Here is a 113,147-nt window from a genome sequence, read left to right as displayed (position 1 = left end):
GGTGTTCGACTTCGGGTGGTGCGCGGTCTGTTTGTACGGTCCCGAGCCGACCGCGAGCCCCTTGATGGCGTCGTCCCAGGCGCCGGGCTTGGAGAAGACGTGCTTCGGCATGATCTTCGCGAGGGTGAGCCGCGAAACCCCTTCCGGGAAGGGAAACTTGAGCACCAGCTCGACGTTCTGCGCGTCGATCTTGCGGACTTCCTTCAGCCAGCTCTCGAAGAAGCCCTTGGCGAGCGTCTGCGTCTTGGGGTCGAGGATCCGGTCGAAGACGAACACGACGTCGTCGGCGGTCACGGGCTTCCCGTCGTGGAACTTGGCGCCGGCCCGCAGCGTGAACTTCCAGGACGTGGCGTTCAGGTCCTTCGGCACCTCGGTCGCCAGCGCCGCGTACGGCTTGCGGGTGATCGGGTCGGTGTCGAGCAGCCCCTCGTAGATGTGGTTGTTGGCCGCCATGCAGAAGGCGGACGCGGTCTGCGTCGGGTCCCAGCTGCCGTCGTTGCCGTAGCCGATGACCGCGGTCAGCGTCCGGTCCTTGCCACCCCCGCTGCCGGTGTCGTTCGTGGACTGCGGCCCCGACGAACAGGCCGACAGCGACGCGGAGACGGCGGCGGCCGCGCCCAGCGCGCCGGTGTGCTTCAGGAAGGTCCGGCGGTGCACGGTTCCTCCAGCGAAGAGTCGAAGAGTGAGGAGATACGACGTCCTACGTCCTGCCTCAGCCGCGACCATAGGAGCGGCTCCAGGGGCGGTCAAGGGATCGCACACGAATGGCGTAGCCGTCAGAGGTCGAGCCAATGGCGGTAGGAAATGGCGGGAGTTGATGCACGTCAGTGCCGGACATGGGACGTGGGACGTCCATCGCGCGTACGATGCGGCGCATGTCCGCTCAGCCGAGGCAGACGGAGACCGGGAACAGCCGGATTCAGCGGGCGGTCGTGCAGCTGATCCTCGACCGCAGGCTCCGGCCCGGTGCGCCGCTGCCCACCGAGGCCGAGCTGATGGACGACCTCGGCGTCAGCCGGAACTCCGTGCGCGAGGCCCTCAAGGCGCTCCAGGCCCTGGACATCGTGGAGATCAGACACGGCTACGGCACCTACGTCGGCCAGGCCTCCCTCACCCCCCTGATCGACGGACTGACCTTCCGCACCCTCGCCCGGCACGACGAGGACACCGGCGCGCTCGCCGAGATCCTCCAGGTGCGCGAGGTGCTGGAGGAGGGGCTGATCCGGCGGATCGCGGGTTCGGTCGCCGAGACCGAGCTGGACGCGCTGGAAGCGGTCGTGACCCGGATGGAGGCGGCGGTCCGGTCGGGCCGCCCCTTCCCGGAACTCGACCGGGAATTCCACGAGTTGCTCTACGCCTCCTTGGGCAACGCGCTCGTGCCGCAACTGCTGGCCGCCTTCTGGACCGTGTTCCGCAGGGTCGCCGACGCCCGCGGCTGGACGGACGACCCGGAGCCGGAGGTGACGGTCCGCCGGCACCGGGACATCGTGACGGCCCTGCGCGCGCGGGACGCCGAGAGCGCCCAGCGCGCGATGGTCCACCACTTCCGGGGCATCGAGGCCCGTACGCTGACCCGATGACGGACACCTGGCACCCCACGGATCCCGGTGTGCTGCGACTGCCCTCGGGACGGCTGCTCCGGGGCCGAGGCCTGCGGCACCCCCTGGACCCGGGGGCGCCCACACCCTCGTACGCCCTCTATCTCCTCGGCAAGCAACCCCCTCCCGTCGCCTGGGAGTTCACCTGGATCCGCTGGCCCGACTTCCGGCTGCCCGCCGACCGGCCGGCCGCCCGCGCCGCGCTGACCGAGGCCTGGGAGCGGGCCGCCGCCGAGCGCGTCGAGATCGCCTGCGGCGGCGGCCGCGGCCGCACCGGGACGGCACTGGCCTGCCTGGCGGTCCTGGACGGCGTACCGGCCGAGGAGGCCGTGGATTTCGTACGGCGGCACTACGACCGGCATGCGGTGGAGACGCCCTGGCAGAAGCGGTACGTGCGGGGGTTCTAGGCGAGGGCTTCGGACAGGAGTGCGGCCGTCTCGGCGATGAGTGGGTGGTCCAGCTCGGCGTCCTGGTCCGGCTTGGTCACCTGTACCGCCAGCACGATCGGGGTGCCGTCCGGGGTCCAGGCGATGCCCACGTCGTTGTTGGCGCCGTACGAGCCCCCGCCGGTCTTGTCGGCGACCGTCCATGTGCCGGGCAGTCCCGCACGGAAGCGGTTGGCGCTCGTCGTGTTGTTCAGCAGCCAGTGGGTGAGGAGTTCGCGGTCCGGGCGGTTCAGGGCGTCGCCGAGGACCAGGCGGGCGTAGGTGCGGCCGATGGCGCGCGGGGTGGTGGTGTCCGTGCGGCGCCACGGCTCGGCCGAGTTGAGCTCCGGCTCCCAGCGGTCCAGGCGGGTCACCGGGTCGCCCAGCGATCGGGCGAAACGGGTGATCGCGGTGGGGCCGCCCAGTTCGCGAAGCAGCAGGTTGCCCGCGGTGTTGTCGCTGTAGCGGATGGCCACGTCGGCGAGTTCGGCGACGGTCATGCCCTCGGCGAGGTGTTTTTTCGTCTGGTCGGAGCCCTCATCCACGATGTCGGCCTCCGTGTAGTGGGTCCGACGGGCGAGGACCTCCCCGTGCCGGTCCAGGTCGCGCAGGACGGCCGCCGCCGCGAGGGTCTTGAAGAGGGAGCAGATGGGAAAGCGTTCGTCGGCGCGGTGGGTGACCGTGCGTTTCGTACGGAGGTTGTGCGCGAACACGCCCAGGCGGGTGCCGTGTTGCTGCTCCAGTGTGTGGAGGCGGTCGCTGGTTGCTGCCTGTGCCGGTGCGCTGGTGAGGAGCGCGGCTGCGGTGGCGGTGCCTGCGGTGAGCAGGGTGCGTCGGCCTAAGATCTTGTTCTCCTTCGTTCGACGATCTCTTCAGTGATCGACGCCGTACGTCATCCCTTGGTTGCCGAGCCGTAGACCATCGGCGGACGGCGCGGCGGGCCCGCGCTCGCCACAGTGAGGGGCATGGAGAAGACGAAGGGGATCAATCGGGCGCAGTTCCTGGCCGGGGCGGCGGCCCTCGGGGTCACGGCGGCGGTGCTGCCGTCCGGGTCGGCCGCCGCGGCCACCGGACGGCACGGACTGCGGCACCGCGGCGTCGTCTACACCGTCGGCGAGGGCGACACCCCGGGGACCGCGTGGAGCGCCGCCCGGATGCGCCGGGACATCCGCGTCATCCGCGACGAGCTGCACGCCGACACCGTCGACGTCACCGGTGACGGCGTCGAACGCCTCACCGCCACCGCCGCCGAGGCCGCCGAACGCGGACTGCACGTGTGGCTGCAGCCGACCTTCGGGGACATTCCGCAGCGGGACGTCCTCGAGCACATGGCCGAGTGCGGCCGGTTCGCGGAGCGGCTGCGGCGGCAGGGCGCGAGCGTCGACTTCAGTGTGGGGTGCGAGTTCTGGCTGTTCGTGCCGGGGATCGTGCCGGGGGAGACGGTTCTGGAGCGCGTCGACAACCTGCTCAAGGGCAACTTCGACCCTGTGCGGATGCAGCGCCGGCTGGACGCCTTCACGGCGAGGGCGGCGGCGGTCGGCCGCTCCGTCTTCCACGGCCGGCTGAGCTACGCCGCCGCCCAGGACGACCAGGTCGACTGGCGGCTCTTCGACGTCATCGGCATCGACTACTACTCGTACTTCGGCCACCACGCCGACTACGTACGGGAGTTGAGGCGCTTCCTGCGCTGGGGCAAGCCCCTCGCGATCACCGAGTTCGGCACCTGCACGTACAAGGGCGCGCCCCGGGCGGGCGGCATGGGCTGGAACGTCGTCGACTTCGACAAGGGCGAGATCAAGGGCCACCTGGTCCGCAGCGAACACACCCAGGCGGCCTACCTGGTCGACGTGCTGTCGGTCTTCGAGTCGATGGGCCTGTACGCGGCGATGGCGTTCGAGTTCGTCACCCCGGACGCCCCGCACCGCGCCGACAACCCGCGCAAGGACCTCGACATGGCGAGCTACAGCATCACCAAGACCATCAAGGACCGCCCCGACGACCCCCGTTCGGGCTGGCACTGGGAGCCGAAGGAGGCGTTCCACGCGCTGGCCCGGCAGTACGGCCGCACCTGTGGGGCTCAGTCGCAGTAGACGTCCTTGCCGGGCCGCTCCCCGGTGGCGAGGAACCGGGAGACGGTCGCGTCCCCGCACGCGTTGCCGTTGTCCAAGTAGGCGTCGTGGCCGGTGGAGTCGACCGTCACCATGACGGCACGCCGACCGAGCGCCTCGCGCAGCTTCAGGGCTCCGCTCAGCGGGGTCGCCACGTCACGCTCGTTCTGCACGAGCAGGACGTTGGACGGCCCCCGGCCGGTGATCCGCACCGGCGCCTGCTTCGGCTGCCACGGCCAGGCGGCGCACACCATGGCGTTACGGGGCATGCCGGCCGTCAGCGGATACTTGTCGCGACTCTCCTCGACCCCCTTCTCGTAAGCGGCTGTTGAGCGGGGCCAGGCGGCGTCGTTGCAGATGGTGGCGGCGCCGACGGCGGTGTAGTTCTGCAGCACCTCATCCGGCGGGGACTGGGGCGCGGGCGGGACGGTGCCCTTCTGCGCGGCCAGGATCAGCTGGGCCAGGGCAGGGTAGTCGTCGGGGTCGTAGAGGGTGTTGAGCATGGTCTGGCGCAGGACGTTGCCGTTGAGCTCCGCCGGGTTGGCGCCGGGCCAGGGGATCGGCTCGCGGTCCAGGCGGGCGGCGAGGCGCAGGAACAGCGGCCGCACCTCGGCGGCCGTGCCGGCCAGGCGGTACGGATTGCCGGGCGCGGACGCCCACTTGGCGAACTCGGGGAAGTTGTCCTCGACGCCCACCTCGGCCGCCCGCAGCCAGGCGCGCTCCGGATTCACCGGGTCGGGGTTGTCGTTGCTGTCGAGGACGATGCGGTCGGTGCGCTGCGGGAAGAGCTGGGCGTAGACGGCGTCGACGTAGGTCCCGTAGGAGACGCCCCAGGCCGAGATCTTCCGCTCGCCGAGGGCGGCCCGAATGCTGTCGAGGTCACGTGCGTTGTCGACCGTGCTGATGTGCCGCATCAGCTCACCGCCGTTGCGGGCGCAGGCGTCCGACATGCGCCGGGCCGCGGTCATGTTCCCGGTGACGGAGCCGTCGGGGCCGGGCCAGGGCCGCAGCGTCGTCAGGGCGAGGTCGGCGTGCTCCAGCCCACAACTGACGGCGGTGGAGGGCGCGTTGCCGCGCGGCGCGAACCCGATCAGGTCGTACTCGTCCCGCACGTCCTGCGGCAGCCTCTGCCCCTTGCCGGAGGGGTCGCCCAGGCTGGTGCCGCCGGGCCCACCGGCGATGAGCAGCAGGGCACCCCGGCGGGCGGAGGGTTTCTCGGCGGGGATGCGGGACAGGACGATGTCGATGGTCCGGCCGCCGGGGTGGGAGTAGTCCATCGGGACGTCGAGGGTGGCGCACTGCTGTCGGGGGTCGAGGCCGCTGCCCTCGCACTCGGCCCACTTCAGTGGTGCCCCGGCGGCGGACGCGGCAACGGGTGTGACGACTCCGAAGACGATGCCGGAGGCGGCGGCGATCAGGGCTGCGCTCTTCGTGATCTCCTTCATGGCTACGAGCCTCCAGGAACGGGCCCGCGCCTCACATCCGGTCAACTGCCTTGTTGGGACGGGGGTTTACCCCAGCCCGGCCGGCGGGTTTCTCAGACGTCCCGCCGGTCGACGACCACCACCGCCACCACGGCCGCGACCACCGCCCACACTGCGAACACGACCCATCCGCCGGCGACCGTGGTCGGGTACCGGGGCGCCAGGGTGAAGGGGTGATCGCCGTAGCCGATGTCGACGAGACGCGACCAAGCGTTCAACGGGAGGGCGTTCCTGACGCACGCCGTCCAGTGGTAGCGCTCGGTGACGAAGGACGGCAGGAGGAGCAGGACCACCGTGGTCAGGACCATCGTCGTCGCGCTGTGCCGTATCAGGGCCCCTGCCCCCATCCCCACCAGCGCGCACACCGGGGCGAGCAGCGCCGAGGCCACGACCACCCGCCAGGCACCGGGATGGCTGATCGGCACCCCCAGGCCCCGGCCGTCGAGGACGGCCTGCGTCGTCGCGTAGGAGGCGCCCGCGACGACCGCGCCGTACACGGTCATCACCGTCGCCACCACGACCACCTTGGCAGCCATCAGCGCCCGCCGGTCCGGCACGGCGGTGAAGGTCGTACGGATCAGGCCCGTCCCGTACTCGCCGACGACCGTGATCGCACCGATGCCCGCGCACGCGAGCACCAGCATCATGGCGGCGCCCGCGGTGAAGGCGTCGCGCAGCGCCCAATAGGCGAACTCGCGCTGAATGGGGCCACCGTAGTGCGGATAGTTGACGTAGTCCGCGCGGGCCGCATTCGCGTTGAACGCGATCAGGGCCAGTGCGCCGGCGCCGAGCGCCCAGTAAGTGGAGCGCAGGGAACGGAGTTTGATCCACTCGGCGGCGAGCAGATCGGTGAAGCGGGCGGCAGGTATGACGAGGGTGGTCATCGAGGTTTCCCTGCCTTGTACTCGACGCTGTCGGCGGTCAGTTCCATGAAGGCGGCCTCCAGGGACGCGGCCCGTGTCGACAACTCCCAGACCGGAAGACGGTGTTCGTGCGCGAGCTCGCCGACCCGGACGGCACTGAGCCCGTCCACGCTCAGGGCATTCCTTTCGTACGGGGTCACGGCCGCACCCTCCGCCGTCAGTACGACGGCGAGCGCGCCGGCGTCCGGAGAGCGCACCGTCACGGTCGGCGCCGTGCCGCGTGCGGCGAACTCGGCGAGGCTCTCGGCGGCGATGAGCTCCCCGCGCCCGATGACGATCAACTCGTCTGCGGTGTTCTCCATCTCGGACATCAGATGGCTGGAGACGAAGACGGTCCGCCCTTCGTACGCGAGCCGCCGGAACAGCCCGCGCACCCACAACACCCCTTCCGGATCAAGGCCGTTGAGAGGCTCGTCGAACAGCAGCACCGGCGGGTCGCCGAGCAGCGCGCCCGCGATGCCGAGCCGCTGCTTCATGCCCAGCGAGAACGTGCCGACCCGCCGCCGGGCCGCACCGCCCGTGAGCCCCGCCTCGGCCAGCACCTCGTCCACCCGCCGCCGCGGGATGCGGTTGCTGAGGGCCAGCGCCTGCAGATGCGCCCGCGCACTGCGCCCGCCGTGCACGTCACCGGCGTCCAGCAGCGCGCCGACGTGACGCAGGCCGCGCGAATGACGCCGGAAGGAGCGACCGCTGACCGTGGCTGTACCGGCACTCGGCTCGACGAGCCCGAGCAGCATCCGCAGGGTGGTGGTCTTGCCGGCGCCGTTCGGCCCGAGGAAGCCGGTGACATGGCCGGGGCGGACGGTGAAGGACAGATCGCGGACGGCGGTCGTGGGCCCGTATCGTTTGGTGAGGTGCTCGACTTCGATCATGCGGACCACGGTCGCGCGGGCGGTGGGCCCGGGACATCGGCCGAACGCCGACACTCGAACGAGCCGGTTGTCGACCGTGGTTGTACGTCCACGGGCCGATGACCGCGGGGAACGACGCGCCTACGATCACGGCATGTCCGCCACGTCGCCTCCGCAGCCCCTGGTCAAACGTGTGCCGCCGGGCGCCTGGGCGGTGCTCGTGTGGTGCGCGAGCACGCTGTTCACGCTCCTGACGACGTTCAGGCTGCCCGGCGAGACGGAGCCGGCCCAGTGGCCGGCCGCCCAGCTCTACCGCTGGGACGGGCTCACGTTCCTCGTAGTGTCCACGGCGTTGGCGGTCCGGGCGGGCCGGCTGCTGCAACGAAGGCCGCTCGGCGCGCTCGTCCTGACCATCCTGGCCGCGATCGTCGAGACGACGACACTCGGGGTGGGCGAGCTGCCGATGGCGCAGTACCTCATGACGATCGTCGCCCTCTACTTCGTCGCGGCGACGCACCCGCGGCGTGTCTCGCAGGCGGGACTGGGGCTGGCGATCGGCACCCTGGCCGTGTACCTGACCGTACGGGTGATGTGCGGCTGGACCATCGGTCTGTCCGCGGAACTGGCCGTCGGCCTCGTCACGGTGATCGCCTGGCTCCTCGGCAACTCCACCCGCCAGTCCCGTGTCCACGCCGAGCGCCTCAGCGCCGAGCACGCGGCACAGGCGGTCACCGCCGAACGCCTCCGCATAGCACGGGAGATGCACGACATCGTCGCCCACAGCATCGGCATCATCGCCCTGCAGGCGGGGGCGGCTTCCCGTGTGGCGACGACCCGCCCCGATGCTGCTCTCGCGGCCATGCGGGCGGTCGAGAACGAGGGCCGCGAGACCCTGGCCGGCCTGCGCCGCATGCTGGTCGCGCTGCGGGCGGCGGACGTGACGGAGTTGCCGGACGCTGTCGTTCCCGCGGGGTTGGCGGACATCGACCGCCTGGCGGCCACCACGACGGCGGCGGGCGTGGCGGTGGAGGTGAGGCGTCTGGGTGTCGTGCGCCAACTTCCCCCGGACATAGACCTGTCGGCGTTCCGCATCGTCCAGGAGTCGGTGACGAACGTCGTACGCCATGCGGGCACGCGTGCCTGCCGGGTGACCCTCGACTACCGCGACGACGACGAACTCGCCCTGGAGATCACGGACGAAGGGCGCGGGCGGGGGACCTCCACCGACACCGGCTTCGGGCTCGCCGGCATGCGCGAGCGAGTGGCGCTGCTGCACGGCGAGTTCACGGCAGCTCAGCGCCCCGAGGGCGGCTTCCGTGTCACGGCACGACTGCCGCTCCCGGTGGCCGTCCGATGACCGCGCAGGCGTCGACGGTACGGGTCCTCCTCGTCGACGACCAGGAGCTCATCCGTACCGCCCTGAGCATGGTCATGGCCGACATCGCGGACGTGGAGGTCGCCGGCGAGGCGGCGAGCGGCGAGGAGGCGGTGCGGCTGACCGCGGAACTCGCCCCGGACGTGGTCGTGATGGACATCCGCATGCCGGGGATGGACGGCATAGAGGCCACGCGTCACATCACGCGGGCCGAGCCCGAAGCGAAGGTGGTCGTCCTCACCACCTTCGACGACGACGCGTACGTGTACGGGGCGCTGCGGGCGGGCGCGTCCGGCTTCCTGGTCAAGGACATGGCGCTGGACGACATCATCGCGGCGGTCCGGGTGGTGGCGGCGGGCGACGCGCTGATCGCGCCGAGCGTGACGCGCCGCCTCATCCACGACTTCGCGGCGCGTCCCGAACCGGTGGGCGCGCGCCACGAGTTGAAGGGCATCACCGACCGGGAACGCGAGGTGCTGACGCTGGTGGGCAGCGGCTTGTCCAACGCCGAGATCGCCACCGAGCTGTGCATCAGCGTGGCCACGGCGAAGACGTATCTCACCCGCCTGCTGACCAAGCTGGACGCGAGGGACCGCGTCCAGCTGGTGATCATGGCCTACCAGGCGGGTTTGGTGTCCCCCTGACCCGCAACTCCAGCGCCATGATCAACCGGTCCTCGCCGGGCCCGAAGTAGTCCTTGCGCACGCCCTCTTCGGGCAGGAATCCCAGAGACCGGTACAGCGTGATCGCAGTGGTGTTCGCCGGTTCCACGGCCAGGCGGGCCTCGTGGACGCCGTCCCGGCGCAGCCGCCGCAGTACTTCGAGCATCAGCTTTCTTCCCAGCCCACGGCCCCGTCGGTCCTGGGCAACGGCCAGGCTCAGGCACCAGCTCACGGAGTGGTCCGAGCTGGTGGCGAACAGGACGTAGCCCTGCAGGCTCTCGCCCTCGTACCGGACGAGCAGATGGTCGCCGTGCGCATCGAAGTGCTGACGCAGGACGAAGTAAGGGAACGGGCTGAACTCGAAGACCTCGTTGTCAAGGCGGTGGAGTTCCAGTAGTTCCTTCTCTTGGGCCGGGCGGATGTCCGGGTCGGAGGGCGGATCAGGCACTCGACCAGAATTGCCCGCTGGGGTAACGGAGTTCAAGTCAGGAGATTCCGATCTTGGTACCGTGAGGCATGCATCTGGGATCACCCGGGAACCTGTCGCAGCTTAACGCCGAAGCTCCTTGGGGTGATTTCGACCCAAAGGCTTACGTCAAGCTCAACTACGAGGAAATGCAGTCGGAGGACCGGAAGATCATTGCGATCGTCCGTACCCACTTCGGTGATCATTTCCGCGCCGATCCCGATCGCCCCGTCAGGGGAATCGACGTCGGAGCCGGAGCCAATCTCTACCCGGCCTTCTCCATGTTGCCGTGGTGCGACGAGATCACGCTGCTCGACCGGGCGGGGCAGAACATCGACTACTTGAAGCGACAGCGGGGCCGGGACGGATACGACCCGGTGTGGGACGCGTTCTGGGACCTGTTCTGCGAGGACGAGGCGTACGCCGCGCTCCCGGGCGATCCGAGGACCAGGTTCACCGAGCGCACCCGCGTCGAGGAGGGGGATCTCTTCGCGCTGAGCAGTCAACGGGGACACTGGTCGCTCGGGACCATGTTCTTCGTCGCTGAATCCCTGTCCACCAGCCACGACGAGTTCTGGCAGGCCGTCGAGTGCTTTCTGCTGGCACTCACGCCGGGCGCGCCGTTCGCGGCAGCGTTCATGGAGCACTCCGAGGGATATTTCGTCAAGGACACGCACTTTCCCGCTTGCGACGTCGGCGAGTTGGAGATCCGGTCCGCCGTCGAGGCCTATGCCGAACCCGAAACGCTCATCATGTCCACCGTCGGGAAGCCCAACGCCGTGCGCGACGGTTATACGTCCATGATCGTGGCTTGCGGCTTCCGCGGCAGGGGTAATTAGAGGTTCTCCGGCCGGGCTATGCGACGCGATCTGTGGGGGGCAGGGGATGCAGATCAAGCCACGCCAGCATCTGCTGGACATATGGCAGGCGATGGCCCGCCACTCCTTCACCGACGGGGAGTGGGACTGGGGCGAGTGGGGCGGGCAGAGCAGCGTCGCCGATGCGGAGCGGCTGCTCTGTCTGTTGTATCCGGCCACGGAGATCGCCGCGTTCCGCGTGGACGATCCGGACACCACACAGGAGGACGTCCAGCAGGCCCTGAGGAAGGCCGGCTCGCGGCTGGACATCCCGGCCGACCTCGTCACGGCAACGGCCGATTTCATGCGGATGCACACCGGCGAGGACAAGCGGCCGACCTTCGCCGGGGGTTACTACTTCGGCACCCAGGACAAGACCAGGGAAGTCACCGAGGAACAACGCCAGATCGGCGTGGTCGACTCGTTCTCCATGTCGATCACCCTGTGCCTGGCCACCCTCGGCTTCCTCAAGGTCTACGAGACCAGGACCTGGCGCAGCGACATCAAGGAGGCGATCGCCGAGCTGCGCCAGGCCACCAGCAACCGGCTCACCGCCGCCATGGTGAGCCTGCTGCGCTCCTTCGCCGTCAACGTCTTCGACCCCGACTCCTCCCAGGGCCGTACCCTGTGCGAGCTCCTCGGCCAGGGGCGGCTGTCGCAGCGGCAGGTGCTGAACAAGTTCCAGAACCGCTTCCGGGCGCTGCGCGCGGCGATCAACGAGAGCGTCTTCCTCGGCATCGACGTCCAGGACGGCCTCAAGGACGAGAACCAGCTCTTCGAGTGCGGCTGGGCATGGACCCTGGTCAAGGACGCCCCCGAGGTCGAGACCGGCGAACCCATCGGGCCGCAGCCCGAGGGCGTCGCCAACGCGGTGCCGTATCTGTACTTCACCGTGGTCGCCCTCGACGGCATCCAGGACATGTTCTCCGACCGCACTCTCACCCTCGGCCTGCTCAACGCCGAACAGCAGCGGCTCGCCGAGGCCCTCCGGCTGCGCTGGGAGCTCACCCAGCAGTACTGGTCCGGCATCGCCCGCTTCGGCGACGACCGCTGGCCCCTGGAGGACATTCCCTGGCGTACGACGGGACAGAAGCTGGAGTCCGAGTACTTCTCCCTCTCCGTCGCCGCCATACTCGTACACGACCTGATGCGGCGCCGGGCCACCGACGACGACCTGACCCGCACCGTCAGCGTCATGGAGCGGCTCGCCGAGCGCGGCCGCATCACCAGCCGGATGGTGCGCGACGACGCCGTGGTCCACAACCTGCACAACGTGGGCGTCGCCCTGCCGTTGCAGGGCAGCGAGCGGACCGGGCCGCTTCTCCAGTGGTCCATGAACGACTTCTCGGCGCAGTTGCTGAAGCGCACCATCCAGTTATGCACACTCTCGCGCAACCTCGCCTCGCACGACCGGCTGCTCAGCCTCGCAGAGGGCATCTTCGAGCACATGTGGCGCCGCCGCATCCGTGACGGTGAGGGCATCGGCCTGTGGGACAGCGTCCACCACGTCTATCCGGAGGCGGAGAGCCACAGGCGGCGCGTACCGGTGTCGTGGAGCATCACCGAGCGGGTCACCGAGGTGATGGTCCAGGCCCATGCGATGTACCGCCAGCCTCCCATCCGCAGTGCCGAACTCACCGACCTGGCAAGGGCGTTGATCAGCGAGGCTGCCCATCTCCTGGGCAACGAGCAGATGGAACCCACACCGTCGGACGACGGCCGGCACGGGTTGCAGCTGAGAAACATCGAGGTCAAGCTGCGCCGTGCCCGCAGTCTCGTCGACGAACAGCCGGGCACGGCCTACGCGTTGACGCTCGACGTACTGGGACAGCTCGACTCACTTGCCAGGGCCCGCGAGGCCGCGGAGCGGGGAGTGTGACACGGTGCTGATCTTCGCGGCCTCCGACAAGGGTGGCGCGGGCCGAACCGTCACCAGCGCGAACCTCGCCTACCACCGCGCGCTGGCCGGGGACGATGTCTGCTACCTGGACTTCGACTTCGGCTCGCCCACCGCGGCGGCCGTCTTCGACGTGGTCGGCGCCCGGGAGGCCACCCAGGCCCGCGGTCTGCACGCCTATCTGACAGGTGAGATCAGCGAGCCGGCCCGGATCGACGTCTGGTCCGAGACCGAGCACCAGGTACTGAGCTCCCCGCCCCCCGGCTGCGGTCGGCTGGTGCTGATGCCCGGCGACGTCAGTGGCGGCGAGTTCGCCACCGGTGACGACAATCTGCGCCGCTGCGTCGACCTGCTGATGGCGCTCTACTACGAGTTCGACCTGGTCATCGTCGACCTCAGCGCAGGCCGCTCCTACGCCGTGGACATGACCCTGGAGGCCACCGCACAGCCCGAGATGAACCAGGTCATGGCCCGCTGGCTGGTTTTCCACCGCTGGACCCGCAAGCACGTGGCCGCCGCGGCGAGCCTCGTGTACGGCGAGCGCGGCATCATCGCCGGCGGCGTCCATCGAGGCCACGACGAGGATGCGCTGCGCGCCGCCGTACGCTTCGTACGGGCAGCCGTACCGGATCCCGAGTCGCCGCTGTGGTCGCAGGTCTCACCCACCCAGTCGGCATGGATGCGCAAGACCGACGAGGAACTCAAGCAGCTCGCCTCCAGCCTCGGCGTCGGCTACAGCCAGTCCCTCGGATCCATACCCCTCGAGCCGGTCCTGCTGTGGCGTGAGCAACTCATCACCGACGAGGACGTGCTGGACAGCCAGATCGCCAACCAGGAGACGTGGCAGGCTCTCATCCAGCTGGCCGCGCGGCTCACCGACGACAAGTGCTGGGAGCAGGCGTGACCGAGGCCGTATTCCGGGAGTCCACCGCGGAGCCCCGCATCCAGTCCCTGCCCCTCGCTCACCTCTCCCTGGAGCTGGGCCACCTCTACATGGAGGACTTCGAGGCGGGCCCCGAGCGGCTCGGCGAGCACTTCGCCGAGGTGCGGATCTGGGCGGACGCCGCACGCGCCTCCGTCGCCCGCCGCAGCAAGCGCCCGCGCGTCAGCACCTGCTTCCTGATCGACGACTACTTCACCCGCTTTTCCACCCCGGCCGAGCTGATCCCGCTGGTGCTGAAGGAGGCGGAGAAGGCGGGCCTGGTCATCGACTACCTGGCCCGCGAGTCGGCCTGCGCGGTCGCCGACCGCATCGAACTCGCCGAGTCCGTCATGCACCGCCTCGTCGAGTCGCCGCCCCCGGGCAGCTACGGCTCCCGCCCGCCCGTCAGCCTGACCGGCTGGCTCGCCAACGGCCAGCGATCGCCGTCGATGTCCCGCAGCGCGCTGGGCGAGGTGAAGGGCTGGCAGCCACCCTCGGAGACTGCGGCTCGCAACCACTCCGTCTTCATGGACGTGGAGCTGTGGTCCGAGAAGGACGGACGGCGGCTGTGGTCCTGCCCGTTCCTGGCCGCCGTATGGCAACTGGCCCGGCTCGGCCTGTTGCGGCACCTCGGTGAGCCCGTGCTGGTTCCGAGGCCGTGGCAGGGCCAGGACTTCCCGAACGACTGGGACCGGCTCGCGCCCCTGCTCAAGCTCACCGACACCAAGGCGCCCTTCAGCGCGTACCGCACCTGCACCCTCATGCCCAACCGCTTCCTCGCCGTCGAGGACGCCGTACGGCTCATCCTCGACCAGACCGACGTCGACGCGGGGGCGCTGCAGCAGGTCGCCGCGCGGTCCGCGGCCGAGGGGATGCCGGTGCCCGCGGCAGTCGCGCAGCGCGCCACCTACGTCTTCTACGAGGAGCCCTGAGATGACGGCGGCCCCCGAAGAACCGACGCGTTCTGTCCTCACCTGCGGTGAGGTGCGCACCTGTCTGCTCCCGTCCCTCCAGGCGCTGGACGGCCGAGCCGCCGCCCAGCTGCTGAGGCTGCGCGGCGACGTGCCCGTCCGGCTCTCCGAACGGCCCGCCATGTACGTCCTTTCCTCCGAAGTGCTGACCGGGGTGGACTGCCGGCTGCCCACCTCCAACGGCAGCAAGGTCCGGGTCGTCGGTACGGTGGCCGCCCGAGCGGCGCTGACCGAGGGACGCCTGCTCCAGTCGACCGCGTACTTCGGCCTCCCGGCCGCCGGCCCCGTCGTGCGGCGCCCCTGGGGGCAGTACCTGGTCCGGCCGGGCCTGGTCGAGCCCTTCGGCAAGCTGCCCCAACCGGCCGCGGCAGAGGGCGTGTTGCGCGGTGCCGAACGGGGCGAACTCGACCTCGGGATGATCGCCGAGGGCCTGCTGGCGCAACTGCGGCGCCACGCACTCCTGGACCGCAGGGTGCCCTTCAAGTCCAGCCCCACCCGACTGCGCTGGGTCGCGCGACGCGTACCCGAGGGCGAGCGGGCGTCCCTGGTGAACTTCACGGTCGCCGAGGGTGGGCTGCGGACCATGGAGCTGCGGCTGCCGGAGGATGTCCCGGCCGCCGCGGCGGCGGGCCTCTGCGAGGATCTCGCCCTGCACGACTGGCTCTTGACGACCGTTCAGCACATGCTGGACAACAGTCGGCTCGGTGCGGCAGACGGGCCTGCCGTGATCGAGGCGCTGCATCCGGTCGTGGTGCATCTGCTGCATCTGTGGATGCCGCGGGCGCACGTGGACCCCGTGCTGGGACACCTGTGGAACGTGCTGGAAGCGAAACCGGGGTTCTCCCGCCAGTGGGAGAACCTGAGCCGGCGCATCAGGGACCGACTGGCCCTCCAGGCCGTAGCGATGCCGCACCAGACGCTCAGCACGCGCTGACTCAAGAGCACCGACGATTCCGCTGGAAGAGGCAGGCATGGACGGAGAGCCGGGAAACCCCGGTCCGGCGACGGGCGGGCTGCGCATATCGCCGGTCGTTCTGAAGATTCTGATCACGGTAGCCGTGGGGACGATCACGTATGTGATCACCAATGTGATCGATCAGTCGCAGGAGGAGCTGTGGCAGATCGCTCTGGCCGTCGTCATCGGGGGAGCAGCGCTGATCGTTCAGTACATGGTCGACTTCGAACAGCGGCTGGGTGCGGTGGAGACCGGCCAGCTACAGAGCCGGGGTGAGTTGCGGCAGGACCTGGCCGCGCAGCACCGTGAGATGACGGAGCTGGTGGACCGGGGTTTTCGGCGGGTCGGCGAGGTGACGGACCTGTTCGGCAAGCTCAAGGACTCCGGGATGCCCGACGGTGAGGTCAAGCGGCTCGCCAGGAGCGCCGCTCGGGCGGGATCACAAGGCCAGGACTTCCTACGTCTGTTCGCACAGGCCGAGATCAGGCGGCTGGCCAAGACGATGACGGAGCTGACTTTGGGGAATGCCGACTTGAAGGGGGAGAACAACGACACACTCATCGCTCTCACCGAGTGCGCCGCCGAGAGCATCCACACCACCAGCAGCTTCGTCGACCTTGCCTTTTGGGAGACCGCAACCGCGCAGTACTACCTGGAGGTGCAGCGCGCCGCGATTCAGCGTGGCGTAAAGATCAAGCGCCTGTTCATCGTTCAGCACTTCCGGGAGGAGGAACTCAACAACAAGCTGCAGGAGTTCCTCAGGGACCAACGAAGCACGGGCATCGAGGCCGGTGTGGTGGCCATGTCCGAGCTGCCGCGCGAGGCCAGGGGGGATCGGATGCCCGAATTCGTCATCTTCGACGGGGAACTGCTCTTCGAGATGACCACGGATACGGACCAGACCTACCCCAACGCCAAACTGGACGTCCGTGAGGAGAACGTGCGTCGCCGCAAGGAACGCTTCGCGATTCTCTGGAACGCCCGCCTGGAGGAACCCCCGCATGTCGACCCCGTTCCCTAAGGCGCTGGTCACGGTCGCGGTCGGCGGCGGCACATTCCTCCTGACCGGTGTCCTGAGCGACAGCGACAGCGACGCAAGGTGGCAGTGGACGGCGTCCCTCCTCGCCGCCGTCATGGCCTTGCTCGTGCAGTACCTCGGGGACCGCCTCAAGGCGGTCGAGGAGAGCCAGCGCCGACACATGGACGACATGAAGCGGAGTCTGACCAGTCACCACGGGGAGGTACGCACGGCGGTCGACCAGAGCTTCGCCAAGATCAACGAGGCGACGAAGCTGTTCAGCAAGGTGGACGGTTCCGTTCTCCGCTCCGAGGAAGTGATCCGGCTGGTCGAGGCGTACACCCGGGTCGGTGACGAGGCGCCGGGGATCGTCAAGAGCTTCGCCGAGGAGGAACTGAAGCGTCTCGCCGAGCTGATGGAGGACCTCATCAGCGGCAGAGCAGACTCCTCGTTCGAGAATCACGAGTGGTTGATCGACCTCGCCCTGTGCGTCAAGAAGACCCTTTACGCCACGAGTACAACCATCGACCGGGACTTCTGGGCCAGTGATCCCGCGAAGCGGTATCTGAGCGCGCAGGAGAAGGCCATCAAGACCCGGGGTGTGGAGGTCCGGCGACTGTTTCTCGTGGACGAGCCGGAGGAGGTCACCGAAGCCCTCGAGCAACTCTGCGTGTGGCAGCGCAGGTTCGGCATCGACGCGCGTATAGGCGTGCAGTCGCAGCTGGATCCGGGTGGCACGGTGATGGACTTCATCATCTTCGACGGGGAACTGTGCTATGAGACCTGGCCGGACAGTCACGTCAGGCCGGACATGACGATGCTCAGGATGAAACACGAGCACGTCGAGGACCGCGTCAACCAGTTCAACGAGCTGTGGGCGGCGACAGAGCAGGAGAACGAGCCCGAGCCGGGCACGGGGTCTATGCGCCGCCGACTGCGCTGGGGCGCCGAATAGCGCCGAGGAAGTCGACCCAGGCGCGGGCGGGGAAGACGAGCACGGGACTGTCCGAGGCGAACTTGCTGTCCCGGACAGGAACAACCCCGGTGACCCCGTCGGCGACCTCGACGCAGTCACCGCCGTTGCCGTCGCTGTAGGTGCTTTTGCGCCAGCTCGCGTTGATCAGGTCGTACTCGCGCATCGTCTGCAGTCCTCCGCCGCCGACTCGATCAGGGCCAGGGATGCCTCCGGCGACAGTGAGGCGGCCCTGAGCAGATCGTATGCCGAGTGCGCACGGTTCACCACGGCCGGATCGTCCAGCAGATTCCCCGAGTACACCGCTTCTGTATAGGCCGTTGGCGGTGCGTCCTCGAACTCCATGAGCTTCAGCGAGCCGGTCATGAGCGCATACGCCCCGGCCGCGTACGGCAGCACCTGCACCAGCACCGTGCGCTCACGCGCGAGCTTCGCCACGTACTCCAACTGCCTGGCCATGACGGCAGGTTCGCCGACCGGCACCCGCAGCACGTTCTCGTGCATGACCACCCAATACACGGGCCGTGTTGCATCCTTGAGGATGTGCTGGCGCTCCATGCGCCCCGACACCTTCTCCTCGATGTACTCGTCCGAAGCGAACGGGTTCATCGCCAGGGTGACCGCCCGCGCGTACTCCGCCGTCTGCAACAGCCCCGGCACCAGAGCGGGAGCGAACTCACAGATCTTCGCCGCCAACCGCTCAAGCTCCGCCGCCTTCGCGAAGTAATCCGCGTAGCGAGGGTCGTCGATCAGTTTGCGGCACAAGCGCTCGAAAATGCCGTCGGTCTGCAGGATCTCGTCGATCCGCGTCGCGATATCCAGCTGAGGTTTTCGAATGGCCGCCTCGAACTGCCCGATATAAGTGCCGGACACGAAGACCCGGGCGCCCAGTTCCACCTGGCTCAGGCCCGTGTCCTCCCGGTGCCTCCTCAGTTCCGTACCGAAGAACTCCCAGATCGCCTGGTAGGACCCGGACGAACCCTTGGCCATGGCCAACCCCCTTGCGCTGCGCACCACTTGTAGAGCGCAGACTCCTGCCGAGTGTAGGCGGAACGGGGCACGCTGGAGCTGAAAAGCGTGAAACTCGAAAGGAGCGGGGAGCGAGAAAAGGTGTTGCAGGAATTCCGGGTTGTATTCGTTACGGTCGTCAAGGAGAGGAAATGAAACCCCCCGTCGGCAGTCACGTCGTGGACACCCGCACCGGAAAGGTGGGAATCGTCATGGGCCATGAAGGACCGTACGTCCAACTGAGACCCTACGGCGGAGGCAGGGAGTGGGACGCCGACCCCGGCAGCGTGCGCGGGGCCACTCAGGCCGAGCGGCTCAGCGCGGCGACCGCGTACGCCAACGCCCGCAGCCGGGGCGAAGTCCCTTGACGTAGGGTGCGGGCGCATGGGCCTGTGGAGCATACGGAGATGGACGAAGCCGCGAACCAAGAGCCGCTACCCCACGCCCCTCACCGCGCACCAGCTCTGGATGGTGTCGCTGGGCGCGCCGGTGAGCCGGGACCGCACCGCCTCGCGGACCACGCTGTACCCGTTCACGCGCATCGACGACGGCAGTGCCCGCAGCTGGCTGGCCGAGCAGTGGGAGATCACCTCTCGTGACCGGCTGGCCGGGCGGCTCGACGAGCTGTCCCGCAGCGGCTACCGGGCCCGCGCCCATCAGCTCCACGGTTTCTCGCCGCTCGCCTGGGACGCCGCGCTGTACGTGGACATCGCGCGGTGCGGCTTCGGCTGTGGGATGATCACCGAGTCCGAGGCCTGGACCGCGCTGAAGAACATCGTGCCGTCGGTCGTGCGGACGTACGCCTCCTGGCAGGAGTACGCCGATCACTACCTGCTGGGGCGGAAGGTCTGGCAGGACGGGCTGCGCGGCACCTCCGATGCGTCGGCCCCCGCCCCGCAGGCGGCCGCCGACGCCCACCTCCGAGCCCTCCTGGACCCGGCGAACCGGTCCAGCCCCTGGAACCTGGCCCCCTGGGACACCATCAGTCACCCCGACCGCGCCCGCTGACTCCGGCCGTACGCGAGAATGGACCCATGAGTCTGTTCCGCGACGACGGCATCGTGCTGCGCACCCAGAAGCTGGGCGAGGCGGACCGGACCATGCTGTGCTCGCCCGGGGCCCGCAGTGCCCGATTGCCGCTGCGCGGCGGGCCGGACTCCCGGCAGAAGACCCGCGGCGGTGCGCGATGAGTCTCTTCCGGGACGACGGCATCGTCTTGCGGACCCAGAAGCTCGGAGAAGCGGACCGCATCATCACCTTGCTCACCCGCGGTCACGGCCGCGTACGGGCCGTGGCCCGTGGTGTGCGCCGTACGAAGTCCAAGTTCGGTGCCCGGCTCGAGCCCTTCTCCCATGTCGACGTGCAGTTCTTCGCGCGGGGGAGTGAGCTGGTGGGCCGCGGGCTTCCCCTCTGTACGCAGAGCGAGACCATCGCGCCGTACGGCGGCGGGATCGTCACCGACTACGCGCGCTACACCGCCGGTACGGCCATGCTGGAGACCGCCGAGCGGTTCACGGATCATGAGGGCGAGCCGGCCGTGCAGCAGTATCTGCTGCTCGTCGGCGCGCTGCGCGTGCTCGCCCGTGGCGAGCACGCGCCGCACCTTGTTCTCGATGCCTTCCTGCTGCGGTCGCTCGCCGTCAACGGGTACGCCCCGAGCTTCACCGACTGTGCGAAGTGCGGTCTGCCCGGGCCCAACCGGTTCTTCTCGGTCGGCGCGGGCGGCTCCGTGTGCGTCGACTGCCGGGTGCCGGGAAGCGTCGTACCGTCGCCGCAGACCCTGGGACATCTCGCCGCGCTGCTTACGGGAGACTGGGAGACGGCCGACGCGAGCGAACCGCGGTACGTCCGGGAGGGGAGCGGGCTGGTGTCCGCGTACCTGCACTGGCATCTGGAACGTGGGCTCCGCTCGCTGCGTTACGTAGAGAAGACGTAGAGAAGCAAGCCTGAAGGAGACGAGAAACACATGGTCGTAAACGGGATCCTGGGGCGCCGGCGCCGCGAGTACAAGGCGCCGGAGCCGCACCCGTCGGGTGCCCGCGCGCCGAAGCTGCCGGGCGAGCTGGTCCCGAACCATGTGGCGATCGTCATGGACGGGAACGGCCGGTGGGCGAAGGAGCGGGGCCTGCCGCGGACTGAGGGGCACAAGGTCGGCGCCGAGCGGGTGCTGGACGTGCTGCAGGGCGCCGTCGAGATGGGCGTCGGGAACATCTCCCTGTACGCCTTCTCCACCGAGAACTGGAAGCGGTCGCCCGAAGAGGTCCGCTTCCTCATGAACTTCAACCGTGACTTCATCCGCAAGACGAGGGACCAGCTCGACGCGCTCGGGATCCGGGTGCGCTGGGTGGGCCGTATGCCCAAGCTGTGGAAGTCGGTCGCCAAGGAGCTCCAGATCGCCCAGGAGCAGACGAAGGACAACGACAAACTGACGCTGTACTTCTGCATGAACTACGGCGGCCGGGCGGAGATCGCGGATGCCGCGCAGGCGCTCGCGGAGGACGTGAAGGCGGGGCGGCTGGATCCCTCCAAGGTCAATGAGAAGACCCTCGCCAAGTACCTCTACTACCCGGACATGCCGGACGTGGACCTGTTCCTGCGGCCCAGCGGCGAGCAGCGCACCTCCAACTACCTGCTCTGGCAGAGCGCTTACGCCGAGATGGTCTTCCAGGACGTCCTGTGGCCGGACTTCGACCGGCGTGACCTGTGGCGGGCCTGCGTCGAATTCGCCTCGCGCGACCGGCGGTTCGGCGGTGCGGTGCCGAACGAGGAGCTGCTGGCCATGGAGGCCGCCATGAAGGGCAGGCCGGAAGGCTCGTAGCGGCCACCTCGTGGCCACGGGGGGTTCATCCTCGTACCCGGTGGCGGTTCACGGAGATCGTTGACGATCCGGCCATGAGACGCGTCACCCCCGCCCTCGCGCTGTGCGCCCTGCTGGCCGCGGCCGTGCCCTCCCAGGCCGCGGACCGGCTCGCACACCGCGACAGTTACGGCACGAAGGCCACGTACGAGGCCGGGCAGAGCGCCCGCACCTACCAGCGCCCGCCCGCCGGCTTCACCCCTGTCTTCACGGAGAACGTCTCCCGGCACGGCTCGCGTTCCGCGACGGACGGCGAGGACGCGGATCTCGTCCTCGGGCTGTGGGACAAGGCGCAGGCGGCGGGCCAACTCACCAGCAAGGGCGCGGAGTTCGGCCCGACGGTGCGGGCCCTGCAGGCCGCCATGGCGAAGATCGGCTACGGCAACCTCAGCGCCCGCGGCAAGCAGGAGATCCAGGACACGGCGGTCCGCATGGCCGACCGGCTGCCGTCCCTGTTCGAGTCGATCGCCGCGAAGGGCGAGAGGATCGACGTCGTCAGTTCCGGGCAGGGTCGTGCGATCGACAGCGCCAACCTGTACGCGGGCGCCCTCGCGGACACCGACCCGGACCTCGAGTCCCTGATCGGCGCGACCCGCACCGACAAGGACCTGCTGTACTTCCACAAGGCGGCCGGCGGTGCGGCGTACCGCGACTACATCGCGAACGACAAGCGCCTGGCCGAAACCCTGGAGTCGATCACCGACCAGTCGCGGACGCACAAGGCCGCGTACAGCGTCCTGCGCCGGCTGTTCAAGGCCGACTTCGTGGACCGGATCGCCGCAGCGGACCAGGTGGCCGCCGCCGAGGCCGTCTACAACCTGTACGCGATCGCCCCGGCGATGAGCGGGGAGAGCCCGGACGGCGAGGGCTGGGGCATGCAGCGCTACATCTCCCGCTCCGACGCCGCCTGGTTCGGCTACCTCTCCGACGCCGAGGACTTCTACGAGAAGGGCCCCGGCTTCTCGGACAGCGACATCACGTACGAGATGGCCGGTGTGCTCCTCGACGACTTCTTCAAGCAGGTCGAGGCGAAGAGGGCCGGCACCGGCGAACTCGGCGCCGAACTCCGCTTCACCCACGCCGAGGAGATCATCCCGCTGGCCGCCCTGATGGGCCTGCCGGGCAGCACGCAGCCGGCGACGCCGGGGCAGCCGTACACCTACGCGAACAACCCGTGGCGCGGCGCGAACGTGGCACCGCTGGGCTCCAACATCCAGTGGGACGTCTTCCAGAAGGGCGACCGCTACCTGGTCCGCATGCTCTACAACGAGAAGGAGACGGCCTTCAAGGCGGGCTGCACTCCGATCTCCGAGGGCAGCAAGTTCTACGACCTGGACGAACTGGAGCGCTGCTTCGGCCGAAGCTGATCATCTCGCGGCCGAAAGCGCCCGCCAGGTTCTCAAGATCGCTGCCCGCAACGGGACGTACCACGCGGCGGTGACGGACGCCGGGTATCCCAGCCCGTCCGGCGTTTGAGGACGAGGCCGTTCAGGCCGAAGCGGGGGTCTGGGGGCGCGGCCCCCGGGGGACCCGCACCGCACAACGGCTCAACCGGCGGCGCAGTCCGCGCACGTGCCGAAGATCTCCACCGTGTGTGCCACGTTGACGTACCCGTGCTCGGCGGCGATCGCCTCCGCCCACTTCTCCACCGCGGGGCCCTCGACCTCGACCGCCTTGCCGCAGACGCGGCAGACCAGGTGGTGGTGGTGTTCGCCGGTGGAGCAGCGGCGGTAGACCGACTCGCCGTCGGAGGTGCGCAGGACGTCGACCTCGCCCGCGTCGGCGAGGGACTGGAGGGTGCGGTAGACCGTGGTCAGGCCGACCGAGTCGCCCTTGTGCTTGAGCATGTCGTGGAGTTCCTGCGCGCTGCGGAACTCGTCCACCTCGTCCAGCGCCGCCGCCACGGCAGCCCGCTGCCGGGTCGCGCGGCCCTTCACGGGCGGTCCAGCGGTCGTCACCGGTGCCTCCTCTTTTCGGCTCGTTCGCCTACGGGGCGCTTTATGCCGGTGTCGAGACCACGAGCGTGCTCAGCCCTTCGGGCCTCCGCGCGCTAGTGGTCTCGACACCGGCGCGCCCCTGCGGCTCTCTCGCGCCTCTACGTCTGCGCCTTGCCGGGCCATTGTGCCAGTCCGCCCTGTGCGCAGTCAGACGCCGACCTTCCCCTCCGGGGCCCGGGCGGCCGGAATCGCACACTCCGCCGGGTCGCCGGCGGGTTGTGCGGCGGCTGCGGCGCGGGCGCGGCGGCGGGCCAGCGGGGCCGCGAGCGCGGTCAGCACGATGAACGCGGCGATGGTCAGCAGCACGATCGTCGCGCCGGGCGGGACGTCCTGGTAGTACGAGGTGACCGTGCCGCCGATGGTGACGGAGACCCCGATCGCCACCGCGATCGCGAAGGTCGCCGCGAAGCTGCGGCTCAGTTGCTGCGCCGCCGCCACGGGTACGACCATCAGGGCCGACACCAGCAGCAGGCCTACCACCCGCATCGCGACCGTCACCGTGACCGCCGCCGTGACCGCCGTGAGCAGGTTCAGGGCGCGCACCGGCAGGCCCGTGACCCGGGCGAACTCCTCGTCCTGGCTCACCGCGAACAGCTGGCGGCGCAGGCCGAGGGTGACCAGGACCACGAAGCCCGCGAGCAGGCAGATCGCCGTGACGTCCGACTCCGACACCGTCGACAGCGAGCCGAAGAGGTACGACGTCAGGTTGGCGTTGGAGCCGCCGGGCGCGAGGTTGATGAACATCACGCCGCCGGCCATACCGCCGTAGAAGAGCATCGCGAGGGCGATGTCGCCGCGGGTGCGGCCGTACCAGCGGATGAGTTCCATGAGCACCGCGCCGAGCACGGACACGAGGGTCGCCATCCAGACGGGGGACGCGGAGAGCAGGAAGCCGAGGCCGACGCCGGTCATCGCCACGTGGCCGATGCCGTCGCCCATCAGGGCCTGGCGGCGCTGGACGAGGTAGATGCCGATCGCCGGGGCCGTGATGCCGACGAGGACGGCGGCGAGCAGGGCCCGCTGCATGAAGGCGTAGTCGAGGAAGTCCATCAGCTCAGCAGTCCTGTGCGCAGGGGCTCGTTCTCGTGGGGGTGGACGTGGTCGTGGCCCGGCAGCGCGTGCTGGCCGACCGCCTGCGGGGGCGGCCCGTCGTGCAGCACACAGCCGTCGCGGAGGACCACCGCGCGGTCGATCAGGGGCTCCAGGGGCCCGAGTTCATGCAGGACGAGCAGCACGGTCGTGCCCTGCGCCACCTGCTCCCGCAGCGTCTGCGCCAGCACTTCCTGGCTGGCCAGGTCCACGCCCGCCATCGGCTCGTCCATGATCAGCAGTTCGGGTTCGGCGGCGAGCGCGCGGGCGATCAGTACGCGCTGGTGCTGGCCGCCGGAGAGGGCGTCGACGGAGTCCTTGGCCCGGTCCGCCATGCCGACCAGCTCCAGGGCCCGTCGTACGGCCGCGTGGTCCGCCTTGCGCAGCACGCCGAAGCGGGCCCGGGACAGGCGGCCGGACGAGACGATCTCGGTGACGGTGGCCGGGACGCCGCCGGCGGCCGTCGTGCGCTGCGGGACGTAGCCGACCCGCGCCCAGTCCCTGAACCGCCTCCGCTCCGTGCCGAACAGTTCGATCTCGCCCGCGGCGAGCGGCACTTGGCCGATGATGCTGCGGATCGCGGTCGACTTGCCGGAGCCGTTGGCGCCGAGCAGCGCGACGACCTCACCGCGGTTCACGGTGAGGTCGATTCCGCGCAGGACGGGGCGCGAGCCCAGGTCGGCACGTACGCCGCGCAGCGATATGACGGGCTCGGTTGCGGGCTCGCCCAAGGCGCCCATGTCGTCCTCCGTAAAGGTCATTTGGATCCCAGGGCCGTCCGCAGCGCCTTGAGGTTGGCCTCCTGGACCGCGAAGTAGTCCTGGCCGCGGGACTTGGCGGTGATGCCCTCGATCGGGTCGAGGACGTCCGTCTTCAGGCCGGCGTCGGAGGCGATGGTCTTCGCGGTCTTGTCGCTGACGAGCGTCTCGTAGAACACCGTGGTGACGCCGTCGGCCTTCGCCATCTTCTCAAGGCTCTTCACCCGGGCCGCGCTCGGCTCGGACTCGGGGTCGAGGCCGTTGATGGCCTCCTCGGTGAGGCCGTAGCGCTCGGCGAGGTAGCCGAAGGCGGCGTGCGTGGTGATGAAGACCTTGGACTTCGTGTTCGCCAGGCCGTCCTTGAACTGGGTGTTCAGGTCGTCGAGCTTCTTCACCAGGGCCGCGGTGTTCTTCTTGTAGTCGGCCGCGTGGTCGGGGTCGGCCTTCTCGAAGGCGGCGCCGACGCCCTTGGCGACCTGGGCGTACTTCACCGGGTCCAGCCAGATGTGGGGGTCCTTGCCGCCGGACTCCTCCTCGCCGTGCGAGTCGTCGTGCTCGGCCGCGTGCCCGCCGACCTCGTTGCCGTGCTCCTCGAGGGAGGTCAGGGAGGAGGCGTCGATCTTCGTCTTCACCTCGGACTGGGCCACGGCGTCGTCGACGGAGGGCTGGAGGTTCTTCAGGTAGAGCACCGCGTCCGACTCCTGGAGCTGCGCCGTCTGCCGGGCGCTGATCTCCAGGTCGTGCGGCTCCTGACCGGGCTCGGTCAGGCTTGTGACGTGCACGTGCTTGCCGCCGATCTGCTCGGCGAGGAAGGCCATCGGGTAGAACGAGGCGACGACGTCGAACTTGGCCGTGTTGCCGGCCGCGGCTGCTCCCGAGCAGGCGGAGAGGGTGGCCAGGCCGAGGGTGGTGACCGCGGCCGTGGCCACCGTGGGTATGAGGCGTCGTCGTACGTTCATGACAGTCATTTTCAACAAATATGGAAACCGTTGTCAACAAAGGTTTGACCAGGCACCGATTTGATTGAGGGGGAGCCCCCGCCGGTACCCTGAAGCATTCGCTCTGAAGCACTGCTCGAAGAGATGCTTCGTCGCCCGTCGTCGTAATGAAGAGAGCACCGTGGCCGCCGACAAGATCGACACCATCGTCAGCCTGAGCAAGCGCCGTGGCTTCGTATTCCCCTGCAGTGAGATCTACGGCGGTCAGCGCGCCGCCTGGGACTACGGGCCGCTGGGTGTCGAGCTCAAGGAGAACCTGAAGCGCCAGTGGTGGCGTTACATGGTGACGTCGCGCGAGGACGTGGTCGGTATCGACTCGTCCGTGATCCTGGCCCCCGAGGTCTGGGTCGCCTCCGGCCACGTCGCCACCTTCACGGACCCGCTCACCGAGTGCACCTCCTGTCACAAGCGGTTCCGCGCGGACCACCTGGAGGAGGCCTACGAGGCGAAGAAGGGCCACCTCCCGGAGAACGGCCTGGCGGACGTCAACTGCCCCAACTGTGGCAACAAGGGCCAGTTCACCGAGCCCAAGCAGTTCTCGGGTCTGCTCTCCACCCACCTGGGTCCGACGCAGGACAGCGGCTCCATCGCGTACCTGCGCCCCGAGACCGCCCAGGGCATCTTCACCAACTTCGCCCAGGTGCAGACCACTTCGCGCCGCAAGCCGCCGTTCGGCATCGCGCAGATGGGCAAGTCCTTCCGCAACGAGATCACGCCCGGCAACTTCATCTTCCGCACCCGCGAGTTCGAGCAGATGGAGATGGAGTTCTTCGTCAAGCCGGGCGAGGACGAGAAGTGGCAGGAGTACTGGATGGAGCAGCGCTGGAACTGGTACACCGGCCTGGGTCTGCGCGAGGAGAACATGCGGTGGTACGAGCACCCGAAGGAGAAGCTCTCCCACTACTCCAAGCGCACCGCTGACATCGAGTACCGCTTCCAGTTCGGCGGCAACGAGTGGGGCGAGCTGGAGGGTGTCGCCAACCGCACCGACTACGACCTCGGCGCGCACTCCAAGGCCTCCGGCCAGGACCTCTCCTACTTCGACCAGGAGGCCGGCGAGCGCTGGACTCCGTACGTCATCGAGCCGGCGGCCGGTGTCGGCCGGGCCATGCTCGCCTTCCTGCTCGACGCCTACGTCGAGGACGAGGCGCCGAACGCCAAGGGCAAGATGGAGAAGCGCACGGTGCTGCGCCTGGACCACCGCCTGGCCCCCGTGAAGGTCGCGGTCCTGCCCCTCTCCCGCAACCCCGAGCTGTCCCCGAAGGCCAAGGGCCTCGCCCAGGCGCTGCGCCAGAACTGGAACATCGAGTTCGACGACGCGGGCGCGATCGGCCGCCGCTACCGCCGCCAGGACGAGATCGGCACGCCGTACTGCGTGACGGTCGACTTCGACACGCTGGACGACAACGCGGTGACAGTGCGCGAGCGTGACTCGATGAAGCAGGAGCGCGTGTCGCTGGACCAGATCGAGGGTTACCTGGCCGGGCGCCTCGTCGGCGCCTAGGTCTCCTCAAACGCCGGACGGGCTGAGTCGGTCAGCCTGTCCGGCGTTCGCCATGTGCAGCTGGTCGTAGGTCTTGAAGGTGTACGTCGCCGACAACCTGATCGCGTTCCCGGTCGCCCTCGGGAGGCCGAGCCTGTGGTTGACGAGCCTGTTCAGCGGGCCGCAGCCGGTCGCCGCCGGGGCGGAGAAGGTGTCGTCGTAGGCGTCGAACCTGACGACCGGCGGGTTTTTCGAGACCCACTCCGAGTCGCCGGCGCGTTGCAGGCGCAGCTCGACGGGGGTGTCCCTGCCGACCGTGCAGTCATGCGGCAGCAGGGGGCTCTGGACGCGGAAGCGCATGGTGAACAGGCCCAGGCTGTTGCCGACGGAGTAGAAGTCGGACCGGCCGCCGTACTCGGGTTGCAGGGACAGGGACGGCAGGCTGCCGGGCACGCGCGTCGGTGCGCTGCGCAGGGCGCCGAAGATCTGTCCCTCGCTGCCGTCGGGCATGGGTCCCTCGGCGTGCGTGACGATCATCGGCGCCAGCTCGGGAAGGGTGCGGCTGCCGAGGGTCAACGAGCCCGTGGCGGTGAGGACTTCGCATTTCCACTGGGCCGCGTCGACACCGGCCGGGATCTCGGGGCAGTCACTGAAGTCGTACGTGGGCGTGGCCGGCTCGGCTGCGGCGGCGGGCAGGGCGGTCGCACCGGTGGCCGTGACGGCGGTGAGGGCGGCGAGGGCGAGGACGGCGGTGATCTTCATGTCACTCAGCGTGCCGTCACGGACACCCCTGCGGTAACGGGGAAGTCCCTTGCCTACCCCTGAGGCGACCCTGTTCCTTCCCCTGAGGCGTCCCTGACTGCATGTCGGGGGCATGCGGTGCGGCATTGGCCCCCGATAAGGGCGCGGCTTTGGACCTGTATCCCGAACCGCCGCGACCGCAGGGTGGCCCCATGAGCCTCGCCTTCCTCCTCACCACCCTCGTCGTCGTCGCCACGCCCGGCACCGGCGTCGTCTACACCCTCGCCGCCGGGCTCTCCCGGGGGCGGCGCGCGAGCGTCGTGGCGGCGTTCGCCTGCACGCTCGGGATCGTGCCGCATGTGGTGGCCGGCGTTACCGGGCTGGCCGCGCTGCTCAATGCCAGCGCGGCCGCCTTCCAGGTGCTGAAGTACGCCGGTGTCGCCTATCTGCTGTACATGGCGTGGGCCACGGTGCGGGACAAGGAGGCGATCGCCGTCGACGAGGAGGCCGCCCCGAGTTCCGCCGGCCGTGTCATCGTCCGCGGTGTGCTCGTCAACATCCTCAACCCGAAGCTGACGATCTTCTTCTTCGCGTTCCTGCCGCAGTTCGTGGACCCGTCCCAACCGCACGCGCTGCCACGGATGTTGGGGCTCAGCGGTGTGTTCATGCTGGCGACCTTCGTGGTGTTCGCCGGATACGGCATCCTCGCCGCCTCGGTCCGCAGCCACGTCACCTCACGGCCGCGGGTGATGGCGTGGCTGCGGCGGAGCTTCGCGGGGTCGTTCGTGGCGCTGGGCGCGAAGCTGGCGCTGACGGCCAGGTGAAACCCGGGCCTCAACGGCCCTGCAGGGACTTCACGTTGTCGCCGAACGTCCAGTTCTTCGAGCCGTCCCAGTTGATCGACCAGGTCATCAGGCCCTTGAGCGCGGTGCCGTAGTGCTTCCACGCCTGCGAGACCAGGCTCGGTGACATGTAGCCGCCGCCCGCGCCCGACTGCGCGGGCAGGCCCGGTACCTGCTTGTCGTACGGCACCTTGATCGTCGTACCCTGCACGACCAGGCCCTTGTTGAGGCAGTCGGTCTGGGCAGTGAAGCCCGCGACGGTGCCGGCCGAGTAGGAGTCGCCGGAGCAGCCGTACATGCTGCCGTTGTAGTACTGCATGTTCAGCCACCACAGACGGCCGTTGTCGGCGTACTTCTTGATGATCGGGAGGTACGCGCCCCAGATCGAGCCGTACGTGACGCTGCCGCCGGTGACGTAGGCCGTCTCCGGGGCCATGGTGAGGCCGAAGTTCGACGGCATGCGTGCCAGTACGCCGTCGATGATGCGGATCAAGTTGGCCTGGGACGTGGAGAGTTGGGTGATGTTCCCGCTGCCGACCAGGCCGGTCTCGATGTCTATGTCGATGCCGTCGAAGTTGTACTTCTTCAGGATCGGCACGATCGTCGCGACGAACCTGTCCGCCACTGCGGTGGAGTTGAGGTCGATGCCGGCCGTCGCGCCGCCGATCGACAGCAGGATGGTCCGGCCGGACGCCTTCGCCGCGCACATCTCCGCGGGCGTCGCCACCTTCACGCCCGAGTCCATGCCGTCCTCCCACAGGGCCGTGCCGTCCGAACGGATCACCGGGAAGGCCGCGTTGACGACGTTGTAGCCGTGGGCGGCGATACGGGAGTCGGTGATCGGGGTCCAGCCGAAGGGCGGGTGGACGCCGTTGGCGGAGCCGTCCCAGTTCTCCCAGTAGCCCTGGAGGACCTTGCCGGACGGCTTCGACTTCACGGCACAGGTGTCGGCCGCGGACGCGGAGGTGGCGACGGGCAGTTGGGCAAGGCAGGCGGTGGTCAGCGCGGCGGCGAGCAGGCGCAGGGCGCGGCGGAGCATACGGGCCTCCCGGTGGGGGTGCGGTGAGGTGTCGTAGCCATGACAGTGCTCTGGTCCAGACCTCTCGTCAATAGGTCTGGACCAGCAGGAAGGGATGCGTGGCGAAGTTGGAATGACAGATATTGAAATCTGTCAGCTGTCATGTCAGGGTGGAGGCATGACGATGCGAACCCGAAACCTCGGAACCACCGGCCCCCAGGTCTCCGCCCTCGGCCTCGGCTGCATGGGCATGTCGGGCATGTACGGCGACTCGGACCGCGCCGAGTCCATCGCCACCATCCATGCCGCCCTGGAGGCCGGCGTGACCCTGCTCGACACCGGCGACTTCTACGGCATGGGGCACAACGAACTGCTGATCGCCGAGGCCCTGCGCACCGCCCCGGCCCCCCTCCGGGAGAACGCGCTGACCAGCGTGAAGTTCGGCGCCCAGCGCGGTCCGGACGGCGAGTGGCTCGGCTACGACGCGCGGCCGGCCGCCGTGAAGACCTGGGCCACGTACTCCCTCCAGCGCCTCGGCGTCGACCACATCGACGTCTACCGCCCCGCCCGGCTCGACCCGAACGTGCCGATCGAGGAGACCGTCGGCGCGATCGCGGAGCTCGTCGAGAAGGGGTACGTCCGACACATCGGCCTGAGCGAGGTCGGCGCGGAGACCATCCGCCGGGCCGCCGCCACCGCCCCGATCGCCGACCTCCAGATCGAGTACGCGCTCATCTCCCGCGGCCCCGAGCGGGAGATCCTGCCCACCCTGCGCGAGCTGGGCATCTCCGTCACCGCGTACGGCGTGCTCTCCCGCGGGCTGATCTCCGGCCATGTCACGCCCGGTCAGCAGTACGCGGCGAACGACTTCCGCGCCCACTCGCCCCGCTTCCAGGGCGACAACCTCCAGCACAACCTCAGCCTGGTCGAGTCCCTGCGCAAGATCGCCGAGCAGAAGGGCGTCTCCGTCGCCCAGATCGCCATCGCCTGGGTGCTCTCCCGGGGCGAGGACATCGTGCCGCTGGTCGGCGCCAAGACCCGCGAGCGGCTCGGCGAGGCGCTCGGCGCCCTGGACGTGACCCTGGACCCGGCCGACCTCGCCGCCATCGAGGCCGCCGTACCGGCGGACGCGGCGGCCGGCGAGCGGTACGCGCCCGCGCAGATGGCCATGCTCGACAGCGAGCGCTGATCGCGGTGCCGGGTACCGTCTAGACATGCCACCGACCACCGAGACCCTGACCGCCGAGCGCATCCTCGCCGCCACCGAGGAAGTGCTGCGCCGCTACGGCCCGGCCAAGGCCACCGTGGTCGACGTGGCCCGCGCGCTCGGCGTCAGCCACGGCAGCGTCTACCGGCACTTCCGGACCAAGGCGGCGCTGCGGGAGGCGGTGACGAAGCAGTGGCTGGACCGTACGACGGAGCTGCTCGCCGGCATCACCGCCGACACCGGCCGGGACCCGGAGGCACGGGTGCGCGAGTGGCTCGCGGCACTCTTCGCGGCCAAGCGGCAGAAGGCGGGGATCGACCCGGAGCTGTTCGCCACGTACTCGGTCCTGGCCGTCGACGCGGGCGAGGTGGTCGCCGCCCACATCACCGAACTCACCGACCAGCTCACCGAGATCGTGCGCGCCGGCGTCGAGGCGGGCACCTTCACGGTCGGCGACCCGGCCTCCGCCGCCCTCGCCCTCTTCCAGGCCACGGGCCGCTTCCACGACCCGGGCTACGCCAAGGAGTGGGAACTGCCGGGCGTGGAGGCGGAGTTCGAGGCGGTGGTGGAGCTGCTGGTGCGGGGGCTGCGGGGCTAGTTCTCAGCGGTCCTCAGCGTTGCGGCATGAGCTGCACCCGGATGTCGTCCTCGTACGGCAGGACGATCGTCTGGTCCCGGCCGAGTCGCCACTGCGGGGTGACCAGGAACAGCCGTCCGCCGGACGCCAGCAGCAGCCGGAAGCACCGGTAGCGGTAGCGGTACTCTCGCGTGCTCTCCCCGGCCGTCCCGAGCCGGGTCGCCGTCACTCCCGTCGGCAGCCCCTCCAGCGGTTCCCTGGTGTCGACGACGACCTCTACTCCGCGGTGCTTCGGTCGGAAAGTCCCGCATCACCCGCTAGCAGTGGCACAGCAGGTCGACTACCACCGCTTCCGCGGGGAGGTCGTCGAGGTAGCTGTTGGTCCGGTCCCAGTAGCCGTCGGTCTGCGCGTCCGTCCAGGTGCCGTCGAGGGCGAGCAGGGCGAAGCCGGGTACGGCGCAGCGGACCGCCTCCTGCCGGGCACCGTCGTGTTCCTGCGCGAAGTACGCGATCGGGTCGGTGCGCAGGAACGACATGTCGAAGTGGGGGTCGCCCGCGACGGCCCGCTGCGCCACGTCCTGCACCAGCGGCTGGAGCAGATGCTCCCTCTTGGCGTCCGCCAAGGGGTAGCCGTCGGGATCGGACTCGTGGCGGGCGACGAAGTCGGTCAGCGGGCGGGCCGGGGGGTGCAGCGCGGTCAGCTCGTCCCAGGCGGCCCACAGGGCGTCGTACCGGTGTGCCGTCCGCCGGCGCATGGCGTCGAAGTCGAGCAGGCCCCGGGGGCCGCCGTAGCACTCCAGCGGCCCGAGGGGCGCGAGGTCGGCCTTTCTTCGCGGCACGGTGGCGGGTGTGACGAGTCTTCGGTCCCCGTCGTGTGCGGGCAGCACGAGGTAGGCGCTGCCCGGGCCGGCGCCGAGGGCCCACCAGTCCCACTCGCCGACCGGGTTCCAGTCGTCGGTGAGGTTGTGGTCGTACGGCGCCATGGCGGCGGCCACCGCTTCGGGAAGCTTCCGCGGCTTGGTCGGAGGCAGGCACACGGTGGTGATGAATTTGGTCATGCGCCGGATCGTAGAGTCGACTCGAACCGGTCCGCCGGGCAATTTCAGCCGCCCGCCACGCACCCCCAGAAGTCCCGCATCACCGGTGTCGGTGTCGGGTTCGTCATGCCCGCCTGGGTCAGCAGGATCGCCACCGTTCCCGTGGGCGGGATGATGTGGGCCGTGGTGCCGGTGCCGCCGACCCAGCCGTAGCGGCCTGGGACGTTCCAGGGGTCGGACGGGGTGACGTCGACCTGGCCGCCGTAGCCCCAGCCCTGGCCCTCCAGGAAGAGGGTGACGCTCTCGCGCTGCTCTGCCGTGAGGTGGTTGGTGGTCATGCGGCTGACCGAGGTGGCGGTCAGGAGCCGGTCGCCGGCCGGGGTGGCGCCCGCGTCGAGGAGCAGGCGGGCGAAGGACAGCCAGTCGTCGGCCGTGGAGGCCAGGCCACCGCCGCCCGAGTGGAATCGCGGAATGCTGCTCCACTCGCCGTCCGGGGCGTCCGCCAACTCCAGGGTGCCGTCCGGGGCCGGTGCGTAGAACGACGTGAAGCGGTGCCGTTTCGACTGCGGCACCTCGAACGCCGTGTCCTTCATGCCCAGCGGTTCGAAGAGCCGTTCCGCCAGGAAGTCGGGGAGCGTACGGCCCGACGCCCGCTCGATCAGGATGCCCTGCAGGTCGGACGAGGTGCCGTACAGCCAGGCCTCGCCCGGCTGGTACAGCATCGGCACCTGGGCGAGCAGGCCCAGCCAGGTGTCACGGTCCGGCCAGTCCTGCAGCGCCCGGCCGTCCTTCTGCACCGTGAACAGCGACTGCACCGCCGGGAGCGAGAAGTCGGAGGGAAAGCCCCAGCCGGTGCGGGAGCTGAGCAGGTCCTCGACCGTGATCGGGCGGATTGCGGGCACCACGTCGTCCACGGGGCCCGCCGGCGTCCGCACCACCATCGGCTTCGACAGCTCCGGGAGCCACTCCTCCACCGGGGACTCCAGCTCGAGTACGCCCTCCTCCACCAGCATCAGCACGGCGGCCGCCGCGATCGGCTTGGTGATGGACGCGATACGGAAGATCGAGTCCCTCGCCATCGGGGCGGTGTCGTCGGTGTCCACCGAGCCGACGGTCACCACCTCCACGTCGTCGCCGCGGGCCACGAGGGCCACGGCACCCGGCACGGTTCCTTCGTCGACGTGCCGTTGCAGGGTGTCGTACAGAGCGCTCATGGGGCGTCGCCTTCCGGTGCGATGGCTTTGCGTCGTACGGCATACGACTCCCGGTGCGACGGAAAGTCATCGCACCGACCGGAGAGGCCGGCGGAAGTCCTATGCGTCCGCCGGGTCCACCGTCGCCTGATGCGCCTCCGCCAAGTGCTCCTCCGCCTTCAGCCAGGGCAGGAACTGCGCGCTCTTGCGCCAGCCGCACGTGTCACATCTGATCGTGCGCTGCACTCCCGCACGCTGCACCCGGACGACGTGCTCCCGCCCGTGCTGGTCCCAGCGGCTCACCTTGCTCGTGTTGATCTCCAGCATGATGTCTCGCCTCCGGCACAGGAGTGTGCAGCAAGACCAACATCAACAGGGAGTTCTGCGCGGCGAGTTGACCAAGCCGTGGCCGATCCCACACCCCGGACCCACACGCTTCAGCCGATGGTGCGCGGCAGACGCAGGCTCAGCAGGCCGGTCAGGGCGATGCAGCCCAGCTGGGTCAGCAGGGTGATGACCAGGGCGTTCTGCATGCCCGTCCCGGGCACGAGGGAGAGGAAGAGGGTGCCCAGGGCGGCGACGCCGAGGGCGAGGGCCGACTGCTGGGTCGTCATCATCACGCCGCTGCCGACGCCTGCCCGGACGGGCTCGACCTCGGAGAGCACCACCCGGTAGATGATGGGGAGTTGGAGCGCCTGGCCGCCGCCGGCGAACACCGCGCCCGGGAGCAGTTCGACCAGGCCGATGTCCGGCCAGGACCGCCAGGCCGCCAGTGCCATCAGGCCGATGCCGATTCCCTGGAACAGGGCACCCGCGGTCACCACCCGGGTGCCGTACCGGGCGACCAGGCGGGGTCCGGCGAGCGATACGAGGAAGAAGACCCCGGCCATGGGGGCGAGTGCCAGGCCCGCCTGGACCGGACCGAGCCCGGCACCGCGCTGCAGCGCCACCGCGATCACGAACATGAAGCCGCTGAAGCCGACGGAGAAGGGCAGGATCATCACCAGTCCGCGGCGCAGTGACGTGAGCGCGAACAGGCTCGGCGGGACGAGCGGCGTACGGCCCTGGCGGTCGGCCCGGCGCTCGACGGCGTAGAACGCTGCCACCAGGAACGGGAACGCCGCCAGCGACAGCCACGTCCACAGCGGCCAGCCCGCCGAACGGCCCTCGGCGAGCGGGGCCAGCAGCGCGAGAAGGGCCGCGGTGAGCAGGACGGTGCCGGGTCCGTCGACCGGTTCGGGGTGCTGGGAGCGGGTCTCCGGTACGGCGCGGGTCGCGAGGATCAGACCTACGACGACCACGGGGACGTTCACCAGGAAGACCGAGCGCCAGCCGGTGCCGGCGCCGAAAAGAAAAGACAAAGGTGTCGCGGCGACCAGGATCCCGCCGAGGATCTGCCCGGCGACCATGGACAGGCCGGCCGTCGCGCCGTACAGGCCCATGGCCTTCGCCCGGCGCGGGCCCGCCGTGGCCGCCTGGATGGTGGCGAGGACCTGCGGCAGCATCGCGGCGGACGCGGCGCCCTGGGCGACCCGGGCCACCACCAGCGTCCAGGCGGTGGGCGCCAGGCCGCACGCCAGCGAGGTCAGGCCGAAGGCCGCCATGCCGCCGAGGAAGAACCGCCGGCGCCCGAACAGGTCGCCCAGCCGCCCGCCGAGGACGAGCAGGACGGCGTACGCCAAGCCGTAACCGGCGACGACGAGTTCGAGCACGGACTCGCTCGCGTGCAGGTCGTTGCCGATGGTCGGCAGGGCGACGTTGACGATGAAGAAGTCGATGAGAGGGAGTGCCGCCGCCAGCAGCACGGTGAAGAGCCCGATGCCGCCGAGCGAGGGTGTCCCGGCCGGTGGTCGGTGGGTGTGTGGAGCGATGGTTTCGGTCACGTCATCGAGGCTGCGCCTGTTCCCAGCGTGGTACCAGAGTCTTCTTATCCTGGTAGAAGGAGTACCTGGAAACAGGTTCAGGCGGGCGGCAGGCTGGAGGCATGACGACCATGGCCCAGGAGACGACGGCCCCGCGCACGCGCGACGCGGGCGCCGAGGTGCGGCGCCACGAACTGGCGGCCTTCCTGCGCAGCCGCCGCGAGCGCATCACCCCGGAGGAGGTCGGCCTCCCGCGCGGCCGCCGGCGCCGCACGCCCGGGCTGCGCCGCGAGGAGGTCGCCCAGCTCGCCGCGGTCGGCGTCACCTGGTACACGTGGCTGGAACAGGCCCGCGACATCCAGGTCTCCGTCCAGGTCCTGGACGCCCTGGCCCGCACGCTGTTCCTCGACGCCACCGAGCGCGCCCACCTCTTCCAGCTGGCCGGCGCGGTCGATCCGACACCGGCCCTGACCTGCCCCTCGGTGACGCCCGCGCTGCGGGCCATGCTGGAGCGGCTGGAGCCGTACGCCGCGAGCATCCAGAACAGCCGCTACGACATCCTCGCCCACAACCGCACGCTCGGACTGCTGCTGTGCGACCTGGAGACGGTGCCGCCCGAGGACCGCAACTGCATCCTGCTGTCCTACGTCAACGAGGAGTGGCGCAACTCGATCGTGCACCTGGAGGAGACGCGGCGGCTGATGGCCGCGCGGTTCCGCGCCGCGATGGCCGGGCATCTGGGGGAGCCGGCTTGGAAGTTGCTGCTGAAGAGGCTGCGCCAGTATCCGGAGTTCTGCGAGGCCTGGGAGCGACACGAGGTGGTCGTCCAGCACAGCAAGCGCAAGGAGTTCCTCAACCGGCTGGTGGGGCGGGTGGTCGTGGACCAGTCGGAGCTTTGGCTGGGGCCGGAGGTCGGGTCGCGGATGGTGACGTATGTTCCGGCGGACGAGGAGTCGAGGGTGAAGCTGGAGAAGCTGCACGAAATAGCGTTGGCGAGGTAGGAAATAGCGTTGGCGAGGTAGAGCGGCTGTGTCTCTTGAGGGGCGCGGGGAACTGCGCGACCAGTCCCCACCGACCGGCAGTCGCCAACCTACGCGCTGACCCCGGTGGGCTGGCGCACCTCGTCCGACTCGAGCTTGTCGGCCGTCCGCTCAGCCGTCCTGCGAGCCCAACGCCCACTGGTCAACGCGCCCAGCACGAGCACCGCGACTCCGCACCCGACGAGGATCCACCACCCGGGCACGGAAGCCGACACGAACACTTCCTTGTACGAGGATGCCCCGATCCCGGATGCGAGCACCGACCCCACCACCGCGACACCGAGTGTCTGCCCGAGCTGTCGGCTCGTAGAGGCGACGGCAGCCGCAACTCCCGCCTGAGCCCGCGGCATCCCCGACACGGCCGTATTCGTGATCGGCGCGTTCACGAACCCGAACCCGACGCCGAACAGGACGTACCCGAGCATCAGCGTCCCGTCGGAGGTCTCCGCGTCGAACGCCGCGAACAGCACCGCGCTCGTGGTCATCGCCACCCCCGCGATCACCAGCGACAGCCGGGGCCCCCGGGTTCCGACCAGCCGTCCCGACAGCGGCGCGCACAGAAACGTCGGCACAGCCATCGGGAGCATCCACAGACCGGCGTGCAGCGCGCTCAGCCCCCGTACGTTCTGCAGATACAGCGTCGACAGGAACAGGAACCCGCCCAGCGCCGCGAACGCGCTGATCGCGATCACCGTCGCCCCGCTGAACGGCGCCGAACGGAAGAACCGCAGGTCGATGAGGGGTTCGTCGCGACGGGGCTCGTACCACAGCAGTCCCACCAGCGCGGCCAGCGCCACGGCGGCGTAGGGGAGGATCGAGGCGGCACCGGAGTTCGGAAGCTCGATTATCGCGTACGTCAGTGAGCCGAACAGGGCGATGACCAGCACCTGGCCGACCGGATCCGGGCGGCGGGCGCGCTCGGCGCGGGACTCGGGGACGTAGCGGAGGGTGAGCAGGAGCGCGGCCAGGCCCACCGGCAGGTTGATCCAGAAGATCGAGCGCCAGCCGACCGACTCCACCAGCAGGCCGCCGACCAGTGGGCCCGCGGCCATCGAGATGCCGACCACCGCGCCCCACACGCCGATCGCCCGGGCCCGCTCGCGCGCGTCCGTGAAGGTGTTCGTGATGATCGACATGGCGACCGGGTTGAGCATCGAGCCGCCGACCGCCTGGACCATGCGGAACGCGATCAGCGAGTCGAGGTTCGGGGCGAGGGAGCACAGCAGTGAGCCGATGCCGAACACGACCAGGCCGGCCATGAAGACGCGCTTGCGGCCGATGCGGTCGGCCGTGGAGCCGGCGAGCATCAGCAGCGACGCCAGCACCAGGGTGTAGGCGTCGATCGTCCATTGCAGTCCCGCCGTGCTGGCGTGCAGCTCCCGCTGCATGGACGGCAGGGCGACGTTCAGGACGGTGTTGTCGAGGCTCACGATCAGCAGGCTCATGCAGCAGATCGCGAGGACGAGGAGTCGTCGGCGTTGGCTGAGCTCGGGCATGTGTGAATAGTACGCCTAACTAATGAATTTGGCTGCACCCCGGTCCGGTACGTGAGAATGGGGGAATGCCCACGACCGCCTCGGCCCTGCAGATCGGCCCGCACACCGTCCAGCCGCCCGTCGTCCTGGCTCCCATGGCCGGGATCACCAATGCGCCCTTTCGCACGTTGTGCAGGGAGTTCAGTGGCGGCAAGGGGCTGTTCGTGAGCGAGATGATCACGACTCGGGCGCTGGTCGAGCGCAACGAGAAGACCATGCAGCTGATCCACTTCGACGCGAGTGAGAAGCCTCGGTCGATTCAGCTCTACGGCGTCGATCCGGCGACCGTCGGCAAGGCCGTCCGCATGATCGCGGAGGAGGGGCTGGCCGATCACATCGATCTGAACTTCGGCTGCCCGGTGCCGAAGGTCACGCGGAAGGGCGGGGGGTCTGCGCTGCCGTACAAGCGGAATCTGTTGCGGGCGATTCTGCGGGAGGCGGTGTCCGGGGCCGGGGACCTTCCCGTGACGATGAAGATGCGCAAGGGCATCGACGACGATCACATCACCTATCTCGACGCCGGGCGTATCGCGGTGGAGGAGGGTGTCACGGCGATTGCGCTTCATGGGCGTACGGCTGCGCAGCACTACGGCGGTACGGCGGACTGGGATGCCATTGCCCGGCTGAAGGAGCATGTGCCGGAGATTCCGGTGCTGGGCAATGGGGACATCTGGGCGGCGGAGGATGCGCTGCGGATGGTGCGGGAGACCGGGTGCGACGGGGTGGTGGTCGGGCGCGGGTGTCTGGGGCGGCCGTGGCTGTTCTCGGATCTGGTGGCGGCGTTCGAGGGTCGTACGGAGGACATCGCGCGTCCGTCGCTGCGGGAGGTCGCCGATGTCATGGTTCGGCACGCCACTCTGCTCGGTGAGTGGATCGGTGACGAGTCCAAGGGTGTTGTGGACTTCCGCAAGCACGTGGCCTGGTATCTGAAGGGCTTTGCGGTGGGCTCGGAGATGCGCAAGCGTCTTGCGATCACCTCGTCTCTGGCGGAACTGCGGGCTGGGCTGGATGAGTTGGACCTCGATCAGCCTTGGCCTGTTGGTGCGGACGGTCCTCGGGGGCGTACGTCCGGCAACAACAGGGTTGTGCTGCCGGACGGGTGGCTGAAGGATCCGTACGACTGTGCGGGCATCGGTGAGGATGCGGAGCTGGACACGTCCGGGGGCTGAGGTGGGATGCCTGCGGCGGCCTGCGCGGGATCGGTGGGGGTGCGCGTAGCGCCTTGCCGTGTGTTGTGGGGCGGGGCCGGGGCGGGGGGTGTCCGTCCTCGGTCCGGCGGTGCTGGTGGTGGGGCTGTGCTGTGTCGTGACGCCGGCCGCTGCGGGCGGACACCCCCCGCCCCGTCCCCTTTCCGCCGTACGCGGCTTGCGGGCTTCGTGCGGCTGAGGCGCCCTCGACAGCTTCCGGTCCTGGTCCGACACTGATCGGCATGGGGGACAGTGCGGTGTGGGTTGCGGCCCTCACCGGTGGTACGGCGGTGCTCGCCAGCTGGGTGACCAATCTCGGGAACGTGCGGGCTGCCCGGGCGCAGGCGGAGGCTTCCGCGCTGGCCCAACAGCGCGGTCGGGTGCGGGAGTTGCGGCGGGCCGCCTATCTGGACGTGATGGAACAGGCGCACGTCACCGGGGAGCTGTACTGGCGGGTGGGTGACGTGTACGCCCAACTTGACGATCCCGAACAGGTACTTGCGCGCGTCCAGGGACTTCGGGTCGAACTGCGCAATGCCTACGACCCCTTGATGCGCAGCGTCCGGGTCGTCGTACTGGAGGGGCCGGAGGGTACCGCCGACGCGGCCGAGGTCGTGTTGCGGGCGGCGGCCGAGGCGAACCGGGCCTTGTGGCGGGTCGCGCTCGGTGAACCCGGCGCGCGCGACCGCTTCGACGAGGCGCAGGCGGCTTACCTTCGGTGCCTGAAGCTGTTCGTCGAAGTGGCGCGCGCGGCGATGAGCGCCTCGTAGCTTGTGTCAGCCCTTCTTCGGGTGCGGTGTCGAGCCGTATGCCGTCAGGAACTTGTCGCGGAAGGCGCTCATCTTCCAGACCGGGGCGTTGTGGGCGGGGCGCAGGCCGTCCGTCCAGTTCCAGCTGTTGATCTTGTCCAGGACCTTCGGGTCCTTGGCGACTATGGAGATCGGGACGTCCCGGCTGGCGTGGTTGCCGCTCACTCGGGCTATGGGCTGGTGGTCGCCGAGGAAGACGAGGACGGTGTTGTCGTTGCCGTAGCGCTCGAGCCATTCGGTGAGGGCCGTTACCGAGTACTGGACCGACTTGCCGTACTCCGCCTGGGACTTGGAGGAGCTGGCGATGATGTCCGAGGGCTGGTTGCCTGCCTTCTGGATGGCGTTGAAGATCGAGCCGTTGCCCAGTTCGTTCCAGGGGACCATCTTGGGGATCGGGGCCCAGGGCTGGTGGCTGGAGGTCAGGATGACCAGGGACATCAGTGGCTTGCTGCGCTTCTTGCTGTGCTCCAGGTTCTGGAACTGCTCCAGGGCGTACTGGTCCGGCATGGTGGACCAGCTGAACTTCGGGCCCTTGTAGCCCATCTGGAAGGCGTTGCGGTACTTGTCGAGGCCGTAGAACTGCGACTCCGGCCAGGACTTCTGCACACCGGGCATGATGCCCACCGTGTCCCAGGCGTTCGTTTTGGCGAAGGCCTTGGTGAGGCTGAGGTGGTTGCTGGCCATGACCGTGCGGTAGCGCTGTTGGTTGTCGATCCACAGGCCGGACATGGTGGTGGAGTGGCCCAGCCAGCTGCTGCCGCCGTAGGTGGCCGAAGTGAGCCAGCCGCTCTTTGCGTGGAAGCCCGCCTTGGCCAGGGCCTTGGTGCGGGCGTCGAGCGTTGCGTCGACGCCGGGGGCCTCCACCGGGTCCTCGATCGCGCTGCGGCCGTAGCTCTCGATGAAGGTGAAGATCATGTCCTTGCCGCGCAGGTCCGGCACCAGTTGGTCGGGTGGGGTGTTGCCGAACTTGTCGACCTTGGCCACCTGTTGGAACGCCGCCTCGTCCCGGAGGGTGTCCCGCACCCGGCGCGCCTGGATCGCCAGTGCCCCGGCGGTGCGGTCGGAGGCGATCGGTACGCCCATGATCTGCAGGCCCAGCGCGGAGCAGAGGACCCAGACGACGGTGGCGGCCAGTGTGCCTCGTGTTGCGGCCTGTTTGTTGCGGGCCAGTACGTTGCTCAGTCGGACCATTGCCAGGGCCATGACGGTGAGCAGGAGGAGGACGAGGACGATCAGGCCCACCGTCGCGCCCATCGCCACCGCCTTGCCCATCGAGTCCTCCACGTACGACTGCGCGTCGGGTAGCAGTTCCCAGTCGAGGACGAGGTTGAAGGCCCGGCCGAGGTACTCCCAGAAGCCCATGTCCAGGAAGTTCAGGATGGTCATGGCGCCCAGGGCCACCCCGGACAGCACCGCCACCGCCATGCGCGGTCTGCGCGGCAGGGCGAGGGCCACGGCCGCCCCGATGATCGCCTCCACCGGTATGCGGGTGAAGCGGTCGGTCTGCAGCGCGCCTATCCGGTTCGGCAGGAGGAGGGCGCCGATGACCAGGGCCGCGGCGAGGACCGTGATCGTCCATCGGGTGTTGCGTACGGCCGTGGGGTGCCCGGTCCGCCAGTCCGCGAGGCGTTTGCGCAGGATGACGCGGGTGGGTGCCGTCTCGTCCGGCGATTCGGGCCCGGCCTCGGGTGACGTGCCCTCTGTGCTGGTGTCGGTGTCCGGTTGTTGGCGAAGGCGCGTGAAGACAGGCACCCGAAGGTCCTTCCGTAGCGAACGAGGCCCGTGGCAGGGTGGCGGGCCGTGCGCTGGGGAGGCATGGGGCCCGCCGACATGACGTACGGCGGGCCCTGGGCGCTCGTTCACATCTCAGGGCAAACACCGGGCAAACGCCTGGTCAACCCCGTGGGGTCAGGCGCCTCCCACTGCCGTGAGCAATGCGAGTGGTGCCGCGGCCGAGCGGGATTCCCGTACACATGCGTGGGGGTACGGGACCGGCTCTGCGTGCGTGTCCCGGCCGTAGCCCGCCAGTACCTCGGGCAGGCGGTGGCCGGTTGCCGTTGCCGCGTCCACCAGGGCGTGGGCCACCGTTCGGGCCTCGTCGTGCAGGCCGTAGCGGGCCAGGCCCAGGGTGATCAGGGCGTTGTCGTGCGGCCAGACCGAGCCCCGGTGGTAGGAGAGCGGGTGGTAGGCCGGCTGGCCCGCGGCCAGCGTCCGTACGCCCCAGCCGGAGAAGAAGTCCGGCTCCAGCAGGCGGCGGCCGACGACCTCGCCGTACTCCTTGTCCAGCAGGCCGGACCAGAGCAGGTGGCCGGCGTCGGAGGCCAGCGCGTCGACCTGGTTGCCGTCGCCGTCCAGGGCCAGTGCGGGGAAGGAGCGGTCCCGCATCCAGAAGTCCCGTTGGAAACGGTCGCGCAGGTCGGCTGCCGCTTGTTCCAGCAGTGCCGCGTAGGTCTCGTCCTCCCAGACGGTGCGGGCCACCCATGCCGTGCGGCGCAGCGCGTCGTACGCGTAGCCCTGGGCCCCCGCCGCCATGACCGCTCCGGTTGCGCGGGTGCCGTCCGCGGAGCAGATGGCGCCGGGGGAGTCCTTCCAGTTCTGGTTGGCGAGGCCGCCCTGGTCGGCGCGGTAGACCAGATAGCCGCGCGAGGTCAGTCCGCCGTGGTCCAGCATCCAGCCGATCGCCGCGCGCGCGTGGGGTTCGAGGCGGCGGGCGAGCGTCGCGTCGCCGGTCTGCTCCACGTACGCGCCGAGGAGCACGAGGAACAGCGGGGTCGCGTCCACCGAGCCGTAGTAGCGGCCGTAGGGAACCTGGCCGAAGTGCGCCAGCTCGCCGTGCCGCACCTCGTGCACGATCTTGCCGGGCTGGGCCACCGAGTCCGTCCCGGTCTCCGTCGCCTGGGCGGCGGCGAGGGCGGGGAGTGTGGCGGCGGCCAGTTGGGGGCGGTAGGGGAGGGTGAACAGGGAGGTGAGCAGGGCGTCTCGGCCCAGCAGAGTGAGGAACCAGGGGGCTCCGGCCGCCGGGACGCGCAGCTCCTCGCCGTCCGGGCCCGTCGCCGGCACCTGGAGCGACGCGAGGTCCGCGAGGCCCCGGGCGCAGGCCGCCGCCAGCTCCGGCCAGCCGGTCGGGAAGGGCACGCCCTCCACGAACTCCCCTTCCAGAGCGAGGAGTTGAGCGCCCGCGGCTGAGGGTGAGGCGGGGACCTGGGGCTCCGTGGTCGCCCCGTGCGGGTGAGCCGCCACCCGCAGGGCCAGCTCCGCCGTGCCGTGCGGTTCCAGTTCCAGGGTCCATACGAGGCGACGGGCGCCCGTGCCCGTCTCCTCGACGCCGTCCGGGGCGGGCTCCGCCGTGACCGTCGTACAGGACCGCCACTCGCCGCGCTGGTAGGTGAACTCCACGCCGTCGTCGAGGACTTGGCGGGAGCGGGTGGCGCCGATCTTGGCGTAGGTGCGGTAGTCGGAGCGCAACTCGAACTGGTCGGTGAAGTCGGCGTCCGCGGTGACCGCGAGACGGACGGTGGTGGGTACCGGGCGGTTGCTGCTGACCTTGAGGGACTCGACGAACGCGCCGTCTCCCACGGCCTGTTCGCGGAAGATCGTGTACGCGGGGGGCTCCTGTCGGCCGCCGCGCGGGACGAGGACACAGCGCGCCGTGTCCCCGTCCGCGACCGGCGTGAGCGACTCCGGCACGGCGCCGTCGACCGTCAGTTGCCAACGGCTCAGATGCCGGGCGTCGCGCACGAATAACCCGTCCGGGGAGCCGGCCCCCCGGACACCGCTGATGTCCCCGCCGTCGCCCACGGCCGCGAACGTCCCGCCGTGCACGAGCAGATGATGCCGGTCGCTCATCCCCGGTTCCCTCCCCTGATCTTCTTGTCGCTCATCTCGTCCGTCTCGTCGAACGTGCCGATGCCCGTGAGGGACACGCCGTCCTCGGGATGGGGGTCCCCCCGCTCGAGCGAATTCGAGAGTGGGGGAGAGTGGAGCAGATCCAGCGCGAGCGCGGCGGTCCAGCCGAAGCCCGTCGCGCCGCACGCCTCGCCGGTGTACGGGTCGACGTACTCCGCGAAACCGGAGTCGTCGGCGGTGCGCAGGATCGCCTCCCGCAGTGCGTCGGCCGCCGGCTGCTCGCCGTGCATCCGCAGCCCGCGCTCCAGCAGCCAGTTCGTGTTGAACCAGGCGGGCCCGCGCCAGTACCGGTGCGGGTCGAAGGCCTCGCCGAGGAGGTCGTAGGACGGGACGAGGCGGGTCGTGTCGCCGAGCCCGAAGCGCGGGCCGCGCAGGGTGCGCAGGAGCGTCGCGGTGATGTCGCGGGGGAGGCCGGGCAGGAGCAGGGGGACGAGGCCGGAGACGCTGCGCTCGGGGATCAGGGCGCCGCGCCCGTCCCGCAGGTCCCGGCACAGGAACATGCCGCTCGCCGGGTCCCACAGCCGGTCCACCAGCGCCGTCGTCAGTCGCTCCGCGCGCGCGTGCCGGGCGGTGCCGGCCGCTCCCAGTTCGCCGGCGATCCGGGCCAGGGCGTGCTCGGAGGCGATGAGCAGGGCGTTGAAGGAGGGGTCCTCGACGGCGAACTCGCCGCCCCCGTCGGCGTAACCGCGATCCCGGTAGTCAGTCGCCAGCCGCACGTACCGGCCGTAGTCCAGATCCGTCGGCCGGTCCTCGGCGGCCCCGTGGTCGAGGTCCGCCCGACGGAAGGAGCGGGCCGGGGCGGGCGTGATCCTGCTCAGGGGCGCGTCCCAGCACGGGCTGTTGTCCATACCCTGTTCCCAGGGGTGCACCACGGACGCCAGGCCGCCCCCGCCGAGGTCCCGCCGGTGCAGCAGATAGCGGTGCCAGGCGGCCAGCCGGGGATACACCCGGGTGAGGAAGCCCCGTGCGCGTGACAGCCCCGGGTCGGCGCAGTGCACCAGCCAGGCCGCGAGCGCGTGCACCGGTGGCTGCACGATGCCCGAGGTCTGTACGGTGCGCGGGGCGCCCGCAGCGCGCCCCGCGGTCGAGGAGCGCCAGAAGTCGGGGCTCGGGAAGTACGCGTCGAGCGGTACGGAGGGGTTGAAGACGATGTGCGGGATGCGCCCGTCCTCCCACTGGGCGGCCAGCAGCGTCTCCAGCTCCGTCTGCGCCCTGAGCGGCGACAGGTGCCTCAGGCCGATCGCGATGAACGCCGAGTCCCAGGACCACTGGTGCGGATACAGGCTGCGCGAGGGCACCGTGGACGTGCCCGTCCAGTTGTCCGCCAGTGTCCGCGCGGCCCTGACGTGCAGCGAACCCCCGGCCCGGGGTGGATCGTATACAAAAGCACGCTCTGTGGGCCGTGTGGTGAGTTGGGCAGTGCGATCCACTCGGGGCTCCCCGCAAGACGTCCGGCTGACCGGTTCGGTCGTGGCTACCGTAGGGTTACGTCTATTTAACACGCAAAACTCAATATGTAATGCAGGGTTGAGAAACACAAGGGGGTGCGCATGACCGGACGGGGCCAGGCCAGCGCCGGAGATCTGCTCGAACTGGTACGAAGCGGGCGCGCGACCACGCGCGGTGCGCTCCAGCAGGCCACCGGACTGTCCCGCGCCACCGTCGGCCAGCGCCTGGAGCGGCTCTTCCGTGCGGGCTGGCTGCGCGAGGGCGCCGGCGGTCCGGTCGACTCGCCGCTGGGCGGCCGCCCCTCCATCACCCTGGAGTTCGACGACGAGCACGCCGTGGTCCTCGCCGCCGACCTCGACACCCGGCACGCCCGCGCCGCCGTCCTCACCCTGACCGGCGAGATCCTCGCCGAGCACGGCGGCACGCCGGTCATCGAGGACGGCCCGGATGCCGTGCTCGGTGAACTCGGCCGCTGGTTCGCCGAGTTGCTGGAGAAGGCAGGGCGGCCGGCGGAGGCCGTGTGCGGGATAGGCCTCGCGGTGCCGGGGCCCGTCGACAGCGAGACCGGCCGGGTCGTGCAGCCGCCGATCATGCCGGGCTGGGACGGCTACGACATAAGAGGCCGGCTGGGCCGGGCCTTCACCGAGCACACGGGCGGGCCGGCGGTCCCGGTGCTCGTCGACAACGACGCGAACCTCATGGCATACGGCGAACAGCGCACCGGATACCCCGACTGCTCGGCGTTCGTGCTGGTCAAGGTGTCGACCGGTATCGGTGCGGGGGTCGTGGTGGGCGGCTCGATCTTCCGGGGCATCGACGGGGGCGCGGGCGACATCGGGCATATCCGCGTGGGTGCCGACGCGCTGTGCCGGTGCGGGTCCTACGGGTGCCTCGCGGCCGTCGCGAGCGGTGGCGCCGTGGCGCGGAGGCTGGCGGAGGCCGGGGTGCCGGCGGCCTCCGGCTCGGATGTGCGGGACCTGCTGGCGGCCGGGCATCCGGAGGCGCTCGGGCTCGCGCGGGAGGCCGGGCGGCAGGTCGGGGACGTACTGGCGACCGTCGTCACCCTGCTCAACCCCGGGGTGCTGATGATCGCCGGCGATTTGGCCGGAACCGCCTTCCTCACCGGCGTACGGGAGTTGCTGTACCAGCGGGCGCTGCCGCGCTCCACGGCCCATCTGGACGTCGTCACCTCGCGGCTCGGGGAGCGGGCCGGGCTGGTGGGGGCCGGGGCGCTGGTCGTGGAGTACCTGTACGCGCCGGAGCGGGTGGAGGAACGGCTGCTGGCGCTGGGCGTGTGACGCCCGCGTTTCGGTCCGGATACCCGTCCGCATGGTGAAATTCCGCCGCTCGTGACAGCGTGATTCTTGCCACCCTTGATAAGGGTTGCGCTCAGATGAGCGGATCTTGAGCGACTGCACTTCTCCAAGGGGTGGCACCGAGTGCCACCCCTTGATCGTTCATCGATCGAAATCAGACGTGCGGGATGGCTGCTCATCTGAGCGCAAAACTGCACCTGTGGGCGGTCATGCGTTCAAGAAGTGAAAACATCTGCCTGTCACCGCTTGCCAAGCTTTGACTTTCGATCCACTGGCGGACGAGTGGTTACAGGCGCATGACGCGTGAGTAGACGTACCCAGACGCCTTTGATCTGGGTATGTTCCTCGCCGTCAGGGCAGCCACCGCGTCCTCGAGGGAGTCGAGACCGTGTCGGAAAACAAAGAACCCCACGTAGCGAAGTTCGTTTACGACTTCACCGAGGGAAACAAGGACCTCAAGGACCTCCTGGGTGGCAAGGGCGCGAACCTCGCCGAGATGACCAACCTGGGACTCCCCGTTCCCCCCGGCTTCACGATCACGACGGAAGCCTGCAAGGTCTACCTCGACAGCGGCGAGGAGCCGGCGGCACTGCGTGACGAGGTGAGTGCGCACCTCGACTCCCTCGAGTCCCGCATGGGCAAGAAGCTCGGCCAGGCCGACAACCCGCTGCTCGTCTCCGTCCGTTCCGGCGCGAAGTTCTCCATGCCCGGAATGATGGACACGGTCCTGAACATCGGGCTCTCCGACAAGTCCGTGAAAGGTCTCGCCGACCAGGCCGGCGACGAGCGGTTCGCCTGGGACTCGTACCGCCGGCTGATCCAGATGTTCGGCAAGACGGTCCTCGGCGTCGACGGCGAGCTCTTCGAGGACGCGCTCGAGGCGGCCAAGGAGGCCAAGAAGGTCACGGTCGACACCGAGCTGGAGGCGGCCGACCTCAAGAAGCTGGTCACCAAGTTCAAGAAGATCGTCAAGACCGAGGCCGGCCGGGACTTCCCGCAGGACCCGCGCGAGCAGATGGACCTCGCCATCAAGGCGGTCTTCGACTCCTGGAACGGCGACCGCGCCAAGCTCTACCGCCGCCAGGAGCGCATCCCGCACGACCTCGGCACGGCCGTCAACGTCTGCTCGATGGTCTTCGGCAACCTCGGCCCGGACTCCGGCACGGGCGTCGCGTTCACGCGTGACCCCGCCTCCGGCCACCAGGGCGTCTACGGCGACTACCTGCAGAACGCGCAGGGCGAGGACGTGGTCGCGGGCATCCGCAACACCGTGCCGCTCGCGGAGCTGGAGCAGATCGACAAGAAGTCGTACGACCAGCTGATGCAGATCATGGAGACCCTGGAGAACCACTACAAGGATCTCTGCGACATCGAGTTCACCATCGAGCGCGGCCAGCTGTGGATGCTGCAGACGCGGGTGGGCAAGCGGACGGCGGGTGCCGCCTTCCGTATCGCCACGCAGCTCGTGGACCAGGGGCTCATCGACGAGACCGAGGCGCTGCAGCGCGTCACCGGCGCCCAGCTCGCCCAGCTGATGTTCCCGCGCTTCGACGAGCACGCGAAGGCCGAGCAGGTCGGCCGGGGCATCGCGGCCTCGCCGGGTGCGGCGGTCGGCAAGGCGGTCTTCGACTCGTACACGGCCGTCAAGTGGTCGCGCTCCGGCGAGAAGGTCATCCTCGTGCGCCGGGAGACCAACCCCGACGACCTCGACGGCATGATCGCGGCCGAGGGCATCCTGACCTCGCGCGGCGGCAAGACCTCGCACGCGGCCGTGGTCGCGCGCGGCATGGGCAAGACCTGTGTGTGCGGTGCCGAGGAGCTCGAGGTCGACACCAAGCGGCGGCGGATGACCGTGCCCGGCGGCCATGTGGTCGAGGAGGGCGACGTCATCTCCATCGACGGCTCCAGCGGCAAGGTGTACCTCGGCGAGGTGCCCGTCGTGCCCTCCCCGGTCGTGGAGTACTTCGAGGGCCGGATGCACGCGGGCGCCAACGACGCCGACGAGCTGGTCGAGGCCGTGCACCGGATCATGGCGTTCGCCGACCGCAAGCGCCGGCTGCGCGTGCGCGCCAACGCGGACAACGCCGAGGACGCGAACCGCGCCCGTCGCTTCGGCGCCCAGGGCATCGGCCTGTGCCGTACCGAGCACATGTTCCTCGGTGACCGGCGCGAGCTGGTCGAGCGGCTGATCCTGGCCGACACGGACACCGAGCGCGAGGAGGCCCTCAAGGAGCTTCTCCCGCTGCAGAAGCAGGACTTCGTCGAGCTGTTCTCGGCGATGGACGGACTGCCCGTCACCGTCCGTCTCCTGGACCCGCCGCTGCACGAGTTCCTCCCGGACATCACCGAGCTGTCGGTGCGTGTCGCCCTCGCCGAGTCCCGCAAGGACCCGCACGAGAACGAGCTGCGCCTGCTGCAGGCCGTGCACCGGCTGCACGAGCAGAACCCGATGCTGGGTCTGCGCGGTGTGCGCCTCGGCCTGGTCATCCCCGGCCTGTTCACCATGCAGGTACGGGCGATCGCCGAGGCCGCGGCCGAGCGCAAGAACGCCAAGGGCGACCCGCGCGCGGAGATCATGATCCCGCTCGTCGGCACCGTCCAGGAGCTGGAGATCGTCCGCGAGGAGGCCGACCAGGTCATCGCGGAGGTCGAGGCGGCGACCGGCACCGAGCTGAAGCTCGCCATCGGCACGATGATCGAGCTGCCGCGGGCCGCGCTCACCGCGGACCAGATCGCGGAGGCGGCGGAGTTCTTCTCCTTCGGCACCAACGACCTGACCCAGACGGTGTGGGGCTTCAGCCGGGACGACGTGGAGGCCTCGTTCTTCACGGCGTACCTGGAGAAGGGCATCTTCGGGGTGTCGCCGTTCGAGACGATCGACAAGGACGGCGTCGGCTCGCTGGTCAAGGCCGCGGCGAAGGCGGGCCGCGAGACCCGTCCCGACCTGAAGCTCGGCGTGTGCGGCGAGCACGGCGGCGACCCGGAGTCGGTCCACTTCTTCCACGAGGTGGGTCTGGACTACGTCTCCTGCTCCCCGTTCCGCATCCCGGTCGCCCGCCTGGAGGCCGGCCGCGCGGCCACGCAGTCGACGGGCAGCGACCACCGATAGGCCCTACGGCCACCGGACCCCGGAACCGCCGCCCGTCCCCGACCCTCAAGACCGATGGGCGGCGGTTCCGGATCACGAAAGAGGGCGGCACCCGTGCGGGGGTGCCGCCCTCTCTGTGTGGCCGACGGCGTCGGCACGCCTGCCGTCAGCTGTGCCGGCGAGTCCGGGCTCGGGTGCGACGCATGCCTGCGGCTCCGGCGAGGATCAGGCAGAAGGCGATGGCGGTCAGCAAGGTCAGGGCTGAGGTGGGAGGGCCGGTTTTGGGGAGCTCGTCGTCGGGGTGGGTGGGGGACGGCGACCACTCGGAAGACCCGGGGGGCGTGCGGGGCGCGGATGACGAGGGAGGTCCCGAGGACATTGGTGGGGCAGAGGACGTGGCAGGTCCGGAGGACACTGGCGGTGCCTCGGAGGTGTGGGGCGCAGAGGGCGTGGATGACGGCGGCTGGTAAGTGACGGGTGGAGGGTTCATCGTGCCGGTGCCGGGGTCTCCGCCGGTTGTTCCACCATCCGATGCGCTTCCGCCGCCCCCGTCAGTGCCATCGCTGTTGTCGGTTTCGCCGCTTCCGCCGACCGAGAACGTCGGTGTCACGACCGGGGGGCCGCCGCTGACATGGTTGGTTCCCGTGTGTAGTACCGCGACCGTCGTGCCGCCCAGGATGACGGCTGCCAAGGAGGCCGCGAGTGTCAGGGGGAGTCGGGACATCCCGCGCCGTGCGGTGGTCGTGGGAGGGATCGGGCGAGGGGTGCGGGGCACGTCGAGGAGGGAGGCGAGGTAGCGGCGCCAGAGAGAGGAGTGGGCGGTGGGGTGGTACACCGGGTGCGGTTGGCTGGTGCTTGCGGCTGGGCCTCGGCCCCGGTTACGGCCCTGGAAGGAGTCCCGGTACCGCCGTAGGAACGGGGCGCCGCTCACTCCGCCGGCACCTCGCCCGGTCCGAGCGGAGGACCCTCGGCCGCGGCGGGAGCCAGCGGTTGTGGTCGGGACTCGAGGGACTGCGGTTCCTGGAATGCCGCCTGTACTTGTCGTACGGCGCCTAGTTGCCGCAACAGCGCGGGCGCCGACGCGCCGACCGCGACGGCGGCGGTCATGCCGATGATCTGGCTATGAAACAGGGCTCCCGCGAGCCCGCCCAGGGCCAGCCGTGTAAGGGCGACCAACGAGTCCGCGGGGACATCGACATGCTCGCTCAGGGAGGGCAGCCGCTTCTTCTTCCTCCGCCTCGCCAAGGCCTCGCGCCGGGCCGCCTGCCACGCGGAGACCTGCCCGTAGAAGGCGATCGCCTCGATGACAAAGCCACCCAGGACGCCGCACATGATCGCTGTCCGCCAGTCCACGTCGTCCCCCGTCGGTCCGGAATGCCCGTCCCGGTACCCCACCAAGTGCCCAGCGTCCCAGAGGGGCGACGGCCAGGAGAAGGCGGTGAACCCGCCGCAGTTCCGGTTTCCTCCTACCTCGGTACAGCGGCATACGGCATCCTGCGGAGGCGGGAGTTCTCCTACGCCTTCAACTGGTCGTACGTCACCCCCGTCAGCTGCTCGGAGGCGCTCCAAAGGCGTTGCCCCGCGCGGTCGTTGAGGGTCCAGGACGCGCGCCGGGCCGGCGCCGGCGAACCGCGCCAGTCCGCGAAGGACGGCCCGGTGAAGGAGTCGGGCCGGACGCCGGGCGCGGTGGCGGCGTACAGGATGGGCAGCGCGCCTGCCTCGGCGGACTGGGCGAAGAAGCGGTTGCCGATCCGCATGAACCACTCGCTGGCCCTGCGGCCGGTCATGCGCGGCCCCTGGGTCTGCAGATTGGTGGCCGCGTATCCGGGGTGGGCCGCGGCCGCCACCTGGCCGGCGCCGTGCTCCGCCAGCCGGCGCGCCAGCTCGTGCGTGAACAGCAGGTTGGCGGTCTTGGAGCGGGCGTAGGCGACCCAACGCCGGTAGCGGCGCTCGCTGTTGAGGTCGTCGATGTCGATGTTGGCCATCGCATGGGCCGGGCTGGAGACGGTCACCACCCGTGCGCCAGGCGTGTCGAGCAGCACGGGCAGCAGCAGCCCGGTGAGGGCGAAGTGCCCGAGGTGGTTGACCCCGAACTGCGTCTCGAAGCCGTCCGCGGTCGTGCCGTACGGCAGCGCCATCACCCCGGCGTTGTTGACGAGTAGATCGAGCCGGTCGTACGGGAAGGTCCGTGCGAACTCCCGCACGGATCCCAGGTCCCCGAGGTCCAGCCGTCCGAACTCCACCTCGGCGCCCGGCACTTCGGAGACGATCCGGTCGCCGGCCTCGTGCCCCCGCCGCTCGCTCCGGCACGCGAGCACCACCCGCGCGCCCTTGCGCGCCAGCTCCCGTGCCGTGGCGTACCCGAGCCCGCTGTTGGCCCCGGTGACGACGGCGACGCGCCCGCTCTGGTCGGGGATGTCGTGCACGCTCCAGCCGGACATGACCGAACTCCTTTCCCGTACGGGACCCTCTGTTCGGTCTACCAGAATCCGGCCGGAGCGGGGCTCACTGGATCGGTGCGTCGGGCGGCGGGAGTTCGATGGTGAGCTCCCGGTCGACGGAGTCCACGCCGTCGACCGCCTCCAGGGCGGGGACCCGGTCCGCCGCGACGGTGCCGGAGAGCGTGCCGAGGATCGGCTGCTCGCCGGTGACCGTGAGGCCGGCCCGCCGCAGGGCCTCGACCACCTCCGCGAACCGGTCGGGGTCGACTGCGAGGACGACCCCGACCGGAGCGGAGTGGGACGACTGGCTCACGGGGCCTGGAGCAGGCCCGCGCCGACGTCCTTGGCCGACTGCATCAGCGGGTAGGCGCCGGCCAGCAGAGCGTTCCACAGCTCGGCCGCGGAGGCGTTGGGATTCGCCTGGGCGAGCAGCGCGAGGACACCCGCCACATGCGGGGTGGCCATGCTGGTACCGCTCATGGGCTGCAGTCCGCCGCCGGGGGCCGCCGACAGCACCTGCCAGCCGGGTGCGGCGATGTTGACCTCACCGCCCTGCCCGTTGATGGCGCCGTTGGAGAAGAACGTCGTCCTGATCGCCTTGTCCAGCGCGCCCACCGCAAGGATGGAGGGGCAGTTGGCCGGGCGGCCCACGGGCCGGACATCCGTGGGCCGGTGGCTCTCGTTGCCCGCGGCGGCGACGATCACCGTTCCGCGTTCCATCGCGCGCTGGGCCAGCTTCTCGTACGTCTGCGGGAAGAGCTCACCCGGCTGGACCGCTGCGCCCAGCGACATGGAGATCACCCGCGCGCCGTGGGCCACGGCCCAGGCCATGCCCGCCAGGATCTGGCCGTCGGTGCCGGAGCCCTGGTTGTTGAGCACCTTCGCCGCGAGGATCCGGGCCTCGGGGGCCACACCGTAGCGGGGTCCCTGCTGGGGCTTCTTCGGGCCGGCGGCGGTGCCGATGCAGTGTGTGCCGTGACCGTGGCCGTCCTTGACGGGTTCGCCGGGGACGAAGGAGGCCGTCGCCTCGATGCGGCCGGCGAAGTCCGGATGGTCGGTGTCCACGCCCGTGTCCAGGACGGCGATCTTCACGTCGTGTCCGGTGAGGTGGGACAGCTGGGCCCGGATCGCCTGCAGGCCCCAGGTGCAGCTCTGCTCGTCCCAGGCCGGGCCCTGGGCGGCGGCGAGCTCGGCCCTGGAGTGGCGGCCGACCACGTCCTCGTCACTGCGGTAGGCCGGGTAGAACTCGGTCGGCGCCTGCGTCGGGGCGGTGATGGGGAAGGCGTAGACCTTGCGCTCCGGCTCCGCCGCGATGATCGACGATTCCGCCTCGGCCGTGGTCACCAGCGTGTGGCGCATGTCGGGCCGTACCTCGACGACCGCCGCGCCGAGTTCCTCGAAGTGCACCGATACGTCCGGGCGCTCCAGCAGTTCGGAGACGTTGCCGACGTCGGTTCCGCGGACACGTTCGACAGACGCGATGTCGGCGGAGGAACGCAGTGCGTTCAGTCCGCTCTCCTGGTTGCTCGGGTCGAGCAGGACCACGTACCGCCCGGTGTACTCCGCACCCCGGCCACCGGAGGGGTCGTTGGGTCGGTTGGGCTGCCCGTCGAAGGTGCGCCTGTCCATGGGTCCGTTCGCCATTGAATTTCCCGCTTTCTGTGCGCTTCCCCCCGGTTCGTGGACACGCGTCGAGGCACGGGGAATCAGCGCCGGGAAGAGGGGGCGCGGATAGGTCGTGGATCGACACGTACTGCCGTGACCTGCAGGGATGACCGCTGTCAGGCCGTCGGCATCGCCCCCTGGTCCACGTTCGCATCGAGCACGGTGACGCGCAACACAGAGCCCTGGCACTCAGCCCGGCATCGGCGGTTCGTGCCGGCGGCCGCATGGGTTCCATCGGGGACGACCATGGCTCACCGGCCGATTCACAGGGGCTACTCCCTTCTGCGGCTCCCTCTGCGCCGCTTCACTCCCTGTCGCACCTCTGCCCCGTCCTCTCGGAGTCGACCACCGCATCAACAGTCCTGCGGCGCCAGGGAGTTGCCCATGCCGTCCATGCGCTCACGCGTCCGCGCCCGCTCGCGGTCGGTTCGGCGGCCGCCGCACCCACCCTCCTCGCCCCGGCCGCCGCCCACGCCGCGACCGGCGCGCGGAGGACCGTGGCCGCCGGCGAGACCTGGGAGGTCGCCGAGGTCACCCGGCCGGCCCTCCTGCTCGTGGAGAAAGGCGCCCTCCTCACCGCCCCGGACGGCCACACCCTCCCCCTCACCGTCAATGGCGTCGAGACCGGCAGAAAGCCTCTCGGGACTCCGGCTTACGCGGCTCGCACCTCGTACGCCGCGATCCGTACGTCCTCGTCGTCCAGGCACTGCCCGGTCTCCAGGTCGAAGCGCTGCTTCAGCAGGGGCGAGGCGACGAACGGGCGGCCCTGGTGGGTGCCGGTCAGGCCGCGGGAGAGGACCGCCGCGCCGCCGAACGGGTCGCGGTTGTCGATGGCGTACAGCGCGCCGTTGCGGTCGCGGAACAGGGCGACCTGGCGGCCGTCGGGCAGCAGCGCGGCCACGCCCCGGCCGGGCAGCAGCCGGTTGAGCTCACAGATCGTGAACCAGTCGCCGTCCAGCTGCAGTTGGACCTTCAGGTCGGTCGTCTCGGGTGCCAGGGTCATCGCTGGGCGCTTCCTTCCAGGACGTCTTCAGCAGGGCGCATGCCGATGGACAGCAGCGGCAGGTCGGGCTTGATCTGGTCGCGCTCCGGGACGAAGCCGACGACCGGGTCGGGGGTGTCGGGCGCGTTCACGAAGGACACGAACCGCTCGAGCTTCTCGGGGTCGTTGATGGTCGAGGCCCATTCGTCGGCGTAGTTCGCGACGTGCGCCGCCATCAGGGACTCCAGCTCCTCGCAGATACCGAGGGAGTCCTCCACGACCACGTCCCGTACGTGGTCCAGGCCGCCCGGGATGCGCTCCAGCCAGGTCGAGGTGCGCTCCAGGCGGTCCGCCGTGCGGATGTAGAACATCAGGAAGCGGTCGATGAGGCGGATCAGCTCGGCGTCCGAGAGATCCTGGGCCAGCAGGTCCGCGTGGCGCGGGGTGGCGCCGCCGTTGCCGGCGACGTACAGGTTCCAGCCGTTGGCGGTGGCGATCACACCGAAGTCCTTCGACTGGGCCTCCGCGCACTCGCGCTGGCAGCCGGAGACCGCCGACTTGAGCTTGTGCGGCGACCTCAGGCCCCGGTAGCGCAGCTCCAGGTCGATCGCCATGCGGACCGAGTCCTGGACGCCGTAACGGCACCAGGTCTGGCCGACGCAGGACTTCACCGTGCGCAGCGCCTTGCCGTATGCGTGGCCCGACTCGAAGCCGGCGTCGACCAACCGGGCCCAGATCAGCGGGAGTTGTTCGACGCGGGCGCCGAACATGTCGATCCGCTGGCCACCCGTGATCTTCGTGTAGAGGCCGAAGTCGCGGGCGATCTCGCCGATCACGATCAGACCCTCTGGGGTGATCTCACCGCCGGGGATGCGCGGGACGACCGAGTACGAGCCGTTCTTCTGCAGGTTGGCGAGGAAGTGGTCGTTGCTGTCCTGCAGGGAGGCCTGCTCGCCGTCCAGGACGTAGCCGCTCACGCCGATCGTCGGGGCGAGGGAGGCGATGATCGAGCCGACCGCCGGCTTGCAGATCTCGCAGCCGTCGCCGCCCTTGGCGCCGTCGCGGCCGTAGCGGTCGAGCAGGTCCTGGTAGGTGTTGATGCGCAGGGCGAGGACGATCTCGTAGAGCTCCTCGCGGGTCTGCGAGAAGCAGCCGCACAGGCCCTTGTCGACCTCGACGCCGCCGGCCTCCAGCTCCGCGTTGACCAGCTGGCCGAGGACCTTGACGCAACTGCCGCAGGTCGTACCGGCCTTGGTGCACTTCTTCACCTCGGGCACGGTGGTGCAGTTGTGCTCGGTGACCGCGCCGCGGATGGTGCCCTTGCGGACGTTGTTGCAGGAGCAGATGATCGCGTCGTCCGGCAGCGCGGTTGGACCGAGCTGGGTGGACTCGCCGGCACCGGCGGGCAGGACCAGCGACTCGGGCGAGACGGGCGGGACCGAGCCGGTGAACGCCTTCAGCGTGCCGTAGGCCTCCGCGTCACCGACCAGGATGCCGCCGAGCAGTGTGCCGTCACGGCCGATGACCAGCTTCTTGTACAGACCCGCGCGGGAGTCGGAGTAGACGACGTCCAGGCAGTCCTCGGTGGCGCCGTGCGCGTCGCCGAAGGAGGCGACGTCGACGCCGAGGAGCTTGAGCTTCGTCGACAGGTCGGCGCCGGTGAAGGACGCCTCGTCGGCGGCGATGGTCGCGGCGGCCGTCTCGGCCTGCTCGTAACCGGGGGCGACCAGGCCGTACACCCGGCCGTCGGAGGCCAGCGCGCACTCGCCGATCGCGAAGACGTGCGGATCGGAGACCGTACGGCACTGCTCGTCGACGGTGATGCCGCCGCGCTCGCCGACCGTCAGACCGCAGTCGCGGGCGAGCTGGTCGCGGGGGCGGACACCGGCGCTGAACACGACCAGGTCGGTGGCGAGTTCGGAGCCGTCGGACAGCTTCATGCCGGTCACGGCACCGGCCTCGTCGACGACGATCTCCTGCGTGCCGACGCCGGTGTGGACCGTCAGGCCCATCTCCTCGATGGTGCGCAGGAGCGCGGCGCCGCCGCCCTCGTCGACCTGCACCGGCATCAGGCGCGGCGCGAACTCGACGATGTGGGAGGTGAGTCCGAGGCCCTTCAGCGCACCGGCCGCCTCGAGTCCGAGCAGACCGCCGCCGACCACCGCACCGGTTGTGCGGGTCTTCGCGTACTCCTCGATCGCGAGGAGGTCGTCGATCGTGCGGTAGACGAAGCAGCCCTCGGCGTCCTTGTTCGGGACGGGCGGTACGAAGGGGAAGGAGCCGGTGGCGAGGACGAGGGTGTCGTACTCGAAGACCTTGCCGGACCTGGCCGTGACCTTCTTCGTCTCGCGGTCGACCGTCTCGGCCGGGTCGCCGACGTACAGCTCGATGCCGTGGTCGTTGATGAACTCCATGTCGGTCATGGAGAGTTCCTCGGGCGTCTTGCCCGAGAAGTACGAGGTGAGGGCGACGCGGTCGTACGCGGGACGCGGCTCCTCGCACAGCACGACCACGCGGTGCGTGGCGGTCAGGCCGCGCTCGGCGAGCGCTTCGAGGAAGCGCTGGCCGACCATGCCGTGGCCGATCAGCACGATCGTGGGGCGGGGGCCGGTCCCCAAAAGTGCAGTCGTGGACATCAGGAGCCTCCGTCGTTGGTGAGCAGGTGGAGCAGGGGGCCGTCGTCGGGGAGCGGCTCTGCTCCCTCCCAGGCGCGGGCGAGCGCGCCGACGGTGCCGAGTTCGCCGACGAGGACCCCGCCGACCAGGCGGTCGTCGCGGACGACGACCTTGCGGTAGGTGCCGCGGGTGGCGTCCGCGAGTTGCACGACGTCGTCCCCGGGCAGCGGCTCGGTCTCGCCGAAGGCGGCGAGGTCGAAGGGGGAGTCGTGGCCGACGAGCGTGAGCCGGGTCAGCGCGCGGGTGCCGGTGTAACGGGCGCCCGCGTCACCGGCCTCGCCGGCCAGCAACTCGGCGAGGACCTCGGCCTGTTCGAGTGCCGGGGTGGCGAGCCCGTAGACGTTGCCGTCGTGCTGGACGCAGTCGCCGATGGCCCGGATGTGGGGGTCGGAGGTGCGGAGCTCGTCGTCGACGACGATCCCCTTGCGCACCTCGATACCGGCGATCTGGGCGAGACCCACGCGCGGGTGGACCCCGCAGGCCAGGACCACGAGGTCGGCGTCGAGGGCGTATCCGTCGTGCATCTCGACCGAGCGGACCGCCCCGCCGACGCAGCGCACGTCACGGACACGGCACTCGGTGTGGATCTCGACGCCGAGGCCCTTGAGGTGCCGCTGCACGAGCTTCGACGCGCTCGGGTCGAGCTGGCGCTCCATGAGCCGCTCGCCCTGCTGGGCCAGCACCACCTGCGCGCCGCGCTGGGCGAGCGCGCGGGCCGCGGAGACCCCGAGGAGCCCGCCGCCGATGACGACCGCCCGCGCCCCCGGCCGTACGGCCTTGGAAAGCCCCAGGCAGTCGTCCATCGTCCGGAACGCGTGCACGCCCTCGGGCAGCACGTGGTCGGGGGTGAACAGGCCGCGCAGGGGCGGGAGTACGGGGTTCGAACCGGTCGCCATGACCAGCGTGTCGTATGCGATCTTCGAGCCGTCCGCGAGGTGTACGGCTCGCACCTCGCGGTCGATGCCCGTGACCCGGCCGCGGGTGAGCTCCGCGGGCGCGGGCAGCGCGATCACATCGGGGTTGTAGCGCCCGGCCAGCACCTCGGCGAGGAGCACCCGGTTGTACGGGCGGTGCTCCTCCTCGCCGATCAGCGTCACGGGCGTACCGAGCTCGCCGAGCCGCCGGGCGAGACGGACGCCCGCGAGCCCGGCGCCGATCACCACCACACGCGTATTCGAGGTCATGCCTAGGAGCGTGCGTTGCCGGTGTTACCCGACCGCATCACGTCTGTTTCCCACGAGGAACGCTGCCCTCAGCGGGGTCGGCGAGCGGGTGTGAGGGTTCGGCGCGGGCGCCGGGGGCGCACTGTGAGGAGAGCTCGCTCACCCTGCCCGGGGGCAGGCTCCGACTCGGAAACCCCTCAGGTGAGTGGGCGGTGCACGTATCCCATCCTCCGGGGTCTCGCAGGTCCCCGACATATCGCTGACCACTCCTGTTCTGCTCTGCGTCGCCACGTCGTCCGCGGCTGACGTACACCCGGCGGGCACCCGTGGGCATGCGGCACGGTTGTGCTGAAGCCCGTGATCATGGTGGTGCTGCTCGCCGTGGCCGCCTTCGTGATTCCCCGCCCCGCCTTCGGCACGGCTCGCGCGACCGGCCCGGCCACCCGCCGCCAGATCCTCGCCGCGATCGCAGCGCTGTGGCTGACGGTGGTGTTCGGGCTGGTGGCGAATATTGCGTACGAGCAATGGATCGCCTGACGCTACGGTGACCGGATGGCGACCCAGGTGATCGTGCTCAACGGTGGCTCCAGCTCCGGCAAGTCCGGGATCGTGCGGTGTCTGCAGGCGGTGTTGCCGGATCCCTGGCTGGCGTTCGCGGTCGACGGGCTGGTCGAGTCGATGCCCGCGTCGATGCAGGCCGCGCTCGTCGCACCGGACGGCGCGGTGACTGTGGGGCCGGAGTTCCGGAGGCTGCAGGACGCCTGGCGGGAGGGGGTCGCGGCGACCGCACGGGCCGGTGCCCGGATCCTCGTCGACGACGTCTTCCTCGGCGGAGCGCACTCCCAGGACGGCTGGCGCAAGGCACTGACCGGCCTGGACGTGCTGTGGGTCGGTGTGCGCTGCGAGGCCGCGGTGGCCGCGGGCCGGGAGATCGGCCGGGGCGACCGGGCGCGGGGGATGGCCGAGCAGCAGGCGGAACTGGTCCACAAGGGCGTGGCCTACGACCTCGAGGTGGACACCACGCACACCGAGTCCCTGGAGTGCGCGCGGACCATCGCGAAGGCGGTCGTCAGCGACTCCCCGTGAGATGCGCGAACACCACCACGTTCCCCCGGTAGCCCGTCGACCGCGAGTACCCCCCGCCGCAGGTGATCACCCGAAGCTCGGGCCGGTCCGCGGCGCCGTACACCTTCTCGTCGGGGAAGTGCTCGGCGTCGTACACCGAGACCGCGTCCACCGTGAACAGGGCCACGCTGCCGTCCCGCCGGTCGATCTCGATGCCGCTGCCCTGGCGCAGGGCGCCGAGGTCGTAGAAGACGGCGGGGCCCACGGAGTTGTCGACGTGCCCGGCGACGATCGCGGTGCCCTTCTCGCCGGGGGTGGTGCCGGCCTCGTACCAGCCGGCGAGGTTCTTCTGCGCGGCGGGCGGTACGTCGAGGCTCCCGGCCCGGGTGAGGGCGAGGCCCATGAGGGGGGCGTTCACGCGGATCGAGGGGATGCGGATGCGGTCGGGCGGGGAGGGCGGCAGCGCGGGCGCACCCGACAGCGTGCCGTCCTGTCCGGTGCGGCCCTGTGCGGCGGACGGCTGCGGCGGGGCGTGCGTCTCGGCGCCGCCGCTGCCCAGCAGCCACGCACCCGTGCACAGGGCGACGGCGGTGACGGCACCTATCGCGACATTGCTGACTCTGCGCACGCGAGCCTCCTGCACCGTACGGACGAGGTGGACCCGTTCCCCCTCCGGGCCGCGAGGGGCGTCGGACCCGGAGGGGGAGGGACATGCGGTACCGGCGGACGGACAGCGGAGGGTGTCCGTCAGATCCCGTCGCCTCTCGCCCGGCGATGCAGGAGCCAGGTACCGCCCGCGGCGGCGACGGCGAGAGCCGCCACACCTGCCGCGGTCTGCACGGGATCGGGGCCCAAGGCGCCGCCGACCCCCGTCTTCACACTTCCCCGGGGCTGCACCTGCCCGTGCACCCCGGTCAGCGCCACCTCCAGGTCGCCCGAGACCTGCCGCTCGCCGTCGGCGCACTTCGCGACGATCTCGTACGTCCCCGGCTGCGCACTCGGCGGCACCCGGAACTGCCCGATCGCCTCGCCCTCGTGCGCACTCGGCGCCAGCGTGAAGGCACCGGCCCCCACCGCGCCGGCATCGCCCGTCGCCGTACCCTCGTCGCCGCACGCCGCGGTGTTCACGGTGACCTGATCGCCCGGTACGACGGAGGACGGGTACACGTCCAGGCTGCCGTCGTCGGCGTACGCGGGCGCGGTGACGAAGCCGGCGGCTGCGACCGCGAGCGCGGTACCGGTCAGCAGTCGGGCGGTACGTCGCATCGCTGCTCCCTCGAGCTCTTGCTGGTGTCCCCTGCCCTTCCGAGGTAAGTGGCAGCGGCGCGAGCGCGCTTCCTGAGGGAGTGTCAGAAATGGGGTGAATGGGTGTCAGATCGGTGGGCGGCGGGGGTGTGTGGGTGAAGTTTCGGCAGGTCAGCGACGTAGTGCGGGGGTCTCGAGGAAGAGCACCCGAAGGGCGCAGGGCGAGGGTGTGAACGGGTGAATCGTCCCGGTCGACGCCCGGCGGCGGCACGGCGACACGACAGGGCCGCCCCGGTCCGGTCACCGGGGCGGCCCTCACGCAACAGCCGGAACGGTCAGCTCACATTCACCGCACTCCAAGCCGCCCCCACCGCGTTGTACTCCGTGCTCCCCGCCCCGTACAGATCCTTCGCCGCGTTCAGCGTCGCCGTGCGCGCGCCCGCGTAGTTCGTCGACGAGGTCATGTAGACCGTCAGGGCGCGGTACCAGATCCTGGCCAGCTTGTCGCGGCCGATGCCGGTGACCGTGGAGCCGTTGTACGTGGGGGAGTTGTAGCTGACGCCGTTGATGGTCTTCGCGCCGCTGCCCTCCGCCAGGAGGTACGCGAAGTGGTTCGCCACCCCGGACGAGTAGTGGACGTCCAGGTTGCCGACCGAACTGCTCCAGTAGTCGGCCGAGTTGCCGTCCTTCGACGGCTTGTCCATGTAGCGCAGCGCCTCCTGCCCGAAGCCCGAGCGCACGACCTTCTCGCCGATCAGGTAGTCGCCGGGGTCGGAGGGGTTGTTCGCGTAGAACTCCACCATCGTGCCGAGGATGTCGGACGTGGCCTCGTTGAGGCCGCCGGACTCGCCCGAGTACGTCAGCGCCGCCGTCTTCGAGGTGACGCCGTGCGTCATCTCGTGGCCGGCCACGTCCAGCGCCACCAGTGGGCCGAGGTTCGTCCCGTCACCGTCGCCGTACGTCATGCAGAAGCAACTGTCGTCCCAGAAGGCGTTGTTGTACTTGTTGCCGTAGTGGACGCGGTTGAACGAGCCCCTGCCGTCGTCCCCGATGCCGTTGCGGCCGAGGACGTTCTTGTAGAAGTCCCAGGTCATGTTCGTGCCGTACTGGGCGTCCACGGCCGCGGACGCGCGGTCCGCCGTCGTGCCCGTACCCCAGTGGTTGTCCGCGTCGGTGAACACCGTCGACGGGGCGCGGCTGACGCAGATGCTCGTCAGGAAGCACAGGTCCGTCTGGTTCGCCGCGTCACCGGTGTAGGTGTTTCCGCGCGTCGGGTCCTTCAGCTGGTACGTCGACCCCGACAGCGTCGTCTCCAGCGGAACCGTCCCGCTGTACAGGGACTTGCCGTCGCCCGTCGCCGTCTCGATGTCGTCCCAGGCATCGATCTGCCTGCCGGTGCGGGCGTCCGTGACGACGGTACGGGAGACCGGGTTGCCGAGCGAGTCCTTCGCCGCGACGCTCGTCCGCCACGCCAGCTTCGGGGCGCCGTGCAGGGCGTCGACGATGAGCTGCGGCCTGGCTGTCAGCTTCTTCAGGGTTTCGCCGAGGTTCACCGCCCGCAGCGCGTTCGCCGCGAGGTCGGCGGCCTTCGGCGCCGATATCAGGGGGGTGACCGAGGCGAGGGATATCTTCGTCCGGGTCGCCCGGTCCGCGCTGCGGTACGCCCCGTCCGGCGCCAGATGGACCACGAAGTCGCCGCCCAGGACGGGCAGTTGGTGGTAGGTGCGGTCGTAGCGGACGTGTTGCGTGCCGTCCCTGTCGACGATCACGTTCCGCACGCTCGTGCCCTCGGCGGAGGTCAGCCCGAGGCTCGCGGCATGCTCCAGCAGCGCGGACGCCGCGTTCTCGATCGCCCCGGCCCTGGTCGGCCTGTTGTCGGCGACGGCGGCGGGGGAGAGGGCGGTGGCCAGCAGGGTGGCGGCAGTGGCGGCGACGCCGGCGGTGGCGAGACGACGGGAACCTCGGACGTCGATCCGTATCCGACTCATCGATCTCCTCAAAAAGGCGCCAACGGGCGGCGCACGTGGGGGGAGGGGGGCAGCGCTGAATGTTGACCACGATTTAAGGGGCCATGACAGGGCGAGGTCCATAGCGCGTACGAGGAGGTATGTGAGGAGAGAGAATCGTTTTTGTGAGACTGCAGCTACCGTTCTTCGTCTACGGCACCCTCCTCCCCGGCGAGGTCAACCACGACCTCTTCCTGCGCGGCCGTACACAGGCGGAGGAACCGGGACGGCTCAGCGGCGCGGTTCTGTACGACGGGCCCGGCTATCCGTACGCCGTGGAGGAGCGGGGCGGAGTGGTCTACGGCGAGCTGGTGACCGCGCTGGCTCGCGAGTACGAGGAGCTGCTCGTCGCCCTCGACCGGCTGGAGGAGTACGCCCCCGGGGACCCGCGCAGCCTCTACGAGCGCGTCGAGCGCGAGGTGGTGCGGGACGGCGGGGGTGCGACGACCGTACGTGCCTGGGTGTATGTCGCCGCACCCGCCGTCGCGGCCCGTCTGCGCGCCCGTGGGAAGCTGATCGAGAGCGGGGACTGGCGGCTCAGGTGAGCCGTGGCGGTCAGCTGAGCCGTACGAGCATCATCGCGGGTGCTTCCGGCAGCCTCAACCGCAGTCCCTTTCCGTCCCAGTCGCACTGGGCCGCCGCCGCGTCCGAGGGATGCAGCACCTCCGCCCGGACATCCTCCGCTCCCGCCAAGTGCCGTACGGGAACGGTCAGTTCATCAGCCCCGCCCCGGCGCCACACCGACACATACGTCGGACCCTCCACCGGCCCCCGCAGCCCGAGCGCGACCCACTCGTCCGTCCACCCCGGCAGCCCCAGCGGCCAGAAGGGCACCGCCGTGCGCAGGTCCTCGCGGATCGCCTTGTACGTGTCCACCGCCTCCCGCACCAGCCCGAGTTGACGCTCCGACATGCCGTCGAGGTGCCCGGAGAGGTGGATGCGGCCCAGCATCGCCGTGCCCAGCGTGAACGCGATCTCCCGGTCCGAGAAGCCCGGTTGGGGGTAGGCCCACACGGCGCCCTGCTCCGGCGGCACCACCGTCGGCGCGGCGGCCGCGATCGGTGGGTTGCGGACGGGGTCCTGCTGGTCGGACATGGACTGGAGCTGGGTGAGGGCGAGCGTCGCGCCGTCCATGCGCATGCCGCCCGACGCGCAGTTCTCGATGACCAGGCCGGGATGGCGGTCGAGGACGGCGGAGATCCACTCCCGCCAGGCCCGGGTGTGGTCCAGCAGGCCCGGCGCCGAGGTCGTGATGTTGTAGTCCAGCTTCAGATAGCCGGCGCCCAGTTCGTCGACGACCCGGTCGACCGTCCGGTCCAGGTGCGCCCGGGCCGCCGGGTGCGTCAAGTCGAGCTGGTGGCGGCCCTGTTCGGTGACCCGGGTGCCGTCCGCGTGGGCGAGGAAGGCCGCCTCGGGGAGTTCCGCCGCCATCGGGCTGCGCACGCCGACGACCTCCGGCTCCAGCCACAGGCCCGGCACCATGCCGCACTCCCGGATGCGCTCCAGCACCTCGCGGATGCCGCCGGGGAAGCGGCGCGCGGACGGCTGCCAGGCGCCGACGCCGTCCCACCAGCCGCCGTCGTCCGTGTCGTCGTACCAGCCGGCGTCCACGCAGAAGTACTCGGCGCCCGCGGCCGCCGCCGCGTCGATCAGCGGGAGCAGCCTCTCGGTGGTGGGGTCGCCCATCAGGGTGTTCATGTAGTCGTTGAAGACGACGGGGAGGCGCTCGTGGTCCGGGTGGGGGCGGCGGATGCGGCGCCGGTACGTCGTCAGTGCGGCCAGCGCGTCGTCGATGCCGTCGCCGAGGGCCAGTGCCGCGTACTCGGAGGTGAACTCCTCCCCGGGCAGCAGCACCCGGCTCCAGCCGTGGTCGTCGTGGGTCGGCCCGCCCAGCCCGAGGTAGGTGTGCCGGGCCGGTGCCTCCCCGGCGTCCCAGCCCCACCCGGCCGCCGATTCGGCCTGCCACAGCCAGCAGCGGCCGTCCGTACGGCTGGTGAGCGCGCCCATCGCCAGGTGGCCGTCGGTCGGCCAGCTGCCGCGTCCGGTCAGCCGCAGGGCCGCGCGGGCGTCGTGCTCGTGGACGTCCCGGTTGATGTCGGGCACGGCTTCGCGCAGCGGCTCGCCGTACCAGCGGCATTCGGCGAGCCAGTCGTTGCGCGCCCGGTGCACGTCGAGCACGTCGGGGGAGGGCAGCCCGCCGAGCAGCAGACTGCCGACGGAGCGGAGCGTCACCGGCGCGGAGCCGTCGTTGCGCACCCGGACCCGGGAGCGCAGCACCGGCACGCCGTCGGGGGAGGAGTACTCGGCGAAGACGGTCAACCCGCCCTGCGGATCGGTGAGTTCGACGGTCAGGTGGTGCCGCCCGTCGCCGTACGCGGCATGGTGGGCGCGATGCACGAGCCGGGGCCCCAGTGCCGTACCCCTGAAACGGGGGCCCGACCACCCCGTGCCCGCGCCCGTCAGGATGACGTCGACGAGCGGAAGGTCTGTCGGCGGTGGTTTCGGATCGCCGGGGCGGGCCACGGAGATGCGGCCACCATCCGGTCCGAAGTCGAGGTCGACGGTGAGCGCGGAATGGCCCCAGCGGTGGCCGTAGTCGTCGTCAGCCATGGTGGCTCCAGCCTACGGCTCCAACGCCCGCTGATCACCTATGCCTTGACGGCCTCCACGCGTACCGCGCACGCCTTGAACTCCGGCATCCGTGAGGTCGGGTCGAGGGCCGGGTTGGTGAGGGTGTTGGCGCGGCCCTCGCCGGGCCAGTGGAAGGGCATGAAGACGGTGTCCGGGCGGATCGCGGTCGTGATGCGGGCCGGTGCCACCGCCCGCCCGCGCCGGGAGACGACGGCCACGGGGTCGCCCTCCGCGGCTCCCAGGCGTGCCGCCAGCCGCGGGTGCAGCTCCACGAACGGGCCGGGTGCGGCGGCGTTCAGCTCGTCGACGCGGCGGGTCTGGGCGCCGGACTGGTACTGGGAGACGACCCGGCCGGTGGTCAGCAGCACCGGGTACTCCTCGTCCGGCTCCTCCGCGGACGCCCGGTGCGAGACGGGCACGAAGCGGGCCCGGCCGTCCGGGGTGGCGAAACGGTCGAGGAAGAGACGGGGCGTGCCGGGGTGGGCGGCGCCCGTGGAGCCGTCCTGGGCTGCCGAGTCGTCGTCCGTTGCGGAGTCCTCGCCGAGCGCGTCCAGCGAGGCGTCCTCCCCGTCCTCCGCACCGTCGGCCTCGGCCGGGCACGGCCAGAACACGCCGTTCTCCTCCGCCAGCCTGCGGTAGGTGATCCCGGAGTAGTCCGCGAGGCCGCCCGCGCTCGCCCGGCGCAGCTCCTCGAAGACCTCCTCGGGGTCGGTCGGGAAGCCCTTCTCCACACCGAGCCGGTCGGCCAGTTCGTGCATGACGTCCAGGTCGCTGCGGACGCCCTCGGGAGGCGTGATCGCGCGTTGGCGCAGCAGCACCCGGCCCTCGAGGTTGGTGGTCGTACCCGTCTCCTCCGCCCACTGCGTCACCGGCAGCACGACGTCCGCGAGGGCCGCCGTCTCCGACAGGACGACATCGCAGACGGCAAGGAAGTCAAGGGACTTGACGCGCTCCTCGATGTGCGCGGCACGCGGCGCGGACACCACCGGGTTGGAGCCCATCAGCAGCAGGGACCTGATGTCCCCACCGAGGGCGTCGAGGAGTTCGTACGCACTCCTGCCGGGCCCCGGAAGGCTGTCCGGGTCCACACCCCACACCTCGGCCACATGCCGCCGCGCCGCCGGGTCGTCGAGCTTGCGGTAGCCGGGCAACTGGTCGGCCTTCTGGCCGTGTTCGCGCCCGCCCTGCCCGTTGCCCTGCCCGGTCAGACAGCCGTACCCGGACAGCGGGCGGCCCGCCCGCCCGGTCGCCAGGCACAGGTTGATCCACGCGCCGACCGTGTCCGTGCCCTTGGACTGCTGCTCGGGCCCGCGGGCCGTGAGCACCATCGCGTTCTCCGGCTCGCAGAACAGCCGTACGGCTTCCCGCAGTTCGGGAACGGACACCCCCGTGATCCGTTCCACGTACTCCGGCCAGTGCGCCATCGCGGCCGCCCGCGCGTCCTCCCAGCCGGTCGTGCGCTCCTGGACGTACGCCTCGTCGACCCGCCCCTCGGCCACCACCAGGTGCAGCAGACCGAGCGCGAGCGCCAGGTCGGTGCCCGGCCGGGGCGCCAGGTGCAGATCGGCCTGCTCGGCGGTCTTCGTGCGGCGCGGGTCGATGACGATGAGCGTGCCGCCGTTCTCGCGCAGCTCGTTGAAGAACCTCAGGGACGGCGGCATGGTCTCCGCGAGGTTCGATCCGACGAGGATCACGCAGCCCGACTTGGGGATGTCCTCCAGCGGGAAGGGCAGCCCCCGGTCCAGGCCGAACGCCTTGGTGCCGGCCGCCGCGGCCGACGACATGCAGAACCGCCCGTTGTAGTCGATCTGGGAGGTGCCGAGCACCACCCGCGCGAACTTGCCGAGCGTGTACGCCTTCTCGTTCGTCAGGCCGCCCCCGCCGAAGACACCGACCGCGTCCGGCCCGTGTTCGCTGCGGGTGCGCAGCAGTGCCCCGGCGATCCGGTCCAGCGCCTCGTCCCAGGTGGCGGGCACCAGCGTGCCCTCCGAGCGCACCAACGGGGAGGTCAGGCGCACCCGGGACGAGAGCACGGCCGGCGCCGTACGGCCCTTGCCGCACAGCGCGCCCCGGTTCACCGGGAAGTCCGCGCGCTCGCTCACCTCGACCGTGCCGTCCGGTGCGGGCGTCAGGTTCATCCCGCACTGCAGGGCGCAGTACGGGCAGTGGGTCGGCGTGGCGGTGTTCTGCATGCCGTTCAGCGTGCTTCGGGCGTGTTACGTGCGGGGCGGCCCCTTGTTACACGGGCAAGACGGCGACCTCCTCGCCGCACCCCGGCCGACGTGAGACACACGCGAATGCCCACCTCCAGTCGCCACCGGGGGTTACGGGAGTTGCCTCTGTTGTGAAAGACGCCACATGTGGCTCATTTCGTCCCGTGAGTGGCCGATCACGCATCGTTGAGAGTTGAAGTGCCTCGTAGCACCCTGACTCCCTGCGCGCACGACTCCGCACGGCGTTCGACATACCGGGCATGCCCGCCGCTCATCCCGGCCGCAAACCGTCACTCGAAACAGCCAGCCAGGAGGTCTCCCCAGCATGCCTCTGCGCCACTTAACCCCTCGCGACCAGCACCTTTTCCGGCAGTACGGCCATGGAGACACCGTTGCCGTCCCCGAACCGCTCGTCCACCGTGCCGTCGAACGGCAGGCCGCGGCCGCCCCGCACGCCGTCGCCGCCGAGCACCTGGGCGCGACGATCACCTACGGCGAGCTCGACCGGTACGCGGACGCGCTCGCCGCCCGCCTGGTCCGCGAGGGCGTACGGCCCGGCGACCACGTCGGCCTCTTCGTACGCCGCTCGATCCCGATGCTCGTGGGTCTGCTCGGCATCCTGAAGGCGGGCGCCGCCTACATCCCCCAGGACATCGGCCTCGCACCCCCGGCCCAGCTCGGCCAGGTGGTCCGCACCGCCCGCACCCGCGTCGTGCTCACCCTTGCGGACCACGCCTCCCGCGTGCCGCTGCCCGCCGGGCACCGCATGATCGCCCTCGACACCGAGCCCCTCCCGCGCACCCCCGGCCCCCGGCCGGACGTCCGCCCCGACGACGGCTGCTACGTCCTGTTCACCTCCGGCACCACCGGCCGGCCCAACGGCGTCAAGGTCACCCACCGCAACGTCGCCAACATCCTCCTCACCGAACCCGGCTCCCTCGGCATCCGCCCCGGCGACCGCGTGCCCCAACTCCTCAACATCGCCTTCGACATGGCCGCCTGGGAGATCCTCGGCTGCCTCGCCCACGGCGGCACCCTCGTCATCCGCGGCAAGGACATCGCGGCCGCGGCCCGCACGGCGGACGTGATCGTCGCCACCCCGACCGTCCTGTCCGGCATCGACCCCGCCGCCTGCCCGCACGTCCGCACGGTCGCCGTCGCGGGCGAGCCCTGCCCGCGTCCGCTCGCCGACCGCTGGGCGGCACGGGCCGCCTTCTTCAACTGCTGCGGCCCGACGGAGACGACGATCGTCAACACGATGCGCCGCCACGACCCGACGGCTCCCCTCCTCACCATCGGCCGCCCGACCCCCAACAACACGGTGTACGTCCTCGACGCGGACCGCCGGGCGCTGCCCATCGGCGAGGTCGGCGAGATGTGGGCGGGCGGCGCCTGCGTCTCGGCCGGCTACCTCGCCGACGACCTCCTGAACGCCGAGCGTTACGCCCCCGACCCCTTCCTCGGCCCCGGCCACCGCATGTTCCGCACCAGGGACCTCGGCCGCTGGACCCCCGACGGTGAGCTCGAACACCTCGGCCGCACCGACGACCAGGTCAAGGTCCGCGGCTTCCGCGTCGAACTCGACTCCGTCTCCTCGGTGTTGGAGTCGGTCGCCGGGTGCGTCCGCGCGGTGACCCTGAAGCGGGACGCCCGCAGCCTCGTCTCCTTCGTCTGCCCGGCCGACGTCGACGCGGACGCGGCCCGCCGCGCGGTGGCGGACGTACTGCCGTACTACTGCGTCCCGTCGGAGATCCTGCCGCTCGCGTTCCTCCCCGAGACGGACCGCGGCAAGATCGACAAACCGGCGCTGCTGCGGCTGGCCGAGGAGCACACGGCGGTGGCCCGATGACGACCTCGCTGGACCGGCAGACCGCCGAGCTGCCCCCGCTCACCTCGGCCGCCCGACGCTTCTTCAAGCACCCGCGGCTGATGCACCACAACCGGCTGGCCGCGCTGGTCCTGGCCGTCAACGTGGCTTACGCGGCGGCAGGTCGGCCGCTGTCCACGGCGGCCCTGGCGCACGCGTCCCTCGCCAACCTCGCCCTCGCCGTGCTCGTCCGCCAGCAGTACGTCGTCAACCTCCTCTTCCGGCTGGCGACCTGGGCCCCGACGACCTGGCCGCTGAAGGTCCGCTGGACGCTCGGCAAGGTGTACCACTTCGGCGGGCTGCACATGGGCGGGGCGCTGGCGGGGACGGGCTGGTTTTTGGCACTGGTGGCGACGGAACCCAACGGCCCGTCGGCAGTGGTGGGCTGGACCCTGACGGCCCTGCTGGCCGTCATCGTCGCCACCGCCCTGCCCCCCTTCCGCTCCCGCCACCACGACCACTTCGAGAAGATCCACCGCTTCGGCGGCTGGACGGCCCTGGCCCTGTTCTGGGCGCACACCCTGCTGTCCGCAGCCGGCCCCGTCTCCGTGGCGGTCCTCGCGGTGGTCACCTTCAGCGTCGCGCTGCCCTGGCTGCGGCTGCGCAAGGTCGCCGTCCGCCTCGAACGCCCCTCCCCGCACGTGGTGCTGGCCCGCTTCGACCACGGCGAGACCCCCTTCGCGGGCTCCTCGACCGCGATCAGCCGCAGCCCGCTCAAGGAATGGCACTCCTTCGCCAACGTCCCGGCCCCGGGCGAGTCCGGCTTCCGGCTCACCATCTCCCGGGCCGGCGACTGGACCGGCTCCTTCATCGACGACCTGCCGCAGCGCGTGTGGGTCAAGGGCATCACCACGGCCGGGGTCGCCAACATCGAGACCCTGTTCACGAAGGTCGTATACGTGGCCACGGGCAGCGGCATCGGCCCCTGCCTGCCCCATCTGCTCGCCGCCGAGGTCCCCTCCCGTCTGGTCTGGGCGACCCGCGACCCGCGCGCGACCTACGGCGACACCCTCGTCGACGAGATCCTCGCCGTCCAGCCGCACGCCCGGATCTGGAACACCTCCCGCGACGGCAAGCCCGACATGGTGCGCCTCGCGTACACCGCGTACCGGGACTTCGGGGCCGAGGCGGTGATCTGCATCTCCAACAAGAAGCTGACCTGGCAGGTGGTGCACGGCCTGGAACGGCGCGGGATTCCGGCGTACGGCGCCATCTGGGACTCGTAACTCTGCGCATCGGAGGGGAAGATGAACAACCTGAAAGCCGAACGCCACGGCGGTGTGGTGACAGTCCGTCTGCACCGCCCGCACGTGCTGAATGCCCTGAGCTCCGAACTCCTCGAGGAACTCCTCGATTTCCTCCGCCCGTTGGACGAGGACCCCGAGGTCGGCTGCTTCGTCGTCACCGGTTCGGAGAAGGTGTTCGCGGCGGGCGCCGACATCAAGGAGATGGCGCCGAGGTCGGCCGTCGACATGGCGGCCGAGGACTACTTCGCCGCCTGGGAGGACTTCGCCGACCTGCGCACCCCGAAGATCGCCGCGGTCAACGGGCATGCCCTGGGCGGCGGTTGTGAGCTGGCGATGATGTGCGACCTCGTCATCGCGGGGGAGTCGGCGGTCTTCGGCCAGCCGGAGATCAGGCTGGGCGTGATCCCCGGCATCGGCGGCACCCAGCGCCTGACCCGTCTGGTCGGCCGGGCCAAGGCGATGGACCTGGTCCTCACCGGCCGCACGATGGACGCGAGGGAGGCGGAGTCCTGCGGCCTGGTCTCCCGGGTCGTACCGGACGACCGCGTCCTCCCAGAGGCCCACGAAGCCGCCGCCACCGTCGCCGGGTACGGCCGCACCGCCGTGCGGGCCGCCCGCGAGTGCGTCGACCGGGCACTGGAAACCGGACTGCGCGACGGCCTCCGCTACGAACGCCGCGTGTTCCACGCCCTGTTCGCGACCGACGACCAGAAGGAGGGCATGACCGCGTTCCTGGAGAAACGCGCACCCCGCTTCACCGGGCGCTAGCCAGTGCCCTGGTCACCCCCGGTTCCTTCGGCCCGAGGAACCGGGGGTCCGGGTGGAACACCGCGTCCAGGGCCGCCTTGCCCGCCGCGAAGATCTCGCGCGTGCCGCCGTAGTACCAGGTCACGTCGTGCTTGGCGTCGACCCCGACGCCGTACGACTCCACGCCCGCCGCCTGGCACAGGGCGACCGCGCGCCGGATGTGGAAGCCCTGGCTGATCAGCACCGCCCGGTCCACACCGAAGATCTTCTTGGCGCGGACGCAGGAGTCCCAGGTGTCGAAGCCGGCGTAGTCGCTGACGATCCGCGAGTCCGGCACCCCGTGCTTCTTCAGATAGGTCCGCATGGCGTCCGGCTCGTCGTAGTCCTTGCGGCTGTTGTCACCGGTGACCAGGACGACCTCGATACGGCCCTCGCGGTACAGCTCGGCCGCCGCCTTCAGACGGTTCGCGAGGTACGGGGACGGCTCGCCGTTCCACAGGCCGGCGCCGAAGACGACGGCGACCTCGGTGCGGGGCGCGTCGGCCGTCGTGCCCAGCCGGTCGGCCGTGGAGACGTACAGCCAGGTCACCGGAAGCAGCGCCACCACACACCCGGCCATCACCACCTGCACCAGCCTCCGCCATCCGGCACGCGTGCGTGGCAGGCGCGGTCTGCGCGGCAGCTCGGGTCGGCGCATCGGACGGTTCCCCCCTCTTCGGCCCTGTCTCCGGGCCCTCTTTTTCGACAGTCAGAGACGTCCTGTCAGCCCGACCGGTTCGTCGCACGATACGTGACGAGCTTCACTCCGTATGACGAAACCGCAGGTCACCCCACCTCACAGTCCCCACACACCCCACGGTGAACCGCCGGAAAACACCCGTCATTCTCGTGCAACGGGGCGGCAACCTCCCGCCGCCACCATCGGTCCATGACGGCGTCGAACCCTCCTCGCGACGAGTCCACGACCAAGCCCGGTGCGGTGCTGCCGCTCCAGGCGGCCCACCTCGACAGTACGGCGCACCTCATGAACCGGATCAGCAGCCAGCTCGCCAGCCAGCTCAGCCTCGTCTCCCTCAACGGCAGACGACGCCCCGGCCCGCCCGCGCTGGTCGTCGTGGCGCACGGCAGCCGCGACCCGCGCGCACTGAGCACCGTGCGCACGCTCCTGGACCGCATCCGCGAGCAGCGCGCCGGCCTTCCGGTCCACCTCGGCCACATCGAACTGAACGAGCCCCTCCTCCCCGACACCCTCGCCGGCCTCGGCAGCGGCGAGGCGGTCCTGGTCCCGCTCCTTCTCAGCCGCGGCTACCACATCAAGCGCGACATCCCCGAGATGGCGGCCGAGTCGGACGTACGCGCACGCGTGGCCGGCGCGCTCGGCCCCCACCCGCTGCTCGTGGACGCCCTCCACGACCGCCTCGTCGAGGCCGGCTGGCGCACCCGCACGGACGAGGCCACCCGCCGCAGAAGCGCGGTCGTCCTCGCCGCGGCCGGCTCCCGCGACCCCGAGTCCAAGGTCGACACCAACCGCACGGCCCAACTCCTCGCCGAACGCCTGGGCGTACCGGTGGTCCCCGCCTACGCGACCACGGCCGCCCCGAAGGTCCGGGACGCAATCCAGGCCCTGGCCTCCCGAGGCCACGACCGAGTAGCCGTGGCCTCGTACTTCACGGCCCCCGGCCGCTTCGCCACGGAGTGCGCGGAGGCGGCCCCCTGGATCGCGTCGGCGCCCCTGGGCACCCACCCGGCGATGGCACAGCTGGTCCTGCACAGGTACGACCAGGCATTGTCGGCTCCGGCCGCGGCAGTTGCCCCAAGGGGCGCGGGGAACCGCACGACAAGCCACGAACTACCCGCAATCGCCATATAACGGAACCCGGCAGACGGACAGGCGCACCCCAATTGTCACTGCCTGCGCTTACTGTCGAGACATGTCGTACGACGCGCAGTCAACCGAACGCTGGGCCCCTGAGCCCGACAAACGCCCCGGCCGCACAGCCTTCCAACGCGACCGAGCCCGCGTACTGCACTCCGCTGCCCTACGACGCCTCGCCGGCAAGACCCAGGTCGTCACGCCAGGCACCCGCAGCCCCTCCTGGGACGCCAGCCCCCGAACCCGCCTCACCCACTCCCTGGAATGCGCCCAGGTCGGGCGAGAACTGGGCGCAGCCCTCGGCTGTGACCCCGACCTGGTGGAGGCCGCCTGCCTCTCCCACGACCTCGGCCACCCACCCTTCGGCCACAACGGTGAACAGGCCCTGAACGAATTCGCCGAGGACTGCGGCGGTTTCGAGGGCAACGCCCAGTCCCTGCGCCTCCTCACCCGCATCGAACCCAAACGGTTCACCCCGGAAGGCTCCGTCGGCCTCAACCTCACCCGCGCCGCCCTCGACGCCGCCACCAAGTACCCCTGGCCCAGAGGCGCCCACCCCACCGCCCCGGCCTCCCCCAAGTTCGGCGTCTACGAGGACGACCGCCCGGTCTTCGACTGGGTCCGCAAGGAGGCCCCCGGCACCCGCACCACCTTCGAGGCCCAGGTCATGGACTGGTCCGACGACGTGGCCTACTCGGTGCACGACGTCGAGGACGGCCTGCACGCGGGCCACATCGACCCGGGCAGCCTGCACGCGGAGCCCGAGCGGCAGGCGGTCTTCGCGGTCGCCGTCGGCCGGTACGTCCCCGCGGACACCGACCCCGCCGAACTCGCCGCCGCCCTCGACCGCCTCCAGGACCAGGAGTGGTGGCCGCACGGCTACGACGGCACCGCGGTCGCCCAGGCCCGCCTCAAGGACGCCACCAGCCAGCTCATCGGCCGCTTCTGCCTCGCCGCCGAGACCGCCACCCGCGCCGCGTACGGCAGCGGCCGCCTCACCCGATACGGCGCCGAACTCGTCGTACCGCACGAGACCCGGCTGGAGTGCGCGGTCCTCAAGGCGGTCGCCGACCGGTACGTCATGCAGCGCGCCGAGCAGGAGCGGCTCCGTGCCGACCAGCGGATCGTGGTGGCCGAACTGGCACAGGCGCTCACCGCGCGTGCACCCTTCGGCCTGGACCCGCAGTTTCGCGCGCTGTTCGACCAGGCAGGCGACGACCGCGCCCGCAAGCGCGTGATCGTCGACCAGATCGCCTCGCTCACCGACGCCTCGGCTCGTTCGCTTCACGCGCGTCTGACGGGGCATGTGTGAGACCGACGGGACGAGGGTGACCTGGAACGAGCCCGAATGTGACCCTCCGTGGCCTGATCGGGCCACTCCCTCTTCCCCCATCACGCTCCGTGCGGGACGCTCGCATGTGGCGGCACCCGCAGTGTTTTCTGTGGGGACACCCCCCAGACCCCCCGTAGGAGGCATCAAGTGGTCGACGCGGATCAGACATTCGTCATCGTCGGAGGCGGCCTCGCCGGCGCGAAAGCGGCCGAGACGCTCCGAGCGGAGGGCTTCAGCGGCCGCGTGATACTGATCTGCGACGAACGCGACCACCCCTACGAGCGCCCTCCCCTCTCCAAGGGCTACCTGCTGGGCAAGGAGGAGCGCGACAGCGTCTTCGTCCACGAGCCCGCCTGGTACGCGCAGAACGACATCGAGCTGCACCTCGGCGAGACCGTCGACGCCATCGACCGTACGGCGAAGACGGTCCGTTTCGGCGAGGACGGCACGCTCGTCCGTTACGACAAGCTCCTGCTGGCGACGGGCGCCGAGCCGCGCCGCCTGGACATCCCCGGGACCGACCTCGCGGGCGTCCACCACCTGCGCCGCCTCGCCCACGCCGAGCGGCTGAAGCACGTCCTCGCGGCGCTCGGCCGGGACAACGGCCACATCGTCATCGCGGGCGCCGGCTGGATCGGTCTGGAGGTCGCCGCGGCGGCCCGCGAGTACGGCGCCGAGGTCACCGTCGTCGAGCCGCTCGCGACCCCGCTGCACGCGGTCCTCGGCCCCGAACTCGGCAACCTCTTCGCCGAGCTGCACCGGGAGCACGGCGTCCGCTTCCACTTCGGAGCCAGGCTCACCGAGATCGTCGGCCAGGACGGCATGGTCCTGGCGGCCCGTACGGACGACGGCGAGGAGCACCCGGCGCACGACGTCCTCGCGGCGATCGGCGCGGCCCCCCGCATCGGCCTCGCGGAGGCGGCGGGCCTGGAGATCGCCGACCGGGCGCAGGGCGGCGGGGTCGTGGTCGACGAGCGGCTGCGCACCTCCGACCCCGACATCTTCGCGGCCGGCGACGTCGCCTCCTTCCCGCACGCCCTCTTCGACACCCACCTGCGCGTCGAGCACTGGGCCAACGCCCTCAACGGCGGCCCCGCGGCGGCCCGCGCCATGCTGGGCCGCGACCTCACCTACGACCGCGTGCCCTACTTCTTCTCCGACCAGTACGACTTGGGGATGGAGTACAGCGGGTGGGCGCCCCCGGGCTCGTACGACGAAGTGGTGATTCGAGGGGACGCCGGAAAGCGTGAGTTCATCGCGTTCTGGGTGAAGCAGGGCCGGGTGCTGGCCGGGATGAATGTGAACGTGTGGGACGTCACAGAGCCGATCCAGAAGCTGATCCGATCGCGGGCACGGGTGGACACGGAGGCCCTTGCGGACCCGCACGTTCCGCTGGACAGCCTGGGGAGCGAGGCTTCCTGAGCGTCACTGCTGTCAGTCCGTCCCCGTGCTGCAATTCCCGGGGGACAACCCCCGGACCCCCGGCCGGGGGACGGACAGCTCGCCCCACGAGTGTCAGCGCTGCCCCGTAGAATCACCTCGTGGCAGGACGGATCAACGACGAGGACGTGAAGGCGGTACGGGACGCGGTCCCGATCGACGCCGTGGTGTCCGAGTACCTCCAGCTGCGGAACGCGGGCGGGGGCAACCTCAAGGGCCTGTGCCCGTTCCACGACGAGAAGTCGCCGTCCTTCCAGGTCAGTCCGAGCAAGGGGCTCTTCCACTGCTTCGGCTGCCAGGAGGGCGGCGACACCATCACGTTCGTGATGAAGGTCGACCACCTCACCTTCTCCGAGGCGGTCGAGCGCCTGGCCGGCCAGGCCGGCATCACCCTGCGCTACGAGGAGGGCGGCTACAACCCCGCCCACCAGCGCGGCGAGCGCATCCGCCTGGTCGAGGCCCACAAGGTCGCCGCCGACTGGTACATGGAACAGCTGGCCACCGGCGCCGAGGCCGACACCGGCCGCAAGTTCCTCGCCGAGCGCGGCTTCGACCAGTCCGCCGCCGAGCACTTCTCCGTCGGCTACAGCCCCCAGGGCTGGGACCACCTCACCCGCTATCTGCGCGGCAAGGGCTTCACCGACAAGGAGCTCCTCCTCTCCGGCCTCTCCCAGGAGGGCCGCCGCGGCCCCATCGACCGCTTCCGCGGCCGTCTGATGTGGCCGATCCGCGACATCGGCGGCGACGTCGTCGGCTTCGGCGCCCGCAAGCTCTACGAGGCGGACAACGGCCCCAAGTACCTCAACACCCCCGACACGGCGATCTACAAGAAGTCCCAGGTCCTCTACGGCATCGACCTCGCGAAGAAGGACATCGCGAAGGCCAGCCGCGCGGTCGTCGTCGAGGGCTACACCGACGTGATGGCCTGCCACCTGGCCGGCGTCACGACCGCGATCGCGACCTGCGGCACGGCCTTCGGCGGCGACCACATCAAGATCCTCCGGCGCCTGCTGATGGACAACGGATCGGCCCGCGTGATCTTCACCTTCGACGGCGACGCGGCCGGCCAGAAGGCGGCCCTGCGCGCCTTCGAGGACGACCAGAAATTCGCCGCCGAGACGTACATCGCGATCGCCCCGGACGGCATGGACCCCTGCGAACTCCGCCTGGCGAAGGGCGACGAGGCGGTGTCGGACCTGGTCGAACCCCGCACGCCCCTGTTCGAGTTCGCCCTCCGCCAGATCGTCGTTCGCTACGACCTCGACACCCCGGCGGGCCGCGCCGCCGCCCTGGACGAGGCGGCCCCCATCGTCGCCCGCATCAAGAACACCGGCGCGCAGCACGAGGTCGCCGTCCAGCTCGCGGGCATGCTCGGCATCCTGGACACACAGTTCGTGGTCAAGCGCGTGGCCCAGCTGGCCCGTTGGGCACGCGACCGCGGCGGCAAGGGCGGCCCGGCCCCGGCCCGGGGCCCCCAGTCGTACGACGCCTCGCCCCGCCCCTCCGGTCCCTCCGGCCCGGCGCTCAACCTCCGCAACCCGGTCTACGCCACCGAGCGCGAACTGCTCAAACTCGCCCTCCAGCGCCCCGAGTTGGTCTCCCCGGCCTTCGACGCCTACGGCATCGACGAGTTCACCGCCGCGCCCTACGCCGCCGTACGCCAGGCGGTCATGGAGGCGGGCGGCGCGGAGTACGGCGTCCAGGACGCACAGGACTACCTGGTCCGCGTCCGCGAGGCGGCCCCGGACGACGGGGTCCGCGCGATGGTCACGGAACTGGCCGTCGAGGCGATCATGCGCCGCACGGTCGACGAGAACTACGCGGGCGAGCAGCTCGTCACCGTCCGCCGCCGCGCCGTGGAGCGCCGCATCCGCGACATCCAGTCCCAGATGACCCGCCTCTCCGCGGGCGGCGACCCGGCCCAGCTGGCCGCCGTACAGAACGAGTTGTGGGTCCTGCAGCAGTACGACCAGGCGCTACGGGAGCACGGGGCCGGGGCTCTCTGAGCGTCCGGCGAAGGTAGGCACCAGGGCCTGGATCAGCCGGTCGGCGAACTCTCGCTCGCCGTGCGTGAATGCCGGGTACTCGGTGACGAAGTGGTCCCACTCGACGTATCCCGCGGCCTGTGAGACGTCGGCCGGGGTGATCTCCTGGCGGTGCCGGCCGGCCAGGGTGTGGCTGCCCGAGAGGCGGAAGACGCGCAGCAGCAGGTCGTAGGCGAGCGGATGGCGCTCGGCGAGGAGAACGGCGTCGTAGAGGTCCTTGCCTTGCGGGTGGGCGTCGTCGATCAGCCACATGAGCTTCCAGGCCAGCGACAGCGCGGGCGTGGCCGCCAACAGGACGGTGCCGTCGGGCAGTTCCGCAGGCTCGGGCGCCTCGGCCAGCTCCTCGTTGAAGACGAAGTCCAGCTGGACGTGCCCGCCGGGCAGCCCCGGCGCGGACCAGGGCAGCACCATGCGGCGGCCCGGCACCCGGTCGTAGGTCCAGATGTCCTCGAGCACCGCCTCGCGCGCATCGAAGGCCACGCCCGCCCCGCGCCCGGCGGCGACGGACTCGGCGGCGGCCGCGACACCGTCGAACAGCCGGGCCGTGCGTGCCTCGTCGATCCGCCACGAGTGCGGCAGGACGACGAAGTCCAGATCACCGGGCTCACGGGCGGCCGCGCCGAACCACGCCGACATCAGCACGCTGCCACGCAGCACCAGCGAGTCCGCCCACTCGGAGCCGCCGATCGCGGCGAGGACAAGCTCCAGGGCCCGGCGCCGGGCCGCCCGCCACACCTCGCCCCGCGGCGGATCGGTGAAGACGGGGTCCATCGCGCGGAATGCGTTCTCGTACTGCTTCAGCGCCGGCTCGAAGACCAGCCGCTGCTCGACGCCCTCACCCGTCGTCGTCCGCAGCGTCCGGGGCAGCCGCTTCGCCGCGCGCGTCTCGTCGTCCAACTCCTGTGCCGGAACCGGGAAACCCGACCACACCGGCTCCTGCCACGACCCGCTCATCCCTGGACCCCCACCGTCTCCTCGATCCATCCCTCGTCCACCGACACATCACTGTCGAAGAGCACGAACTCCCGCTCCACACCCACCACTTCGAACCCGGCCAGCTCCGCCAGCAGGGCGTCCAGCGCCCGCCCCGCCCCCTCGGCGTCCACCCCGCGGCACCGCTGCGTCACGAACCGCTCGTGCCGCCCGCCGTCCCGCACCCGCCGTGCGTTCCACGACACATGCGCGCCGTGCGGTACGACCCGTGCCGCCAGGTCGGCCAGGTCGGTGTCCGCGCCGAGCCCCAGCTTCACGTGGTGCTCGAAGTACCGCTCGCCGTCGCACGGCCGACGCGGCACCTCCGGCGCCCACGGCGTCGACTCGATCTTCACCCGCACCGGCTCGAAGCCGTCCGCCCGCAACCGCGCCAGCACTTCGCGCGCCCGAGCCGATTCGGCGGCGTAGGACCGGGCACCCGAAAGGGTGAGCATGGGCTGGTCGCGCATCCGACCCCGGGCCAGCACGATGTGCGTCAGCTTGAGACCCGCGGCGGCCGCCCACCGGCGCAGCCGCTCCGATTCGGTCGCGCCGACACAGCGAACCGTCACATGGGTTTCGTACAAGGATGCGGACACGCGGGGATCGTGCCAGATCAGGGCGGGCACAGGCATCCAGGTTTCCACGAGGGTAACCACCCGGTCACGGCCCGATTGCAAAAAGTCACCGCACGCCCCTCGTGGCGGCGATGTGTCGTACTCCACACTGGGTTCCGGTGCCTGAGTCCTCGGAGCGCGGCCGATCCGTCCCACACGGGTCCCACACCCCCGCGGTTCCGCTCATCGCGTACGGGACGGACAGCGGCGTGGCCGCAGACTCCGCCCCCGAAGTACCGCTGCCGCACACCTCTGCAGCGATCATCCTGGAGGTCGCCCCCGTGCAGACCCAGACCCTCACACAGACCGACAACAGTACGGACACGGAGCCGGACGACGAGACCGACGTTCTCGTCGCGGTCCCCCCGCAGACCCGTGTCATGCACCACCCCGAAGCGGACCCGGAGAGCCCTCCCGAGCCCGCCGAACCGCCCGCCGAGGCCTTGGAGGCCGCGGAGACCCCCGAGCCGGTCGAGACCCGCGCCGCGGAGCGCGCCCGCGCGGACAGCAGCGGCCCGTCCTCGGACCTGTTCCGCCAGTACCTGCGTGAGATCGGCCGCATCCCCCTGCTCACCGCGGCCGAAGAGGTCGAACTCGCCCGCCGCGTCGAGGCCGGCCTGTTCGCCGAGGAGAGGCTCAGCACCGCGCCCGACCTGGACAGCCAGCTCGCCCTGGACCTGGACCGCCTGGTCGTCATGGGCCGCATGGCCAAGCGCCGTCTCATCGAGGCGAACCTGCGGCTGGTGGTGTCCGTCGCCAAGCGGTACGTCGGCCGCGGGCTGACCATGCTCGACCTGGTCCAGGAGGGCAACCTCGGACTCATCAGGGCGGTCGAGAAGTTCGACTACGCCCGCGGGTACAAGTTCTCGACGTACGCCACCTGGTGGATCCGTCAGGCCATGTCCCGGGCCCTCGCCGACCAGGCCCGGACGATCCGAGTCCCGGTCCATGTCGTCGAGTTGATCAACCGTGTGGTCCGCGTCCAGCGCCGCATGCTGCAGGAGCGGGGCTACGAGCCGACCCCGGAAGAGGTCGCCGCCCACCTCGACCTCCCGCCCGAGCGCGTCAGCGAGGTCCTGCGGCTGGCCCAGGAACCGGTGTCCCTGCACGCCCCGGTGGGCGAGGAGGACGACGTCGCCCTCGGCGACCTCATCGAGGACGGCGACGCGACGAGCCCCGTGGAGTCGGCGGCGTTCCTGCTGCTGAGGGAGCATCTGGAGGCGGTGCTCTCCACCCTCGGCGAACGCGAACGCAAGGTCGTCCAGCTTCGCTACGGCCTGGTCGACGGCCGCCCCCGCACGCTCGAGGAGATAGGCCGCATCTTCGGCGTGACCCGGGAACGGATAAGGCAGATCGAGTCGAAGACCCTCAACAAGCTGCGCGACCACGCCTTCGCGGACCAGCTGCGGGGTTACCTGGACTGAGCAGGGGCCGCTCACGCGAAGGTGAGCGGCCCCCTGGCGTCAACTGCCCGTGCAGCTAGTCGACCTCGGCGACCGCCTGCGCGAACTGCGCCTTGTACAGCCGCGCATACGCTCCCTCGGCCGCCAACAGGTCGGCGTGCGCGCCCTGTTCGACGATCGAGCCGTTCTCCATGACCAGGATCGTGTCCGCGTCCCGGATGGTCGACAGCCGGTGCGCGATCACGAACGACGTGCGCCCGTGCGCGAGTTTGGCCATCGCCTTCTGGATCAGCACCTCGGTCCGGGTGTCGACGGACGAGGTCGCCTCGTCGAGCACCAGGATCGTCGGGTCGGACAGGAACGCCCGCGCGATGGTGATGAGCTGCTTCTCGCCGGCGCTCACACCCGTGCCCTCGTCGTCGATCACGGTGTCGTAGCCGTCGGGCAGGGTCCGGACGAACCGGTCGGCGTGCGCGGCCCGTGCCGCCTCCTCGATCTCGCCGCGGGTGACGTCCCGCGAGGCGCCGTACGCGATGTTCTCCGCGATCGTGCCGCCGAACAGCCAGGTGTCCTGCAGCACCATGCCGATCCCGGCGCGCAGTTCGTCCCGGGACATGGTCGCGATGTCGACGCCGTCGAGGGTGATCCGCCCCCCGGAGACCTCGTAGAACCGCATGAGGAGATTGACCAGGGTGGTCTTTCCCGCTCCCGTCGGGCCGACGATCGCGACCGTGTGGCCCGGTTCGGCCTTCAGGGAGAGGTTCTCGATCAGCGGCTTCTCGGGGTCGTAGCGGAAGGAGATGTTCTGCAGCTCCACCAGTCCGCGCAGCTCCTCGGGCCTGGTGCCCGGCATCGGATCCGCCTCCTGCTCCTCCGCGTCCAGGAGTTCGAAGATCCGCTCGGCCGAGGCGACGCCCGACTGCACCAGGTTGGCCATCGAGGCGACCTGCGTCAGCGGCATCGAGAACTGCCGCGAGTACTGGATGAAGGCCTGTACGTCACCGATCGACAGTGCGCCGGACGCCACCCGCAGTCCGCCCACGACCGCCACCAGCACATAGTTGAGGTTCGACACGAACATCATCAGCGGCTGCATGACCCCGCTGTTGAACTGCGCCTTGAACCCGGCCTCGTACAGTGCGTCGTTCTGCTCGGCGAACTGCTTCGCCGACTCCTCCTGCCGCCCGAACACCTTCACCAGGGTGTGCCCGGTGTACATCTCCTCGATGTGGGCGTTGAGCTTGCCCGTGGTGCGCCACTGCTGCACGAAGTGCGGCTGCGACTGCTTGCCGACCCGCGTGGCCACGACGAACGACAGCGGCACGGTCACCAGCGCCACGAGCGCGAGCAGCCACGACACCCAGAACATCACCGCGAGCACACCGATGATCGTCAGCAGCGAGTTGATGAGCTGGCCCATCGACTGCTGCAGCGTCTGCCCGATGTTGTCGATGTCGTTCGTGGCCCGGGACAGCACCTCACCGCGCTGCCGCTTGTCGAAGTACGACAGCGGCAGCCGCGACAGCTTCGCCTGCACGTCCTCGCGCAGCCGGTACATGGTCCGGTTGACGGCCCGGTTCACCAGCCGGGTCGCCACCGCCATCAGCAGACCGGCGACGAAGAAGGTGCACAGCGCGAGCAGCAGTACGTTCCCCACCGCGCCGAAGTCGATGCCCTTGCCCGGCGTGAAGTCGGTGCTGCGCAGCATGTCGGCGACCTGGCCCTGCCCCCGCTCCCGCATGGAGTCGAGGACCTGTTCCTTCGTCGCCCCGGACGGCATCTGCCGCCCGATGATCCCGGCGAAGACCAGGTCGGTGGCCTTGCCGAGGATCTTCGGCCCGATCACGTTCAGACCGACGCTCACGACCACGCAGAACAGCAGCACGTAGATGGTCAGCCGTTCCGGCTTGAACTGGGCGACCAGGCGCCTGCCCGACACCTTGAAGTCCATCGAGCGCTGGTCGGGGCCGCCCCCGGCCATCATTCGACCCATGGGCCCGGCCATCAGGCGGCCTCCGCTTCCGTCAGCTGGGAGAGCACGATCTCCCGGTAGGTCTCGTTGTCCGCCATCAACTCGTGGTGCCGGCCGGTCCCGACTACCCGTCCTTCGTCGAGTACGACGATCCTGTCCGCGTCCCGGATGGTCGCCACCCGCTGGGCGACGATCACGACGGTCGCCTCCGCGGTCTCCTCGGCCAGCGCCGCGCGCAGGGCCGCGTCGGTCGCGTAGTCGAGGGCGGAGAAGGAGTCGTCGAAGAGATAGATCTCCGGGCTCTGCACCAGTGTCCGGGCGATCGCGAGCCGCTGCCGCTGACCGCCGGAGACGTTCGTGCCGCCCTGCGCGATGGGGGAGTCGAGGCCGTTCTCCAGCCGCTCCACGAAGTCCTTGGCCTGCGCCACCTCCAGCGCATGCCACAGCTCCTCGTCGGTGGCGTCCGGATTGCCGTACCGCAGGTTGGTGGCGACGGTCCCCGCGAACAGGTACGGCTTCTGCGGCACCAGCCCCACCGTCTTCGCCAGCAGCTTCGGCTCGAGGGTCGCCACGTCCGTCCCGTCGACGAGCACCTCGCCGTCGGTCGCGTCGAACAGCCGCGGGACCAGCCCGAGCAGCGTGGACTTGCCGCTGCCGGTCGAGCCGATGACGGCGGTCACCTCACCGGGCCGCGCCACCAGGTCGATGGCCTTGAGCACCGGCTCCTCGGCACCGGGATAGCGGAACCCGGCGCCCCGGATCTCCAGATGCCCGTGCCGGCGCAGCTCCGTGACCGGCGCCACCGGTGGAACGACACTCGACGAGGTGCCGAGCACCTCCTCGATGCGCTCGGCGCACACCTCCGCGCGCGGCACCATCATGAACATGAAGGTGGCCATCATCACGGACATCACGATCTGCATGAGGTAGGCGAGGAAGGCGGTCAGATCGCCGATCTGCATCCCGCCGCTGTCGATCCGGTGGGCGCCGAACCACACCACCGCGATCGACGACAGGTTCACCACCGTCATGACGATCGGGAACATCAGCGCGAGCATGTTGCCGGTGGCCAGCTGCATCTCGGTGAGATCGGTGTTGGCCTTCCGGAACCGGTCCTTCTCGTACTCGTCCCGTACGAAGGCCCTGATCACACGGTTGCCGGTGATCTGCTCGCGCAGCACCCGGTTCACGGTGTCCAGACGCACCTGCATCTTCCGGAACAGCGGCCGCAGCCGCCGTACGATCAAGGTCACACAGATGCCCAGCGTGGGCACCACGGCGACCAGCACCGCGGACAGCGGCACGTCCAGCCCGAGCGCGAGGACGATGCCGCCGACGCACATGATCGGCGCCGACACCATCAGCGTGAACGTCATCAGGGCCAGCATCTGGACCTGCTGCACGTCATTGGTGGTACGGGTGATCAGCGAGGGCGCCCCGAAGTGCCCGACCTCCCGCGCCGAGAAGGACTGCACCCGGTCGAACACGGCCGCCCGGACGTCCCGGCCGAGCGCCGACGCGGTCCGGGCGCCGTAGTACACGGCACCGATGTTGCACACGACCTGCGCCAGCGAGATGCCGATCATCAGGGCACCGAAGGAGAGGATGTAGCCGGTGTCGCCCTTCACCACACCCTTGTCGATGATGTGCGCGTTCAGCGTGGGCAGGTAGAGAGTGGCGCAGGTCTGCAGGAACTGCAGCAGCACCAGTACGGCGATGGGTTTCTTGTAGGGCCTGAGATAGGTCCGCAGAAGTCGTATGAGCACGCTACGTCTCTCGGAGTCGGCGGTGGGGCGGGCTTGATGCCCCAGGCTCCTATCGTCGAACACTCCACCCGTGTTACCTCAACCGATTAAGCCGACAGCAGGTCTTCGTACGGCCTTCCGGGTACTGCTCCTACCGGACGCTTACGTTCCGCTATGCCCCGGAAAGCCCGACTCGCTATGCCCGGAACGCCCCGGGGTGCGTCTGCTCCCGCACCGACACGAACTGCTGCCGCACCGCCTGGCCCACCGCCAGTTCGTCGCCGGGCTCCAGGACCTGCGCACTCGCGCCCTGCCAGGCCGGCGGGGTGCGCGGGTCGACGGTGCCCTGCGAGGCGCCGAGCGCCCAGGCCGCCTGCCGGGCGGCACCGATCGCCGCGTAGTCCGCGGGCTGCGGCACGACGACCTGTGCGCCGAACAGCATCGGTGCCGCGGCCTGCACGGCGGACAGCTCGGCGGCCGCCCCCAGCAGGAAGACCCGCCGCACCTCGACACCCCGCCCGCGCAGCACGTCCAGTGCGTCCGCGAGCCCGCACAGCATCCCCTCGAACGCCGCCCGCGCCAGATGCTCGGCCTTCATCGACTCCCGCCGCAGCCCCGCAAGAGTCCCCGCGGTGTGCGGCAGATTCGGCGTCCGCTCACCCTCCAAGTAGGGCAGCAGTACGAGCCCGTGGGACCCCGGCGTCGACTTCATCGCCAGCTCGGACAGGCTCTCCAGGTCCGGCAGCCCGAGCAGCTCGGCGGTCCCGCGCAGGGTCCGTACGGCATTCAGCGTGGTGACGACGGGCAGATGCATGCCGGTCGCATCGGCGAGGGACGTGATCATCCCGGTGCTGTCGACGAGCGCCTCGGGATGTACGGCCATCACGGACCCGGAGGCGCCGAGCGACACGACGGCATCCCCGAGCCCGATGCCCAGCCCGAAGGCGGCGGCCATGGTCTCGCCGGTCCCGGCGGAGATCAACAGCCCCTCGGGCGTCGTACCGGCGGCCTCCGCCGGCCCGATCACGTCCGGCAGCATCGCCTGGTGGCCGAGCGCCAGATCGACCAGATCGGAACGGTAGTTGCCGGTCGCCGCCGACCAGTAGCCGGTGCCGGAGGCGCCGCCGCGGTCGGTGGTCCTGCGCACCGGCCGACCGAGCAGCTGCCACACCAGCCAGTCGTGCGCCTGCATGAGGATCGCGGTGCGCACGGCGGCATCGGGTTCGTTCTTCGCGAGCCACCGCAGCTTGGACACCGGCTGCGCGGCCTGCGGCACACACCCCACGGCCTGCGCCCAGGCCTCCCGGCCGCCGAGCGCGTCGATCAGATCGGCCGCCGCGACCTGCGTCCGCTTGTCGCCGCCGACCATCGCGGGCCGCACGGTGCCGCCCTGTGCGTCCAGCGGCACCAAGGCGTTCTGCTGCGCCGACACGCCGATGGCCTGCACCCCTTCGAGGAGCCCGCCGCCGGCCGCCTCGCCGAGGGACAGCAGCCAGGCCTGCGGGTCGACGTCGGAGGGGCGATCGCCGTCCACCGGATGTGGGGCGTACCCCTGCCTGAGCACCGTGCCCGTGTCCGTGTCGCAGACCACGATGCGAGTGAAATCGGGCGCACTGTCCAACCCGGCGACTATCCCCATGGCGGAAATTCTATGGGCGCTGCGCCGTGGAGGTGTGTGTGGTTCCGTGGGCGCGGCTCGGTCGTGGCTGGTCGCACAGTTGCCTAAGTGTTGCTGGTACCCCAGTCGTCCTCGCCCGTGCCGTTGGTGTTGCGGTCCCTCAGGGAGCGCACCCGCTGGGCCACGGACTCCGGCACGCGGTCGCCGACCTTGTCGCTCACCGCGTGGTACGCCTTGCCGGCGAACTCGCGGCCCTGCTGCGCGGCGGACTCGGCGGTGTTGCGGACGGCCGGGTTCTGGGCGACCTGGCGTGCGGACTTCTTCAGCTGCTCGTAGCGCTCGCGCCCGGCACGCGTGCCCAGCACGTAACCCAGAGCCAGCCCGACGACGAACGTGAGCTTGTAGCGCATGGCGGCCACCCTTCCTTGCAGAGGTCTCTGGTGCGGCGTCGGTGCCGGGGGGAACCGATTGGCGGAGCACCCCCCTGCTTGCGCTAATGTATGTGTCGCAGCGAGCGCCCGCCCCCTGGCGAATACCCAGGTAGGTACGTTCGATGCAACGAGGCATTCCTCCGTAGCTCAATTGGCAGAGCAGCCGGCTGTTAACCGGCAGGTTACTGGTTCGAGTCCAGTCGGGGGAGCTCGGTCCTCCGTAGCTCAATTGGCAGAGCAGCCGGCTGTTAACCGGCAGGTTACTGGTTCGAGTCCAGTCGGGGGAGCATGCTGAACGAGGACCCCCGAAGGGGTCCTTTTTCATGTCCCCATCTGTGCCCGGGAACCGTGCAGGTCACGGCGGAGTCCTCAAGGGCATGCGAAGTCGACCATACGAAGCAGGAGATCGTATGAGCGGCTATGCTGCGGCAGACGGCGCGCACAAATGTGCGCGACACGCCGCTATGGGGCGGTAGCTCAGCCGGTTAGAGCAGCGGACTCATAATCCGTCGGCCGTGGGTTCGAGTCCCACCCGCCCCACCACTCGCTACGCGGGCAGAACCGTTCCTACCTGCGGAAACGTGAGAACGGGGGGCGCCACTCCAGGGTGGCGCCCCCCGTTCATTCGTTCAGACCAAGATCCAGTGGACGCTCAGTGGACGCGGGAGCGGTTCAGTGGACAGCAGGGCCCTCACGCCGCCCTCCGGCGCCCGTTGTGAGGCCGGCGAGCGGCCCGGGACGCTGCTGGCGGGAGACCCGTCGGCAACGCCCAGCCGTCCACGCCGGGGGACTCGGAGCGCGCGATGGTGAAGCGCGTGAGCGAGAACGTGCGTCGCTGCTTCTCGGGGTAGCGGTCGTTGAAGTTCTCCACCCGCACCAGTTCCAAGTCGTTGGCGGCGCAGTGATCGCGTATCCACTTCACGGCCGCGTTGGCGGCATCGTCCTGGCCCCGCCCGGTCAGGGTGATCATGCCGAGGAGATCGGAGTCGGGTTGGGCCTGTGCTCCAACGGCCCAGACGTCCCCTGACTGCTTGGCACCGTGGGTAAAGAAGACGGCGACGTCGTTCTGCCATGCCGCCTTGGGGATCGTCAGCGGCGAGCGCACCTCGAAGGCGACGTCGCGGGGGACGACGGCCATGACCGACTCGGCCTCGGCCCGCATCATCTCGGGCAGCACGCTGGTGTAGGTGTCGGAGGTGATCTGCCGCGAGGAGTGCCCCAGCTTCTCCTGGACCACCTTGATGTCGTGGCCTGCGAGCAGGGCGAGGGTGGCGGCGAGGTGGCGCAGGTCGTGGAGACGGACCGGCGGCAGGCCGGACAGCTCCACCAGGCGGGTGAAGCGCCTCGATATCCAGTCGGGGTGCAGCCCGGCGCCGTTCTCGTGCGTCCATACACGGCCGCTCTCGACGTAGGCGTCCGCCCACTCCTGGCGTTGCTGCTCCTGCTTTGCGCGGAAGGCGGCCAGGTTGTCTCCGGACTCCAGGCTCAGGGACAGGGTGCGGACGCTGTCGGCCTTCGGTGCTTCTCCGTACAGCTCGTACGCCACCTCGACGATCTGTTGGGAGATGCGCAGCCACAGGGCATCGAGGCTGACCTCTGTCCAGGGCAGCGCGGCCATCTCGCCGCGGCGGGGGCCGAGGAAGATGAAGGTGTGCCACAGCTCGTAGAGCCAGTCGTCCATGACGAAGTCGAGGAACTCGCCGGTGAGCTGTGGGGTCCAGACCATGACCGGGCCGGGCTTCTCGCCGGTGCGCTTCCAGTGCTCGATGCGCTCGGGCGTCCAGACGAGGGGCTTCGGCCGGGTGACCGGCGGCAGCTCCACAAGTTGCGCCCAGTTCTTGGTGAACGCCTGCTCGCGCTTGATCCCCCAGGACAGAGCCGAGCTGAGGGTGTCGTTGATGCGGTGCATGGTGGCGGCGGAGGTGATCTTCCGCAGCCCCTTCTTGCCCTCGCGGAGTGCAGCGTTGGCGTCGAGGAAGGCTCGGCGGGTGGCGCGGCGCTCCTCCTTCTTGGCGTAGCCCGCGGTCCTCACCCAGGCTTGGTGGGCGTCGTCGCGGTCCTTCTGGAGTTGATCGACGCGCAGGCGGTGGAGGATTCGCTCGGCGTTCTCCTTCTCGATTGCGTCGTACATCTTGTCGAGGTGGCGGACCTTGAGGTCGCGTCGCTTGATGTGGCTGAGGTGGGGGAGCAAGTAGTTGTTGATGTGCTCCTCGTAGCCGTGACGCGTGGTGCGGGCGAGGGACTTCTTCGCCTTGATCCACCGGAGGAAGAAGTCGCCGCACTTCTCGTCCGACAGCACGTCGGTGCCGGCCACAGCAGCGTCGTAGATCTCCTTCGCCTTCTTCTTCGCGTCGTCGAGCCTGGCGAAGCCGCCGCGGCGTACCCGCTGGCGGGTACCACCCTCGGCTGGTTCGAGCTCGAAGTAGAAGTTCCAGGTGCCGTGGCCCTTGCCCAGCTTGGGGCACGTCGTGCCGATGGAGCCGATCTTGGGGTTGCCGTCGGTATCAAGGACCGGCTTGCCCTCCTTGTCCTTGAGTGGTCCCTTGCACTGGCACCGCCGGTAGTAACTCGGCTCGAACATCCGGTCCCCTGCTGTCGGCTGTTGATTGGCTCAGAGCCAGTTCGTGGTGTCGTACGGTTCCGTACGTGTCTGGCGTGATCTCTTCCGATCTTGCTGGGGCTGTCGGACACTGCTGTAAAGTCGCTGATCAGTTGGCGCGGGGGAGACAGGCGACCAACAAGATGACTGCTCACGAAGCAGGCGGACCGGCCGGAGCCATGCGGCTGGAGGAGCTACTTGCCCTTCCGGCCACGGTCAATGTCACAACAGCGGGACGTGCACTGGGCATTGGTCGCGACAAGGCGTACGAGCTGATCAGGACGGGCACGTTCCCCGTCCGGACGCTCCCTCTTGGGGGGACGGTCCGTGTTCCCACGGCCGAGCTGTGGAGGGTGCTCGGCGTTGAGCCACGTACGGAGGTGAGTCCATGATCATGAGGTATGCGCGATTCGAGGTGTTCGTTGCTCTATCAAGAGTGTGACCTATCTCGCTGGTAAATTGGTGGATGTAGGGGGTCGGGTAGAGGGGTCGAGATCATGCCAAGGCTCTACGGGTTTGAGGACATGGCGTACCGGCGCGTGCGCGAGGCGGAGGCGGAGGGCATTCGGGCCGCCGCCTCGCGGCGGCTGCTGAGACAGAGCTTTCCCGCGATCACGGAGTGGATGAGCGAGGAGGGCTACCGCACCACGTTGGGCAACAAGTTCAAGCCCGATGTCCTCGCCGGCGTGCTCCATCACCCAGCCATCGCCGGGTTGACGGAGGATGCGGCCGGAGAGCTGGTCGACAGCGGTGGCCCCCGGATCATCCCCGTTGAGGACTTCCTGGCCATCCGTGCGATGAAGCAGGCCGAGGGCGAAGGCAAGGAGAGGGCTGACCAGCGGGAGTACCTGCTCTCCGGTCCCATCAGCGTGTGCGGCCTGTGCGGCCATCCGCTCGGTACCTCGCCGTCGAATGCAGGGGCACGCGGGCACCGCTGTCAGCCGAGTTCACCTCAGCACCCGGGTGGCTGCGGCAAGGTCCGCATCAACGCCGACCTGTACGAGAAGTACGTCGGTGAGCAGGTTCTGGGCGAGCTCGCCAAGCCCGAGGTTGCGGAGCTGATCGGCGCTGCGCGCGAAGCCCTGCTTGCTAGGGCCGCCGTCCTGGACAAGGAAGTCGCGGCGGACCGGCGACGGCAGAAGAAGCTGGGTGCCGACTATGCCGCGAACTCGGGCATCTCGCTGGCCGCCTTCAAGGCGGCCGACAAGGAGTTGACGACCAAGATCAGGGAGAAGGCGACGCAAGCCCGCTTCCTGAAGCAGGTCAAGCACGTTCCCGTGGGAGACGTCCCTGATCTCGTGCGCTGGTGGAAGCACGCCCCGTTGAAGGCGAAGAAGGGCTTGGTCGTCCTGCTGCTGGAGCGGATCGCCGTGTACCCGGCCGCGTCCAGGGGCTCACGCACCGTGGACGCGGACCGAGTGGCCTTCACTTGGAGGCAATGGGACGCGGACATGCAGAAGCCGCGATCCGCCTAGACGTTGGCGCTGCTGCGTACGGACTCCGGGCGGCGGCTGTTGCTGAGCACAGCCATTGAGAGCCCGGCCGCCACGCTCCCGATGGACAGCCCTGCCAGCGCAGGGCTGATGATGTTGTCGAGGGTCAGCGGCCACGCGTGCCCCTGCTCATACGCGAGGATGTAGCCGCCTCGGCTCATGGCATACAGGACGCCGAACGTCGCTCCCGCCGCCGCCACAGCCAGGCCGACGGCTGCCGAGCGGCCTTGCCGCCATGCTGCGCAGGCGAGCTTCGAGGCGCGCGCCGCGACCTCGGCGGTGGCGGCCGCAAAGAAGCCCAGGTGGGTCAGCATGTAGATCCGGACGTTGTTGGACTGGGCGTACGAGGTCGACAGATCCAGGTCGAGCCTGGCCGGGTCCGTGCGGCGGAACTGCAAGATCAGCAGGCCGCAGACCGCGATGACGAAGGCGATGCGGCACGCGATGCTGACGTAGTGGGGCAGCTCCCGGTACTCCCAGTCGATAACCATGATCTGGAGGCTCGCGCAGAAGATCACGACGGCTATGTCCGAGACCAGGGAGGACAGTTCGGGCGTCGTGGCCCTGTCTACGACGTCGCCAACGGCGGGGATGGTCAGTACGGAGCCGACGAAGCTGCTGGCCAGGGCCGCGACGTGGGCGCGGCGGGACACGCGGAACGCGCTGCGTCTGCGCTGGGCGACGGCTCGACTGAGGGCTACCGCCGTGCTCAGCAGGGTGACCACCGAGCACAGGCCGAATATCGGGCCGTCCACGTCAGCGTCCTTCCAAGTAATCCGCTGCCCGCTCAGCGGCGTCGTGCAGGCTTCGACGGCGTGGACGGCCCTCGCGGGGCTGGTCGACGCCGGGGGGAGGTGAGGGGATCGTCGGGACGTCCTCGGACAGTCCTTTGTGACGACGGAGCTCCCGGAGCCTTGAACTGATTTCAAGAATGTCCTGCACTTCGAGATCCTGCATTAAACGCAAGACCTCGCGTGCTTCGGGTCTCGACGTGAACACGGACAGCGCGGTCAGGTCGTCCCATTCGGTGCCCGGCAGCAGGAAGGCTGCCGGCGCGTCGAGGGCGTGGGCGACTGCTTCGAGGGTGGCTGCTGTGGGGTTGCAACTCGACCCGTTGAACAGGCTGTTGACCTGGCCGTGAGAGACAGAAGCGCCCGAACCTCCTTGGGTGGCACGGGAGATGTCCCGGGCACTGGGCGTGTAGCCGTCGGAGTCACGACGCAGCCTCAGCAAGGAGATGAGCTTCGCCTGAAGACTCAAGGGCCGCTCGGTGCCGTGGGTGTTCGCCATGTCCGTCATCTCTGGCCGTGTCGTATGCTCCGGCGATGTGACCGGCCGGTAGCACCAGCAAACATAACACTACATCGCAGGTCGCGAGGGTTATAGGGTTTGTCGCACAGTTTCTCGACGGAGCGTCGGCCGGTGAGCGGGCATCGGTCGTGCTCTCGTGTGCCCGCTGTCGGCGGGTGCTCCGAGGATTCGCATCAGGGCGGGCGGAGCGGCGCGCACGCCGTGCACGGGAGGAACCGCATATCCATGTCCGAGGTTGACGAGCGCCGGATAACTGAGATCGCGAAGGGGGCTCCGCGGGTGCTCAGGGAGGCGTCGAGTCAGGCGGCGCAGGGTGAGGTTCGGAAGGTAGTCGAGGTCATGGCGCTCCTCGGGGGCCGGGAACGGGGTGGAGGTGATGCCGAGGGTGAGCCCTGACGCCCGTAAGGGCTCGCGCCCTTGGTTTTAAGATAGGTGACATTGTTGATGAGCTGTTGTACGTTCTAGTCCGCCGGGTGGGTACAGCAGCCGCAGGAGCCCGCACGGCAGCGCCGCGCATGCGGCGCCCTTCCCTGCTCCTCGCCGGGTGGCCGACCCCCCGCGCCCCGCCCGGCGAGGAGTCGGCCGCCCGGTGCGGCCGTCGGGGTGCGTGACGGAGCAAGCCCGCCGCGACCGCTCGGTCGTGGCGGGCTCTCTCGTATCCGCACTCGCGCGAGATGGAATTCAAAAGAGCAGAATTCCCCTTTCTGAATCCCTTTGAATTAAAAGAGTTCTGAACTTGCTTTGGCGGTATTTGCCGTTAAGATATAAGTGTAAGAACAAAGGGAAACACCCCAAACGGAATTCACGGAAGGCGCGGGAAAATGGCTGACAATAACAAGGTCGCTTTCATCAGCATCAAGCTCGGCGAGATCGCCCCCAACCCCGACCAGCCTCGCAAGTTCTTCTCTCCGGAGGCGCTGGACGAGCTGACCGGGAGCATTAAGGAGAACGGTCTCCTTCAGCCGGTGGTCGTCCGGCCGGTCGAGGGCGCGAAGGTCCCCTACATGCTGATCGCGGGCGAGCGGCGCTGGCGGGCCTGCCAGGCGGCCGGCCTGGAGGTCATTCCCGCGAAGGTCATCGAGGGCGCCACTGAGGAAGAGGCCTACGTCCTCAGCATCGCGGAGAACGTCAACCGTTCGGATATGACGATCATGGAGGAGGCCGGAGCGTATGCCGACCTCAAGGCGGCTGGCTGGACGCCCGCAAAGATCGCCAAGCAGTTCGGCAAGACCGAGACCCACATCACCTGGAGGCTCGGCCTGCTCACCCTGCGTCCCGAGGTGGCCGAGATGGTCGACAAGGGCTTGATCAAGAACAACCTCGCCTGGCACATCGCCCAGCTCAACCCGGCCAACCAGATGGTCGCCGCCTCCCGTTACGTGCGCGGCGACTTCGACTCCGAGGCCGAGGCGCAGCACTTCGCCAACGGCCTCAAGCTGATGGAGAAGCAGACCTCCCTGACCGGCGAGGAGCCGCCCACCGCGGAGGAGGAGGCCAAGCGCAAGGCGGCCAAGACCAAGGCCAAGGATGGCCTCGGCAAGGCGGAAGAGGTCCTGATTCCGCTGCTGGAGGAGCTGGCCGAGAAGAAGCCGGAGGACCTGGCCGTCATTCTCGGAGACGACCTCGCCCGCCACCTGCGGGTCGTCGGCCGCCTGTACGCCAAGGTCCAGATGGTGCGCAACCTGCTGAGCAAGGCTCAGGGTGTCCAGCGCGCCATGACCGAGGAGTTCAACAAGGCGGCGGCCGAGGTCCAGCAGGAGGCGGCGGCTGCGAAGAAGGGTGAGCAGGTCAAGGCCGAGGCCGAGAAGCCGGAGGTCAAGGCGGTGGCCAAGCCGCAGCCCCCGGCGAAGAAGGCGGCGGCCAGGCCCTCCGCGAAGCCTGCGGCGAAGACGGCCGCAAGCGCCAAGCCTGCGGCACGCCGGGCGCCCGCTAAGAAGGCCACCGAGGCGGCGAAGTAGAGCAGGTGGGGCGCGGCTGAGCCCGCGCCCCACCTCTCCCCAGAGGGGCGTAGGGATGGGCGCAGCCGGAACCCCCGGCTGCGCCCACTTTCATTCGAATTCCCTTCCGTATTCCATGTTCACGGAATTGAATATGTCATAAGATATAAGCACGGAAAGGGGAATTCCCTCCGGGGTTGGGGATCTGGAAATGACGGAAAACGGGAAACTCTCTGTTGGCTTCCCTCAGGTCAGGTCGGAGTACGTGGACTGGGGGTCCAAGTCGGCCCACCCTGCGATCCGTCAGATCGCGGATCACCTCTCCTCCCTCATGGCGGAGGCGCGCGATCTGGTACCTGGGCCTGCGTCGGAAGTGATCGAGGAAGTCGAGGAGACCACGGCGTCCGCGTACGCCAACGAGACCAACCGCGTCATCCGGTTCACGGCCAACTGTGCAGAAGGCCCGGTGGAGTTCGACCTCGTCGTTCAACTGGCAGCTCGCACCCCCTTCGTCTACGCGCAGGAGTAAGAGACTGGCCCGGGGCCCGCGGGGGACTCTCCCTGCGGGCCCGGCGCCCTCCGGACCCCCGCTCACTGGCAGGGGCGGGGCCGGCAAGCCCCCGGCCACCGGCACCACGCCCACGGTCGGGGTGATCAGCAGTAAGGAAGGAAGCAAGCGTGCTCACCCTGTTCACCAACCGGTTCCAGGCGTTCCAACCTCCGCAAGGGGTACCGGTGCGCATCACCCTCGGCGGCGTCCGGTTCAAGCTCCCCTACTCCCTCACCCATGCGGTGCGGGAGCTTGCGCCGCGTCGGGACTACCTCAACGCGTCCGAGCCCGAGTTCACGAAGGCGTACCGGGGGGACCTCGACCAGCTCGGCCCCGAGCGGATCGCGGCGCGGCTCCGGCAGATCGCGGATGCCGAGGGCGACCACCGCCTGGTGCTCCTCTGCTTCGAGGACCTGGCCAAGCCCGGCCTGTGGTGCCACCGAAGGATTTTCGCAGCGTGGTGGAGGGACCGCACCGGGGACGAGGTGCGCGAGCTGTCTCCCATGGAGGACGACCAATACCAGCAGGGAACCTTGATGTGAGCGTCGGAACCGCTCGGGCAATATAGGTGACATGATTCCAAGGGGCTGCGTGCTCCTTGTGTAGGTTCCAGCGCAGCGCCCGGCCCGGCACCCGCCGAGGCCGGGCGCTGTCGTTCGTTGGGAGGCGAAGATGTTCCAGGGCACCATCCCGGGTCCCATGCGCTCGATCGTGCGCGAGACCGCCAGCCTGTGGCCGAGCGGCCCGGTGTACGTCCCGTGCTGTGGGAACTTCACCATCGAACGGTCCCTGGCCGGCATGGGCTTCGGCCTCCACTCCTCCGACGTGTCCATCTACACCAGCGCGGTTGGCCGTTGGCTCACCCGGCAGCCGGTCGGCATCCAGCTCCGCGAAGAGAGCGCAGACGAACTCGGCTGGCTCGCAGACTCCTTGGACGACGGCGTCGGCACCGTGGCCACGCTCATGCTCGGCACGCGGTTTCTCGCCAGCGTCGGGCGCGAAGGGTTGTGGCACGAGCGGGTGGTGCGCTCCTACCGCGAGCAGTGGAAGGTCAAGCACGCGGAGACCGTGGAGCGGCTGTCCGGCTCGGACGTCGATCTGGCCTCGTACGAGGTGGAGGACGTGCGCTCCTGGCTCCAGAAGGTCCCCGGCGACGCTCCGGTGTGCTCTTTCCCTCCCTTCTACGGCGGCGGCTACGAGAAGCTGTACGAGCCGCTGGAAGCCCACTTCACCTGGGACGCGCCCCACTACGAGCCGCTGTCGGACGACGACGTGGTCAGCGTGCTCGGCGCGATCACGGACCGGCCGTACTGGCTGACGGCCTCCAACCACAGCGTGCCCGAACTGCGCCCGTACTTGCGCGGCGTGATCAAGGCAACGCCGCGCGCCGCTCCCTTCTACGTGTACGCCAGCGAGGCCCCCACGAGGATCGTCGCCCCGCGCCAGCCGATCGACCCGGTGAAGATCCCGCGCCTGCGCGAGGGCGAGGAACTGGCCGGCCCGCTCTCGCTCTCGCTGCTCAAGCCCGGCCAGTTCAACGCGCTGCGCTCCCGGTACCTCAACCCCAGGATCGCTCCGGGCGCGGCGAACCTGGCGGTCGCGGTGAGGGACGGAGGCGGGCGGCTGCTGGGTGTGTTCGCGATGGCCCCGAGCACGTTCACCCCAGATGAGGCGTACGTGCTCTCGGACTTTGCGGTCGCGCCGACCGACTACCCCCGGTTGTCGAAGCTGATCGTGATGGCGGCCACGAGCGCCGAGGCCCAGTTGCTGTGCCAGCGGGCGTTCTCGCGGCGCATCCGGCGCGTGGCGACGACCGCGTTCAGCAACAACCCGGTGTCGATGAAGTACCGCGGGCTGCTGCGGCTGAACAAGCGCAGCCCGTCGAACGAGGACGGCTGGAAGTTCCAGCTCCAGTACCAGGGGGTGATCGGCCAGCACTCGTTGGCCGAGGCCCTTCAGATGTGGGCGAAGCGGTGGGGTGCCCCTACGACGAAGACGGGAGTCTGATCATGGAGACCGAGTCCACTCGCCTTGCCCCGCCGCAGATGGTGCAGGGCGACCCGCGCACGCTGACGCTGCTCGACGTCAACGCGAGGTTCCTGCCGCACGAGCAGTTTCGGCAGCTCGTGGCGAACATCGAGCGGGACGGGCATCTGACCTCGACGCCGCTGGTGTGGAACGACCACGAGTCAGGGCGGCTGGTCGTACTGTCCGGGAACCACCGCACGCTAGCCGCGATCGAGGCCGGCCTGCCGCAGATCTGGTGGATGCAGATAGACGAGCCGCTGGGCCGCCAGCGGCAGATCGCGCTTCAGCTCTCGCACAACGCGATTGCGGGTCAGGACGATCCGGCGATCCTGAAGGAGCTGTACGACGAGCTGGAGTCGGTGGAGTGGCGGCAGTACACGGGCCTGGACGACAAGACCCTTGACCTGCTGGAGAAAGTGGACGTCGCCTCCCTCGGGGAAGCGAACCTGGACTTCGCCAGCGTCCAGTTCATGTTCCTGCCCGCCGAGTTGGAGCGCGCCGAGACGGCGTTCGATGCGGCCCGCTCCACGGCGACGGCGGATCAGCGGTGGGCGGCTGGGTTGGAGCAGTACGAGCCGGTGCTCGATGCGCTGGAGTCCTCCCGGGCCGCGTACAAGATCGGCAACTCCGCTACGGCGCTCGGCGTGATCCTCGCCGTGTTCGAGCGGCACCTGGGAGAGCTGGCCGAGGGCTGGTTCGACGCAGCCACCGGGGAGCCGACGCGGGCGGGGACGGCGCCGCTGGAGACGGTATTCGGCGTGCGGGACCTGCCGGTAGAGACCGCGGCAGTCGTACGGACTGCCATCGATCGGATGGTGCAGGACGGCACTGTGCCCGCTGACGAGCCGTGGAGGGCGCTGGAAGTCCTGGCCGCCCAGAACAACTAGAAGGCCGTCGGCCAGGAGGTGAGCGGTGGCCGAGGACACCGTGGAGTCCTGGGAGCGGCAGAGCGGGGAGTCGGTCCAGGCGTTCGAGGCGTTCGCCGTGTACCGCGATCTCGGCTCAGCGCGGAGTCTGACAAAGGCAGCACGCGAGTTGCATAAATCCCGCACGCTGCTGGGCCGTTGGTCGCGCCAGTTCGCATGGGTGATGCGGGCTGTGGCCTACGACCGGGAGCAGGACCGTCTGTTCCTCGCGGAACAGATGCAGGCGCGACGCGATATCGCCCGCCGGCACGCGAAGTTGGCTCAGGCCGTACAGAGCAAGGCCGTCGCGCGGCTCCAGATGCTCGACCCGCGGGAGCTGTCGCCCTCGGAACTGCTGCGCTACGTCCAGGTCGCGGCGGAGATCGAGCGTCGGGCCGTGGGCGAGGCACCGGCGGTCGGGACGGTCGAGGGCCGGGACCAGGACGCGGACGTGGACGCTCTGTCGGACGAGGATCGCCGGGCGCGGATGGATCAGCTGCGCCGCGAGCTGGAGCGCCGGTTGTCGGAGGGCGTGCAGTGAGCCGGGGCCGGGCTAAGCGGCGGCAGATCGAGGGGTTTGCTGACCCAGCGGTGATGACCGACGAGCAGCTGAGGGCTGAGGTCGCGGCGCTGGTGCGGGCCGATGAGCTGTCGGCGCGCCGGTGGGCATGCGAGGTCCCAGATTGTGACGGGCTGCCCCATCCGGGGTGGCTGCACCATCACGCCCGAGCGGCGCAGCGTCGGCCGCTGTGGCTGTGGACGGTGTGGATGCTGCTCACCGGCCGTGGCTGGGGGAAGTCCCGGACGGCGGCGGAGGCGGTGCGGGACTGGGCGCAGACGCCGGGGCTGCAGATCGCGGTGGTGGCGAGAAACGCGACGCTGGTGCGGGACATCTGCTTTGAGTCGCCCAAGAGCGGGTTGTTGTCGGTGTTCCCACCGCAGGAGGTGGCGAAGTACAACTCGTCGCTGGGCGAGACGACGCTCAGGTTGACGAACGGCACGGTCATCAGGGGGTTCGGCGCGGAGACGCCGGACAATTTGCGTGGCTGGGCGTTCGACAAGGCGTGGTGCGACGAGTACGCGGCGTGGAACCGGATCACGGCGCAGGCGGTGTACGACATGCTGTGGTTCTGCCTGCGCGAGGCGGACACTCCGCAGGTCGTCATCTCTACGACGCCGAAGCCGCTCCCGCACGTCAAGCGGCTGGTCGAGCGCGGCCGGGCGCAGGAGGAGGCGCACCGGAAGGGTGGAACGCCGCCTCGGGTGGTGCTCACCCGCGGGCACATGCGGGAGAACGACGCAAACCTGTCGTCGGCGGCGCGCGAGGAGCTGGAGGAGGAGTACGCCGGCACCCGGCTGGGCCGGCAGGAGCTGTCGGGCGAGCTACTCGAGGACGTGGAGGGCGCGCTGTGGAAGGGCTGGATGCTGGAGGTCGAGGGCTTCCGGTCCCGCCCCGAGCATCTGCCGGACCTTCAGCGGGTCGTGGTGGCCGTGGACCCGGCGACCAAGAGCCATGAGGACGCGGACATGACGGCGTTCACGGTGGCGGGGCGCGGGTTCCCGGTGGACACGATGTTCGGGGACGACCGTCCCCGCGGGTATCTGCTGCACTGCGAGCAGGACCGGTACACGCCGACGCAGGCGATGAAACGGGCCGCGACGCTGTATCACGAGCACCGTGCGGACTGCGTGGTCATCGAGGCGAACAACGGCGGCGACTACCTGCCTGCGTTGCTGGAGCAGGTGGACCCGACGGTGAACTGGCGGATCGTTCATGCCACGCGGGGGAAGCGGGCGCGGGCAGCTCCGGCGGCCCAACTGTACGAGCAGGCGCGGGTGTCGCACGTTGGTCCGGCTCGGCGGTTCGCGCCGTTGGAGGAGCAGATGACCACGTTCGTAGGCCAGGGCGAGACGGAGGACTCCCCGGACTTGCTCGACAGCGCGGTGTGGGCGCTATGGGACCTGTTCCTCGACCCGACGATGCCGCCACCGCGTGGCGGCGATGATCAGCGTCTGAGCGGCCGAAGGTAGCTGGCGGGTACTCACTCTCGGGGGTGGCCGAAGATCGCGCGTAGGACATGTAACGAACGCTGCCTGATGTCTGGGTCGGGGTGAGCGATGGCCAACGTGATGACCACCGAGAGGGTGGAACCGAGGACGGCGAGTGCCGGTGCGAAGTCCATGCGAGGACGGTAGAAGCGGCCGGTGCGGCGCGGGAACCGGTTCGGCTGTCGCGGATGGTGCGCAACACCCGCGCCACACGTTGCTGTTGTCCGGGGGCCGTACGAGCTTGCTACCCCGTTCGGCGCGCTCGCGTTGGCGGGCGGGTTACTAATGGGCGGTACGGCCCCGGGGGAGCAGGATGTCACAGCGGGACGTCGGGTCCTCGGGGGCGACGACGTGAGCCAGATAACGGCATACGCGCGATATCTGGCCAATGGGGTGAGAGGCGTGCAGGCGTCGGCGCCAGCCGTGACGTGCCCAGCGGTGCCGTGCAGAGCGAGCGGGATCGACGACGGCGCTTAGGCTGAGTGGACGGCGCGGGGCCGACCTTCCTGGAGTGGATGTGGGCCTGCGCCAATTCGTGATCGATGCGTGGTCGTGGCTGAACTACAAGCCAGTGATGGCGGAGGCGGGGCGTCCCGGCAGCCGCGCCTTCCCGGAACTGGCCAAGACGTGGGTGCCGCCGTACGAGTTGCGGCGGCTGGCCGCATACAAGGTGCTGGCGTCGTACGACAACAACCAGGCCGGACAGCTCGCGGCGACCGGGGGCGACGCGAGTGCGCTGGAGCGTCGGGAGCTGGGCGATGCCGCGAACCTTGTGGACACCGCTCTCGGCTACCTCCTCGGCTCGGAACAGAAGGTGGCGGTCGAAGGCGCGGAGCACGCCGACGAGGAGACGCCGACACCGGGGGCGGCGGAGGCCGCCGCAGTGCAGGACCGACTGCGGAAGTGGGCGGACAAGGAGCTGCTGACGTTCCGGGTGCAGCAGGCGGAGCGTACGGCGGTGCTGCTCGGGGACAGCGTGTTGGCGTTGGCGTGGAATCCGGAGAAGCAGCGGCCGACGCTTCGGGCCTACGATCCGGGGTTCTTCTTCCCGCAGTGGGACGACGAGGACGACGACTTTCCGCACAGGGTGCATCTGGCGTGGGAGTTGCCGGCGGACGACGACGCGGGGTTGAAGGCGCGGGTGCGTCGGGTGACGTACGAACTCGGGCCGATCGACGAGGGCGGCGACGACGATGCGGATGGCGTAGGTGCGTCGGGTCGCACGTATCCGTGGGAGCCGGGCCGGACATCGAATGTGACGTGCTACCTCACCGATGCGGAGTGGCTGCTTGATGACCTGAAGAGCGGGGAGGCGCTGGACCATCTGCCGATGGGCAAGGCGAGCTTCCGAGTGCGATCGGACGGCACGGAGTTGAACCGGCTGGACTTGATGATCGACTTCGTTCCGGTGGTGCACATCGCGAACACGATCCCGAACGGCGGGGAGCACTGGGGGCGTTCGGTGCTCGCACGGGTTCTGCAGGCGCTCGACGAACTCGCGGCGACGGACTCGGACAGCTCGGCGGCGTCGGCGACGACAGGCACGCCGATCATCGGACTCGCCGGTGCCCGGCTGCCGGTGGATCGGGCGACGGGCAGGCCACAGGAGCTTGAGGTGAAGGCCGGGGCCGTGTGGCAGCTTGGTGAAACGGGGCGGATGGATGCGCTGGACACGTCGCCTCAGCTGGCTGAGTTGCGGGCGCGGGTGGATCACTTGCTGGAGCGGATCGCGGCCAACTCGCGGGTGACGGCGGCCGGGCTCGGCACCTTGGACGCCACGGAAGTGCCGTCGGGGTACGCGCTGAAGCTGGCGCTGGGGCCGCTGGACGCGCTGATCGGCATGATGCGGCTCGCCCGCGAGCACAAGTACAGGTTGCTGTTCAAGATGGTCCAGCGGCTGTACCAGGCCGGGCGGGCTGAAGGCTGGACGGTCGGGGAGACGCTGCCGGCGCGGCTGGCTTGGGCGCCGCACACACCCACGGACAGGGGTGCGGTACTGGAGGAGGTGGTCAAGGCGTACGGGGCCGGGGTGCTGTCGCTGGAGACGGCCGTGTCGATGCTGCTGGAGGCTGGGTACCCGATCAAGGATGCCTCGCAGGAGGTAGAGCGGATCAGAGCGAAGGCGGAGCAGGAAGCCGCAGCGAGGGTGGCGGAAGTCGCTGTGAGGCGGGGTGCACAGGTTCCAGAGGACGGGGACGGCCAGCAGGCTGATGGCGCGAGGGCCACGCAGGTGTTGTCGACTGGGGCTACACGTTGATCGTCCGATCTGCTTCAGATCCCTCGGTGTTCGATTGCCAGGTGGGCCGGACTACCGCTGTGATGGTTTCGACTGGTGCAGCGAGAGGGGTATTCCGTGCTGACGGTTCGCACGCTTCGGGTAGCTAAGGACGAGGCCCGGCGGGCCGTGGAGCCTTTGGCAGCACCGGGGGCGTTCGTCAGGCCGGAGGATCCACCGGACCGGCTGGCGAACACGATGTGGGTGGGTGCGGCCGAGGCATTGGGGTGCCTGGGACTCAAGGCAGGCACAGAGGCAAAGACCGGGGCCCTGGCCGCGGCGATAGCAGGGCAACACACCATCAGTGGGGCGCGGGTTCGCGGGGACGGTGCGGCGTTCGACCTGACGTTTCTGGTGCCGCCATCGGTGTCCTGGGTCTGGGCCCAGGGCAGGGCGGATCTGCGCGTCAGGGTGGAGAAGACAGTCGTTGACGCCGCCTACCACTGCCTTCAGTACCTGATCTGGAAACTTCGGGGCGACAGCGTCGTGGCAGTCCCCGGGTTTGCCGCTGCCGTGGCGCTCCACGCGGTCGGGCAGCCACAGCATCAGGCGCCGCCACCGCCGTTGCTGCATGTGCATAGCTATCTGGTCGGTGTCCTTGACGAGTTCGGAGAACTGCGCGGCCCGCGTCGGTCGTCACTGTTCGAGGACGATGTGGTCCTGGCGAGTGGTGCCTTTGGCCGGGCGAAGCTGGCCGAGGACCTGCGCGGGCTCGGGTTCGGCACCGAGGTGGTCAGTGGCCGTGACGGCCGCCTCTCCTTCGAGATCTCTGGCGTGCCCGAAGGGCTGCTGCGGGTGGGGGAGTCGGCGGACAAGGGCTGTGCGGGTTTGGGGCAGGAGACCGACCATGAGCCATGGGAGCCCGTTCCGCCGGAGCCAGACCCGTGGGAGCCAGATCCCTGGGAAACCGATCCATGGGAGAGCGGCCCGTGGCGCAACGGCTGACGACGCATTTGGTCGGCGTCGGCCTCTGGTGCCCCAGTACTACAGGGCCTGATCGTCCTCCCTCCGAGCGGCCTGCCGAGTCCCTGACCGGAGTTGCACGCTAGGAGCCCGCCCGCCATCACTCCAGGTGCAGGACCTGCGTATGGGCAGGTTGTGGATGGATGCTCGATTGTCGGCGGCGATGGCTACACTGATCGTCAGCGCGGGGGCGCGCTCTGGAGGAATTGCATGGTCCGGCCCCTGCCGCCACGCCGTCCTATCGGCTTCCGCCGTGATGGGCGGCCGATCTATCCGATTCTCGGTGCCTCTTCGGAGGACGAGACGAACGACCAGCTGGACGAGGGCGCCGACACGGGCGGCTCGGATCAGCAGGTCACTGTGACCCAGGACCGTCTGGGGAAGTTGCTCACCCGGGAGAAGGCACAGGGTGAACGGGCCGCGATCAAGCGACTGTTGTCCTCACTTGGGTTCGACACCCCGAAAGCTCTGTCCGAGTTCGTGTCCACGCAGCGGGAGGCCGAGCAGGCCGCGCTGTCGGAGGTGGAGCGCCGCGAACAGGCAGCGCAGGAGCGGGAGTTGCAGGCCGCACGTCGGGAGGAGCTGGCCGCTGAGAGAGAACGCGCCGCGCTTCGCCGGGCCGCTCTGATGGCGCTCGGCGCGGAGGGCGACGACCTGGTAGACGCGGAGCGTCTGCTGGCCGTGGAAGATGAGGACGCCGACGAGGCCCAGGTCCAGGCCGCCGCCGAACAGCTCCGCACCCGGCGTCCCGAGCTGTTCGGAGAGGTGCGCACACCGGTGTCGGCCGCCCCCGCGGGCGCACCGGCCGGGCGCGGTCCGACCCGCACGACGCCGGTGTCCAAGCCCGGTTCGGCCGGGCTGGAGATGGCCAAGCGCCGCGGTCTGATCCCCGAGTTCAGCGACACCGCCGCCCGGTAATACTGGGCCCAGCCCTTTGGGGGGACCACGCCCCCAGAACTTCGTGGACGACATCGCCTCCGTGGGCGGTGTGCGGATTCTGACCGCAGCGTCCATGGAGACACGCACATGACCATCCAGCCCGTCTCGAAGTCCGAATACACCACCGCCAACCGCGAGTGGCTGGCTTCCCTGCACGGCACCGATTCCGTCGACACGATCACCCTCGATCTGAACCTGTTCTGCGAGGGCACCCACTACGTGTGCGGCGACGGCTGCGACCCGTACGGTCGGGTGCTGTCCGGTGTCCCGGTCGGCAGGGTCGCGGAGTCCGGTCTGTACGGCCCGTACGATCCGGAGGCGCACTGCGGCCGTCAGATCCTGCGCGGCTTCGTGATCGCGGAGGCCCCGTTCGCGCCGGGCCAGACCCGTGTTCCGGCCGCCCTGCTGTGGCACGGCGCGGTGAAGGCGTCGAAGGTGCCCGGCGGGATCGACGTGTCCCAGCTCGTGTGGCACCCGCGTGCCGCGCAGATCCGCTTCGTCTGAGCGGGGGCTTGAGCTGTGACGATTCAGGACCTGCTCAAGGACGTCTCGGTCATGGACCTGACGGCGTTCGCCAGGGCGATCCCGTCCCCGAAGGACTTCCTCCTCACCCAGACGATCTTCCCTACGGTGGAGATGCGGGAGGTGAAGTGGCGCACCCGCGACTCCGGCCGGTACGTCAACGTCGCCAAGTACCGGGCGTTCAACGCCAGTGTTCCGTTCGCGACCCGTGAGGCCTGGCAGACCTCCCGCGAGGGCGCACTGCCCGCGTTGGGGCAGAAGCTCGTTGTCTCCGAGCAGGAGCAGATCTTGCTGGAGGCGTCGCACGGCTCGGATCAGGACCGGCTGATCGAGCTGCTGTACGACGACGTGGAGCGCCACGTCGAGGCCATCCGGTCCCGGCTGGAGCTCGCCGCCGGCGACGTGCTCAGCGACGGCCGGTTCACGCTGGAGCAGGAGAACGGGCTGACGCTGGAGGTGGACTGGAACGTCCCCGCCGCGAACATGCCGGTCGCCCGGATTCCGTGGTCGGACCCGGCCTCCGACCCGATCGCGGACGAGCTGCGGTGGATACAGCAGCTCGACGACATCGGCGCCCCGGAGCCAGAGATGGTGATCACCTCCCGGAAGGCGTTCAGCTACCTGGCGGCGAACAATGCCTACCGGGCGGCGTACTACGGGTCCGTGAGCCCGTCGACCACGCCGACGGCGACGCTCACCCCGCAGCAGATCAACGTGGTGCGCGGCAACTATTCGCTGCCGCCGATCCAGTTCTACAAGGCCCAGGTGCGAGTGGACGGCAAGCCGCGCAAGGTGCTGCCTGAGGACCTGTGGATTCTGGTGCCACCGGAGCGGGAGAAGTGGGCGCAGACCCTGTACGGGGTGACGGCGGAGGCCCTGGTGCTGTCGCGGGGGACGAACCCGGAGATCATCCGGGAGGACGCCCCTGGCCTGATCATCACCCGAGGTGTCCAGGATGACCCCGTGCAGATCTGGACCAAGGGCGCCGCGGTCGGGATGCCGGTCATGCACACCCCGGACGCACACATCGTGGCGAAGGTCCTGTGATGGCGGGCCGCGGGCGGCTGAAGGCTGCGGTGTACGTACAGGACCCGACCACGAGGGAGGAACTCGTCCTGCTGCCGGGCGACTGCCCGGAACCGGAGGTGGCCGCCCTGATCACCAATCCGGACGCGTGGGACGTCCCGCCGGACGACTGTGAGGAGCCGGACGAGGCGGTCTCGGTGGAGAAGCCAGAGCCGACCGAGAACAAGGACGACGGCCAGGAGGACGACGCCGGCGCGAACGGGACGAAGAAGCCGCAGACCCGGCGCTCCCGCTCGTCCGGGTCGTAGGATGACGCTCGTACGGCTCGTCACCAGCATCCCCCGTCTGGTGACGGGCCGTACCTCGTTCGTTGGAGGGGCAGTCCCCTGTGGATGAGTTTCAGAGATCGTGGCTGCTGGCGCAGCTCGGCCCGGACACTGACCCGGCCGACTTGGAGCGCCGGTACTTCCGGCTGCGGTCGGTGCGTGCCGTCGCCCTCGAGGTGTTGGGCGAGCGCCGGGCCAAGCTCCTCGCGGACCCGTTGAAGGTCACCGTCGACGGCGTGGTGACGATGGACCTCCAGGAGAACCTGCGCGGCATCGAGCGGCAGATCGAGCAGGTCCGTCAGACGCCCGCCCCGGATGATCCCAGCGAGGAGGATGAGGCCGCAGAAGCAGTCATGGAGGTGACGTGGCTGTCATCCACGCACCGCTACAGGTAGACGGACACGTGCCTCCGCGAAATACAGCGACGCTTCGCCCATGCTGCTACGCGGCTTCAATCGAATCGAAGGTCATCGACATACTGTGAGCTATTCGGCCACGACTGAAGCGAGTCGTTTGGGGCCGACCCACCTGTCCAGACGCCACGGGTCATGTTGCTCGCAGTACACGGCGACGTTTACCGGAGTCAGGGCTCCTCGCTGGTTCCTGGGCCCGGCGAAGAGCTCGGTCTCCTCGATTCGCAGGGTGCAGCCCTCGGGTGCCTCACAGCGCCTTCGCGTAGCTACGGTGCGGAGTATCCACAGCGGTTGCGGCTGGGTGATTGGTCCCAATGCCGGATGCTCGAATATCCCTACAGACCACGGGATGACATCGTAGATATTCGTGTAGCGGTTCTTCACCGAATTGCACCAGCCGCAGGCAAGGCGGAGATTGCCAACTCCTGTCTCACCGCCTTCCGCAACCGGCACCACGTGGTCAACCTCGATACACAGCTGGGCCGAGCGCACTCCTCGGGGGCGCGTGAAGTCGACGAGCAACGTTTCTGGCGGGCTGCTCTTGGATATGCCGAGGAACCTATCCCGAGCTTCCCCTCCGAACTCAAATCCGCATAGGTAACAGCGGGGTGCTGGCTGACCGAGAGCCCAGAGTTCTTCCCGTAGGGCCGCACCAATTGCCGATCTCCTCCTGCTGCGCCGGGCTGACACGAGTTGCCATGCAAAACGTGTCAGAATCCGCGCGTACTCTTTGCGCTCATCCATTGGGACTTGCGGGCTCACTGCGTTGACGTGGGCAAGTATGGGGACGTGCAAGTGGCCGATGGTTAGGGCAGGGTCCAGCTCAAACGGTGCTAGGTCTACCAGACTTTCGATAAACCAGCGCCCCCACACGGTGGACAGGTCACCGCGCAGCAGCCATCCATGGTTTCCTGCGATGACATCTGGCACTGTGTACTTGGCGAGGGATTTGAGTGCCTCGTCCGACCAGTTGTTGTCCAGGGCGTTCTTTATTTCAGCGAAGAACTCGCCGACTTCCTGGGGTTGCATCACGCCCCAGCAACCGGGTTGAACAGCCCTTCCTTGGGAAGCGATTCAGGATTCTTCCGGTAGCTGTGCCATAGGCTGGCCCACCTCCGTCGGACAGCGGGAGTGTCCTTCTTTTCGACCTTCCAGTTGCGGTTGAAGTACGCGAGGTTCACACCCTCAAGCCAAGACTCCATCGTGGCGTTGACGTCATCAACGCTGTTCAGGGTCCTCTTCTGGAGGCGCAGAAACTCGAAGTAGTCCGCCGCAAGGATGGTCAGACTGATCTTGTTGAAGAGGTTGCTGTTCGTCGTGCCCCAGGCGTTTGACGCCTCGGGGTCGTCGGCACCGAACTTCTCCTTGATGATCGTGTAGAAGCGGATGAAAATGGCCCTCCATGGGCCATCCGGACGCGCCCACTCCGCCAGCTTCTCGTCGTGCGTTTCGAAGGCGGCGACGAGTGCGCTCTCATCCAGGTGGTACTTGCTCCACGCGCGTGCCCAGTCGGTTGGCTCGCTGTACAGCTTTCCGCCGGAGAGCTCTCGGAAGATACCGACCAGGCCCTTGAGAACCGGCCACTGGAGGGCAGTCGACCTGTCGCCGGCAGGTCCCGTTATGCCGGTCTGGACGCAGTTCTTGAACGGGCTGTCGTCGGCGCGCGTGAGGTAGGCGATCGCCTGCGAGTCGTCCAACTTGATGCCGGCGTCCTTGAGTCTTTGCGCGACAGGATCCAGCTCCTCCTTGCTCAAGCTGGTGGACACGATGGTGCCGAGGAGCGCCTTGCCCATGGGCGTGGCCTTCTGGTTCACGACCACGAACTGGAAGACGTGCTCACTCGGGTTGGGGTCCATGAGGAGCGACACAGGAAGGCGCCGCGCGTGCTTCGCGATGAACTCGGCTTTGGCCTGTGCAGGGTCCTTACCCTCTTCGGCGGCTTCGAGCAGGAAGGCTTCGCCGTCGCCTCCCTCGGCCCGGCTCTCCGCAGCCAGCACCGCGCCTTTGAGGCGGTGCTGGCCGTCCACGAGCATGATCGGCTTGAGGTAGCTGATCATCGCTGCGCGGTCGAAGCCAAGAATGCGTTCGGGCTTCTTGTCGGGGTCAAGGGCTTCCAAGACCCGGACGCGCCCCTTGAGCTCGGTGTAGAAGTCGATCAGGTGGGTCTCATCGGTGAGCAGGACGCTTGCGGCGTCGTCGCCGCTCCCGTTGCCGTTCTCTTCGACGCTGTCGTCGTCATCGTCGTCTTCCTCGACCAAGTCGTCGATGCCGTGCTCCTTGCGGCCTCGCTCCATGATCGACGACAGACGCTCCTGGTCGAGGGGGGCTTCCTTGAGCTCTGGAACACGCGCTTCGAGCCGTTCAACGACCCGTGACATCAATGCCAGCAGCGAGGACTCGCTGAAGTCCGGGCTCACGATCTCCAGGGTGCCGAAGTCGGCGGACCCGTCCAACGGTGTGAACTTCACCGAAGTCTCCCCCTGCGGGGCAGCAAGGAGCGGGTTCTGCACGATGTTGCGTTCATCGTGGTAGAAGCTGGAAAGCTCCTTGATGCGGGTCTTGTTCTCCTGGCGCTGGAACCCGATCGTCTCCTCGTCTTCCAGCCGACTCCGCTGAGGAACGCCGACCCACTGATCGATCTCGGTGGCCGGTGCGGCGAAGAAGACCAGCGGCTTGCCGGACGGCGTCTGCTGCGTGATGTGCGCCGGGTACGTATAGGTCATCGTCTTCGCGTTCACGCAGAAGCCTCCACAACAACATGATCCAGGGTTCCCCCAACGCTACCCGGTCGACGTGCGGCAGAGGTGCCCGTTCGGATCGACACGAGTCCGAATCGCTGACCTGCGCTGACGTCAAACCATCCAGCAGGTGCGGGAGTTGGTGAGGGGATCGGTCGTCAACCTGTCCCCTTGGAGATGTGAGCCTTCCACTGCCGAGTGTCAGTGGCGAGGTCTACAGTTTCAACACCTGCTCATGCCGAAGTCGACCGAACGGCGACGACGGCCAAAGGGCGAGCGGGTCACAACTGAGTGGGTCCGGCATATAGCAGCCGGGCACCCGGGGAGGAGCATTGATGCTCCAGCAGGACGGCGTGCGCGTCGAGACGATGTGCCGCCTGTACACGAAGAACAAGGCAAGGCCGTGGGACGGCGAGTACCTCGACGTTCTCGATACCGCTCTGAATCTCGCACTTGGCCACAGGCGTGTCGCCGACGACCCTAACCTGTTGTGCCGGAACGTCATCCGGGACGCACGTCGCACGATCCGTCGCTCGGCGGCCAACGCCCGCCGCAGTGCTGCTTGTCGGCCACTGGCCGACGCTGCTCGCCGTCGCGCATCCACTACCGCGGCGGACGGGACGCCCGTCGTCGAGATGGTCACGTACGACACCCCCGAGGCGCGTGCCCTTGTCACCGAAACGCTTCAGGAGCTGACGGCTTTCGCCAGGACGCTTGGTCCTCACGGCCCCGGCTGTCTCCAGGGCATGCTCGATATGGCGACCGTCCCGGACTCCGCCAGGCAGACCAGCGTGTCTGTGGCTACGGTTGAGCGTGCCCGACGCGCCCTCCGTACCCACGCCCGGGCGCTGATCTGCGGCACCGCATGAAGGCGTCCGTCGACGGTCACGTCCGGATAGCTGAGCCGTACGAGGGCACTACCCGTGTTGCTCTCCGGCTCACGCGCAGCGTCGTGAACATGCAGATCCCGACCGGGACCATCGGGGCTTATCTCCTGATGGAGTACGACCAGGACGGTGCCCGCCCGCTGTACGTGGGACGGTCGGACACCTGCCTCCGCCGGAGGTTATGCCGTCATCCGCTCCGCGGACGTGCGACCCACTTTGTCGTGGCCCCGGCCCGCAACTCCCACCAGGCCTACGCGATGGAGTCCTACTGGTACCACGAATACCAGGCCGCGGGCCGCGTGGTCCGGAACCAGATACACCCCGCCAGCCCCGCCGGAACGGGCCGCCGCTGCCCGTTCTGCCCCGAAGACGCCATCAAACGCGCCCTGAGTCGGGCGCTGCCTCAACCTCGCCACTCTGACACCAGGAGCACACCATGACCACCGCCGACATGGACATCATCCCGGTCGTCCTCTCCGGCCAGGCCCTTCTCAGCCTCCGCGAGTCCGGCCACAACTTCCCCTCCGCCGTCGGGGAAGTGATCGACAACAGCATCGAAGCCCGCGCGAACCACATCCAGATCATCACCGAAGAAGCGATGAAGAGCCGCAAGAAGACCCTCACGCAGGTCTCCTTCATCGATGACGGAGAGGGCATGGACGACGAGACGCTGCAGCACTACCTGCAGCTCGGCTTCTCCAAGCGGTTCATGTCCGAGAAGACCATCGGCAAGTTCGGCGTCGGCGCAAAGCTCGCCAGTCTCAGCGTCGGCATGCGCATCGACGCCTGGTCCCGCGTCGAAGGCAGCGAGCAGATCAAGCACGTGTTCTTCGACCTCGAAGAGGGCATCGAGGCCGAGAAGCGCGGCGACAAGGTCGGCATCTACCCTCCCGATGACGAGCCGCTGCCGGCCCACCTTGAGGTCTACTTCCCCGAGGGCTCGGGCACCTTGGTGATGTGGTCGAAGATCGACCGGGTCTCCGACGGCCATGGCCGGAGCACACCGGACCACATCCGCAACGAGATGAACAAGGAACTTGCCCGCATCTTCCGTGAGTTCCTCAGTGGTGGCATCCGTATCACCGTCGACCACACGGACTTGAAGCCCCACGACCCGACCTTCCTCCGCAAGGGCACCTGGGCCGACCAGGTACTCACCGAGGAGCTCGCACGCACCAGCGGCGAATCCCGAGCCGAGGCCCGGCACTTCCACGGCCAGGTCTTCTTCAACGAAGAAGTCAAGGTGCAGGGCACCGATCACAAGATCCGCGTCGTCGTCGCCCTGGCCCCTCCGGACGTCCTGCGCTTCAAGGGCGCCGGCGGCGACGCCTTCGCCAAGCGACTGCGCATCCCCGACAACGAGGGCGCCATCAGCTTCATGCGGCTTGACCGCGAGATCAGCTACACCCTTGTGCCCAAGCTCTTTCCCGATGGGATCAAGACCAAGGACCGGTACATCGGCTTCGAGGTGTACTTCACCCCGGAACTCGACCGCATGATGGGCGTGCGCAACGTCAAGCGCGGCGCGGTCCCCGCTGATGAACTCCGCAGGACCCTGCGGACCATCGCGGAGAGCGTCATCCCGAAGGCCCGCGACGAGATCGACCGCGTGTGGGGCGAGGTCAACCGCGACGACGCGGTGAAGTCCGGCGAACACGCACCCATCACGAAGGCCCTCAAGGACGCGGACCGCACCATGCCCAAGGCCCGGGTCAAGCAGGTTCCCACGCCGGCACAGCAGGAGAGGGAGTACGACAACCTGGCCAAGGACGCGGGTCGGAACACGACGAAGGAGGAGACGGCCGCCTACAAGCAGGAGATCAAGGACCTTCCGTTCATCATCGAGACGGTGGACGTGCCCGGAGACGATCTCTTCCAGCTCACGCACCTCAAGGAACAGACGATCATCCGCCTGAACCAGCGGCACCTCTTCTACCAGGAGATGTACGAGCCCCTGCAACTGCTGTCGAAGGAGGGCGGCACGAGCACCGCCACCAACGCTTCCGCAACGGCTCGCCGAGCGATCGAAGCGATCACCCTCCTCCTGGTGGCGTATGCGAAGGCCGAGTCGATGCACGAGACACCGGTCGACCAGTACAAGGAGCTGCGGAAGTGGTGGGGCAGCTTCACTGAGCAGTACCTCACCAAGATCAAGGATGTCCTCTGAGGTCAGCTGACCCTCTGCGGAGAACGTGAAGGGCCGGCGGCGACACGTACGTGTCGCCGCCCCCCCCCCGGACCCCCCGAGCCCACGCCCGCCCAAAACAAAGGGAACGCGGCGGGGAGGGGAAGACAGGTGAGAAACAAG

103 protein-coding genes and 3 tRNA genes (1 of these 106 running past the window's edge) are annotated in these 113,147 nt (G+C 69.5%); 58 read left to right on the top strand and 48 right to left on the bottom strand.

What is annotated here, in order from left to right; all coding sequences use genetic code 11:
- A protein-coding gene (locus tag ABZ880_RS27565) for an ABC transporter substrate-binding protein (RefSeq protein ID WP_361267696.1) crosses the window boundary here: on the bottom strand, positions 1–657 show its 5' end (the start). It extends 942 nt beyond the left edge of the window; only the first 657 of its 1,599 coding nucleotides appear in the window; its start codon is at positions 655–657; its stop codon lies beyond the left edge, outside the window.
- A gap of 209 nt (positions 658–866) precedes the next feature.
- Here ABZ880_RS27565 and ABZ880_RS27560 point away from each other — a divergent pair, with 209 nt between their 5' ends.
- A complete protein-coding gene (locus tag ABZ880_RS27560) occupies positions 867–1,580 on the top strand; it encodes a FadR/GntR family transcriptional regulator (RefSeq protein WP_361267901.1) in 714 nt (237 codons plus the stop codon).
- Positions 1,577–2,005, top strand: coding sequence for a protein-tyrosine phosphatase family protein (locus ABZ880_RS27555; protein WP_361267694.1), 429 nt, complete (start codon positions 1,577–1,579; stop codon positions 2,003–2,005). The genes ABZ880_RS27560 and ABZ880_RS27555 overlap by 4 nt, the downstream gene beginning before the upstream one ends.
- On the opposite strand, the gene bla is transcribed toward ABZ880_RS27555, so the two are convergent.
- The gene (gene bla, locus ABZ880_RS27550; protein ID WP_361267899.1) at positions 2,002–2,868 is read right to left on the bottom strand and encodes a class A beta-lactamase; all 867 of its coding nucleotides are present in this window, start codon (positions 2,866–2,868) and stop codon (positions 2,002–2,004) included. The two genes, ABZ880_RS27555 and bla, sit on opposite strands and share 4 nt — an antisense overlap.
- Before the next feature lie 120 nt (positions 2,869–2,988).
- Here bla and ABZ880_RS27545 point away from each other — a divergent pair, with 120 nt between their 5' ends.
- Complete coding sequence (locus ABZ880_RS27545; protein ID WP_361267692.1) at positions 2,989–4,113, top strand: abortive phage infection protein; 1,125 nt, start codon at positions 2,989–2,991, stop codon at positions 4,111–4,113.
- Here the strand turns inward: ABZ880_RS27545 and ABZ880_RS27540 are convergent.
- The 3 genes from ABZ880_RS27540 to ABZ880_RS27530 all read right to left on the bottom strand — a co-directional run bounded on the left by ABZ880_RS27540 (position 4,101) and on the right by ABZ880_RS27530 (position 7,410).
- Positions 4,101–5,576: an alpha/beta hydrolase gene (locus tag ABZ880_RS27540; protein ID WP_361267690.1), complete on the bottom strand. Its 1,476-nt coding sequence runs from the start codon at positions 5,574–5,576 to the stop codon at positions 4,101–4,103. The genes ABZ880_RS27545 and ABZ880_RS27540 overlap by 13 nt on opposite strands.
- 92 nt (positions 5,577–5,668) lie before the next feature.
- Complete coding sequence (locus tag ABZ880_RS27535; RefSeq protein WP_361267688.1) at positions 5,669–6,499, bottom strand: ABC transporter permease; 831 nt, start codon at positions 6,497–6,499, stop codon at positions 5,669–5,671.
- A complete protein-coding gene (locus ABZ880_RS27530) occupies positions 6,496–7,410 on the bottom strand; it encodes an ATP-binding cassette domain-containing protein (protein ID WP_361267687.1) in 915 nt (304 codons plus the stop codon). The genes ABZ880_RS27535 and ABZ880_RS27530 overlap by 4 nt, the downstream gene beginning before the upstream one ends.
- Before the next feature lie 133 nt (positions 7,411–7,543).
- Here ABZ880_RS27530 and ABZ880_RS27525 point away from each other — a divergent pair, with 133 nt between their 5' ends.
- Entirely contained in the window at positions 7,544–8,746 is a 1,203-nt protein-coding gene (locus ABZ880_RS27525; protein WP_361267685.1) for a sensor histidine kinase, read from the top strand.
- Positions 8,743–9,408 carry a response regulator transcription factor gene (locus ABZ880_RS27520; RefSeq protein ID WP_361267683.1) on the top strand — a complete coding sequence of 222 codons (666 nt, stop codon included), beginning with the start codon at positions 8,743–8,745 and terminating at the stop codon, positions 9,406–9,408. Before ABZ880_RS27525 ends, ABZ880_RS27520 begins: the two co-directional genes overlap by 4 nt.
- Here ABZ880_RS27520 and ABZ880_RS27515 read toward each other — a convergent pair.
- Entirely contained in the window at positions 9,374–9,874 is a 501-nt protein-coding gene (locus tag ABZ880_RS27515) for a GNAT family N-acetyltransferase (RefSeq protein WP_361267681.1), read from the bottom strand. The two genes, ABZ880_RS27520 and ABZ880_RS27515, sit on opposite strands and share 35 nt — an antisense overlap.
- A 68-nt stretch (positions 9,875–9,942) precedes the next feature.
- Here ABZ880_RS27515 and ABZ880_RS27510 point away from each other — a divergent pair, with 68 nt between their 5' ends.
- Genes ABZ880_RS27510 through ABZ880_RS27480 form a run of 7 tightly spaced genes read left to right on the top strand, consistent with a single transcriptional unit; the run spans position 9,943 to position 17,467 of the window.
- A complete protein-coding gene (locus tag ABZ880_RS27510; RefSeq protein ID WP_361267679.1) occupies positions 9,943–10,731 on the top strand; it encodes an SCO2525 family SAM-dependent methyltransferase in 789 nt (262 codons plus the stop codon).
- A 46-nt stretch (positions 10,732–10,777) separates the two neighbouring features.
- Positions 10,778–12,628, top strand: a complete 1,851-nt coding sequence (locus ABZ880_RS27505) for an SCO2524 family protein (RefSeq protein ID WP_361267677.1) — start codon at positions 10,778–10,780, stop codon at positions 12,626–12,628.
- A gap of 4 nt (positions 12,629–12,632) precedes the next feature.
- On the top strand, positions 12,633–13,550 hold the full coding sequence (locus ABZ880_RS27500) for an SCO2523 family variant P-loop protein (RefSeq protein ID WP_361267675.1): 918 nt from the start codon (positions 12,633–12,635) through the stop codon (positions 13,548–13,550).
- Positions 13,547–14,500 carry an SCO2522 family protein gene (locus ABZ880_RS27495; RefSeq protein WP_361267673.1) on the top strand — a complete coding sequence of 318 codons (954 nt, stop codon included), beginning with the start codon at positions 13,547–13,549 and terminating at the stop codon, positions 14,498–14,500. Before ABZ880_RS27500 ends, ABZ880_RS27495 begins: the two co-directional genes overlap by 4 nt.
- 1 nt (position 14,501) lies before the next feature.
- Positions 14,502–15,473, top strand: coding sequence for an SCO2521 family protein (locus ABZ880_RS27490; RefSeq protein WP_361267671.1), 972 nt, complete (start codon positions 14,502–14,504; stop codon positions 15,471–15,473).
- Positions 15,474–15,510: 37 nt separating this feature from the next.
- Positions 15,511–16,515, top strand: a complete 1,005-nt coding sequence (locus ABZ880_RS27485; protein WP_361267669.1) for a DUF6879 family protein — start codon at positions 15,511–15,513, stop codon at positions 16,513–16,515.
- The gene (locus ABZ880_RS27480; protein ID WP_361267667.1) at positions 16,496–17,467 is read left to right on the top strand and encodes a hypothetical protein; all 972 of its coding nucleotides are present in this window, start codon (positions 16,496–16,498) and stop codon (positions 17,465–17,467) included. Before ABZ880_RS27485 ends, ABZ880_RS27480 begins: the two co-directional genes overlap by 20 nt.
- On the opposite strand, the gene ABZ880_RS27475 is transcribed toward ABZ880_RS27480, so the two are convergent.
- A complete protein-coding gene (locus ABZ880_RS27475) occupies positions 17,433–17,651 on the bottom strand; it encodes a DUF397 domain-containing protein (protein WP_361267665.1) in 219 nt (72 codons plus the stop codon). The two genes, ABZ880_RS27480 and ABZ880_RS27475, sit on opposite strands and share 35 nt — an antisense overlap.
- Positions 17,633–18,475 carry a helix-turn-helix transcriptional regulator gene (locus ABZ880_RS27470; RefSeq protein WP_361267663.1) on the bottom strand — a complete coding sequence of 281 codons (843 nt, stop codon included), beginning with the start codon at positions 18,473–18,475 and terminating at the stop codon, positions 17,633–17,635. Before ABZ880_RS27470 ends, ABZ880_RS27475 begins: the two co-directional genes overlap by 19 nt.
- A 170-nt stretch (positions 18,476–18,645) precedes the next feature.
- On the opposite strand from ABZ880_RS27470, the gene ABZ880_RS27465 reads away from it, so the two are divergent.
- The 6 genes from ABZ880_RS27465 (at position 18,646) to ABZ880_RS27440 (ending at position 22,717) form a co-directional block, all read left to right on the top strand.
- Entirely contained in the window at positions 18,646–18,861 is a 216-nt protein-coding gene (locus ABZ880_RS27465) for a hypothetical protein (protein ID WP_361267661.1), read from the top strand.
- 16 nt (positions 18,862–18,877) lie between these two features.
- Entirely contained in the window at positions 18,878–19,501 is a 624-nt protein-coding gene (locus ABZ880_RS27460) for a DUF1266 domain-containing protein (RefSeq protein ID WP_361267659.1), read from the top strand.
- Between the two features lie 26 nt (positions 19,502–19,527).
- Positions 19,528–19,683: a hypothetical protein gene (locus tag ABZ880_RS27455; RefSeq protein WP_361267657.1), complete on the top strand. Its 156-nt coding sequence runs from the start codon at positions 19,528–19,530 to the stop codon at positions 19,681–19,683.
- Positions 19,680–20,429, top strand: a complete 750-nt coding sequence (gene recO, locus ABZ880_RS27450) for a DNA repair protein RecO (RefSeq protein WP_361267655.1) — start codon at positions 19,680–19,682, stop codon at positions 20,427–20,429. The genes ABZ880_RS27455 and recO overlap by 4 nt, the downstream gene beginning before the upstream one ends.
- A gap of 30 nt (positions 20,430–20,459) precedes the next feature.
- On the top strand, positions 20,460–21,311 hold the full coding sequence (locus ABZ880_RS27445; RefSeq protein WP_361267653.1) for an isoprenyl transferase: 852 nt from the start codon (positions 20,460–20,462) through the stop codon (positions 21,309–21,311).
- A 74-nt stretch (positions 21,312–21,385) separates the two neighbouring features.
- On the top strand, positions 21,386–22,717 hold the full coding sequence (locus ABZ880_RS27440) for a histidine-type phosphatase (RefSeq protein WP_361267651.1): 1,332 nt from the start codon (positions 21,386–21,388) through the stop codon (positions 22,715–22,717).
- 180 nt (positions 22,718–22,897) lie between these two features.
- Here ABZ880_RS27440 and ABZ880_RS27435 read toward each other — a convergent pair whose 3' ends face one another.
- The 4 genes from ABZ880_RS27435 to ABZ880_RS27420 form a co-directional block, all read right to left on the bottom strand.
- The gene (locus tag ABZ880_RS27435) at positions 22,898–23,308 is read right to left on the bottom strand and encodes a transcriptional repressor (RefSeq protein ID WP_359010548.1); all 411 of its coding nucleotides are present in this window, start codon (positions 23,306–23,308) and stop codon (positions 22,898–22,900) included.
- A gap of 186 nt (positions 23,309–23,494) precedes the next feature.
- Positions 23,495–24,397, bottom strand: coding sequence for a metal ABC transporter permease (locus ABZ880_RS27430; RefSeq protein WP_361267648.1), 903 nt, complete (start codon positions 24,395–24,397; stop codon positions 23,495–23,497).
- Positions 24,397–25,176, bottom strand: coding sequence for a metal ABC transporter ATP-binding protein (locus tag ABZ880_RS27425; protein WP_361267646.1), 780 nt, complete (start codon positions 25,174–25,176; stop codon positions 24,397–24,399). The genes ABZ880_RS27430 and ABZ880_RS27425 overlap by 1 nt, the downstream gene beginning before the upstream one ends.
- A gap of 17 nt (positions 25,177–25,193) precedes the next feature.
- Entirely contained in the window at positions 25,194–26,153 is a 960-nt protein-coding gene (locus ABZ880_RS27420) for a zinc ABC transporter substrate-binding protein (RefSeq protein WP_361267644.1), read from the bottom strand.
- A gap of 160 nt (positions 26,154–26,313) precedes the next feature.
- On the opposite strand from ABZ880_RS27420, the gene ABZ880_RS27415 reads away from it, so the two are divergent.
- Complete coding sequence (locus ABZ880_RS27415; RefSeq protein WP_361267642.1) at positions 26,314–27,696, top strand: glycine--tRNA ligase; 1,383 nt, start codon at positions 26,314–26,316, stop codon at positions 27,694–27,696.
- A gap of 6 nt (positions 27,697–27,702) precedes the next feature.
- On the opposite strand, the gene ABZ880_RS27410 is transcribed toward ABZ880_RS27415, so the two are convergent.
- Positions 27,703–28,437 carry a hypothetical protein gene (locus ABZ880_RS27410; RefSeq protein WP_361267640.1) on the bottom strand — a complete coding sequence of 245 codons (735 nt, stop codon included), beginning with the start codon at positions 28,435–28,437 and terminating at the stop codon, positions 27,703–27,705.
- A gap of 191 nt (positions 28,438–28,628) precedes the next feature.
- On the opposite strand from ABZ880_RS27410, the gene ABZ880_RS27405 reads away from it, so the two are divergent.
- Positions 28,629–29,240 (top strand): LysE family translocator, encoded by a 612-nt coding sequence (locus ABZ880_RS27405; protein WP_361267638.1) that lies wholly within the window; start codon positions 28,629–28,631, stop codon positions 29,238–29,240.
- Positions 29,241–29,250: 10 nt separating this feature from the next.
- Here ABZ880_RS27405 and ABZ880_RS27400 read toward each other — a convergent pair whose 3' ends face one another.
- Positions 29,251–30,297: a chitinase gene (locus ABZ880_RS27400; RefSeq protein ID WP_361267636.1), complete on the bottom strand. Its 1,047-nt coding sequence runs from the start codon at positions 30,295–30,297 to the stop codon at positions 29,251–29,253.
- Between the two features lie 157 nt (positions 30,298–30,454).
- Between ABZ880_RS27400 and ABZ880_RS27395 the strand changes: the two genes are divergently transcribed.
- Together ABZ880_RS27395 and ABZ880_RS27390 are read left to right on the top strand one after the other, a co-directional pair.
- Positions 30,455–31,465, top strand: a complete 1,011-nt coding sequence (locus ABZ880_RS27395) for an aldo/keto reductase (protein ID WP_361267634.1) — start codon at positions 30,455–30,457, stop codon at positions 31,463–31,465.
- A gap of 25 nt (positions 31,466–31,490) precedes the next feature.
- A complete protein-coding gene (locus tag ABZ880_RS27390) occupies positions 31,491–32,081 on the top strand; it encodes a TetR family transcriptional regulator (RefSeq protein WP_361267632.1) in 591 nt (196 codons plus the stop codon).
- Positions 32,082–32,094: 13 nt separating this feature from the next.
- On the opposite strand, the gene ABZ880_RS27385 is transcribed toward ABZ880_RS27390, so the two are convergent.
- The 5 genes from ABZ880_RS27385 to ABZ880_RS27365 form a co-directional block, all read right to left on the bottom strand.
- Positions 32,095–32,289 (bottom strand): hypothetical protein, encoded by a 195-nt coding sequence (locus tag ABZ880_RS27385; RefSeq protein ID WP_361267630.1) that lies wholly within the window; start codon positions 32,287–32,289, stop codon positions 32,095–32,097.
- 88 nt (positions 32,290–32,377) lie between these two features.
- A complete protein-coding gene (locus tag ABZ880_RS27380) occupies positions 32,378–33,118 on the bottom strand; it encodes a hypothetical protein (RefSeq protein WP_361267628.1) in 741 nt (246 codons plus the stop codon).
- A 44-nt stretch (positions 33,119–33,162) separates the two neighbouring features.
- Positions 33,163–34,311, bottom strand: coding sequence for a serine hydrolase domain-containing protein (locus ABZ880_RS27375; protein WP_361267626.1), 1,149 nt, complete (start codon positions 34,309–34,311; stop codon positions 33,163–33,165).
- A 99-nt stretch (positions 34,312–34,410) separates the two neighbouring features.
- Positions 34,411–34,617, bottom strand: a complete 207-nt coding sequence (locus ABZ880_RS27370) for a hypothetical protein (RefSeq protein WP_361267624.1) — start codon at positions 34,615–34,617, stop codon at positions 34,411–34,413.
- 110 nt (positions 34,618–34,727) lie between these two features.
- Positions 34,728–36,173 carry an MFS transporter gene (locus ABZ880_RS27365; RefSeq protein ID WP_361267622.1) on the bottom strand — a complete coding sequence of 482 codons (1,446 nt, stop codon included), beginning with the start codon at positions 36,171–36,173 and terminating at the stop codon, positions 34,728–34,730.
- Between the two features lie 101 nt (positions 36,174–36,274).
- Here ABZ880_RS27365 and ABZ880_RS27360 point away from each other — a divergent pair, with 101 nt between their 5' ends.
- The gene (locus ABZ880_RS27360) at positions 36,275–37,153 is read left to right on the top strand and encodes a helix-turn-helix transcriptional regulator (protein ID WP_361267620.1); all 879 of its coding nucleotides are present in this window, start codon (positions 36,275–36,277) and stop codon (positions 37,151–37,153) included.
- 89 nt (positions 37,154–37,242) lie between these two features.
- Here ABZ880_RS27360 and ABZ880_RS27355 read toward each other — a convergent pair whose 3' ends face one another.
- Complete coding sequence (locus ABZ880_RS27355; protein WP_361267618.1) at positions 37,243–38,688, bottom strand: MFS transporter; 1,446 nt, start codon at positions 38,686–38,688, stop codon at positions 37,243–37,245.
- Positions 38,689–38,753: 65 nt separating this feature from the next.
- Here ABZ880_RS27355 and dusB point away from each other — a divergent pair, with 65 nt between their 5' ends.
- A complete protein-coding gene (dusB, locus tag ABZ880_RS27350; protein WP_361267616.1) occupies positions 38,754–39,896 on the top strand; it encodes a tRNA dihydrouridine synthase DusB in 1,143 nt (380 codons plus the stop codon).
- 260 nt (positions 39,897–40,156) lie between these two features.
- A complete protein-coding gene (locus tag ABZ880_RS27345) occupies positions 40,157–40,684 on the top strand; it encodes a hypothetical protein (protein WP_361267614.1) in 528 nt (175 codons plus the stop codon).
- A 6-nt stretch (positions 40,685–40,690) separates the two neighbouring features.
- Here ABZ880_RS27345 and ABZ880_RS27340 read toward each other — a convergent pair whose 3' ends face one another.
- From ABZ880_RS27340 to ABZ880_RS27330, 3 genes are all read right to left on the bottom strand, one after another.
- Complete coding sequence (locus tag ABZ880_RS27340) at positions 40,691–42,475, bottom strand: CDP-alcohol phosphatidyltransferase (protein WP_361267612.1); 1,785 nt, start codon at positions 42,473–42,475, stop codon at positions 40,691–40,693.
- A 156-nt stretch (positions 42,476–42,631) separates the two neighbouring features.
- Entirely contained in the window at positions 42,632–44,569 is a 1,938-nt protein-coding gene (locus tag ABZ880_RS27335) for a glycogen debranching N-terminal domain-containing protein (protein WP_361267610.1), read from the bottom strand.
- On the bottom strand, positions 44,566–46,059 hold the full coding sequence (locus ABZ880_RS27330; protein WP_361267608.1) for a hypothetical protein: 1,494 nt from the start codon (positions 46,057–46,059) through the stop codon (positions 44,566–44,568). The genes ABZ880_RS27335 and ABZ880_RS27330 overlap by 4 nt, the downstream gene beginning before the upstream one ends.
- Positions 46,060–46,179: 120 nt before the next feature.
- Between ABZ880_RS27330 and ABZ880_RS27325 the strand changes: the two genes are divergently transcribed.
- On the top strand, positions 46,180–47,376 hold the full coding sequence (locus tag ABZ880_RS27325; RefSeq protein ID WP_361267606.1) for an ROK family protein: 1,197 nt from the start codon (positions 46,180–46,182) through the stop codon (positions 47,374–47,376).
- 406 nt (positions 47,377–47,782) lie between these two features.
- Positions 47,783–50,503 carry a pyruvate, phosphate dikinase gene (gene ppdK, locus ABZ880_RS27320; RefSeq protein WP_361267604.1) on the top strand — a complete coding sequence of 907 codons (2,721 nt, stop codon included), beginning with the start codon at positions 47,783–47,785 and terminating at the stop codon, positions 50,501–50,503.
- 906 nt (positions 50,504–51,409) lie between these two features.
- On the opposite strand, the gene ABZ880_RS27315 is transcribed toward ppdK, so the two are convergent.
- The 8 genes from ABZ880_RS27315 to ABZ880_RS27280 form a co-directional block, all read right to left on the bottom strand.
- Complete coding sequence (locus ABZ880_RS27315; RefSeq protein ID WP_361267602.1) at positions 51,410–51,835, bottom strand: hypothetical protein; 426 nt, start codon at positions 51,833–51,835, stop codon at positions 51,410–51,412.
- A gap of 161 nt (positions 51,836–51,996) precedes the next feature.
- Positions 51,997–52,923 (bottom strand): oxidoreductase, encoded by a 927-nt coding sequence (locus ABZ880_RS27310; protein WP_361267600.1) that lies wholly within the window; start codon positions 52,921–52,923, stop codon positions 51,997–51,999.
- 64 nt (positions 52,924–52,987) lie between these two features.
- Positions 52,988–53,236 (bottom strand): hypothetical protein, encoded by a 249-nt coding sequence (locus ABZ880_RS27305; protein ID WP_361267598.1) that lies wholly within the window; start codon positions 53,234–53,236, stop codon positions 52,988–52,990.
- Positions 53,233–54,567, bottom strand: coding sequence for a S8 family serine peptidase (locus tag ABZ880_RS27300; RefSeq protein ID WP_361267597.1), 1,335 nt, complete (start codon positions 54,565–54,567; stop codon positions 53,233–53,235). Before ABZ880_RS27300 ends, ABZ880_RS27305 begins: the two co-directional genes overlap by 4 nt.
- A 374-nt stretch (positions 54,568–54,941) precedes the next feature.
- Positions 54,942–55,181 (bottom strand): hypothetical protein, encoded by a 240-nt coding sequence (locus tag ABZ880_RS27295; protein ID WP_361267595.1) that lies wholly within the window; start codon positions 55,179–55,181, stop codon positions 54,942–54,944.
- Positions 55,182–55,240: 59 nt separating this feature from the next.
- Positions 55,241–55,591 (bottom strand): nitrite reductase small subunit NirD, encoded by a 351-nt coding sequence (nirD, locus tag ABZ880_RS27290; RefSeq protein ID WP_361267593.1) that lies wholly within the window; start codon positions 55,589–55,591, stop codon positions 55,241–55,243.
- A complete protein-coding gene (gene nirB / locus ABZ880_RS27285; RefSeq protein ID WP_361267591.1) occupies positions 55,588–58,206 on the bottom strand; it encodes a nitrite reductase large subunit NirB in 2,619 nt (872 codons plus the stop codon). The genes nirD and nirB overlap by 4 nt, the downstream gene beginning before the upstream one ends.
- Positions 58,206–59,429, bottom strand: a complete 1,224-nt coding sequence (locus ABZ880_RS27280) for an FAD-dependent oxidoreductase (RefSeq protein WP_361267589.1) — start codon at positions 59,427–59,429, stop codon at positions 58,206–58,208. The genes nirB and ABZ880_RS27280 overlap by 1 nt, the downstream gene beginning before the upstream one ends.
- A gap of 336 nt (positions 59,430–59,765) precedes the next feature.
- On the opposite strand from ABZ880_RS27280, the gene ABZ880_RS27275 reads away from it, so the two are divergent.
- Entirely contained in the window at positions 59,766–59,945 is a 180-nt protein-coding gene (locus tag ABZ880_RS27275; RefSeq protein ID WP_361267587.1) for a hypothetical protein, read from the top strand.
- Between the two features lie 15 nt (positions 59,946–59,960).
- On the top strand, positions 59,961–60,494 hold the full coding sequence (gene cpt, locus ABZ880_RS27270) for a chloramphenicol phosphotransferase CPT (RefSeq protein WP_361267585.1): 534 nt from the start codon (positions 59,961–59,963) through the stop codon (positions 60,492–60,494).
- On the opposite strand, the gene ABZ880_RS27265 is transcribed toward cpt, so the two are convergent.
- The 3 genes from ABZ880_RS27265 to ABZ880_RS27255 all read right to left on the bottom strand — a co-directional run bounded on the left by ABZ880_RS27265 (position 60,478) and on the right by ABZ880_RS27255 (position 63,706).
- Positions 60,478–61,101: a class F sortase gene (locus ABZ880_RS27265; protein ID WP_361267583.1), complete on the bottom strand. Its 624-nt coding sequence runs from the start codon at positions 61,099–61,101 to the stop codon at positions 60,478–60,480. The genes cpt and ABZ880_RS27265 overlap by 17 nt on opposite strands.
- A gap of 119 nt (positions 61,102–61,220) precedes the next feature.
- Entirely contained in the window at positions 61,221–61,739 is a 519-nt protein-coding gene (locus ABZ880_RS27260; protein ID WP_361267581.1) for a hypothetical protein, read from the bottom strand.
- A gap of 314 nt (positions 61,740–62,053) precedes the next feature.
- Complete coding sequence (locus tag ABZ880_RS27255; protein ID WP_361267579.1) at positions 62,054–63,706, bottom strand: M4 family metallopeptidase; 1,653 nt, start codon at positions 63,704–63,706, stop codon at positions 62,054–62,056.
- 149 nt (positions 63,707–63,855) lie between these two features.
- On the opposite strand from ABZ880_RS27255, the gene ABZ880_RS27250 reads away from it, so the two are divergent.
- Positions 63,856–64,269: a gamma-glutamylcyclotransferase family protein gene (locus tag ABZ880_RS27250; protein ID WP_361267897.1), complete on the top strand. Its 414-nt coding sequence runs from the start codon at positions 63,856–63,858 to the stop codon at positions 64,267–64,269.
- A gap of 10 nt (positions 64,270–64,279) precedes the next feature.
- Here ABZ880_RS27250 and ABZ880_RS27245 read toward each other — a convergent pair whose 3' ends face one another.
- A complete protein-coding gene (locus ABZ880_RS27245) occupies positions 64,280–66,334 on the bottom strand; it encodes a glycoside hydrolase family 36 protein (RefSeq protein WP_361267577.1) in 2,055 nt (684 codons plus the stop codon).
- 38 nt (positions 66,335–66,372) lie between these two features.
- Entirely contained in the window at positions 66,373–68,547 is a 2,175-nt protein-coding gene (locus tag ABZ880_RS27240) for a molybdopterin oxidoreductase family protein (protein ID WP_361267575.1), read from the bottom strand.
- A gap of 346 nt (positions 68,548–68,893) precedes the next feature.
- Here ABZ880_RS27240 and ABZ880_RS27235 point away from each other — a divergent pair, with 346 nt between their 5' ends.
- The 3 genes from ABZ880_RS27235 to ABZ880_RS27225 are packed head-to-tail and all read left to right on the top strand — an operon-like array spanning position 68,894 to position 72,450.
- Positions 68,894–70,417 carry an amino acid adenylation domain-containing protein gene (locus tag ABZ880_RS27235; protein ID WP_361267573.1) on the top strand — a complete coding sequence of 508 codons (1,524 nt, stop codon included), beginning with the start codon at positions 68,894–68,896 and terminating at the stop codon, positions 70,415–70,417.
- Positions 70,414–71,661, top strand: coding sequence for a hypothetical protein (locus ABZ880_RS27230; protein ID WP_361267571.1), 1,248 nt, complete (start codon positions 70,414–70,416; stop codon positions 71,659–71,661). Before ABZ880_RS27235 ends, ABZ880_RS27230 begins: the two co-directional genes overlap by 4 nt.
- 21 nt (positions 71,662–71,682) lie before the next feature.
- Positions 71,683–72,450 (top strand): enoyl-CoA hydratase-related protein, encoded by a 768-nt coding sequence (locus tag ABZ880_RS27225; RefSeq protein WP_361267569.1) that lies wholly within the window; start codon positions 71,683–71,685, stop codon positions 72,448–72,450.
- Here the strand turns inward: ABZ880_RS27225 and ABZ880_RS27220 are convergent.
- Positions 72,437–73,126, bottom strand: coding sequence for an ElyC/SanA/YdcF family protein (locus tag ABZ880_RS27220; RefSeq protein ID WP_361267567.1), 690 nt, complete (start codon positions 73,124–73,126; stop codon positions 72,437–72,439). The two genes, ABZ880_RS27225 and ABZ880_RS27220, sit on opposite strands and share 14 nt — an antisense overlap.
- 327 nt (positions 73,127–73,453) lie before the next feature.
- On the opposite strand from ABZ880_RS27220, the gene ABZ880_RS27215 reads away from it, so the two are divergent.
- The 4 genes from ABZ880_RS27215 to dnaG all read left to right on the top strand — a co-directional run bounded on the left by ABZ880_RS27215 (position 73,454) and on the right by dnaG (position 79,081).
- Entirely contained in the window at positions 73,454–74,299 is an 846-nt protein-coding gene (locus ABZ880_RS27215) for a sirohydrochlorin chelatase (RefSeq protein ID WP_361267895.1), read from the top strand.
- A 61-nt stretch (positions 74,300–74,360) separates the two neighbouring features.
- A complete protein-coding gene (locus ABZ880_RS27210) occupies positions 74,361–75,614 on the top strand; it encodes a deoxyguanosinetriphosphate triphosphohydrolase (protein WP_361267565.1) in 1,254 nt (417 codons plus the stop codon).
- 168 nt (positions 75,615–75,782) lie between these two features.
- Positions 75,783–77,057, top strand: coding sequence for an FAD-dependent oxidoreductase (locus ABZ880_RS27205; protein WP_361267563.1), 1,275 nt, complete (start codon positions 75,783–75,785; stop codon positions 77,055–77,057).
- Positions 77,058–77,176: 119 nt separating this feature from the next.
- Complete coding sequence (gene dnaG / locus ABZ880_RS27200; protein ID WP_361267561.1) at positions 77,177–79,081, top strand: DNA primase; 1,905 nt, start codon at positions 77,177–77,179, stop codon at positions 79,079–79,081.
- Here the strand turns inward: dnaG and ABZ880_RS27195 are convergent.
- Both ABZ880_RS27195 and ABZ880_RS27190 read right to left on the bottom strand, forming a co-directional pair.
- A complete protein-coding gene (locus tag ABZ880_RS27195) occupies positions 79,052–80,074 on the bottom strand; it encodes a nucleotidyl transferase AbiEii/AbiGii toxin family protein (protein ID WP_361267559.1) in 1,023 nt (340 codons plus the stop codon). The genes dnaG and ABZ880_RS27195 overlap by 30 nt on opposite strands.
- Positions 80,071–80,727: a hypothetical protein gene (locus ABZ880_RS27190; RefSeq protein WP_361267557.1), complete on the bottom strand. Its 657-nt coding sequence runs from the start codon at positions 80,725–80,727 to the stop codon at positions 80,071–80,073. The genes ABZ880_RS27195 and ABZ880_RS27190 overlap by 4 nt, the downstream gene beginning before the upstream one ends.
- A 101-nt stretch (positions 80,728–80,828) precedes the next feature.
- Here ABZ880_RS27190 and ABZ880_RS27185 point away from each other — a divergent pair, with 101 nt between their 5' ends.
- Positions 80,829–82,133 (top strand): RNA polymerase sigma factor, encoded by a 1,305-nt coding sequence (locus ABZ880_RS27185; protein ID WP_361267555.1) that lies wholly within the window; start codon positions 80,829–80,831, stop codon positions 82,131–82,133.
- A gap of 55 nt (positions 82,134–82,188) precedes the next feature.
- Here ABZ880_RS27185 and ABZ880_RS27180 read toward each other — a convergent pair whose 3' ends face one another.
- The 4 genes from ABZ880_RS27180 to ABZ880_RS27165 form a co-directional block, all read right to left on the bottom strand.
- Positions 82,189–84,117: an ABC transporter ATP-binding protein gene (locus ABZ880_RS27180; RefSeq protein ID WP_361267553.1), complete on the bottom strand. Its 1,929-nt coding sequence runs from the start codon at positions 84,115–84,117 to the stop codon at positions 82,189–82,191.
- Positions 84,117–85,850 (bottom strand): ABC transporter ATP-binding protein, encoded by a 1,734-nt coding sequence (locus tag ABZ880_RS27175; RefSeq protein WP_361267552.1) that lies wholly within the window; start codon positions 85,848–85,850, stop codon positions 84,117–84,119. Before ABZ880_RS27175 ends, ABZ880_RS27180 begins: the two co-directional genes overlap by 1 nt.
- Before the next feature lie 175 nt (positions 85,851–86,025).
- Positions 86,026–87,468, bottom strand: a complete 1,443-nt coding sequence (locus ABZ880_RS27170) for an FGGY family carbohydrate kinase (RefSeq protein WP_361267550.1) — start codon at positions 87,466–87,468, stop codon at positions 86,026–86,028.
- A gap of 83 nt (positions 87,469–87,551) precedes the next feature.
- The gene (locus ABZ880_RS27165; RefSeq protein WP_361267548.1) at positions 87,552–87,857 is read right to left on the bottom strand and encodes a YtxH domain-containing protein; all 306 of its coding nucleotides are present in this window, start codon (positions 87,855–87,857) and stop codon (positions 87,552–87,554) included.
- A gap of 157 nt (positions 87,858–88,014) precedes the next feature.
- Between ABZ880_RS27165 and ABZ880_RS27160 the strand changes: the two genes are divergently transcribed.
- The 3 genes from ABZ880_RS27160 to ABZ880_RS27150 all read left to right on the top strand — a co-directional run bounded on the left by ABZ880_RS27160 (position 88,015) and on the right by ABZ880_RS27150 (position 88,421).
- Positions 88,015–88,087: transfer RNA gene (locus ABZ880_RS27160), tRNA-Asn, on the top strand.
- Between the two features lie 5 nt (positions 88,088–88,092).
- Positions 88,093–88,165 (top strand) — tRNA-Asn (locus ABZ880_RS27155).
- Between the two features lie 179 nt (positions 88,166–88,344).
- Positions 88,345–88,421 (top strand) — tRNA-Ile (locus ABZ880_RS27150).
- A 148-nt stretch (positions 88,422–88,569) separates the two neighbouring features.
- Here ABZ880_RS27150 and ABZ880_RS27145 read toward each other — a convergent pair.
- Positions 88,570–90,459, bottom strand: coding sequence for a tyrosine-type recombinase/integrase (locus ABZ880_RS27145; protein ID WP_361267546.1), 1,890 nt, complete (start codon positions 90,457–90,459; stop codon positions 88,570–88,572).
- A 515-nt stretch (positions 90,460–90,974) separates the two neighbouring features.
- On the opposite strand from ABZ880_RS27145, the gene ABZ880_RS27140 reads away from it, so the two are divergent.
- Complete coding sequence (locus tag ABZ880_RS27140; RefSeq protein ID WP_361267544.1) at positions 90,975–91,952, top strand: recombinase family protein; 978 nt, start codon at positions 90,975–90,977, stop codon at positions 91,950–91,952.
- On the opposite strand, the gene ABZ880_RS27135 is transcribed toward ABZ880_RS27140, so the two are convergent.
- Together ABZ880_RS27135 and ABZ880_RS27130 are read right to left on the bottom strand one after the other, a co-directional pair.
- Positions 91,949–92,725, bottom strand: a complete 777-nt coding sequence (locus ABZ880_RS27135) for a hypothetical protein (protein WP_361267542.1) — start codon at positions 92,723–92,725, stop codon at positions 91,949–91,951. The genes ABZ880_RS27140 and ABZ880_RS27135 overlap by 4 nt on opposite strands.
- 1 nt (position 92,726) lies before the next feature.
- Positions 92,727–93,260, bottom strand: a complete 534-nt coding sequence (locus ABZ880_RS27130; RefSeq protein WP_361267540.1) for a hypothetical protein — start codon at positions 93,258–93,260, stop codon at positions 92,727–92,729.
- Positions 93,261–94,102: 842 nt separating this feature from the next.
- Between ABZ880_RS27130 and ABZ880_RS27125 the strand changes: the two genes are divergently transcribed.
- The 14 genes from ABZ880_RS27125 to ABZ880_RS27060 all read left to right on the top strand — a co-directional run bounded on the left by ABZ880_RS27125 (position 94,103) and on the right by ABZ880_RS27060 (position 107,196).
- Complete coding sequence (locus tag ABZ880_RS27125) at positions 94,103–95,239, top strand: ParB/RepB/Spo0J family partition protein (protein WP_361267538.1); 1,137 nt, start codon at positions 94,103–94,105, stop codon at positions 95,237–95,239.
- Positions 95,240–95,483: 244 nt separating this feature from the next.
- Positions 95,484–95,747 carry a hypothetical protein gene (locus ABZ880_RS27120; protein ID WP_361267536.1) on the top strand — a complete coding sequence of 88 codons (264 nt, stop codon included), beginning with the start codon at positions 95,484–95,486 and terminating at the stop codon, positions 95,745–95,747.
- A gap of 149 nt (positions 95,748–95,896) precedes the next feature.
- On the top strand, positions 95,897–96,310 hold the full coding sequence (locus ABZ880_RS27115) for a hypothetical protein (RefSeq protein ID WP_361267534.1): 414 nt from the start codon (positions 95,897–95,899) through the stop codon (positions 96,308–96,310).
- Between the two features lie 130 nt (positions 96,311–96,440).
- Entirely contained in the window at positions 96,441–97,775 is a 1,335-nt protein-coding gene (locus tag ABZ880_RS27110) for a hypothetical protein (protein WP_361267532.1), read from the top strand.
- Positions 97,776–97,777: 2 nt separating this feature from the next.
- A complete protein-coding gene (locus ABZ880_RS27105) occupies positions 97,778–98,683 on the top strand; it encodes a ParB N-terminal domain-containing protein (protein WP_361267530.1) in 906 nt (301 codons plus the stop codon).
- Positions 98,684–98,708: 25 nt separating this feature from the next.
- Positions 98,709–99,242, top strand: coding sequence for a hypothetical protein (locus ABZ880_RS27100; RefSeq protein WP_361267528.1), 534 nt, complete (start codon positions 98,709–98,711; stop codon positions 99,240–99,242).
- 53 nt (positions 99,243–99,295) lie between these two features.
- On the top strand, positions 99,296–100,732 hold the full coding sequence (locus tag ABZ880_RS27095; RefSeq protein WP_361267526.1) for a terminase family protein: 1,437 nt from the start codon (positions 99,296–99,298) through the stop codon (positions 100,730–100,732).
- 529 nt (positions 100,733–101,261) lie between these two features.
- On the top strand, positions 101,262–103,007 hold the full coding sequence (locus tag ABZ880_RS27090; RefSeq protein WP_361267524.1) for a hypothetical protein: 1,746 nt from the start codon (positions 101,262–101,264) through the stop codon (positions 103,005–103,007).
- A 96-nt stretch (positions 103,008–103,103) separates the two neighbouring features.
- Positions 103,104–103,970 carry a relaxase domain-containing protein gene (locus tag ABZ880_RS27085; protein WP_361267522.1) on the top strand — a complete coding sequence of 289 codons (867 nt, stop codon included), beginning with the start codon at positions 103,104–103,106 and terminating at the stop codon, positions 103,968–103,970.
- Positions 103,971–104,198: 228 nt separating this feature from the next.
- Positions 104,199–104,906: a hypothetical protein gene (locus ABZ880_RS27080; RefSeq protein ID WP_361267520.1), complete on the top strand. Its 708-nt coding sequence runs from the start codon at positions 104,199–104,201 to the stop codon at positions 104,904–104,906.
- A gap of 108 nt (positions 104,907–105,014) precedes the next feature.
- Positions 105,015–105,431 carry a head decoration protein gene (locus ABZ880_RS27075; RefSeq protein WP_306501640.1) on the top strand — a complete coding sequence of 139 codons (417 nt, stop codon included), beginning with the start codon at positions 105,015–105,017 and terminating at the stop codon, positions 105,429–105,431.
- A 15-nt stretch (positions 105,432–105,446) separates the two neighbouring features.
- Entirely contained in the window at positions 105,447–106,496 is a 1,050-nt protein-coding gene (locus ABZ880_RS27070; protein WP_361267517.1) for a major capsid protein, read from the top strand.
- Entirely contained in the window at positions 106,496–106,783 is a 288-nt protein-coding gene (locus ABZ880_RS27065; protein ID WP_361267515.1) for a hypothetical protein, read from the top strand. The genes ABZ880_RS27070 and ABZ880_RS27065 overlap by 1 nt, the downstream gene beginning before the upstream one ends.
- Positions 106,784–106,863: 80 nt before the next feature.
- Complete coding sequence (locus ABZ880_RS27060; RefSeq protein ID WP_361267513.1) at positions 106,864–107,196, top strand: hypothetical protein; 333 nt, start codon at positions 106,864–106,866, stop codon at positions 107,194–107,196.
- 90 nt (positions 107,197–107,286) lie between these two features.
- Here the strand turns inward: ABZ880_RS27060 and ABZ880_RS27055 are convergent, their stop codons facing one another.
- Complete coding sequence (locus tag ABZ880_RS27055) at positions 107,287–108,243, bottom strand: HNH endonuclease signature motif containing protein (RefSeq protein ID WP_361267511.1); 957 nt, start codon at positions 108,241–108,243, stop codon at positions 107,287–107,289.
- Positions 108,243–109,952, bottom strand: coding sequence for a hypothetical protein (locus tag ABZ880_RS27050; protein WP_361267509.1), 1,710 nt, complete (start codon positions 109,950–109,952; stop codon positions 108,243–108,245). Before ABZ880_RS27050 ends, ABZ880_RS27055 begins: the two co-directional genes overlap by 1 nt.
- A 335-nt stretch (positions 109,953–110,287) precedes the next feature.
- Here ABZ880_RS27050 and ABZ880_RS27045 point away from each other — a divergent pair, with 335 nt between their 5' ends.
- Together ABZ880_RS27045 and ABZ880_RS27040 are read left to right on the top strand one after the other, a co-directional pair.
- Positions 110,288–110,821, top strand: a complete 534-nt coding sequence (locus ABZ880_RS27045; RefSeq protein ID WP_361267507.1) for a hypothetical protein — start codon at positions 110,288–110,290, stop codon at positions 110,819–110,821.
- Between the two features lie 454 nt (positions 110,822–111,275).
- Entirely contained in the window at positions 111,276–113,006 is a 1,731-nt protein-coding gene (locus tag ABZ880_RS27040; protein WP_361267505.1) for an ATP-binding protein, read from the top strand.
- The last annotated feature ends 141 nt before the right edge of the window (positions 113,007–113,147 follow it).

It is taken from the genome of Streptomyces sp. NPDC047043 (assembly GCF_040644055.1).
GTDB lineage: Bacteria > Actinomycetota > Actinomycetes > Streptomycetales > Streptomycetaceae > Streptomyces.
The sequence above is the reverse complement of the archived record's forward strand: the minus strand, read 5'-3'. Positions and strand labels throughout refer to the sequence as shown.

What these genes read in the sequence shown, in the direction of transcription:
- ABZ880_RS27110 (WP_361267532.1), top strand. Translation starts at nt 96,441, where the DNA reads ATGTTCCAGGGCACCATCCCGGGTCCCATGCGCTCGATCGTGCGCGAG.
- ABZ880_RS27055 (WP_361267511.1), bottom strand. Translation starts at nt 108,243, where the DNA reads ATGCAACCCCAGGAAGTCGGCGAGTTCTTCGCTGAAATAAAGAACGCC.
- ABZ880_RS27505 (WP_361267677.1), top strand. Translation starts at nt 10,778, where the DNA reads ATGCAGATCAAGCCACGCCAGCATCTGCTGGACATATGGCAGGCGATG.
- ABZ880_RS27560 (WP_361267901.1), top strand. Translation starts at nt 867, where the DNA reads ATGCGGCGCATGTCCGCTCAGCCGAGGCAGACGGAGACCGGGAACAGC.
- ABZ880_RS27395 (WP_361267634.1), top strand. Translation starts at nt 30,455, where the DNA reads ATGACGATGCGAACCCGAAACCTCGGAACCACCGGCCCCCAGGTCTCC.
- ABZ880_RS27535 (WP_361267688.1), bottom strand. Translation starts at nt 6,499, where the DNA reads ATGACCACCCTCGTCATACCTGCCGCCCGCTTCACCGATCTGCTCGCC.
- ABZ880_RS27065 (WP_361267515.1), top strand. Translation starts at nt 106,496, where the DNA reads ATGGCGGGCCGCGGGCGGCTGAAGGCTGCGGTGTACGTACAGGACCCG.
- ABZ880_RS27405 (WP_361267638.1), top strand. Translation starts at nt 28,629, where the DNA reads ATGAGCCTCGCCTTCCTCCTCACCACCCTCGTCGTCGTCGCCACGCCC.
- ABZ880_RS27540 (WP_361267690.1), bottom strand. Translation starts at nt 5,576, where the DNA reads ATGAAGGAGATCACGAAGAGCGCAGCCCTGATCGCCGCCGCCTCCGGC.
- ABZ880_RS27555 (WP_361267694.1), top strand. Translation starts at nt 1,577, where the DNA reads ATGACGGACACCTGGCACCCCACGGATCCCGGTGTGCTGCGACTGCCC.
- cpt (WP_361267585.1), top strand. Translation starts at nt 59,961, where the DNA reads ATGGCGACCCAGGTGATCGTGCTCAACGGTGGCTCCAGCTCCGGCAAG.
- ABZ880_RS27345 (WP_361267614.1), top strand. Translation starts at nt 40,157, where the DNA reads ATGGGGGACAGTGCGGTGTGGGTTGCGGCCCTCACCGGTGGTACGGCG.
- ABZ880_RS27125 (WP_361267538.1), top strand. Translation starts at nt 94,103, where the DNA reads ATGGCTGACAATAACAAGGTCGCTTTCATCAGCATCAAGCTCGGCGAG.
- ABZ880_RS27375 (WP_361267626.1), bottom strand. Translation starts at nt 34,311, where the DNA reads ATGAGCGCTCTGTACGACACCCTGCAACGGCACGTCGACGAAGGAACC.
- ABZ880_RS27240 (WP_361267575.1), bottom strand. Translation starts at nt 68,547, where the DNA reads ATGCAGAACACCGCCACGCCGACCCACTGCCCGTACTGCGCCCTGCAG.
- ABZ880_RS27355 (WP_361267618.1), bottom strand. Translation starts at nt 38,688, where the DNA reads ATGCCCGAGCTCAGCCAACGCCGACGACTCCTCGTCCTCGCGATCTGC.
- ABZ880_RS27510 (WP_361267679.1), top strand. Translation starts at nt 9,943, where the DNA reads ATGCATCTGGGATCACCCGGGAACCTGTCGCAGCTTAACGCCGAAGCT.
- ABZ880_RS27335 (WP_361267610.1), bottom strand. Translation starts at nt 44,569, where the DNA reads ATGAGCGACCGGCATCATCTGCTCGTGCACGGCGGGACGTTCGCGGCC.
- ABZ880_RS27215 (WP_361267895.1), top strand. Translation starts at nt 73,454, where the DNA reads ATGAACCGGATCAGCAGCCAGCTCGCCAGCCAGCTCAGCCTCGTCTCC.
- ABZ880_RS27255 (WP_361267579.1), bottom strand. Translation starts at nt 63,706, where the DNA reads ATGAGTCGGATACGGATCGACGTCCGAGGTTCCCGTCGTCTCGCCACC.
- ABZ880_RS27465 (WP_361267661.1), top strand. Translation starts at nt 18,646, where the DNA reads ATGAAACCCCCCGTCGGCAGTCACGTCGTGGACACCCGCACCGGAAAG.
- ABZ880_RS27410 (WP_361267640.1), bottom strand. Translation starts at nt 28,437, where the DNA reads ATGAAGATCACCGCCGTCCTCGCCCTCGCCGCCCTCACCGCCGTCACG.
- ABZ880_RS27475 (WP_361267665.1), bottom strand. Translation starts at nt 17,651, where the DNA reads ATGCGCGAGTACGACCTGATCAACGCGAGCTGGCGCAAAAGCACCTAC.
- ABZ880_RS27190 (WP_361267557.1), bottom strand. Translation starts at nt 80,727, where the DNA reads ATGCCTGTGCCCGCCCTGATCTGGCACGATCCCCGCGTGTCCGCATCC.
- ABZ880_RS27165 (WP_361267548.1), bottom strand. Translation starts at nt 87,857, where the DNA reads ATGCGCTACAAGCTCACGTTCGTCGTCGGGCTGGCTCTGGGTTACGTG.
- ABZ880_RS27105 (WP_361267530.1), top strand. Translation starts at nt 97,778, where the DNA reads ATGGAGACCGAGTCCACTCGCCTTGCCCCGCCGCAGATGGTGCAGGGC.
- ABZ880_RS27040 (WP_361267505.1), top strand. Translation starts at nt 111,276, where the DNA reads ATGACCACCGCCGACATGGACATCATCCCGGTCGTCCTCTCCGGCCAG.
- ABZ880_RS27235 (WP_361267573.1), top strand. Translation starts at nt 68,894, where the DNA reads ATGCCTCTGCGCCACTTAACCCCTCGCGACCAGCACCTTTTCCGGCAG.
- ABZ880_RS27400 (WP_361267636.1), bottom strand. Translation starts at nt 30,297, where the DNA reads ATGCTCCGCCGCGCCCTGCGCCTGCTCGCCGCCGCGCTGACCACCGCC.
- ABZ880_RS27300 (WP_361267597.1), bottom strand. Translation starts at nt 54,567, where the DNA reads ATGGCGAACGGACCCATGGACAGGCGCACCTTCGACGGGCAGCCCAAC.
- ABZ880_RS27525 (WP_361267685.1), top strand. Translation starts at nt 7,544, where the DNA reads ATGTCCGCCACGTCGCCTCCGCAGCCCCTGGTCAAACGTGTGCCGCCG.
- ABZ880_RS27520 (WP_361267683.1), top strand. Translation starts at nt 8,743, where the DNA reads ATGACCGCGCAGGCGTCGACGGTACGGGTCCTCCTCGTCGACGACCAG.
- ABZ880_RS27130 (WP_361267540.1), bottom strand. Translation starts at nt 93,260, where the DNA reads ATGGCGAACACCCACGGCACCGAGCGGCCCTTGAGTCTTCAGGCGAAG.
- ABZ880_RS27490 (WP_361267671.1), top strand. Translation starts at nt 14,502, where the DNA reads ATGACGGCGGCCCCCGAAGAACCGACGCGTTCTGTCCTCACCTGCGGT.
- ABZ880_RS27480 (WP_361267667.1), top strand. Translation starts at nt 16,496, where the DNA reads ATGTCGACCCCGTTCCCTAAGGCGCTGGTCACGGTCGCGGTCGGCGGC.
- ABZ880_RS27075 (WP_306501640.1), top strand. Translation starts at nt 105,015, where the DNA reads ATGACCATCCAGCCCGTCTCGAAGTCCGAATACACCACCGCCAACCGC.
- recO (WP_361267655.1), top strand. Translation starts at nt 19,680, where the DNA reads ATGAGTCTCTTCCGGGACGACGGCATCGTCTTGCGGACCCAGAAGCTC.
- ABZ880_RS27325 (WP_361267606.1), top strand. Translation starts at nt 46,180, where the DNA reads ATGACCGGACGGGGCCAGGCCAGCGCCGGAGATCTGCTCGAACTGGTA.
- ABZ880_RS27485 (WP_361267669.1), top strand. Translation starts at nt 15,511, where the DNA reads ATGGACGGAGAGCCGGGAAACCCCGGTCCGGCGACGGGCGGGCTGCGC.
- ABZ880_RS27280 (WP_361267589.1), bottom strand. Translation starts at nt 59,429, where the DNA reads ATGACCTCGAATACGCGTGTGGTGGTGATCGGCGCCGGGCTCGCGGGC.
- ABZ880_RS27470 (WP_361267663.1), bottom strand. Translation starts at nt 18,475, where the DNA reads ATGGCCAAGGGTTCGTCCGGGTCCTACCAGGCGATCTGGGAGTTCTTC.
- dusB (WP_361267616.1), top strand. Translation starts at nt 38,754, where the DNA reads ATGCCCACGACCGCCTCGGCCCTGCAGATCGGCCCGCACACCGTCCAG.
- ABZ880_RS27045 (WP_361267507.1), top strand. Translation starts at nt 110,288, where the DNA reads ATGCTCCAGCAGGACGGCGTGCGCGTCGAGACGATGTGCCGCCTGTAC.
- ABZ880_RS27180 (WP_361267553.1), bottom strand. Translation starts at nt 84,117, where the DNA reads ATGGCCGGGCCCATGGGTCGAATGATGGCCGGGGGCGGCCCCGACCAG.
- ABZ880_RS27145 (WP_361267546.1), bottom strand. Translation starts at nt 90,459, where the DNA reads ATGTTCGAGCCGAGTTACTACCGGCGGTGCCAGTGCAAGGGACCACTC.
- ABZ880_RS27380 (WP_361267628.1), bottom strand. Translation starts at nt 33,118, where the DNA reads ATGACCAAATTCATCACCACCGTGTGCCTGCCTCCGACCAAGCCGCGG.
- nirD (WP_361267593.1), bottom strand. Translation starts at nt 55,591, where the DNA reads ATGACCCTGGCACCCGAGACGACCGACCTGAAGGTCCAACTGCAGCTG.
- ABZ880_RS27445 (WP_361267653.1), top strand. Translation starts at nt 20,460, where the DNA reads ATGGTCGTAAACGGGATCCTGGGGCGCCGGCGCCGCGAGTACAAGGCG.
- ABZ880_RS27460 (WP_361267659.1), top strand. Translation starts at nt 18,878, where the DNA reads ATGGGCCTGTGGAGCATACGGAGATGGACGAAGCCGCGAACCAAGAGC.
- ABZ880_RS27430 (WP_361267648.1), bottom strand. Translation starts at nt 24,397, where the DNA reads ATGGACTTCCTCGACTACGCCTTCATGCAGCGGGCCCTGCTCGCCGCC.
- ABZ880_RS27530 (WP_361267687.1), bottom strand. Translation starts at nt 7,410, where the DNA reads ATGATCGAAGTCGAGCACCTCACCAAACGATACGGGCCCACGACCGCC.
- ABZ880_RS27425 (WP_361267646.1), bottom strand. Translation starts at nt 25,176, where the DNA reads ATGGGCGCCTTGGGCGAGCCCGCAACCGAGCCCGTCATATCGCTGCGC.
- ABZ880_RS27245 (WP_361267577.1), bottom strand. Translation starts at nt 66,334, where the DNA reads ATGGCTGACGACGACTACGGCCACCGCTGGGGCCATTCCGCGCTCACC.
- ABZ880_RS27170 (WP_361267550.1), bottom strand. Translation starts at nt 87,468, where the DNA reads ATGGGGATAGTCGCCGGGTTGGACAGTGCGCCCGATTTCACTCGCATC.
- ABZ880_RS27310 (WP_361267600.1), bottom strand. Translation starts at nt 52,923, where the DNA reads ATGTCCGGCTGGAGCGTGCACGACATCCCCGACCAGAGCGGGCGCGTC.
- ABZ880_RS27260 (WP_361267581.1), bottom strand. Translation starts at nt 61,739, where the DNA reads ATGCGACGTACCGCCCGACTGCTGACCGGTACCGCGCTCGCGGTCGCA.
- ABZ880_RS27210 (WP_361267565.1), top strand. Translation starts at nt 74,361, where the DNA reads ATGTCGTACGACGCGCAGTCAACCGAACGCTGGGCCCCTGAGCCCGAC.
- ABZ880_RS27420 (WP_361267644.1), bottom strand. Translation starts at nt 26,153, where the DNA reads ATGAACGTACGACGACGCCTCATACCCACGGTGGCCACGGCCGCGGTC.
- ABZ880_RS27220 (WP_361267567.1), bottom strand. Translation starts at nt 73,126, where the DNA reads ATGCGCCGACCCGAGCTGCCGCGCAGACCGCGCCTGCCACGCACGCGT.
- ABZ880_RS27390 (WP_361267632.1), top strand. Translation starts at nt 31,491, where the DNA reads ATGCCACCGACCACCGAGACCCTGACCGCCGAGCGCATCCTCGCCGCC.
- ABZ880_RS27095 (WP_361267526.1), top strand. Translation starts at nt 99,296, where the DNA reads ATGACCGACGAGCAGCTGAGGGCTGAGGTCGCGGCGCTGGTGCGGGCC.
- ABZ880_RS27230 (WP_361267571.1), top strand. Translation starts at nt 70,414, where the DNA reads ATGACGACCTCGCTGGACCGGCAGACCGCCGAGCTGCCCCCGCTCACC.
- ABZ880_RS27545 (WP_361267692.1), top strand. Translation starts at nt 2,989, where the DNA reads ATGGAGAAGACGAAGGGGATCAATCGGGCGCAGTTCCTGGCCGGGGCG.
- ABZ880_RS27370 (WP_361267624.1), bottom strand. Translation starts at nt 34,617, where the DNA reads ATGCTGGAGATCAACACGAGCAAGGTGAGCCGCTGGGACCAGCACGGG.
- ABZ880_RS27440 (WP_361267651.1), top strand. Translation starts at nt 21,386, where the DNA reads ATGAGACGCGTCACCCCCGCCCTCGCGCTGTGCGCCCTGCTGGCCGCG.
- ABZ880_RS27455 (WP_361267657.1), top strand. Translation starts at nt 19,528, where the DNA reads ATGAGTCTGTTCCGCGACGACGGCATCGTGCTGCGCACCCAGAAGCTG.
- nirB (WP_361267591.1), bottom strand. Translation starts at nt 58,206, where the DNA reads ATGTCCACGACTGCACTTTTGGGGACCGGCCCCCGCCCCACGATCGTG.
- ABZ880_RS27360 (WP_361267620.1), top strand. Translation starts at nt 36,275, where the DNA reads ATGACGACCATGGCCCAGGAGACGACGGCCCCGCGCACGCGCGACGCG.
- ABZ880_RS27140 (WP_361267544.1), top strand. Translation starts at nt 90,975, where the DNA reads ATGCCAAGGCTCTACGGGTTTGAGGACATGGCGTACCGGCGCGTGCGC.
- ABZ880_RS27225 (WP_361267569.1), top strand. Translation starts at nt 71,683, where the DNA reads ATGAACAACCTGAAAGCCGAACGCCACGGCGGTGTGGTGACAGTCCGT.
- ABZ880_RS27080 (WP_361267520.1), top strand. Translation starts at nt 104,199, where the DNA reads ATGGTCCGGCCCCTGCCGCCACGCCGTCCTATCGGCTTCCGCCGTGAT.
- ABZ880_RS27195 (WP_361267559.1), bottom strand. Translation starts at nt 80,074, where the DNA reads ATGAGCGGGTCGTGGCAGGAGCCGGTGTGGTCGGGTTTCCCGGTTCCG.